Genomic DNA, 115,077 nt, shown 5'->3' on the forward strand with positions numbered 1-115,077 from the left:
AGGACAGCGGCAAGTTCGATCTGGTCATCACCAGCAACGCCAGTGCTACCGCCATTCCCGTTGGCGGCGAAATGCAACCGATTATTTACCGGTGAGGAGGTTGTGATGGAGCAGCTACTCGCACTGGAGAATGTGCATAAGAGCTATGGCTCGTTCAAGGTCACCGAAGGCGTCGACCTCTGTCTCCGGCAGGGCGAGGCACTCGGCATCATCGGGCCCAACGGAGCAGGCAAGAGCACCCTGTTCAACCTCATCGCGGGAGGCGTCATGTGCGATGTGGGCTCGATTCAATTTGATGGGCACGAGGTCACTCGGGAGCCGGTGTTTCGACGGTGCTATCGCGGGATCGGGCGATCCCATCAGATCCCGCATCCGTTCGTGAAAATGTCGGTCTTCGAGAATCTGCTGGTGGGCGCTTCATTTGGCGGCCAGCTGTCCGGGCTTGCAGCGCAGGAGTGGTGCGTTCATGTTCTCGAGCTCACTGGTTTGCTCAAGAAAGCCAACCAGCCTGCAGGCTCGCTGACGCTTCTGGATCGCAAACGGCTCGAAATGGCACGAGCGCTGTCGACACGTCCGAAGCTGCTCTTGCTGGACGAGATCGCGGGCGGCCTGACCGAACCCGAATGCCATGCATTGGTGGAGACCATCCAAGGCATCCACAAAGGTGGCACGTCGATCATCTGGATCGAACACATTGTGCACGCGCTACTCGCCGTCGTCAGTCGCCTGATGGTGTTGAACTTCGGTCGCAAGATTGCTGAGGGCGATCCGCACCAGGTCATGGCGGACAAGCATGTCCAGGAAATCTACATGGGCATGGGGAGCGCCGCGTGATGCTAACCATCAAAAATCTGTCTGCACGGTACGGCGACTTCCAGGCCCTGTTCGATATCAGCCTGGAGCTCCAACAAGGCGAGACCGTGGCCATCATCGGCTCGAATGGCGCAGGAAAATCGACCTTCTTGCGCTCGCTCGCCGGCCTCATCCGGAATGCACCGGATGCGATCGTCTTCAACGGCGCTGCAGTGGGCGATAAACCCGCCAACCAGATCCTCTCCTCAGGCATTGCCCTGGTACCAGAAGGTCGCCGACTGTTCCCGTCCCTGTCGGTCGAGGAAAACCTGAGCATCGGTGCTTATCGCAAGCGCCCGGGGAACTGGTCGCTTGAGCGGATCTACGAACTCTTCCCGGTATTGGAGAAACTTCGCAAACGCCCAGGCACTGCTTTGTCGGGCGGCCAACAGCAGATGGTCGCGATAGGACGGGCACTCATGTCCAACCCCCAACTGCTGCTCTGCGACGAGATCAGCCTGGGGCTCGCGCCCACTACCATCAAGGACATCTACGCCGCCCTGCCCTCCATCAAGGCAGACGGCACCACCGTCATGCTCGTCGAGCAGGACATCAACCAGGCACTGGCGGTCAGTGATCGATTTTACTGCTTCCAGGAGGGGCGCGTTTCACTGACCGGGAAGTCTGGCGAAGTCGGTATGGATCAGATCAAAGCAGCGTATTTCGGGGTGTAGCATGGACTGGATTAATACCGTACTGCAGGGTGTCCTGCTGGGTGGCCTCTACGCCATGTTCGCCGTTGGGCTGTCGCTCATCTTCGGCGTCATGCGCCTGGTCAACATCGCCCACGGCGACTTCATCGTGCTCGCGTCATACCTGGCCTTGGTCGTCGTGTCGCACTTCGGCCTGTCGCCCTTGGCGAGCCTTGCCGTAGTCGTTCCGATCATGTTCATCCTCGGGTATGTGTTGCAGCGCGTCCTGCTGAACCGCACCCTGGGCAACGACATCCTGCCGCCGCTGCTGGTGACCTTCGGGCTCTCCATCATTCTTCAAAACGGGCTGATGCAGGTCTTCTCCGCCGACAGCCAGAAGCTGTCACAGGGTGAACTGGAAGTGGCCAGCGTTAGCATGGGCAGCCTGAGCGTAGGCGTGATGCCGCTCATTGTGTTCTGCACCGCCGTCGTCATCATCGGCGGGCTGCAGCTGCTCTTCTACAAGTCATCGATCGGTCGGGCATTCCGGGCCACTTCAGATGACCAACACACCGCTCAGCTCATGGGCATCAATAACGCTCGAATATTCGGTATCGCGATGGCTCTGGCCATGGCCGTCGTATCCATTGCCGCCGTCTTCCTGTCAATCCGTACCAGCTTCGATCCCACGGTCGGCCCGGCACGACTGCTGTACGGATTCGAGGCTGTGATTATCGGCGGACTGGGTAGCCTCTGGGGCACCCTGGCGGGCGGCGTCATCCTGGGGGTTGCCCAGGCTGTCGGCGCCAAGATCGATCCTGGTTGGCAGATCCTAGCAGGCCACCTGGTCTTTCTTGCCATTTTGGTCGTTCGGCCTCGCGGCCTATTTCCCCGGAGTGTCGACTGATGAACAGCATGACAAACAACATAGGCCACCAGCTGGAAGTGGCCGATGCCCAAGCAGCACCTTCCTTTGTAGTGCAGCGCTCGACGCGCAGCAGCATAGTTGGCTTGCTCCTGATGACGATTGCCTTGACCATCCTGCTCAGCGCTCCCGCCTGGGCAGAGCGGGCCACGTTGCGCGTGATCGTGGAGTTCACTTGCTACCTCGCGCTGGCTCAGATGTGGAACCTGCTTGCCGGGTACGCGGGCCTTGTTTCTGTAGGCCAGCAAGCCTTCGTCGGACTAGGCGGGTATCTGTTGTTCATCCTGGCCACCAAGTTCGGTCTGCACCCAATGGCCGCCGTCGTGATGGCGGGCGTCGTGGTCGGGATCCTGGCGATTCCAACAGCCTTGATCGTGTTCCGGCTGGCCGGAGCATACTTCGCAATCGGCACCTGGGTGGTCGCTGAAGCGTTCCGACTGGGCATCGCACAGTCAGCAGCCTTGGGCGGAGGTTCCGGACAAAGCCTGCCAGTGGCCGTGGTGAAGCAGCTCGAGCCGCACCGAGAGGCGATCATTTACTACGCCGGCGTGTCGCTTCTGGTTGCCGCAGTGCTGGGGAGCTTTCTCTTCCTGCGATCCCGGCAGGGCCTGGCGCTCACCGCCGTGCGAGACTCGGTGACGGCAGCAGGCAGTTTGGGCGTGAACACCTACCGCATCAAGCTGATGATCTACGTCGCCACGGCTGCATTCACAGCACTCATCGGCGCCCTGCTGTTCTTGCAAAAGCTTCGGATCTCGCCAGATGCGGCCTTCAGCCTCCAGGACTGGACGGCAGTGGTCATCTTCATCGTCATCATCGGCGGAATCGGCACGCTGGAAGGGCCCATCATCGGCACCCTGCTCTACTTCGCGCTTCGAGGGGCGCTCGCCGAATACGGCACGCTCTACATGATCCTTCTCGGCGCAGTTGCAGTGGGGATGATGCTGTGGGCTCCCAAAGGCATTTGGGGCACGGTGCAGGAAAAGCTGGGGTGGCAATTACTGCCCATGCGCCGGCGCCTCATCATCCACTGACGAGAGTGACACAAGTATTGCGAGGCGGCTTCGAAGCACGTCTCGCAACGCTGTTGTAGCCCTGAGCACGGTCATGCCCTATCGCCAGCGCACACAGGGATGTCATCTCATGACATTCGTCGCTGCCTTGCTTGCCGGGCTGATGTCAGCCGTCTTGACCATGTTCCTGGTATCGATTGCCTCAGCCAGCACCACGAGCCCAACGAACGCCGCTGGGCCGACCGTCTTCTTCGCCATCTGGATCGCGTCATTCGTCGTAACGATGACCGCATCCACACCGCGAAAGCCTGGCGCCGACTGCTGCTTCCGTCAGCATCGCGTCGTTCATGATGCCGCTAGCGGGAACCATCTTCACCGACAGCTTCCAGCGCACCAGAACGCTATTTCCGCTGCGGAGCGAATACGTGCAGCTGTGGGCGGCACCTGGTCACAGGTGCACTGGGTTTCACAGGCTTCTTCCTGGGCGTAGTTGCACACACCCAGCGCGCCTTCTCTTCGGGATCAAATGAGACTGATCGATCTCGGGCTTCTATTCATGCGAGTCTACATTTCCCTTTTGGTCTTGTAGGTGCACGGTTTGCCCAAGGCTCACTGGAGCATGTAACTGCAGCGATAGGCGTGGGTGTCGATCCGCATGGATTCGTTGGCATAGTCGATGGCAATCGCGGACACGCTGGGCGGGGCTGTGGCCGAGGCAAGGTCTTTAGCGGCTCGTATCTTCGCCTTGGATCAGCCCCTGCAGTTCTGCTTCCTCTCCTCCACCCAAGGAGAAAGGGTATGGCTGATCCCCACCGTTTCTTTCAGGTAACTCCCGCGCTTCGCAAGCGTCAGCACATCCGGGGCTGTCGGGAAGTGCCCCAACAACTCAAGCGCGGTGTTCCTGGCATCAGGGATACGTGAATCATGTGTGAGGTTCTTCAGAAAATGGCGAGCGGCAACGGTGGAAATCGTACGGTGTACGAGCATGAGACGCTCCAGTAAACAGAGGGTGACCATGCCCGACCAGCCTCTGCCGATCGGGCACTATTCTACCCGACCGTGACGATTACGGCGTTGCCCTCAACCAAGATAAGCGCCCCACCTTCAACCCTGCAGGGCACGCTTTCGAGGTGCGCCCCGGCGCAGGGGCCGTCCACACACAGGCCATCCTCGAATCGGAACATCGCCGAGTGGTGCGCACACATGATGAGCTGGCTTTGGTAGGTACAGAAATCGCCAGGATTGTAATCCAGCGGAACAGAGAAATGAGGGCAGCAATTGCGATAGAGCCAGGCCTGCCCACCTCGCCTCACGGCCACCAGCGGCTGCTGCTTGCCCTTGATCACCACCTCCAGCGCCTTGGCCCCGCCCTCAGCGATGTCATCCAACCGGCAGAGCATCACCTGTTCGTCAGCCATCACGATAACTCCGGATTGCCCAGGCCCCAACTCCAGGGCCGCACCACGACCTGCTCAAAGATGCCGGCCCGCATGTAGGGGTCATCTGCCAGGAACGCTTGAACCTCCTCGACCGAGTTGGCCTCGACCACCAGCAGCGTGCCATTCATTTTCCCGCTGGCACATTCCAAGGTCGGCCCGCCGAGCCTGACCACAACGAAATGCGGCGATGGGTTACGCAGGTACTGTCGATGAGCCGCGCGTACACGCTCTCGCACTTGCCCTTGTTCAGGTTTGTCTGTGGCGAACACGGCGAAGTATTGGCTCACGATGGCACCCGGGGCAGCACAAAGTCATAGGCGGCGTGCTGGAACGCCCCTTTGAAACCGAACACCTTGGCCAGCGGATCGTTGGCCTCGCGGGGCTGATAGACCACCCGCAGCGAATCCTTCACACCGAACACGGCGTCTGAATCAAGATAGGGGTCGTCGTGATTGAAAAGGTGCGTCACCAAGGTTCGATACCCCGGTGCCTCGATCATGAAGTGCAGGTGGGCAGGACGCCACGGATGCCGGCCGGTTGCAGACAACAGCTGCCCTACCGGGCCATCGGTGGGAATCGGGTAGCTTACCGGTACCACGGTACGAATAGCATATCGACCTTGTTCATCGGTGTGGTAGCGCCCGCGCAGGTTTCCAGCCGGTTGCTCGGTGTCCTGGCCAGAGTACATACCATTGGTAGCGGTCTGCCAGATATCCAGGGTCGCATTGGCCAGTGGATAGCCGTCAGCGTCAGTGATCTTGCCTGTCACCAGTGCAGGAACACCCGGTGTGAAGGCCATGTTCTCGCCATACTCGCGGTCGGGCATGCCCTCGATGTAGAACGGCCCAAACACGGTGCTTTCAGTGACCGTGTGATGAGCGCGGTGATTGATAGCATCGACCAGCATCGACAGTCCGAGCACATCTGACAGCAAGATAAATTCCTGACGCACCAGGCCATCGCACATCTGGCCAGTGGAGGTCAGGAAGCGGATACCCTCTAGCCACTCCTGCTCAGTCAGCTCAACCTCCTGGGTGAAGGCGTGGACGTGACGAGCGAGGCTTTGAACAAGCTCGCGGAGCCTGGCATCCGGTGTAGCACTGAAGCTGGCAATCGCCTTTTCGGTGATCGTGGCTTCCGCAGGGGTCTGTTTCATTGTTATTGGCTCCCTGAAAAAGGACACAGGCTCCCTGCACGGAAGCCTGTGCCAAAGGTTGAACACGTCAGGCGGGTGCCATCCCCGACCTTGCTCGTTCCAGCATCTGCTCAATCGGCGCACGCTCAAATGGCCGAGGGTTGTAGTAGGGACTTTCACACGCAATCCGCGCGGTTTCCTCCGGCCCCTCAACCGGGAAGCCGATGGTCTCCAAAGCCAGTGCAATACCCAGCTTGCGGTTCAGCTCGTAGAGCAGAGGCCCAACCTCTTCCGCTTCAACACCGCCCAGTGCGCGGGCAGCGCGTTTGAGTTGGCTGGATGCTGCACTTCGGTTGTAGTGAGCCGAGTGCGGCAACATGATCGCGTGAGCCTGGGCATGGGGCAGATTGAAGGTACCGCCCAAGGTATGGCAAAGCTTGTGGTGGATCGCCATCCCGACCGAACCCAGGCAGATACCCGCCAGCCAAGCGCCATACAGTGCCTCTTCCCGCGCCGTTGCATCGCGAGGGTCAGCCACCACCGAAGGCAGCGCATTGGCCAGGGCCCGGATAGATTCTTCCGCCATTAAGCTGATCACAGGATTCGCATCCTGGGCATACAGTGCCTCTACCGCGTGAGCCATGGCGTTCATGCCTGAGCAGGCGGAGATTTCAGCCGGCAAGGTATGGGTGAGCCTCGGGTCGTAAATCACGGTCTTGGGCAGAACGCGGCTGTCTCGACCGGTTTTCTTCAGTCGGTTTTCCGTCAGGCCCCAGATAGGCGTCATTTCCGAGCCAGCGTACGTGGTGGGCACCGCGACAATCGGCAGACCGGAATCCAGGGCAATGGCCTTGCCCAGGCCGATGGTAGAACCACCACCGACCGCCACGCAGCAATCCGCCCCGCGTTTAGCAGCTTCCGTGCGAGCCGCCTGTGCAACCTCCAACGGCACATGCATGATCGCTTCGGGGTAAACGCCAGCGCTGCGTTGACCTATCATCCGAGCGATTTCCTCGCCCATGGCCCGCTGCTCTGGCGTGGTCAGAATGAGCGCGCGCTCGGCACCCAGTCGCTCGATTTCTTCGGCCAATTTTTCCAGCGCACCCGTGCCAAACACTACGCGACTGGGATTACCTTGATACGTGAAAGACTTCATAGCGACCTCAGCGTTTGAAGTGCGGTGGGATGGTGGCATCCACGTTGACCCAGACCGAGTGCGCCTCGGTATAGTCATGGATGGCCTCAAAGCCCATCTCGCGGCCATAGCCGGATTGCCCCACGCCGCCGAACGGGCTGCCTGGGCTGACACGCTTGTAGCAGTTGATCCAGCACATGCCGGCGCGGATCTTGGACGCCATCTTGTGGGCGCGCTGCAGGTTCTGCGTCCACAGGCCGCTACCCAGACCGTAGGCAGTGCCGTTGGCAATGGCCAGCGCTTCTTCGTCAGTCGAGAATCGCATCACCGTCACGAAAGGCCCGAACACTTCTTCCTGCGAAACGCGGTGGTGCGGCAAGGCCTCAACGACGGTCGGCTCGACGTAGTACCCGTCAACCAGACCCGGCGCGGTGGGCGCACGGCCTCCCGTGAGAATCTTCCCGCCCTCCTCCAGGGCAACTGCCACGTAGGAAAGTACGCGATCACGGTGCAGGGCCGACGTCAGCGGGCCCATCTCGGTGTTCGGATCCAGCGGATCACCCAGGCGGATGGACTCGGCCAGCTTGATGAATTTCGCCAGGAACTCATCGGCGATGCTGTCATGCAGCACCAGGCGGGAACCCGCGATGCAGGCCTGACCCTGATTGTGGAAAATGGCCCAGGCGGCACCGTTCACCGCCGCGTCGATATTGGCATCTTCGAAGACGATGTTCGCGCCCTTACCGCCCAGTTCAAGTTGGACGCGCTTGAGATTTCCCTGGGACGCCTCGACGATCCTTTTGCCAGTAGCCGTCGACCCAGTGAAGGAGATCTTGCCCACGTCGGGGTGATCGGCCAGCCGTTGGCCTGCCGTGTGACCGTAACCCGGTACAACGTTGACGACACCGTCAGGGAAACCGACTTCTTTCATGAGCTCGGCGATGCGCAGCGCGGACAGCGGCGTGATCTCGGAAGGCTTGATCACCACGGTATTGCCAGCTGCCAGGGCCGGGCCCATCTTCCAGCTGGTGAACATCAGCGGGAAGTTCCAGGGCACGATCTGTCCGACTACCCCGATCGGTTTGCGCTGGACATAGTTCAGGAAGCCCGCCTCGACGGGGATCACCGAACCTTCGATCTTGTCCGCCATGCCGCCGAAGTAACGGAAGCACGCAGCGGTGCGCGGCACGTCCAGATTACGCGAGTCGCGAATCGGGTGACCGGTGTCGCGCGACTCAAGCTGCGCCAGTTCTTCAGCATTCGCTTCGATGGCATCGGCCAGCTTGAGCAGCAGACGCCCCCGGTCCGCCGGCGACAGGGCTGCCCAGGCCGGGAAGGCACGCTGCGCAGCGGCAACAGCCAGGTCGACATCTTCTGCTTCGGCGGCAGCGATCCGAGTGAGCAACGAGCCGTCGGCAGGGCTCATCACATCGATTTCACCGCCTTTGATAGCAGGTACGAAGCGACCGTCGATGAAAAGTTGGTTTTGCATGGCAATGACTCTCCCTACGCCGCATCGCCTGCGACGTGGTTCAAAAGGTTCGGTGGAACGGATGATCAGAAGTCGACGGGATACGGCTTGAGTTCGCCGCTCTCGTAGCGCTGAGGCAGGTTCGGGGTGGCGTTCTCCCACACCAGCAGCATCGATCGCTTGGTGGAGTAGCCCTGATGACGTATGTCGGCAGGCATGGCGGCGATGTCGCCGGCTCGCATGGTCAACCGAGCGCGAGGAGTACCATCGTCTTTGTCACCCACATCCCAGATAATCTCGTCCGACATCTGCAAGAACCACTCAACGCGATCATTACCGTGGAAGACCGGCAGGATGTATTCCTCGGTGGTCGGACAGAACAAGCTGGCCTTGCACACCGAGCTGACCGATGGGTTCCAGGTCACGTCAGAACGCGACAGGTACTTGAACAGGTTGATGGCATGCAGCTCGCCTTCGAAGCCGGCGGCGACGTGCATTTCTGGTTCATCCTGAACGACATCTTCAAACTGGCGGTTAACCGGCAGGTCATTGCGCAATGGCGAATCGCCCGGCAGACCAGGCATACGCTTGGTGGCGATGCGGAAGCGCTCGATAGCCTCGATGTTGTCGCCACGCTTACGACCGAACGCGCTACCGGTTTCCTCGGGCGCGGCAAACGGATCGAAGCCTTCGTTTGTCCAGTCGCGCAGGATGGCCTTGAAGGTCGCCATGATCTTCGGCGTTTCGAATTGCTCGATGTAGTCGACCCCAGCATCGCGCAGTACACCGTTAAAGGTGCCAGCGTACAAGTCGACCTTGCCGTAGTGGTTGTGGGTACCGATCACAGAGTCGAAATTGACCCAGCCGTAGAAGAAGCCCCAGGCGACATCACGCATCAGCGCACGGAGGAAGGCATCTGCAGGGATCAGATGCGAGCGAGTTTGACCTTTGGCCGGCCACTCGACACGAGCGAAATACTCGTCGCGGGAAATGGTGAACGCGCCAAGGCGGAAAGTGCGATATCCGGTGATAGCGTCCGGCGCACTGGCATCCACCTCTTCGAGCAGAGGCAGTGTGGAATCGAGTTCGACAGTCTCAAGCATGGCCATGTTGCGGTCTCCTTATACGTTGCAAGTCGATTTACTTCAGGCAGATTTCTGCCCATTTCTCTATGGAGAGAGGGCCTTGAATGGTCTGCAGGAGAATCACGCCAGGGCGTGGACTTTCGAAACGGTAGGCGCAGCCGGCAGGCAGCAATGCCTGGTGACCACGGCGCAGAACGACGTAACCCATGGGGCGCCCTTTTGGCTCATCGCCAGCGAGCTGGGTGCCGTCGCCGCCCGCAAAGGGCTGATCGAGCTTGAGAAAGTCGATGCGCACGTCGCCGTCCATGCAGATGGCAAACTCATCATGCGCACAGGTGTACCAGGCCGAACGGCCCTCTGCGCGAAGCACCTCGATCACGTAGCCCAGGTTCAGGCCAACGATGACTTTCTCGTACGGGGCCGACTTATCGGCGACCTCGAAGACATTGGAGAAAGCGTAATGACGGGCGTCACCTTTGACGAGTTCGATGGTGCCCTTGCGGTAGTTCGCCAGAGAACCGAAGACAGTGCGATAGGCAGCAGTCATGTCGGATTACCTTTGTTGTTGTATTAGTGAGCTCAAGGTAAATCCCATGAGGATCGCCAACAATCCCACATCCACCGACCTCAGTGTTTGCGAAACACAAACAACTGAGGCAACGAAACAAGCCGACGGCCTGACACAGGCGAATGCCTATCGAATCCAGCCGCGCTCCAGCAAAGGCTTGTCCCAGAACGGTTCATCGGCCATCCGCTCGAGCAAAAAATCGAGCAACGTCCGCACCTTGAGTGCGTTACGCTGGGTTGCGGGGAAGACAGCAGAGAAGTTAAAAGAGGCGAGCGGATAGTCGGTAAGCAACGGCACCATCCTGCCACTTTGCAGCTCAGGACTTGCCACCAGGGTCGGCAGGCAGACCAATGCCTCCCCCGTCAGCGCGTAGTCGCGAAGCAAGTGCACGGAGTTTGAGCGTATATGGCCAGGCAAGCTCAGCTCGATAACGCCAGTGCTGTGGTGGAAGTGCCATCGGTTGCGGGTCGGATAACCCTCATAGAGCGCGATACGATGGTTCAGCAAATCTTCAGGGCGCTCCGGCACGCCATGTACGTCGAGATAGGCAGGCGTGGCGAGAAACAGCCTGCGGACACTGAATAGCTTTCGCTCGATGAGCGTTTCGGCTTGGGGCGGGAACATCTGGAAGGCGACATCAAACCCCTCCTCGATCGGGTCTACGACGCGGTCATTGACGATGACGTCAACTTCGATATCGGGATATAGCGTCGTGAATTCCGCGAGCAAAGTGCCGAAATGGTTGATGGCAAATCCAGGCAGCATCTGCACCCGAAGCTTGCCGACGGGCTTGGCGCGCTGATCGCGCATCTGCTCGGTCAGGGAATTGAACCCTGCAACCATGTCCGCGCATTCGCGGTAGTAATTTTCACCAATCTCGGACAACCGGACATGGCGAGTACTGCGGTGAAACAGCGGAGCTTTGATGAACGCTTCCAGCTGCTGAATACGGTGCGTCACCACGGAGCGGGTCACACCAAGCTGCTGCGCAGCACGGGCGAAATTGCCGGTCTCAGCGACACGAACAAATGCCTCAATGCTCAGTAGGCGATCCATTGGACACCTCCATGCTTTTATTTTTATGAATGCAGCAACGCCAGCTAGACCGTCTACGAGTCTAGCTGACGTGGGAGTAACTCGGGCCAGTCAAGGCCCAAGGATTATTTCTTCACGGCTTCCAGCGAGACGGTGATGGTCACGTCGTCGCCTACGTAAGGTACATACTTGCTCGCGCCGAAGTCGCTACGCTTGACGACCACTTCTGCGTCAGCACCGATGGCGTCTTTCTTGAGCAGCGGGTGCGGCATGGCGACGTAGTTGGTGATCTTCAGGGTGACCGGCTTCGTCACGCCCTTGATGGTCAACTCGCCGTCCAGCGCGACAGGCTTGTCGCCTTCGAAGCGTACCTTGTCACCCTTGAAAGTGGCGGTTGGATACTTGGCGGTGTCCAGGAACTCAGGGCCCTGAATGTGGCCGTTGAACGCGTCGAAACCGGTGTCGACCGAGGTGGTGTCGATGGTGATGTCAACCTTGGCAGTTTTCGCAGCCTTGTCGATGATCACGGTACCGGTGGTCTTGTTGAACTTGCTCAGCTGAGTCGACATGCCGAAGTGGCTGTACGAGAAACGCTCGAAGGTGTGCGAGTTGTCGATGACGAAGGTTTCCGGTGCGGCCATGGCTGCAGTGGCAGATACTGAAGCGGCGCCAGCGATCAGCAAGGCAGTGGTCAGTTTGGTCAGGGATTTCACGGTGTAATTCCTCGAATTCGGTTGAGGTGGATTGTTGGGTATCATTTAGCGGTCGCGGTGATGCGCACCTTGACCTTGATGTCATTGGCGACGACGTCGAACGATGACCACTCGCCTTCCCCAATCGCATAATCGCCGCGCTTGAGGACAAAGGTGCCTTCGAAGACACCGGAGCTGCCTTGTTCTGTGAAAGTGGCCGGGGCGACGATGTCTTTGCTGACACCCTTGATGCTCAGCTTGCCGGCGACGTCGTAGTTGTTTCCGCCCTTGGGCGTCAGGCCAGTCAGTTCAAAATGGCCTTTGGGGAACGACGCGGTGTTGAACCAGGTCTTGCCGACCACCTCATCGTCGTTCTCAGGCGAACCGGTATCTACGCTGGCAAGGTCGACATCCAGACTCGCCTTCGCGTTTTCCGGTTTGGCAGGGTCAAAACTGACCTGGCCATCGATCTTCTTGAAGTGACCATCCATCGAGACGCCCATCTGTTCGTAGGCGAATTCGATGCTGCTCTTGTCCGGCTGGAACGTGTTGTATTCAACAGCCCATACGGAGGTTGTGCCTGCACTCAGAAGTGCAAAGGCAAGTGCAAGCGTTTTCATAGTGTTCTCTCAAAGATGAACATTGAAACGAGGCAGCATCCGCTTAAAAATGTCGTCACGATCAATGATGTGATGTTTCAGTGCCGCTAGAACATGAACAGCCAGCAGAGCAATAAGGGTGATGTTCAACCACTGGTGAAGCGCTAACAGTTGATCACCCAGCACTTTGTCTCGGCTCACCAGATCGGGAAGTGGAAGTAAACCGAACCACACGGTTTGGAACCCCTTGGCCGAACTCATCATCCATCCCGAAACCGGTATCGCAAACATCAGCGCATACAGGGCCAGGTGTCCCAAGTGAGCGGCTGCCCGCTGGGCTGCGGCCATGGTCGAAGGCAGTGCCGGTGCTTTATGGTTCAAGCGCCATAAGACGCGAATCAGAGCCAATACAAACACGCTGACACCCGCCCATTTATGCCACGAGTACAACTTCAACTTCGAAGGCGAAATAGGCAGGTCATGCATATAAAAGCCTAGGCCGATCAAACCGAATATCATTACGGCAATAGTCCAGTGCAAGGCTTTAGCGGTTTTCGTGTAGTGAGTGTTCACGGTATAGGCTCTCTTTACAGCTGGCTTTACAGCTGTCGATTTAGGAGCCACTCTACCGCCAATCATTGATGCTAAAAAGTATACAATATGGAAATATCTGTTCACTCCGGAGTAAACAATGAACCGCATTGAAGCCATGAATGTCTTTGCCCGAGTTGCCGAGCTCGGAAGTTTTTCCGCTGCGGCTTCGCAGCTCGGCATTGCGCGTTCCATGGTCACCCGTCAAGTTGCCAACCTTGAGAAATTCCTAGGTGCCAAGCTCCTGGTGCGCACGACGCGGCACGTCTCGCTGACGTCTGCGGGTCAGGCTTACCTGGAAAAATGTCGGGAGATTCTGTCATTACTGGAAGAGGCAGAATCTGGGGTCATGGAAGAGCGCCACACACCCAGTGGATGTCTGCGCATCAGCTTGCCACTGAGCTTCGGTCTGAGCACCTTGGTGCCGCTGCTAATGGACTTTCGACGTGAATACCCGGACATCCGTCTCGCCCTGGACTTCAGCGATCGGACGGTCAACCTGGCGGAAGAAGGCATCGACCTCTCGATCCGGATCACGAGCTACCTCGATCCCATCCTGATCGTTCGCAAGCTCGGTGAGGCGCGCTTGCTCACCGTCGCCTCGCCCTCCTACCTGCTTAAGCACGGCGCCCCCGAGCACCCGGTCGACCTGAGCCGTCATGCGTGCCTGGGGTATTCCCCTCAAGTGAACAATCGTCCGTGGGCGTATTCCGTGGATGGCAAGCCAGAGCGGTTCTACCCCACCTTCGTCATGCAGGCGAACAATGGTGATGCCATGGCGCAGGCAGCGTTGAAAGGCCTGGGCATCACCCTGCTCCCAGACTTCATCGTCGCGCCACACATCCTGAAAAAGGACCTCAAGGTCGTACTTCAGGCCTTCGAGCCCTCGCCTTTAGGGATTTATGCAGTGCTGCCCAGCAACCGCTACGTCCCGCTGCGGGTGCGCGTTTTGCTGGAATACCTGTCGGAGCAGATTGGAAAGATCACCCCGGCGCTGAATGCCTCGGCTGGTTAAGATTGTTTAGCAAGAAGAGGAATGCTCTTAATCTTGGAAGCATCTACAGCGCGGCATGCCTGTCGATCCTGGTAGCCACGCAGCAACCGAGAAGTGAAGTCTGCCAGAGCTTTGAAAAAGGAAGGTAGGCAGCGGCGTACTGATCGGACGCCGCCGAAGATTAAGCCATGATCGGTGTGGCCTGGTAAGCGACCAACTTCCAATGACCTTCGAGTTTGACCCAGACTGCAAGGCTCTTGTTGCGCAACGAACGAGCCTCACCGTTGATGATCATCTCAGCGTTCATTTCGCCGATGACGAGCACGGATTCGCCATACACGCGGATTTCGTCAATCGGGTGATCGATGGATTTGTACACGTAGTAGCCGCTGTGGCACTTCTTCAAGTAGCTCTCCACCGTGTCGACCGTACCGCTCGAATGCACATAAGCAAGCTCTGGGTGCGCCAGCGCCGCGAACTGATTGAAGTCACCATCAACGACCGCCTGAAACCGCTGTTTCTCCAAGCTGCGAATGATCTGCTCGGCGCCTGGTTCTTTCCCGTCCAGCATGTTGACGCTCCTCTTCTTTCGTGGGATCAACGGGCGCCGCGCACTGGGAGCATGCCCGCAAGTACTTCGTCCTTCTCGATAAAATGGTGCTTGAGCGCGACCAGGACATGACCACCAACCAATGCACCGCAAAGCCAGGCCGCATAGGTATGGATCCCTTTGGCCAGGTCGTACAGGCTCTGGTCTGGATCGACCAGCGGAGGCAGCACAAAGAGCCCTGCGACCAGGATCGGTTTGTCAGCAACCGAGCTCCAGTACCAACCCGAGACAGGAAGTGCCAGCAGCGCCACGGAGTACAGCAAGAGGTGCCCCACAAAGGCACCACGCTTCATCAGCGGACTCATGGTGTCAGGCAAAGCCGGCGCAGGATGAGTAAGACGCCAGGCAATCCGGCCAACCACCAGGAACAGCAGCGTGCTCGCCATTGCCTTGTGCAAGAACGTCAGCTCGTGATGAGCATTGAGTTCGTCACGCCAGTGCGTGGCCAGGATCCCTATGCACCAGGCGGCAACCCAGATCAACGCCATGCCCCAATGCAACCACTTTGCTGTCGCGGTGTAGCTTCCCACTTTGGCCATTACATACCCCTGTTTCGACTTTTTTTGGATGGCCAATTATTGGCCATGCCAGCCAATCAAAAAAATGGCGATTTTTCACTCAAACCAATTGATAAAATTGAACTGTTAGCCTGCTATCAATACAGCATGCCTAGACAAGAAGCTTATTGATCGATTTACCTGATCTTTTTACGGTGTTTTTTAGTTAAATTCATGAAACTCAATCAGGGTACAGTCCGCAGTCTTCTGCTGGAGTCGCGTTGCCATGACCACCGCTCGCACCACCTCATCAAACCTCCTGTTGCTTGGCGCCGCGACTGCGCTCCCTCCCCTGTCCATCGACATGGCGTTGCCTGCCATCAGTTCGGTGGGCGCGGTCTTGGGCAGCACTTCAGCGCTGGCGGCACAAACAATCGGCCTCTTCATTTTGGGTTTCGTGCTGGGCCCGCTGCTGTTCGGTCCCCTCTCCGACCGCATCGGCAGGCGGCCCGTGATGCTCGGTGGCCTCGCAGTCTTTACCCTGGCCGGGATCGCCTGTGCTGTCGCGCAGAGCATCGAAATGCTGCTGATCGCGCGGGTTATCCAAGGCGCTGCCGCAGGCGCGGCAGCGGTAATGCCTGTTGCAATCGTGCGTGATGCTTACACTGGGCGTGAAGGCCGCGCTATGCAGAATGCCCTGGTGGCCATCAACAACGTTGCTCCTTTGGTCGCCCCTTTGATCGGGGCAGCCATTTTGCTCATCGGCAACTGGCGCGACATCTACGCTGCGTTGGCGCTTGCCGGGTTGATACTGATCTGGGCGGGACTGCGTCTGAAGGAATCACATCCGTCGTCGGCGCGCAGCAACCATCCTCTGCTCCCCGCCTACGCCAAGGTCTTGCGCAACAAGCGCTTCGCGATCGCTGCGCCCATCCTGGCCCTGAATTTTGCCGGCATGTTTGCCTACATCACCGCCTCGCCGCTGGTGTTCATGGAGGGTATGGCCATGAGCAGCCAAGGCTTTGCCGTCCTATTCGCGGTGACCGCGCTGGGTACGCTGATAGGCTCTTGGGTCAACACGCGGCTCATCAAGGCGGGTTGGAGCGAGTCCAAGGTGATTGGGGCCAGCCTGAGCATCAGCCTCCTCTGCAGCGCTGGACTGCTGCTCGCCAGTGTCGGCTCGGCCAACGTGATCGTGTTTGCCGCCTTGGTCGTGGCGAGCAACGTCTGCACCGGCCTGGTCATGCCGAACGCGACCCATGTGGCGCTGGACGAGCTGGGCCAGATCGCCGGCAGCGGCGCCGCGCTCCTGCGTGCCTTGCAAATGGCGGGTGGCGCTGCAGCCAGTTTCCTGGTAGGCCACTTCTACGATGGCCACTCGGCCAATGCAATGGCCGGTGTCATGGCGGGCAGTGCCTTGCTGGGCCTGGTCATTTTCGTACTGGGCTACCGGCGCCTCTCTCATCACCAGCCTCACGACCAACACGCCTACTGAGCAAGCCTAAAGGCGCGGCTCACAATGATCCGCGCTCCCGCTTACCGGCTCCAAGCTTTGCTATGGCGGAAAGATAGCCACGGGTAGCACGATGCTTCCGCGCTGCCATGGTCAGGATCCAGGTAGATGTAGCAGCGCGTTATCAACCAGTCCCCTGACTTCGAAGACATCACACCAGAAACCCGCGCCCCAGTCTGGGTTGCCCGCAAACCAGGCTCCATCCACATGTTCGCCATGACTGGCTCCCTCAACTACCACGGTATCGCTCCCAGAGAACACCCAATTGAAATGAGCGTAGTCGTGGGTGATGTTCACCAGGCGCGCCCCGAAGTCAGAAAACATCTTCTCGATTTGCGTATGCCCTGCGGCGATACCCCACTCAGAAAGTACACCTGGGCGTCAGGGGCAAAGAGTTCCAGGATGCTCCCTCCACCGGGACGAACACCGTCGTTATCGAAAGCCCTGAAGTACTCCAGGATGAGGGACTTGCGCTGTTCATCGGTCATCGTCATTTTGCTGAGCATGAACGTCCCGCCATCAACAGCACAAGCGGCGACGGGCGCGGCCATTTGTGCTGATTGCAGCCCTAAAAAATGCGGAGCAGGAACATCCCAGCGTGCCCCAGAAGCCTCGGTAGCCATTCACCGGCACACGTGCTAGCTCGTGGCGGTGAGCGTGAACGGCACATGTCCGGAACTGAGGTGCGCCTGAAACACGACCGCCTGCGGTCTCCAATGGCCGCCAAATTTGGCGACAGGTGACCAATCAGTGCATTCAACCGCGCAACAGGTTTCAAACCTTCCGCCTGGCGACAATTGTTCGCGCTGGGACAACCTGGAGATTTGGGGTTGCTTCCAAGCTAGCCGCTGCTATTTCGCAGCAGCGCTTTTGAGCGGCAAGCCTAGATCGTACCGCCTACCTCAACGCGTCATTCCTTTGAAAAACGGTCGGATAGAGGTTCGCCATTGGTGACACTGAACTGAGGCAGTGCCAGGAAGAGATGCGAGCGCTCGAACGGATTTCCAGCTTGACTACCGCGGGGATTTCGAGCGCTCGCGGGACTGCTTAACCGACCAGCTTCGCCACGAACTTCGCGACGTATTCGCCCTGATGCTCAGCGATGCCCAGTTCACGGTCATCCGGTTGGCGGGAGCCATCACCACCTGCGATGGTCGAGGCACCGTATGGGGTACCGCCACCAACCTGCGAGATGTCGAACAGTGCCGGCGTGCTGTAGCCGATCGGCACGATGATCATGCCGTGGTGCGCTAGCGTCGTCCAAGTGGAAGTAATGGTCATCTCCTGCCCACCGCCAGTACCGGTGGAGGTGAATACGCTCGCAACTTTTCCGACCAACGCGCCTTTAGCCCAAAGACCACCGGTTTGATCAAGGAAGTTGCGCATCTGGCCGGACATGTTGCCGAAACGGGTTGGAGTGCCGAAGATGATTGCATCGTAGTCGCCCAGCTCCGAAGGGCTGGCAACTGGGGCCTGCTGGTCGACCTTGCCATGTGCGGCTTTGAACGCCTCAGGATCCATGGTTTCCGGTACACGCTTGACCGTCACTTCGACGCCTGGAACCTTGCGAGCGCCCTCAGCGACTTTATGCGCCATGGTCTCGATATGACCGTACATCGAATGGTACAGCACCAGTACTTTTGCCATTTTTACTTCCTCTTCGCGTGGAGTGTTGTTTTCATCGCCATTGAAAAATCGGGCGATGCTGTTGAGCCAACCCATGTTGCTACCTCTTCGTTTCAAACGGACGGCAGCCTCAACGGCGAGACTGCCTGATCTTCAAGCCACGTCGACCAGTACGACTTCAGCCTGCTCAATGCCTTTGACGTTGAGCAGTTTCTCGCTCTGGATGGCCGCGCCATCGCCCGTCTTCACCGCAACACCGTTGACTTCGATCGCCCCCTTGGCAACCACCAGGTAGGCCTTACGACCAGGTGCGATTTCGTATTTGGCTTCATGCCCCTCATCCAACGTAGCCGCTACCAAACGTGCCTTCGCACGGATCGGCAGCGCTTCGTCATCACCTTTCAGCCCACTGGCCAGGGTGACGAATTCACCTGCGTTTTCACCACGAGGGAACGGACGGGTTCCCCATGACGGAGGCAGACCGGTCTGCTCAGGATGGATCCAGATCTGGAAGATCTTGGTCACCTCATCCTCATGGTTGTACTCACTGTGACGGATACCGGTGCCGGCACTCATGACCTGCACATCACCTGCGATGGTGCGACCTTTATTGCCCAGGCTGTCCTGGTGCGAAATCGCGCCCTGGCGGACATAGGTAATGATCTCCATGTCCTGGTGGGGGTGAGTGGCAAAGCCGGTGTGAGGCTGGATGGTGTCGTCGTTCCAGACTCGCATCTGCCCCCAGTTCATCCGTTTGCTGTCGTAGTAGGACGCAAACGAGAAGTGGTGTTTAGCGTTTAGCCATCCGTGGTTCGCGCCGCCGAGTTGGGCAAAAGGGCGTACTTCAATCATGGTCATCTCCACGTGTAGCTGGTTGATGAGCCATATGGTGAGCCGGGATAACCGATCAAAAAAGCGCAAAAAATCACGCATCAACAACCAATCTGTCGATAGTTGCCAGGCATCAAATAGACTATTCGACAGCCCAGCAACAATCACACAAACCGTCGCGCACTCCTTCAATGAGATAAGCGCAGCAGCCAAGGGTTGGCGGCCAACCGCTCAAGAATGAGGTGTTGTCGTACAGGACGATCCAAGCTTCGCTGTTTGCTGATCAGCAACAGTGTTTTCACATCCCCAGCCTTGTTCAGGCTGTTCAACTATTTGGACTGCCCCCCGGACTCCTAGGCATATATGGCAATTACTGACTGATTCTGCTGAAAACAGTCGGCCATCATTTCCACGGTTGAAGTACACGCTTGAACATGAAATCTTTATTTTGGATAAAGGATTCCAAGCTCGGATTTCGCGTAGCGATGCGCAAGAAAGGCAGTTTCAGCAATCCGCATACTGGCAGACCGACTTTTCCAGCAGAATCGGCCGAAAGCTGCTTGTAAAGATGATGAAAGGCATTTCTCAGGCACAAAAAAAAGCCACTCATCTGAGTGGCTTTTTTCTGAATCTTGGAGCGGGAAACGAGACTCGAACTCGCGACCCCGACCTTGGCAAGGTCGTGCTCTACCAACTGAGCTATTCCCGCGTCTTGGTGTGGCGCATTCTATAGATTCAGATTACGCCGTCAACCCTTTGATTCAAAAAAGTTTTATTTTGGCTCTACATCCGTCCGCAGATGTGGCCAGGCGGCGCGCAGGTACTGGACCATCGACCACAGTGTCAGGCCAGCGGAAACCAGTAGCAATGCATAGCCCAGCAGCACCCAGAAGCTGAAGTCCGAAGGGTTGGCCAGCAGGATCACCAGCGCCAGCATCTGCGCGGCGGTTTTCCATTTACCCAGGTTTGATACCGCCACCTGGGCACGCGCGCCCAGCTCGGCCATCCATTCCCGGAGCGCCGAGACGACGATTTCGCGACCGATGATCACCGCCGCCGGCAAGGTCAGCCAGAGGTTACCGTGTTCCTGCACCAGCAGCACCAGGGCCACCGCGACCATCAGCTTGTCGGCCACCGGGTCGAGGAACGCGCCGAATGGCGTGCTTTGCTCCAGACGGCGGGCCAGGTAGCCATCGAGCCAATCCGTCGCGGCGGCGAAGGCGAAGACCGAGGCGGAGGCCACGTAGCTCCAGTGGTACGGCAAATAGAACAGCAATATGAAGATCGGGATGAGCAGGACGCGTAGAACGGTAATCAGATTTGGGATATTCATCGGCACAACTGGCTGCGAGGTTGACGGGCATTCTACTCGCTGTGCAGGTTTGCATAAATCGACTCAGCGAGCTTTTTACTGATACCGGGTGCTTTGGCTATCTCCTCGATGCTGGCACGAGACAGTTCCTGCAATCCACCAAAATGTTTCAACAAGTCGCGGCGACGCGTCGGGCCGACGCCTGCCACACCTTCGAGTGTAGACGTACGGCGCGTCTTGCCACGGCGGGCACGGTGCCCGGTGATGGCGAAACGGTGGGCCTCGTCGCGGATCTGCTGGATCAGGTGCAACGCTGGCGAATCGCCCTTGAGGGTGAACTCGTGGGCGGCATCGTTGAGGTACAAGGTCTCGAAGCCGGCCTTGCGCGTCGCGCCCTTGGCGACGCCCAGCAGGATCAGGTCGGGCACCATCAGCTCATTGAGCACATCGCGGGCCATGGACAACTGGCCCTTGCCACCGTCCACCAGGAGGATGTCCGGCAGCTTGCCCTCCCCGTCCTTCAGCTTGCCGAAGCGGCGCATCAACGCCTGATGCATCGCCGCGTAGTCATCTCCGGGGGTGACGCCTTCGATGTTGTAACGGCGGTAATCGGACTTGATCGGGCCTTCCGGACCGAACACCACGCAGGACGCTACCGTCGCCTCACCACTGGAGTGGCTGATGTCGTAGCACTCCAGCCGTTGCGGTGGCTCGTCCAGGTTGAGGACATCGGCCAGGGCATCGAACCGCGCCGCCACATGCTGGCGGTTAGCCAGGCGCGCGCCCAGGGCCTGTTCGGCGTTGGTCACGGCCAGTTGCTGCCAACGCGCCCGCGTACCACGCACGCGGTGGCTGATGGTCAGCTCACGGCCGCGAAGCTTGTCGATGGCTTCGATCAGGGCCGGGAAGTCTTCATGGACCACGTTGACGATCAACTCGGCCGGCAGGTCGCGTTCCGGACTGCTGATGTAGTACTGGCCCAGGAAGGCCGCCATGACTTCGGCGACGTCTTCCTCGATACCGACTTGGGGGAAAAAGTTCTTGCTACCCAACACCCGACCGCCGCGCACGCTGATCAAGTGCACGCAGGCGCCGCCCGGGTTGATGAACGCGGCGATCACATCGACATCGCCGCTGCCACCTTCCATGCTTTGCTGGTCCTGCACACGGCGCAGCAGGCCGATCTGGTCCCGCAGCTCGGCGGCCCGTTCGAATTCGAGGTTGACCGCCGCGTCCTCCATCGCCGCTGACAGCTCATCGGTCAGCGCATTGCTGCGCCCCTCCAGGAACATCACCGAGTGGCGCACATCCTCGGCGTAGACCTCGGGTTCGACGAAGCCGACGCAAGGGGCCTTGCAGCGCTTGATCTGGTATTGCAGACAGGGCCGGGTGCGGTTCTTGTAGTAGCTGTCTTCACACTGGCGAACGAAGAAGGTCTTCTGCAGCAGGCTCAAGCTTTCCCGAATCGCCCCGGCGCTGGGGTAAGGACCGAAATACCGGCCCTTGGCCTTCTTCGCCCCGCGATGAATGCTCAGGCGCGGGAACGCCCCGTCGGACAGGAACACGTACGGGTAGGACTTATCGTCACGCAGCAGGATGTTGTACGGCGGCCGCCATTCCTTGATCAGCGTCTGCTCGAGCAGCAACGCCTCGGTTTCATTGGCGGTAATGGTGGTTTCGACTTGCGCGATACGCCCCACCAGGGCAGCGGTCTTCGGTGCGAGGCCAGTCTTGCGAAAGTAGCTCGCCAGGCGTTTCTTGAGATTCTTGGCCTTGCCGACATACAGCAGGCGCGCGTCGCTGTCGAACATGCGGTACACGCCTGGGCGGCCACTGCATGTAGACAGGAAAGCGCTTGGATCAAACAGTTCAGTCATTATCAGGCGCTGGCATCGACCATGCCGTGGCGCACCGCCAGCAGCGTCAACTCGACGTCGCTACTGATCGATAGTTTCTCGAAGATACGATAACGGTAGGTATTGACGGTTTTAGGCGACAAGCACAGCTTATCGGAGATTATCTGCACCTTTTGGCAACCGACAATCATCAAGGCGATCTGGATTTCCCGCTCCGATAGCGCATCGAAAGGCGAATCGTTGGTCGGTTGGAACGACTTGATCGCCAGCTGCTGGGCGATTTGCGGGCTAATGTAGCGTTGCCCGGCAAATACCAGGCGGATGGCCTGGACCATCTCGTTCAAGCCGGCACCCTTGGTCAGGTAACCCGCTGCGCCCGCCTGCAATAACCGGGTGGGGAACGGATCTTCTTCGCAGACGGTTACCGCGACCACCTTGATGTCCGGGTGGCTGCGCAGCATTTTGCGCGTGGCCTCAAGGCCGCCGATGCCGGGCATCTTGACGTCCATCAACACCACATCGGGTTTCAATTCACGAGCCTTGATCAGGGCTTCTTCCCCGGATTCGGCCTGGCCAACTACCTGCAGGCCATCGATGTCAGCCAGCATTCGTGTAATGCCCGTACGGACGAGATCATGGTCATCGACCACTAACACCCTAATCAAGCAGACACCTCACGATTTGGTCTTATTTGGGTTGCACAACACCTTAGCAAAAAGCATCCGACAGACCTAGCGCAAAGGGACAGATAAAAGTTACAACACATCTTTATCGGCGCGATATCCGAGGCTTCAAGCACCGACGTCCCGCTGCATCCTCAGGAAACATTCATCCTCACCCATGACGCGCAGGCCCATGCGTTCGTACAACACCCTGGCCGGATTATCCTTGAACACCGTCAGGCGCAGCGCCGGTCGACGTTCCAACCTTACCATGTTCCAAACCTGACCGATCGCCCAGGTACCGGCGCCCTGCCCGCGGAACGCCTCCTCTATTTGCAATTCCCGGATATACAACGCCCGGGCATCACGACTGAGGCTGACGAAGCCCAGCGCCTGGCCCGCACGACTGATTATCCAGTTCTGGCGAATGATCCAGGCCAGATCGAACGCTTCGTCCTGCCAGAGCAAATCATGCTTGAGGTAATAGGCAAGCATATTGTTGCAAGTCAATTGCCGGGCGAGGCCGATGTCCCCGGTCGTCGCGGCACGCCACTCAAAGCTCATGAATACCTCATCAACCCATTGCCACCGGCACGACTTGCCCCACCCAGCTGTTGGCTTCGCGGCGGGCAATCACCAACAGTTCACCCGTGCCTGGCGCCGCCGCGAGCAACGCACCGTCCGGACCCCAGATGGCACTGCGGCCGGCCGATTCCCAGCCTCCGGTGACGCCGCCATGATTTGCCATCAACACGGTCATGGCATGCTGCGTGGCATATCCTTGCAACAACGTCGTATCGGGCACGTAGCCACCCTCGGTAATCAACACCCCCGCGGCATACAGCGTAGCGCCCCGCCCGGCTGCCGCAGCAGCATGGCTGGCGTGGGAAAAATCGGCACATACCGCTAGCGCGACGCAATCCTGTCCCATCGCCAACATCGAGCCGCCCTGCCCCGGGGCGAAGGCGATTTCTTCACCCGGGTGCAGATGCTGCTTGCTGTACACCCCGAGGGCACCGTCAGCGCCAAGAACCAATGCACCGATCAATACCGGGCCACCCGCCGACAGACGAATCGGCATGCCGACCACGGTGGTCAGGCCAAGCTCACGCGCCAAGTCACGCAGCGGCTGCAGTACGGCATCGTCCGGCAAAATGGCCAGATCCGCCGCCAGACCGCGTTCGTAGCCGGTAAGCGACAGTTCAGGAAATACCAGCAACTGCACCCCCTGCTCAGCCGCCGCCTGCATGAAACGCTGATGGCACGCGAGGTTGGCGCGAACGTCCCCCGCTATGGAAATCGACTGGGCGGCGGCGAAGGCTGGAGCGGTCATGGGGCTTCCCGGGAGGCGTTATAAACCTGAAGTTTGTCATAAAGCCCGGCGGACTCAAGCCAGGGCGAACAATTGCATGTCGTCGATAGAATTTTCTGATTGAACCGGCGCCCCGCCCTCTAGTAAGCTCGGGGCCATTCATCGGAGACAGACCATGTTCAACGCCCGCTCACCGCTTCAAACCGCCAGCGCCCCGCGCTCGGTTGCGGCTGCCTGGGCGAACAGCGTTCAAACTCCGGTCAGCTTTTATTTTGGGTATTGGTTTAGCCACTGGCGCGCCTGATACCCAACCGGCGCCCACTTTAAAACGGGTCGCCTTCCAGAGTTTTCCAAACCCCCGGTCGGCCTCCCGACCGGGGGTTTTGTTTTTCAGGCCCCAAAACATTTGCAACACCCGACAACTTGAGGATTGAGCCATGAACTACGCCACTTATTACCGTTACGACAGTTTTTCCGCCTGGCGATTTACCAGCCACCGCTCGGGACAGCCTGCCGCCTCCGATCGGTCACCTACCGGTGGCAAGCCTCAGTTGCGGGCCAATACGGCCAATTGTCGAACACCCCAATAGGACCGGCACGCGGGAACGAACCCGCTGCCCGTCCAGGAAGTCAGATCATGAATTCGTCCGTCTCTGCTTTGCCGCTGTCCACGCTCAACCCTGCCAATGAAGCCCTGACCCTGCGTCTGCCGAGCTCGTTGCAGCTCAAGCATCAACTGCCCCTCAGTACCGCGCTGAGCCAACAGGTGAGCGCCCATCGCCAGGCCATCCGCGCGATCCTCGACGGTGAGGATTCCCGTCTGTTGGTCATCGTCGGCCCCTGCTCGATCCACGACCCGAAATCCGCCCTCGAATACGCTGCCAACCTGGCTCGCCTAGCCCACGAAGTGAGCGACAGCATGCTGCTGGTGATGCGCGCCTACGTGGAAAAGCCCCGCACCACCGTGGGCTGGAAAGGTCTGGCCTACGATCCTGGCCTGGATGGCAGCGATGACATGGCCGCCGGCCTGACGCTGTCCCGGGAACTGATGCGCGAGATGCTCCAACTGGGCCTGCCCGTCGCCACCGAACTGTTGCAGCCCATGGCCGCCAGTTACTTCGACGACCTGCTCAGTTGGGTCGCCATTGGCGCGCGCACCACCGAATCGCAGATTCACCGGGAAATGGCCAGCGGCCTGGGCATGCCGGTCGGGTTCAAGAACGGCACGGACGGCGGCGTCGGCATTGCCTGCGATGCCATGCGCTCTGCCGCCCACCCCCATCGGCATTTCGGCGTCGACAGCCAGGGGCATCCGGCGATCATCCAGACGCCGGGCAACCCCGACACCCACTTGGTGCTGCGCGGTGGCCATCGCGGACCGAACTATGACCGCCAAAGCGTCACGCAGATACACAGTGACCTGACCCGCCTTAAGATACCGGCCCGGATCATGGTGGATTGTAGCCACGCCAACAGCGGCAAAGACCCGCTGCGCCAGCCGCAGGTATTCAATGACGTGTTGGAGCAGCGCCTGCAAGGCAACCGCTCCCTGATCGGCATGATGCTCGAAAGCCACCTGTTCGAAGGCTGCCAGCCGCTGGGTCCATCGATGCGCTACGGCGTATCGGTCACCGACGGTTGCCTGGGTTGGGAAGCCACCGAACAGTTGCTGCGCGAGGCCCATCAAAAGCTGCAATTGCCAGCCTGAGTCCCGAACACACCGCCCCCTGGAACCAGGGGGCGGCGTGGGCCTTGTGGGAACCTTCGCTCAACCTGACACCATGGAACGCACCTGAACTGTCACCTCCTCTGAACGCTGGCTGACGTCATCCAGGCGCTCGACCTGATAGAACACACCCACCGATCTGTCGCCTTGAACCTGCCAATACGCTGCGGGAATCACAAAAACGAGCGGTTGGCCTGCCGTGGCCTCGGTGATTTCGCGCTCCAGGACATAAGCGGAGTTGCCGTTGCACTGCAGCCAGACCAGCTCTCCCGCCTCAAACCCGGGATCATCGATGACAATCGTCACCCCCTCTTGCAGGTCGCCGACATCCAGCCAGCCGTCGTTCACCTCCCGAATCCGAGGCGCCTTCAACGCGGGACGCAGCAGAGGACCGATGTGCAACGACAAGGGCTCGGCGCGGCGCACCGAGTGTCCACGCCTGACGACATAGACCAGCGCAAGGTTGTGTCCCACATGGGGAGCGATCAGCGCATGATCGATCCAGAGCGACACTTCACGACCGACAGCATGGGCTTCTATCTCCAGCACATCGCGCCAAAGCGCCTTGGAGTCCTTGCTGGCCGTCAGGATCAACCGATCGCCGACCGCCATCCTGGCGTAGGGCCGAATCGTCACCCAGGTTCCATCAGGCATCCGATTCGGATCAAGACAGCCACCGACCGCATCGTTGACAATCGCGGGCAGCAGTTGCGGTGATACATCGCCGACTTCAAGTTGCAGAGGATCCGAAACCAGGGGGTCGGGCAATCGTTTGCCCGTTACTTGGTAGGAGATCTCCAGCGAACCACCGTCCAACTCGGCGATATGCGCTTCGCGCACGACGAACACCACGTCCCGCCCTACTTGCCGCTCCGTGACGAACCCGGCCACTTCGTGCCGGTACGGTCCACCTTCGTTGTTCAGCCCATGCCAGCGCAGCAGCACCTCATCTCCGCACGTCATCATTGGATAAGGTTTGATGGTGACCAGGGTCTTGCGCCAGGCGGGGTCGATCACCCCTTCCCTGGCCGCTGCCAGGATCGGCGGCGGCAGTCTTGTTCCTGACGTTGAACGGGATCGTTGAAGAGATGGGTAGATGATCATGTGCAGGCTCCAGTCCCTGGATGAAGGCACCGTTCGCATAACGGCACCCGATGGAGCCATTAAAACCGGCTCGCCCCAAACCCACAGCCAGACAAGGCGACAACAGCAGTGGTCTCTGGCGTTCAAAGCTGTAGCTGCAAACGCCTGAGGTTATAGGAGACCTCCTACACCTCTAGTGACGGCCGGGTCACTTCCCATTCTTCCCACTTTTTTTATTCCGGTTTCCCTGGTTTAGCGCGGTTTCTTCCTACACCGCCGCTTACGAGCCTGGATTAGAGTGATGTCGCAAACTCAACGTGAACCTCTTCGAAAAAGGTACGAACATGCAACGGAATGCAACCACTCAATTTCCCATCCTGTTGGTCCATGGGTTGTTCGGGTTTGACAGGATCGGCGGCTTCGAACTTTTCCATGGCATCAAACAAGCTCTACGCGCAGGCGGCGCCCGGGTGTTCATCCCGTATCTGTCTGCGACCCATTGCAACGAGGCCAGAGGTGAGCAACTGCTGGGGCAGATCGATCGGATCCTGGCGGGCACCGGCGCGGCCCGGGTCAACTTGATCGGCCACAGCCAGGGTGCACTGGCCGCCCGGTATGCCGCCGCGCTGGCACCCGAAAAAGTTGCCTCGGTCACATCGGTCAGCGGCCCCAACCATGGTTCCGAACTGGCTGACTTCCTGCACAAGGCCCTTACCCCGGGACGGCTGCCAGGGCATGTGGCAAGAGGCGTCGCCACACTGTTCGCCGATTTCATCTCGCTGCTCGATGGGGAGCATCTCCCGCCAACCGCTGTGGCCGCGCTGGCGGAGTTGACCACCGAAGGCGTGGGCGCCTTCAATGACAAATACCCCCAGGGCCTGCCCAAGAACTGGGGCGGGAACGGTCCGGACAGGGTCAACGGCGTGCGCTACTACTCATGGAGCGGCACGTTGCCAGAGGCGACCGAGGGAGAACTGGAGCCTTTGCAGGTTTTCTGCCGCGCCTTTTCCGAATACTTCATCACCGAAGCCGGGCAGAACGACGGCCTGGTCGGACGTTTCAGTTCGCACCTGGGCAAGGTCATTCGCTCCGACTATCCAATGGACCACATGGAGACCATCAACCTGGGAGACGGCAGGTCACGCAAGGGCACAGAGCCCACGGAGCTTTATCTGCGCCACGCCGAGCGTCTGCGCAAAGCCGGCCTTTGATCACCGAGCCCAAGGTTTTGACGCAATTTTGACAACAACCGGTCAATGAATCCGGTAGGCTCAACACCTTTAAATACATCGAAAGGAATTTCCCCCATGGCCAAAGCCACTGCCCGCCACATCCTGGTTTCCACCGAAGACAAGTGCAACGAACTCAAGGCCCAGATCGAAGCCGGCGCCGATTTCGCCGAAGTTGCCAAGGCCAACTCCACCTGCCCATCCAGCCGTCAAGGCGGCGATCTGGGTTCGTTCGGTCCGGGCCAGATGGTCAAGGAGTTCGACACCGTGGTCTTCAGCGCCCCGATCAATGTGGTCCAGGGTCCGGTCAAGACCCAGTTCGGCTACCACCTGCTGGAAGTGACCAGCCGCCAGGACTGATCCCGGTTTATCGGCATAACGGCCCGCCCTTTGGTGGGCCGTTGTGTTTGGGTCTCGCGAGGGACTGGCGATCCACGCGCCGCTCGCGTACAAATCGTGGTCATCGATCACCCGGCTTTAAGGCTGACAATGCGACTGGCGTTCCCTTCCCTGCTATTGACTGCCGTGGTCCTGCTGACAGGTGCCGCTGGCGTCGGGGCAGCACCGCAACATGCCCTGACCGTCTATGGCGAACCGGCCAAATACGCCGAAGGCTTCGGCCACTTCGCCTATACCAACCCCCAGGCCCCCAAAGGCGGGACCATGCGCCGCTCGGCCATCGAGATCGGCCATTTCGACCATGTGCTGCCGTATATCGACAAAGGTATCGGGGTCAGTCAGATCGACGGGATGCTGTATTCGCCATTGGCCCAGCGCTCGCTGGATGAGCCCTATACCGTCTATGGCCTGGTGGCGCAGAAGATGGAGCGTGGCGACGATGGCCTGTCCCTGCGCTTCTACCTGAACCCCAAGGCGCGCTTCGCCGATGGCAAGCCCATCACCGCCCAGGACGTGCGCTACAGCTTCGAGCTGTTGATGACCCAGGGCAGCCTGCGCTATCGCACCCAATTCGCGGCGGTCAAGGATGTCGTGGTCGAGGACGAGCGTACCGTTCGTTTCGACTTCAAGAACAATGAAAGCCGCACCCTGCCCCTGGACATCGCCACCCTGCCGGTCTTTCCCGAACACTGGTGGAAAACCCGCGATTTCGCCAACGGCGGCGGCTACGAGGCCCCACTGGGCAGTGGTCCCTACCGGGTGAGCAAAGTCGATTCCGGGCGCAGCATTACCTTCGAACGCAATGCCGATTGGTGGGGCAAGGACCTGCCAGTCAGTCGTGGCCTCTACAATTTCGACCACTTCAGCATCGAGTATTTTGGCGACACCGATGTCGCCCGCCAGGTGCTGCGCGGCGGCGCCTATGACTACAACCGCGAATTCTCCGCCACCGCCTACTCCATCGGCTATGACGGCCCGGCCCTGCAGGATGGTCGCCTGCAAAAGGCCCATCTGGCCACCGAGGCGCCCCAGACGGCCCAGGGTTTTGTCTTCAACCTGCAAAGACCGCAGTTTCAGGACCGCCGCGTACGCCAGGCCCTGGCCATGCTCTGGGACTTCGAATGGAGCAATCGCCAGATGATGCGCAACCTCTATGTGCGTCAGCAGAGTTACTTCTCCAACACGGACCTGGCCGCCCGACAACTGCCCGATGCCGGCGAACGGGCGATCCTCGAGCCGCTGCGCGGGCAGATACCCGACGAAGTCTTCACCCAGGTGTTCGAGGCACCGAAAACCGACGGCAGCGGCGTGATCCGTGACAAACAACTGCAAGCCCTGGCACTGCTGGAACAGGCCGGTTGGAAACCCGACGGCGACCGCTTGGTGAATGCCGAGGGCGAGCCGCTGAGCTTCACCTTCCTCAACAGCCAGAACGGTATCGAACGCCTGCTGCTGCCCTACAAGCGAACCCTGGCGCAAATCGGCATCGACATGAGTATCCGTCGTATCGACGCGTCCCAGTACGTCAATCGCCTGATGAGCCGCGACTACGACATGATCATCACCGGCTACCCCGTCAGCACATCGCCGGGCATGGAGCTCTACAACTACTTCGGTTCGGCGGCCGCCAACGATCCAGGGGCCAACAACTACATGGCCTTGAAGAACCCGGCGGTGGACACGCTGATCGACGGGCTGGTCAAGGCCACTACCAAGGCCGACATGCTGCGCCATGCCCACGCCCTGGACCGGGTGCTGCAATGGAATTATTACTGGATCCCCAACTATTACCCGCCAGGCAGCTCGACCGTGTGGTGGAACCGCTTCGGCATTCCAAAGGTACAGGCCAGCAATGAGGAAGCCATCGAAAGCTGGTGGGAAGTGAGCAGCACACCGTTGACCAACGAGCAGATGCGCGCCGAACGCCTCAGGCGCGGCACACCCGGAGGGCCACATTGATGTGGGTTTATATCGCGCGGCGCCTGCTGCTGATCATCCCCACGCTGGTGATCATCCTGCTGGTGAACTTCGTCATCGTGCAGGCCGCGCCCGGCGGCCCAGTGGAGCAGGCCATCGCCCACCTGCAAGGCATTGGCGGCGCCAGCGTCGGCAGTTCGGGCAATGCCATGACCGGCAGCTCCCGTGCCAGTCGCGGCCTGGACCCGCAACTGATCAAGGACATCGAGAAACAATACGGCTTTGATAAACCGGCCCACGAACGCCTGTGGCTGATGCTCAGCAGCTATGCGCGCCTGGACTTCGGCAAGAGCTTCTTCCGCGGCGCCACGGTCACCGACCTGATCCTGGAAAAGATGCCGGTGACCATCTCCCTCGGGCTCTGGGCGACGCTGATCACCTACCTGGTGTCGATCCCCCTGGGCATCCGCAAGGCAGTGCGTCACGGCTCGGCATTCGATGTGTGGAGCAGCACGGCGATCATCATTGGCTATGCCATGCCGGCGTTCCTCTTCGCCATGTTCCTGATCGTGGTGTTCGCTGGCGGCACGTCGCTGAACTGGTTTCCGGTGCGCGGGCTGGTGTCGGATAACTTCGAGTCGCTGTCGACGCTGGGCAAGATCGCCGATTATTTCTGGCATTTGGTGCTGCCCGTCACGTCGCTGGTGATCGGCGGCTTCGCCACCCTGACGATCCTGACCAAGAACTCGTTCCTCAATGAAATCACCCGCCAGTACGTGGTCACCGCGCGGGCCAAGGGCATGAGCGAACGGCGGGTACTGTATGGCCACGTGTTCCGCAATGCGATGCTGCTGGTGGTCTCGGGCATTCCCCAGGCGTTCATCAGCGTGTTCTTTGCCGGTTCCCTGCTGATCGAGGTGATTTTTTCCCTCGACGGCCTGGGACGCATGAGCTACGAGGCCGCAGTGTCGCGGGATTATCCAGTGGTGTTCGGCTCGCTGTTCATCTTCACGCTGTTCGGCCTGCTCATCAAACTCATCGGCGACCTCTGCTACACCCTGGTGGACCCGCGCATCGACTTCGCCGCGAGGAACGCCTGATGTTCAAGTTTTCGCCCTTGGGCCGTCGGCGCTTCGAACGCTTCAAGAAAAACCGCCGGGGCTGGTGGTCGCTGTGGCTGTTTATTGGGCTGTTCATCCTGTCACTGGGCGGCGAGTTGATCGCCAATGACAAGCCGCTGGTGGTGAGCTACCAGGGCTCATTGTATTTCCCGGTGTTCAAGCGCCATACCGAGCAGGAATTTGGCGGACAGTTGCCGTTCCAGGCCGATTACCGCAGCAGCTACGTGCAGAACCTGATCCACAAGGACGGGGGCTGGCTGCTGTTTCCGCCCATTCCGTTCAGCGACGACACACCCAACTATGACCTCGACAAACCGGCGCCGAGCCCGCCCTCATCGGTGAACTGGCTGGGTACCGATGACCAGGCCCGTGACGTGCTGGCACGGGTGATCTTCGGCGCGCGGGTGTCGATCCTGTTCGCCCTCGCCCTGACCGCCATCAGCGCGCTGATCGGCATCGCCGCTGGCGCATTGCAGGGTTATTACGGCGGCTGGGTGGATCTGCTCGGGCAACGCTTGCTGGAGGTCTGGTCCGGGCTGCCGGTGCTTTACCTGCTGATTATCCTGTCCGGCTTCGTGGAACCGAATTTCTGGTGGTTGCTGGGAATCATGGCGCTGTTTTCCTGGCTGGCCCTGGTGGACGTGGTGCGCGCCGAGTTCCTGCGCGGGCGCAACCTCGAATACGTGAAAGCCGCCAGGGCCCTGGGTCTTAGCGACCGCAAGGTGATCGTGCGGCATATCCTGCCCAACGCGATGAACGCCACCCTGAGCTACCTGCCCTTCATCCTCACTGGCGCGATCTCTACCCTCACCGCCCTGGATTTCCTCGGCTTCGGCATGCCGGCCGGCAGCGCCTCCCTGGGCGAACTGATCGCCCAGGGCAAGCAGAACCTGCAAGCGCCATGGCTGGGATTGACGGCGTTCTTTACCCTGGCGCTGATTCTTTCCCTGCTGGTATTTATCGGCGAGGCGTTGCGAGACGCATTCGACCCACGCTCTTGAAAACAGCCATGAAGCGGAACCTTGAGATGAGCGACAACCTGATCGAAATCCGCGACCTGAGCGTGGCCTTCAACGACAACACCGTGGTGCGCAACCTGTGCCTGGATATTCGCCCTGGCGAATGCCTGGCCTTGGTAGGCGAGTCGGGTTCCGGCAAGTCGGTGACAGCCCATTCGATCCTGCAATTGCTGCCCGAGAACGGCACCCGCACCACCGGCAGCATTCGCTATCGCGGCCAGGAACTGCTGGGCGCAGAGGCCAAGACCTTGCGCGAACTGCGCGGCAACCGGATCGCAATGATCTTTCAGGAGCCGATGACCTCGCTGAATCCGCTGCACAGCGTCGAAAAGCAGATCGGTGAAACCCTGATGCTGCACCGGGGCCTGGGCGGCAAAGCCGCGCGCCAGCGCATTCTGGAACTGCTGGCCCTGGTGGGCATCCAGAAACCCGCCGAACGCCTCAAGGCCTACCCTCACCAACTGTCCGGCGGCCAACGCCAACGGGTGATGATCGCCATGGCGCTGGCCTGCGAGCCGGAACTGTTGATTGCCGACGAACCAACCACCGCGCTGGACGTGACCGTGCAGCGCAAGATCCTGCTGCTGCTCAAGTCACTGCAGCAACGGCTCGGCATGTCCCTGCTGCTGATCAGCCACGACCTCAACCTGGTGCGCAGCATCGCCCAACGGGTGTGCGTGATGAAGGCTGGGGAAATCGTCGAACAGGCGCCTTGCGAAACCCTGTTCAGCGCACCGAAACATCCCTACAGCTGCGAGCTGCTGCACGCCGAACCGGAGGGCGAAGCCTTGCCCCGGGACGAACGCGAAGACGTGTTGCAGGTGCGCGACCTGCGCGTGAGTTTCGCCCTCGGCGGCGGGTTGTTCCGGCGCAAAGAATATTTGCGCGCCGTGGATGGCATCAGCCTGTCCATCCAGCGCGGCAAGACCCTGGGCATCGTCGGCGAATCCGGCTCCGGCAAGTCCACGCTCGGCCAGGCGATCCTGCGGCTGATCGAGTCCGAAGGCAGCATCCGCTTCCAGGGCCAGGCCCTTGAGCAGTTATCCCACAAGGCACTGCGGCCGTGGCGCAAGAAAATGCAGGTGGTGTTCCAAGATCCATTCGGCAGCCTCAGCCCGCGCATGTCGGTGCAGCAGATCATCAGCGAAGGCCTCGAAGTCCACAGCCCGTCCAGCCCCGAGCAGTGTGAAGCACAGGTGATCCAGGCCCTCAAGGAAGTCGGCCTCGACCCGCAGAGCCGCCACCGCTACCCTCATGAATTTTCCGGCGGGCAGCGCCAACGCATCGCCATCGCCCGGGCCCTGGTGCTCAAGCCGGCCCTGATCCTGCTGGACGAACCGACCTCGGCCCTGGACCGCACCGTGCAGAAACAAGTGGTCGCGCTGCTGCGCCAGCTCCAGGAAAAGCACGGCCTGACCTACCTGTTCATCAGCCATGACCTGGCGGTGGTCCGCGCCCTGGCCCACGACATGATCGTGATCAAGGACGGCAAAGTGGTCGAGCAAGGCGCCAGCCATGACGTGTTCGACGCGCCCCAGCATCCCTATACCAAGGAGTTGTTGGCGGCGGCGCAGCCGCAGTAATCCCGGGTTCGCTCAGGCGCCACGTCGTTGATCCAGCGCTTGAGCGAATTCTCCCATCACCTCCACAACCTGCTGCGCGCCTCGATGAATATCCAGAATGACAGTGCCAGCCTGGTTAGCCAGTTTCACCCCCTGCTCTGCCTTGAGCGTGCTCGATTGCATGCTGCTCACCGCTTGCCTGGCCAATTCACGGTTCTTGGCGACGACCTGAGTAATGGCCACGGTTGACTGGCTTGTACGTCGCGCCAGATTGCGCACCTCATCGGCCACCACCGCGAAGCCGCGTCCCTGCTCCCCGGCACGAGCCGCTTCGATGGCTGCATTGAGGGCAAGCAGATTGGTCTGTTCGGCGATGCCCCGGATGGCATCGACGATGCTACCGATTTCCTCGGACTGCGCGCTAAGGGCACCTATCCCGGCTGACACCTGTTGAAGCTCATCGGCGATGCTTTGCACCACCGTAACGGTTTGCTGAACCACACACGTGCCGAGCCGGGTTTGCTCATCGGTCTGCCGGGACGTCTCGAAAGCAAGTCCGGCCGCTTTTGATTCACTTTGGCGCTGCTCGACTTCGCGAGTGCTGTCAGTGGCGAACTTGACCACGCCATACAAGCGCCCCCGTGCATCGTAGAGAGGGTTGTAGGTAGCCTGCAGCCAGACAGTCGCGCCTCGATTGTCGACGCGTTCGAAAAGGCCGGTCCTGTATTCACCGCGATTGAGCCCGGCCCAGAAGCCACGATAAGCCTCGCTCTGGACCTCGCTTGGCTTGCAGAAAATCCGGTGATGCTGGCCCCGAATCTCTTGCAGGCGGTATCCCATGACGTTCATGAAATTCTCGTTGGCATTCACGACCTGACCGTTCAGATCAAATTCGATAACCGCCATGGAGCGGTCGATCGCTTGCATGAAGCTGGTTTCGGCCTGGGCGCGCAACACCCGCTCGTTGATATCGCGAACGATCAGGATGATGCGCTGCACCTTTGCATGTTGATCCAGCACAGGGACGTAGCTTGCGTGCACCCACAACCAGCTTCCATCACGCCGCAAATGCATAAACTGGCTGTCGGCAGAAGAGCCCTGCCCCAGCTGCCGCCATAACGCCGAGCACTCGGCACTGCGTGAATAGGCAGGCTCACAAAACATCGAATGATGCTGACCGAGGGTTTCGCTGAGTGAATACCCCATCATTTTCAAAAAAGCCGGGCTGACGTCGAGCACCTCACCCGTCGGGGTGAACTCGATGATTGCCATGCATTGCTGCAAGGCCGTCCGTTCGGCTTCGAGAATAGCCTGCCTGGCCTGGATTTCGTGCAAGGCGTCCTGATGCTTGCGAGTACGAATGAACATGGATGGCGCTCCCGGAAGCGGTGAATGCGTGGCTGTAGCCACACGAAGGCAGAGGTGCCATCGCTAGATGGCCGCATTAAGCCATTATCGCAGGAAAACTTGTACAATTTTATTATTGTGTATAACTATAGTAAGTCATACGGATCTCTATGGCACAGCCCAAGCCATTCAGCACCAGCCCATTTTCCAATGCTTGCTATCGCGCAACTCGCGCCAGTCGAACACCGTTACACGAGCGCTGTACACAGCCTCAAGCTCAACCTGAATGGGTGTCCCCTCCTCATCACAGAGCAGCTTGATGACGAGAAAATGCTTTTCCCGGTCAGTCGGCACACAGGCCGTCCATTTAGAGAGCTGCAGCTTGCGAGGGTTGAATTTATTCATGAGCGCTCTCAAAAATGTACAAAATACTAATAACTGTACAACTTTCTCCAGCTACCCACTACTGCGCAGACTTGCCGAGACCTCGTGTTGCCAGCGAGGCGCGCCATGCCACGGCAAAGAATGCGGGCGGAGTAGTGCTCGGCCAGCCGCTCCCGGCATAATGCCGCTCTTTGGCAACCCCTTTGATCGGAGGATGCCGGCAAATCCCACCTTCTGGAAATGCCCGATGAACCCCACCGAAAGCCTCAAGGATTACAAGCGCGTGCGCACGCTGGCGATCCGTTCGTTGTTCGAGATCATCGAGCAGTCCAGCGAAGGCACGGTGATTGTCGACCGTGACGCGAATATCGTCTGGATGAACGAACGCTACGCCCGGCGCTTCGGCCTGAACTCGGCGCAAGAAGCCATCGGCCGGGCGTGCGAGAGCGTGATCCCGGGCAGCCTGCTGCGTGAAGTGGTGCGCACCGGGCGGCCGATTCTGCTGGACATGCAGGACACGCCCAAGGAACCGCTGGTGGTGATGCGCCTGCCGATCCACGACAGCGCCGGCGCGGTGATCGGCGCCATCGGTTTTGCCTTGTTCGATGAACTGCGCAGCCTGTCGCCGATGCTCAAGCGCTACCTGAGCATGCAGGAAGAACTGGCCTCCACCCGCTCGCTGCTGCGGGCGCGGCAAACCAAGTACAACTTTGCCCATTTCATCGGCACCAGCAACGCCGGCCTGGAGGTCAAGCGCCGCGCCCGACGCAGCGCCAGCGCCGATTCTCCCGTGCTGCTGCTCGGCGAGACCGGCACCGGCAAGGAGCTGCTGGCCCAGGCCATCCACAGCGCTTCGCCGCGCGCGCACAAGGCGTTCGTCAGTATCAACAGCGCAGCGATTCCTGAATCGCTGCTGGAAGCCGAATTCTTCGGCACCGCGCCTGGGGCTTTTACCGGGGCTGACCGCAAGGGCCGCGCCGGCAAACTGCAGATCGCCCAGGGCGGTACGCTGTTCCTCGACGAGATCGGCGACATGCCCTTGCCGCTGCAAAGCAAACTGCTGCGGGTGCTCCAGGAGAAGGAGTACGAACCGGTGGGCTCGAACGAGGTGCTGCAAAGCGATGTGCGGGTGATCGCCGCCACTTCCATGGATCTGGAAGCGGCGATCAAACGTGGGGAGTTCCGCGCCGACCTATATTACCGCCTCAACGTATTGCCGATCCAGGTGCCACCGCTGCGCGAACGCCTGGATGACTTGCCCGCCTTGAGCGAGGCGATCCTCGAAGAACTGCGCAGCCAGCACGAACTGAACCACGACGCCCTCGACCTGCTGAGCCAACACGCCTGGCCGGGCAACATCCGCGAGCTGCGCAATGTGCTGGAGCGAGCCGCGCTGCTGAGCGACAACCTGCTGCTCACCGCCGCCGACATCCGTGCGGCCATTGGCACTTTCACACCGGTCACCCGCACGACCAGTCCCAGCCTGGAGCCGCTGGCGCACGAAACCTTCAGCCAGGCCCGGGCACGATTCGATCGACACCTGATCGAAACCACCCTCGCGCAATGCGGGGGCAAGGTGGTCGAAGCGGCCGAGCGGTTGGGGCTAGGGAGGTCGACTTTGTACAAGAAGATGGTGGCGTTGGGAATTGCGGAGTCTCAATAAAGAGACTCATGTCTCCATATTTAGACAAGCCCTTTTGGAGCGCTTCGCGCTCATCGCGAGCAGGCTCGCTCCCACAGTGGACTGCGTTTTCCAGTCGAACACGGTCAACCTGTGGGAGCGAGCCTGCTCGCGATGAGGCCCGCACAGCTCCGAAAATCTCAAAACAGAGACTAAATCTTTAGACCATTCCTCCAAATCCAAACAATCTCCTTATATTTCAGCCAGTTACACACCTGGCACAAAACTCGCTAAAGCCCTCCCCACAGCTTCATCACAACAATAACAATCCCAGGAGACACACCATGAGTGTGATCATTGCCTTGGCAGCCCTCACGCTGCTGATGGTCGCCGCCTACCGTGGCTACAGCGTTATCCTCTTTGCCCCCATCGCCGCCCTCGGCGCCGTCCTGCTCACCGACCCGTCCGCCGTTGCCCCCGCATTCACCGGGGTGTTCATGGAAAAAATGGTCGGCTTCATCAAACTGTATTTCCCGGTGTTCCTGCTGGGCGCGGTGTTCGGCAAGCTGATCGAGCTGTCGGGGTTTTCCCGCTCCATCGTCGCCGCCGCGATTCGCTTGCTGGGGACGCGCCAGGCCATGCTGGTGATCGTGCTGGTCTGCGCCTTGCTGACCTACGGCGGTGTGTCGCTGTTCGTCGTGGTGTTCGCGGTGTACCCGTTCGCCGCCGAGATGTTCCGCCAGAGCAATATCCCCAAGCGTCTGATTCCGGCCACCATCGCCCTCGGCGCGTTCTCGTTCACCATGGACGCCCTGCCCGGCACGCCGCAGATCCAGAACATCATCCCCAGCACCTTCTTCAACACCACCGCCTGGGCCGCACCGTGGCTGGGGGTGATCGGCACGATCTTCGTGTTCAGCCTCGGCATGCTGTTCCTGCAACGCCAGCGCAACAAGGCCCAGCGTGTGGGCGAAGGCTACGGCACCGAATTGCGCAACGAGCCGGAAACCGCCGAAGACATCAAGCTGCCAAACCCGTGGATCGCCGTTTCGCCGCTGTTGGCGGTAGGCATCATGAACCTGCTGTTCACCCAGTGGATTCCCCAGTGGTACGGCAAGACTCACAGCCTGGCGCTGCCGGGCATGGCCGCGCCGGTCACCAGCGACATCGCCAAGCTCACCGCGATCTGGGCGGTACAGGCTGCGTTGCTGGTGGGCATCATCATGGTTCTGCTGTTCGGCTTCCGGGCTATTCGCAGCAAATTGGCCGAAGGTAGCAAGAGCGCAGTGGGCGGTGCGTTGCTGGCGGCGATGAACACGGCTTCGGAATACGGCTTCGGCGCGGTGATCGCCTCGCTGCCAGGCTTCCTGGTGCTGGCCGATTGGCTCAAGAGCATTCCCAACCCGCTGGTCAACGAAGCGGTGACCGTCACGCTGCTGGCGGGCATCACCGGCTCTGCCTCGGGTGGCATGAGCATCGCTTTGGCGGCGATGTCCGAAACCTTTATCAACGCCGCCCACGCCGCCAACATTCCCCTGGAAGTGCTGCACCGGGTGGCCGCCATGGCCAGCGGCGGCATGGACACCCTGCCCCACAACGGCGCGGTGATTACGCTGCTGGCGGTGACCGGGCTGACCCACCGCGAAGCCTACAAAGACATTTTCTGCATTACGCTGATCAAGACCCTCGCGGTGTTCTTCGTGATCGGTGTGTTCTACGCCACTGGCATTGTGTGAGGTTTCCATGACAACCACTCTTTCGGGCAAGACTGCCCTGGTCACCGGTTCCACCAGCGGCATTGGCCTGGGCATCGCCCTGAGCCTGGCCAGGGCCGGCGCCAACCTGATCCTCAACGGCTTTGGCGATGCCTCGGCGGTGATTGCCGAGGTGAAACAGTTCGGCGGCCAGGTCGGCCACCATCCAGCCGACGTCAGCGACCCGGCGCAGATCGCCGACATGCTCGCCTACGCCGAGCGTGAGTTCGGCGGCGTGGACATCCTGGTGAACAACGCCGGGATCCAGCACGTGGCCGCCGTGGAAGATTTTCCGGTGGAACGCTGGGATTCGATCATCGCCATCAACCTGTCCTCGGTGTTCCACGCCACTCGCCTGAGCCTGCCGGGCATGCGCGCCAAGGGTTGGGGGCGGATCATCAACGTCGCCTCGGTGCACGGTCAGGTCGGCTCGGTGGGCAAGGCGGCGTATGTCGCGGCCAAGCATGGGGTAATCGGCCTGACCAAAGTGGTCGGCCTGGAGACCGCCACCAGCAACGTGACCTGCAACGCCATCTGCCCCGGCTGGGTGCTGACGCCGCTGGTGCAGAAGCAGATCGACGACCGCATTGCTACCGGTGTCGATCCGCAACAGGCGCAGCATGACCTGCTGGCCGAGAAACAGCCGTCCCTGGAATTCGTCACTCCGCCGCAACTGGGGGAACTGGTGCTGTTCCTGTGTAGCGAAGCCGGCAGCCAGGTGCGCGGCGCGGCGTGGAATATCGATGGTGGGTGGTTGGCTCAGTAGGCTCCTGCGAAGCCCTGTGGGAGCAAGGCTTGCCCGCGATGAAGTCGATGCGATTTTTCAGAATCGAGGCGCCTGTTTCGCGAGCAAGCTTTGCTCTCACACCAGATTGAGCCGCTCTATAGTTTGTGTGTGTGCATAAAAAAATAAGAGGCACCCCATGTCCGACATCCTCTGGCAACCCTCCCCCGAACGCATCGCCCAGTCGCGCATGAACGCCTTTCGCCGGTTCATCAATGCGCGGCATCACCTACAACTGAACGACTACCCTGCCCTGCACGCCTGGAGCATCGACCAGCGCGAGGCCTTCTGGCAGGCCATCGTCGATTTCTTCGAGGTTCGCTTTCACCAAGCCCCCGACGCGGTATTGGTGGAGGGTTCGCAAATGCCCAGTGCCCGGTGGTTCCCCGGCGCCACACTGAACTTCGCCGAACACCTGCTACGCCGCCGTGACGACGCCGTCGCCGTGGTGGCACTCGACGAAAACGGCGGTGAGGAGCAACTGACCTGGAGCGAACTCGCCGCCCACGTCGCTGGCCTGCAAAGAAGCCTGCAAGCCGCCGGCGTCACCCAGGACGATCGGGTGGCCGCCTGCATGCCCAACACCTGGCAAACCCTGGTCGGCATGCTCGCCACCACCAGCCTGGGGGCGATCTGGTCCTGTTCGTCGCCGGATTTCGGCACCCAAGGGGTCATCGACCGCTTCGGCCAGATCGAACCAAAAGTGCTGATCACCTGCGCCGGTTATCGTTACGCCGGCAAGGTCATCGACCAGCGGCCCAAGGTCAACGAAATCCTCGAGCGACTGCCGTCGTTGCAGCAATTGATCGTGCTGCCCTATGCCCGACCCGATGCAAGCGTCGACGATTTCAAGACCCGGGCCAACGTCGCATTGTGGGACGCGTTTTATCAAAGCGGCGGCGAACCGCAGTTCACTGGCGTGCCCTTCGATCATCCGCTGTACATCCTCTACTCCAGCGGCACCACCGGCGTGCCGAAGTGCATCGTCCACGGCACCGGCGGCGTATTGCTGCAACACGTCAAGGAACATGGCCTGCACGTCGATCTCGGCCCCGAGGACCGGCTGTTCTACTACACCACCTGCGGCTGGATGATGTGGAACTGGCTGGTATCGGCCCACGCCGTGGGCAGTGCGGTGGTGCTCTATGACGGCTCGCCGTTTCATCCCGGCCCCGAGCGCCTGCTCGACCTGATCGACCAGCAGCGTATCAGCGTGTTCGGCACCAGCCCCAAGTTCCTGGCCTCACTGGAGAGCCAGGGCCTCAAACCTCGGCAAAGTCACGACCTGGGCAGCCTGAGGACCATTCTGTCCACTGGCTCGGCCTTGGCGCCCCATAGCTACGATTACGTGTACCGCGACTTCAAGCCCGACGTCTGCCTGGCCTCGATGTCCGGCGGTACCGACATCGTGTCCTGCTTCGTCAACGGCAACCCGCTGTCGCCGGTGCGTCGAGGCGAGATGCAGGGCAAGAGCCTGGGCATGGCGGTGCAGGTCTGGAACGAAGCCGGCCAAGCGGTCATCGGCGAAAAAGGCGAGTTGGTGTGCACCCGACATTTCCCGGCGATGCCCATTGGCCTGTGGAACGATCCACGACAGGAGAAACTTCGCGCGTCCTATTTCAGCCAGTTTCCCGGTGTGTGGGCCCAAGGCGACTACGCCGAAGAATTGGCCCACGGCGGCTTCCTGATCCATGGACGCTCCGACGCCGTGCTCAACCCCGGTGGCGTGCGCATCGGCACGGCGGAGATCTATCGGCAGGTGGAGAAGGTCGAGCAGGTGCTGGACAGCGTCGCCATCGGCCAGCAATGGCAAGGCGATGTGCGGGTGGTACTGTTTGTGCGCCTGCGGGACGGGGTGAAGCTGGATGAGGCCTTGGAGCAGAAGATCCGCCAAGTCATCCGGGCCAACACCACGCCACGGCACGTGCCGGCGAAAATTCTGGCGGTGACGGACATTCCCCGGACTATCAGTGGCAAAGTCGTCGAACTGGCGGTGCGCAATGTGGTGCATGGCGAGGTGGTGAAGAACACCGATGCCCTGGCCAATCCGGAGGCGCTGGAGCAGTTTCGGGGGCGGCCAGAACTGGCCACTTAAGCGCAGCAGCTCCTGTGGCGAGGGGATTTATCCCCGCTGGGCTGCGAAGCAGCCCTAAAACCTGACATCTCGGTGTGTCAGACGGAGTGAGTTGACTGAACGTGGGACTGCTTCGCAGTCCAGCGGGGATAAATCCCCTCGCCACAGGGGCGGTGCCCGACACGATCAATCCATCAACCCCCACTCACCCGCCGCCGGATCGGCGGGTGGCGCCGCGCCCGACTCGGCATGCAACTTCAGGCGCAAGCGCAGGTTGTTCGCCGAATCAGCGTTTTTCAGCGCTTCTTCCTCATCGATGGCTCCCTCTGCCACCAGGTTGAACAAGGCCTGGTCAAAGGTCTGCATGCCCAACTCTTCGGACTTTTCCATGATGCCCTTGAGCTCGCCCAGCTCATTGCGGCGGATCAGGTCGGCTACCGTGGGCGAACCCAGCATCACCTCCACCGCCGCCCGACGCTGGCCGGTACGGGTGCGCACCAGGCGTTGGGAAACGAAGGCCTTGAGGTTGTTGCCCAGGTCGTTGAGCAACTGCGGCCGACGCTCTTCCGGGAAGAAGTTGATCACCCGGTCCAGGGCCTGGTTGGCGTTGTGGGCATGCAACGTGGAAATCACCAAGTGCCCGGTGTCGGCAAACGCAAGGGCATGCTCCATGGTTTCCCGGTCGCGGATCTCGCCGATCAGCACCACGTCCGGCGCCTGGCGCAGGGTGTTTTTCAGGGCAGCATGAAAACTGCGGGTGTCGACACCGACCTCGCGCTGGTTGATGATGGATTTCTTGTGCCGATGGATATACTCCACCGGGTCTTCGATGGTGATGATGTGGCCGCTGCTGTTGCGATTGCGGTAATCGATCAGTGCCGCCAGGGAGGTCGACTTGCCCGACCCGGTCGCCCCGACGAACAGCATCAACCCTTGCTTCTGCATGATGGTATCGAGCAGCACCCGTGGCAGTTTCAGGTCTTCGAAGCGCGGGATGTCCAGCTTGACGTTGCGTATCACCATGGACACGTCATTGCGTTGCTTGAAGATATTGACCCGGAAACGCCCGACGCCAGCCAGGGAGATCGCCAGGTTCATTTCCAACTCCCGATCGAACTCAAGGCGCTGTTCGGCGTCCATCAAAGACTCGGCGAGCCTGGCAATGTCGCCGACCTTGCATGCCTCGTTACCCAAGGGCTTGAGCACGCCTTCGAAACGCGCGCAGGGCGGCGCCCCCGTAGACATGTAGAGGTCGGAACCATTCTGGCTCGCCAGGATTCGCAACAACGGATCGATTTCCATGGACTGAAACTTCCGCGAGACATCAATGAAACAAGCCGAGCCGAACATGAAACCCGTCAGACCAACCTGCACTTACCTTTCCCTGAGGATAGTAGACGCCGTGGCACAGACACGACAGCCAGGGATTGCGTGATGAGCGCAACACCCGCCGGCAGCGATACACAGCGCCTGCTCAGCCAAGTGGACTGGGCGATGACCCCGCTGGGCACTGCCCAGGATTGGCCCCAGAGCCTGCGCACCGCCGTGGACATCGTGCTCCATTCGCCCATGCCGATGGCCTTGCTGTGGGGAGCGCAACTGTCCCAGCTCTACAACGACGCCTTCGGCCGCCTGACCGGGGACAAGCATCCCCGGGCGTTCGGCCAGCCGACCCATACAGCATGGCCCGAACTCAAAGGCACGACCGAAGGGATTTATCACCGCGTGTTGCAAGGCCAGACGCACACCTGCCGTGATCAACAATGGCGCGTGCCCTTCGCCGGGCGCCTCTGCGATGTCTGGCTGGACCTGACCTACAGCCCGGTGCGCGACGACAGCGGCACCGTCGCAGGCATCCTGGTCACCGCCATCGAGACCAGCGAACGGCGCCGCCTGGCCATGGAGTTCGAACGACGCTCCGAGGCCAGCCTCAAGGCCCAGCACGAAAGCGAAGAACGCCTGCAACTGGCCCTGGCCGCCGCCGACGCGCTGGGTACCTGGGACTGGGACATCAGCGAAGACCGCTTTATTGCCGACGCCCATTTCGCCCTGTTGCATGGCGTCGATCCCAGCCTGTCACGCCAGTTGCCGATCAGCGCCTACCTCGAAGGCGTGCACCCCGAGGACCGGGCGATGGTTGCCCGCAGTATCAAGCACTGCATCACCCACGGTACCGAATACGCCGAGGAATACCGACTGTTGCAACCCGACGATGAATTGCGCTGGGTATACGTGCGTGGTCGCTGCTACAAGGATCGCCACGGCCGCCCCAAGCGCTTTCTTGGCGCCGCCCTGGACCTGACCGAACGCAAGCGCACCGAGCAAGCCCTGCGCCAGAGCCAGACCGAGCTGCAGCTGATCATCAATGCCATGCCGATCCTCATCAGCTACGTGGACCGCGAAGAGCGTTTCCGGCTGAACAACAGCGCCTACCTGGACTGGTACGGCCTGACCCCGCAGGAACTCTACGGCAAGAGCATCCGCGAAGTGCTTGGCGAAGAGGCCTACGCCGCCCGCGCCCAGCAGATCGCCGACGCCCTGGCCGGCAAACCGTGCAGCTTCGCCGTGCAGTCAAACCATCGCGACGGTCGCCCGCGCCATGCACTGATCAACTACCTGCCTCGCCAGGGTTCGGACGGCACAGTGAACGGTTTCTACATCTTTGTGATCGACGAAACCGAGCGCAAGAAAACCGAGGAAGCCCTGCGCAACCTCAACGAAACACTGGAAGAACGCGTCATCGCCCGAACCCAGCAGTTGGCCGAAGCCAACCAACGGCTGCAAAGCGAGATGTTCGAACGCGAGCGCGCCGAAGAAGCCCTGCGTCATGCCCAGAAGATGGAAGCCGTGGGTCAGCTCACCGGCGGCATTGCCCATGACTTCAACAACATGCTCACCGGCATTCTCGGCAGCCTCGATCTGATGCAACGCTACATCGCCGCCGGTCGCGCCGCCGAGATCGGGCGCTTCACCGAAGCGGCGGTGTCCTCGGCCAACCGCGCCGCCGCCCTGACCCATCGGCTGCTGGCTTTTTCCCGGCGCCAGTCCCTGGACCGCAAACCGCTGGACGCCAATGACCTGGTGCGCTCACTCGAAGACCTGCTGAGCCGCACAACCGGCGACCATATCGAGCTACGGCTGCAACTGACCGACGAGCTATGGCCGGTCAGCACCGATGCCAGCCAGTTGGAAAACGCCCTGCTCAACCTGGTGATCAACGCCCGCGATGCGATGCCCGACGGCGGCGAATTGATCGTCGAAACCGCCAATGTCTATCTCGACGGTACTGACATCAACAGCCTGGAGCCCGTGAAGGCTGGGGACTACGTGATGATTGCCGTCAGCGACAATGGCAGCGGCATGACGCCTTCCGTGCGGGCCAAGGCCTTCGATCCGTTCTTCACCACCAAACCCATTGGCCAGGGCACCGGCCTGGGCTTGTCGATGATCTACGGGTTTGCCCAACAGTCCGGCGGGCACCTCAACCTGGACAGTGTGCCGGGCCAGGGCACGCGAGTGCAGCTGTATCTGCCGCGCTTGCACATTTCACCCGCACAACAACCCGCCACGCCGGAAGCGATCGACGCACCGCCGGCCATCGCCGGGGAAACCGTGTTACTGGTGGAGGATGAACCCGCCGTGCGCATGCTGGTGCTCGACCTGCTGCAGGCCCTGGGCTACACCGCCCTGGAAGCCCGGGACGCCGTGACCGCGCTGCCCGTGCTGGAATCGGAGCAGCGCATCGACTTGCTGGTGACCGATGTCGGGCTGCCGGGCATGAATGGCCGGCAATTGGCGGAAATCGCCCGCCAGCACCGGCCCGGGCTGAAAGTGCTGTTCATGACCGGTTACGCGCAGAAAGCCGCCGAACGCCAGGGCTTCCTCGAACAGGGTATGGACATGGTCGCCAAACCGTTCACTCTTGATCTGCTGGCCAACAAGATTCGGACGATGATCAACCATGACAGCTGACTTGAGGCATAATCGCCGGCTCGTTACGTTCAGGTCAGCGTTGCAATGAAAGCCCAAGCCCGCCATATCCTGGTGAAAACCGCCGAAGAAGCCGAACAGCTCAAGCAACGCATCGCCAAGGGCGAAGCCTTCGATGTGCTGGCGAAAAAATACTCCACCTGCCCCTCCGGCAAGCGCGGCGGCGACCTGGGTGAAGTGCGGCCAGGGCAGATGGTCGGCGCGATCGATGCGGTGATCTTCAAGAAGCCGCTGCGGGTGGTGCATGGACCGATCAAGAGCAAGTTCGGCTATCACTTGGTGCAGGTGTTCTACCGGGATTGAATTTAACTCCAGACGCCCTGTAGGAGACACTTGTGGGAGCGAGCCTGCTCGCGATGGCGGTACATCAGCCGATGCAAATATGGCTGATCCGACGCCATCGCGAGCAGGCTCGCTCCCACAGGTTCTGTGTACCCTGCGTTACCGAGGCATCAACGCCCCAGGCACCTGGATCACCCGGCTCGCCAACAGATGGCCGGCCTCGGCCGCTTCCTCCGGGCTGCCACCCAGCAAGCGGCTCGCCAGGTACGCGGCGCTGAAGGAATCCCCCGCCGCCGTGGTGTCCACCACCCGCTCGACCCGCTGGGCAGGTACTTCATAGGAGTGGCCATCGCAACGAATCAGGCAAGCCTCGGCCCCGCGCTTGAGCACCACTTCCGGCGTGCCAAACTGCGCATAGGCGGCGAACACCGCCTCACTGTCGGCATAACCGAACAGCGCCTGCTCGTCCTCCACCGTCAACAGCGCCAGCTCCACGTAGGGCAACACGTTGCGATAGGCCGTGCGGGCTGCCTCGACCGAGGCCCAGAGCCTTGGCCGGTAGTTGTTGTCGAACACCACCTGGGCTCCGCGCCGACGCGCTTGGACCAGGGTTTCGATGAGCTTGAGCCGCCCCTGCTCGCCGAGCACCGCCAGGGTGACGCCGCTGAAATACAGGACATCGTAATCCAGCAAGGCGGCCAGGATCGGCCCGGCGGCCGGGGTGGTAAAGCAATCGCGTACCGCCGCCTCGTTGCGCCAGTACAGAAACCGTCGCTCACCCGCCGCATCGGTCTGGATGCAATACAAACCCGGCAAGCGCCCGGGCAGACGCTGGACCCGTTCCAGCCCGATATTCTCCGCGGCCCACTGCTCGCACATGGCATCGCTGAAACTGTCGTCGCCCAGGGCGGTCACGTAATCCACCGCACCCCGGTCGCCCAAGGCACGGGACAGGTACACCGCCGTGTTCAGGGTGTCACCGCCGAAGCTTTGTTGCAGGCTGCCGTCGGCGCGTTGTTGCAGTTCGATCATGCATTCGCCGATCAGGGCGATGCGGGGTTTGGGTGTACTCATGAATGATCCTGATATTTCGGTGGTGTCTGGCAGACCGCTATCGCGAGCAGGCTCGCTCCCACATTTGGGCCGTTGTGAACACACATCTGTGCTCGCCAAAGATTCACTGTGGGAGCGAGCCTGCTCGCGATAGCCGCGACTCGGTCTCAAGCCTCAGAAACACGTCTCCATGCTCTCCACCACCCGCAACTGCTCATCCACCAGACACCCCACCCGCCACTTGTCGAAGGTCAGGCACGGATGGGAAGTACCGAACGAAATGATGTCCCCGACCCGCAACTCGACCCCCGGCGCCACGTTCATGAACGCATGCTGGTCCATCACCGCCGTCACCTTGCAACCGCTGACGTCTTCCCCCGCCGCCGAATCCGATCCGGGCTTGTAGCGCTTGAGCGGCACCGGCAATCCGGCGTCGTAGGCCACGTCGCGCTTGCCCAGGGCGATTACCGCGAAACCCGGCTCCGGCAGCGATTGCACATGGGCCCAGACTTCCAGGGCCGGGTGCAGGCCTTCGTGCAGGTCGCTGCGCCGTTCCAGCACGCAGCACTGCGCCTCCTTGTAGATGCCATGGTCATGGGCCACGTAACTGCCAGGACGCAACACGCTGAGGAAACGCCCGTGGGCATTCTGGGCCTCGAAGGATTCAGCGATCAGGTCGTACCAGGCCGAACCTGAGGCGGTGATGATCGGCTTGTCGATGGCGAAGGCACCGTTGTCTTGCAACTGCACCGCCAGCCGCACCAGGGACGCGGCGAACGCACGGATGCCGCTGATGGCGTGGTCACCGTGGATGACACCTTCGTAGCCTTCGATGCCGGTCAACGCCAGCGCCGGTTGCGCCCGGATCGCCTCGGCCAGGGCCAGCACCTCGGCCTCGGTCCGGCAGCCACAGCGACCGCCGACCACGCCGTATTCGATCATCACGTTCAGCTTCACGCCACGAGCGGCGAAGAACGCGCCCAGGTCAGCCACGTTGTCGGGATGATCGACCATGCAATGGAATTCGAAAGCCGGGTCGGCCAACAACTCGGCGATCAACGCCATGTTCGGCGCGCCCACCAGTTGGTTGGCCATCAGCACCCGGCGTACGCCGTGGGCATAAGCGGCACGGGTCTGCACGGCGGTGGCGAGGGTCAAGCCCCAGGCGCCGGCGTCGAGCTGGCGGCGAAACAGCGCCGGGGTCATGCTGGTCTTGCCGTGGGGTGCCAGTTCGGCACCGCTGTCGGTGACGAACGTTTGCATCCAGCGGATGTTGTGTTCCAGCGCCGCGCGGTGCAGCACCAGCGCCGGCAGGCTGACGTCCCGCAGCAAATGCGCGCCAACGGTGGCGGCGCCCTTCTCCACGGCAGCGTTATGAATGGCAGATGACATGTTCGAACTCCTCGCACACGGCCGCTAGTGCCGTTGCTGTCTATTCATTGATGCGACGGGCCAGGTTGTTGGCGCTTTCGATCAGCACCCGGCGGTAGTCGGCGTAATTGTTCTTGGCGTCGGCCCGTGGGGCGACAATGCACAGGGTCGCGATGGCCACGCCATTGGGGTCTTTGACCGGCGCGGCGAAACAGTGGGTGAAGGTATCGGCGACACTGTCGAAGGAGAAAAATCCATCGAGGCCGGCCTGGCGGATTTCCTTGAGGAATTGCTCCAGGGGCAGGCGCTCGCCGTCCGGCAGGATGAAATCATCCGGGTCGATCAGGTCGACGATCTGCTGGTCGCTCAAATGCGCCAGCAGCAGGCGCCCGGACGCCGTCCAGGGAATCGGCGCGTTTTCACCGATGTCCGAGGAAATACGGAAATGCCGCTCGCCTTCTTTCATCAGCGCCACCGTGTATTTGCGCCCGTTGAGCAGGCACATCTGTGCGGTTTCGCGAGTCTGGCTGACGATCTCCTGCAGCGCGTGATCGGCCTCGCGGCTCAAGTCGAAATGCCGCAGGTGCGCTTGCCCGAGAAAGTACAACTGGCGGCCCAGGTAGACGTGACCGTCCTTGCCCACGGGTTCGAGGATGCGTCGCTCCAGCAGCGACGCCACCAGTTCATAGACCGTGGACTTGGGGCTGCCGATGCCGCTGGCGATGTCGTTCGGGCGCAGCGGCTGGCCGATTTCCTTGAGAAAATCGAGGATATCGAACGCCCGATCCAATCCCCGGGCCCGGCGTTTGATGGTGTCTTCGGTCATGTTTTCGGTTCCCATTCAATTGGCCGGGAGTTTAACCAGACTGCAAGCTGACCACAGCTCCTTGTGGCGAGGGGATTTATCCCCGCTGGGCTGCGAAGCGGCCCTAATGAGCTTGATCGCAGCCCAACCTGACACCCCGCAGTGGCTTGTTGGGGACTGCTTCGCAGCCCAACGGGGCGGTGCGACGTTTCGCTAAATCCCCTCGCCACAGGTGATCACTTCTTCTTGTATGCCACACAATCGATCTCGACCTTGCAATCGACCATCATGCTGGCCTGCACGCAGGCCCGGGCCGGGGCGTGTTCCGGGCTGAAGTACTCGCCGAACACCTTGTTGAAACTCCAGAAATCCCGCGGGTCTTCCAGCCACACGCCGCAGCGCACCACATCTTCCAGGCCGTATCCGGCCTCTTCGAGAATGGCGACCAGGTTCTTCATGGTCTGGTGGGTCTGCTCGACGATCCCACCGACAATGATCTCGCCATTCACCGCCGGTACCTGACCGGACACGTGCAGCCAGCCATCGGCCTCGACGGCGCGGGCGAATGGCCGTGGCTGGCCGCCGCCTGCGGTGCTGCCGGTGCCGTATCGGGTAATGCTCATGGGTTATCTCCTTGTTGAATAGAAAGTTAAAACCGTGTGTTCTTGAGAAATTCCGCCAGACGCGGCGATTGCGGCCGCTCGAACAGTTCCTTGGGTGGCCCTTGCTCTTCGATCCGGCCCTGGTTCATGAACACGATCTTGTCCGAGACCTCGAAGGCGAAGCGCATTTCGTGGGTCACCAGCAGCATGGTCATGCCGTCTTCGGCCAAGCCCTTGATCACGTTGAGCACCTCGCCGACCAGTTCCGGGTCCAGGGCCGAGGTCACTTCATCGAACAGCATCAGGCTGGGGTTCATGGCGATCGCCCGGGCAATGGCCACGCGCTGTTGCTGGCCACCAGACAACTGGCCGGGAAAATGATCACGCCGCTCCAACAGGCCAACCCGCTCCAGCCATTTTTCGGCCAGGGCCACCGCTTCGTCCTTGGGCAGCTTTTTCACCTTGAGCAGGCCCAGGGTGACGTTCTGCAACGCGGTCAAATGCGGGAACAGGTTGAATTGCTGGAAGGCCATGCCGGTCATGGCGCGGTGCCGGGCGATGACTTTCTCGGGGTGGCGTACGCGCTTGCCGTCGATGTCGTCATAGCCGATGGACTCGCCGTCGAGCATGATCTGCCCGCCCTGGAATTCTTCGAGCATGTTCACGCAGCGCAGCAGCGTGGTCTTGCCCGAGCCGCTGGAGCCGATCAGCGTGACCACGTTGCCGCGTTGCATGCTCAGGTCCACACCCTTGAGCACTTCCAGCGGGCCGTATTGTTTGCGCAAGCCGCGAATGTCCAGCAGCGGTTGGGTGTTAGAGAAATTCGAAACGTCAGTCATGGCAAGGCCACCCGCTTTTCAATGTGCCGCCCGAGCAATTCGATGGCGTAATTGATGATGAAAAAGAGAAAGCCGGCGAACAGGTAGAACTCCAGGGTCATGAAGGTCCGGGCGATGATCTGCTGGGTGCTGAGCAGCAATTCGGCGACGCCGATCACCGACAACAGGGTCGAGGCCTTGACGATCTCGGTGGAGGAATTGACCCAGGTCGGCAAGATCTGCCGCAACGCCTGGGGCAACAGCACATAGCCCAGCGACTGGTAGAACGTCAGGCCGATGGCCTGGCTCGCCTCCATCTGCCCACGGGGCAATGCCTGCAAGGCGCCGCGCACGATCTCGGCGACATGGGAGCCACAAAACAGCGTCAGGCCCAGGACACCAGCCTGGAACGCGCCGATCTGCCAGCCCAGCGCCGGGGCCATGTAGAAACAGGCCAACACCAGCACGAACACCGGCGTGCCGCGGATCAGATCGACGTAGAAGCGAAATGGCGCACGCATCCAGGTCCGCCCGTAAGTCAGCACCAGCCCGGCGACCAGGCCGATCAAGGTGCCCAACAAAATCGCCAGCACCGAACACTGCACACTGGTCAGGAAACCGGCCCACAGAGTGTCCCGGGCGACCCACAACTCATGCAACCAACTGGGGGATTCGTACATGGAACACTCCTAACGGCGGATCGCCAGGCGTTGCTCGAAATACCGCAGCACCATGGCAATGAGATAACAGGCCGCGACATACAGCGCCGTGGTCACCAGCCAGGTTTCGATCACCCGGTAGCTCTCCACGTTGATCTTGCGGGCGTAATAGGTCAGCTCCGGCACGGCAATCGCCGCCGCCAGGGAGGTGTCCTTGAACAGCGAGATGAAGTTGTTCGACAAGGCCGGCAGCACGTTGCGCAACATCACCGGCACGGTGATGTAGGCCTTCACCTGCCACTCGCCCAGGCCGATGGCCAGCCCCGCTTCCCGCTGGCCCTTGTGAATGCTCAGCAGCCCGCCACGGAACACTTCGGTCAGGTAAGCACCGGCGTACAGCGACAGGGTGATGACGAACGACGGCAGCTTGTCCAGGCGAATGCCCAGGCTCGGCAAGGCGAAGTAGATCAACAGGATCAGCACCAGGATCGGCGTATTGCGGATCACCGTGACATACACCGACGCCAGCACCCGCAACAGCCGATGCTTGCTCAGCAGCGCGAACGCCATCGCCAGGCCGATCACGCAACCGATGGCGATCGACACCAGCGCCAGGGACAGCCCCAGGCCGAGCCCCGCCAGCAAGGTGTCGAAATCGCGCCAGACGGCGGCAAAGTTCAACTGATAATTCATGGTCGACAGTACCTTCAACGGGGCGCCCAAAAATGGCGCCCCGGGCTCACAGGGTCATTTGAATTCGACAGGGAAACCGATCGCTGGCGATGGCAGCTCGACGCCGAACCACTGTTTGAACGACGCTGCGTATGTCGGGAACTCCACGCCGGTCATGGCTTCATGCAGGGTGGTGTTGACGAAGTTCAGCCAGTCCTGGTCGCCACGCTTGACCGCGCAAGCATAGGTTTGTGGGCTCCAGGCGTAGGCCGGGCTGCGGTAGCGACCAGGGTTCTGCACCATCAGGTACTTGACCGAGGATTGGTCGGTAGCAGCGGCATCGGCACGACCGGAGTTCACCGCCTGGTACATCAGATCGACACTGTCGTACTGGTCAACCTTGGCCTTGGGCAGTGCCTGGTGCACCAGCTCCTCGGCGTAGACGTTCTGCAGTACCGCCACGGTGACACCGTCGCCACCCGCCTTGAGGTCTTCGATTTCCTTGTACTTGCTGTTGGCCGGCAGCAGCAGGCCCACGCCTTCGCGGTAGTACGGCAAGGTAAACGCCACTTGCTGGGCACGGCTGGCGGTGACGGTGATGAACTGGCAACTCATGTCGACCTTGTCGGTCAGCAGATTGGGAATGCGTGCATCAGAAGACTGCACCACGAACTCGACTTTTTCCGGGTCATTGAACAGGCCCTTGGCGACCATCCGTGCGATGTCGATATCAAAACCCTGCAACTTGCCATCCGCTCCCTGGAAGTGCCACGGCGCATTGGTACTGCCCGTGCCCACGATCAATTTCCCGCGCTGCAGCACGCTGTCCAGCTTGCTGTCGGCCGCCTGGGCGACACCCATGGCAGCCGTCGTGGCCGCGAAGAGAAAAACACACGCTTTGAACAAGGAAGGTCGGCGTTGCATGGCAAGCACTCCAGAATGAGTTTATTCCGCTATACCGGAACATGGTATGTAACAACGGAATAGACAGCAGAAAGTGTGCCACAGGCTTGAGAGCCATGGGAGAGGAAAATGGAAAGTGAAGAAAATCAGGGGGATGGGAAAAACAGACCTGCGGACGGTGGCGCCCGTGTGCAAATGCGGTTGCTACCGTTGGCCACGACGCACGGGTAATAGGGCCCCAAACCGGAGCTGCGCCGGGTGGCACTGCACCGAAACGAAACGGGCGTGCGCTAAAAGCAGAAGTGGAATTGTGAATGAGTACCTGTGGGAGCGGGCTTGCTCGCGAAGGGGGCGTACATTCAACTTCTTGGTTGACTGACACGCCGCCTTCGCGAGCAAGCCCGCTCCCACATTATGTTCGGTGGTGTTGCTGAAAGGTAGGCGGCCTACTTGCGCTTGTAGCTCTTGCTGCCGCCAGGCGTGAGGCAATAGACCCCACCCCGGGGCCCGACGCAATAATTGCCACTGCCACATTGGCAACCGTCGGAAGATTTGAGCAACGACTGCGGCCGAGCTTCATTGCGCAGCCCGAGCACAGCAGAACAGGACTTCTTCGAAGCACTGATGGAGCCGTCATTGCACAGGAAGGTATCGCCATCACACCCGGCAATCCCGCCCTTGCGTCCGGAACACGGTTGATTGGCAGCGAGGGCCGAAGTACCCAGGGCCAACAACAGGATTGCGACACTGGTGCGCAGTAAACCGGACATTCCGTGACAGAGACTCATGACAGCTTCCTGGCTGATAGGTAGCCCTATGCTATCACCGGATACCGGTAGCACCTAACGCCCGCAAAACCTCACCCTGGACAACATCCGCAGATCCCCATCGCGGTAATAGTCATCGCTCCAACTGTCGTCCGCCGCCAGGGGCTTGACCTGCTTGAGCGCGAGTTTTTTTGCGAAATAGCGGAAGCGGTAGTGCTCATAAAAGCGCAACAGTTCCAGCCCGTAACGGTCGGCCAGGTCGGTGTCGCCCTGGATGATGAGGTAGTTCTCGTCATTGCCGCTGCTGGCCGCGGCGCTCAGGTTGTGGCTGCCGCTGATGATGGTCGGTGTGTCGCTGGTGAAGTCGGTGACGATGGCTTTGGTGTGCACCAGCAGGTTGCCCTTCTGGCCTTTCATGTTCTCCTTGAGCCAGCCTTCCAGGCCGGTGTTGAGCAGTGCGGTGGCGGCGAATTCGGCGGTGCGGTCGGCGTGAAAGCCAGTGATGCGGCTCTTGGTGTTTTGCAGGCCGTAGCGCAGCACATCGTCATTGGGCTGGCCGAGCACGGCGTCGAGGATGCGGTCGGGCAGCACAAAGGCGGTGACGAACAACAAGTCCTTTCGCGCGCCCTTGATGATGTCGACAAAGCGATCCAGATCGCCCTCCCCGGTGCGCGGTGAAAACCCGGCGAACAACGCCTCTTGTGGTGCCATGGCGTTGTTGCGGGTCAGCCATTGGCGAGTGGCATCGACGTCCTGAGGCTCGGCCCAAATTTGCTCGAACACCTGCAGGTAGCTGGTGCTCACCCGAGAATCATCCAGCACATGAACGACGTTGGCCTGGCGGTAGACACCATTGGCGGTGAAGTTGGTGCTGCCGCACAGCACAGCTTCCGGTTGCAATGAACCACTGCCATCCACCTTGCTCAGTACGATGAACTTATCGTGGAAAATGTTATGGGTGACTCGTCCACGCTTGTTGGCCGCCGGCATTTTTTCGAGGCTGGCTTCGTTGCGCGCCGTGGTGTCGTCGCCCGGCTCGGCGTGGTACAGCACCCTCACCTGGGCACCGCGAGTATGGGCGGCCGTCACCGCGTCGACGATCACTGGCAGTTCGTATTCATAGATGGCGACATCCAAGGCCCAGTTGGCATCCAGTGCCCGGTCGATGAAACCGGTCAAGCGACCCAGCAAGCCGTTCTCCAGCCAACGGCGCGGGGCGTCGGGCCAGTCATCGATGGACAGATTCTTGTTCGCGCCAATCAGCGCATCCACTTCAGGAAACTTGCGCTGGAACGCCTGGCTGGCGGCCACGGCCCGATTGAAGATGACCCGCTGATTGGCCGGCTGGCCGTCGTCGCTGGTGACCGTGACCTCCAGGGATTCGCCCAATTGCGGCGCATCGGGGCTGCCATAGGCCAGGTGCACGCGGTAGTGGATCGTCACGCCGGGGTTGACAGCGTAGTCGGCCCAACGAAATTTCTGCAACGGAGCCTTGTCGCTGGGGGTGGCGTGGAATTGCGGGAACGTGTGGGCCTTGTCGGGAAAGGTCAGGCTGTTGAACAGGAACAGCCAGGGTTTGTCACCCTGCTGCTTCTCGATGGCAAAACCCAGCAAGCCCTTGCGCCTGGGTTCGGCCAGGTCCATGGCGAGCAGCACACCGTTGGTGCCGGCATAGGCCTTGACCCGAAAATCGTCCTGGGCGTTGGTGACGAGTATGCGCATGGTTCACTCCTGTGAGGGACTGCCTGAGCATAGAGCAGTGATCCAGGTTAAGGAGACAGATCCGGGACCGAGGTGACGCTAATCGCGAGCAGGCTCGCTCCCACAAGGGGCCATTGGTGGTAAGTCGTCATGTGTTCAAAACACAATCCATGTGGGAGCGAGCCTGCTCGCGATGAGGCCCGATCCAACACCGTAAATCTCAGCTGGATAGCCCTTCATCGATATGCCGATACTCCGCCCCCAACTGCCCCGCCAGTTGCCGGGCCCGACCCAGGCGAATCGGGCCGCGCTCGATGTCGATCAACAGGCACGGGCAATCCAGGCATGGCAGTGCCAGCCCTTCTTTCACTCGCCCATCCGTCATCAGCAACACGCGCTGCTGCTCCGCAGGGAAACGCTTGCGTCGCGCCGTCAACCAGCGCCCGGCCTCGTTCAGCGCCGCGAGCAACGGTGTACCGCCACCGGCGCCCAGGCCATCGAGCCAAGTTCGCAGGCCGGCGGAGGCCTTGAGCCCCTGCACCTGCCAGTTCGGCACAGAGCCGCTGGCCGTCAGCAGGGCCAAGCGGGCACGCTGTCGGTAGGCATCGTCGAACAGTTGCGCCAGCAGGCCTTTGCCATCGCTGAGGGCTCGATGTCGACGGGTCGAGGCCGAGGCATCGACGATCACCAGCCACAACTCATGGGGCGAGCGATGGCGAGCGTGAAAGCGCAGGTCTTCGTACAGGCGCGGACGACCATTGAGCAACGTCCCCGGCCAGTTCACTGCACCGCTGGCCGCCGCTTTGCCATGGCCGTGGCGGCCCTGGTCGAGTCGTCCCGCACGGGGTCTGGCATTCGCCCCCGCCGGTGAACGGGGGCGAATGCCTAGGGCTTTTTTGGCCAGCTCGGCACTTCACGCCGGGCACCGGTCGGCAATGCCCGGGCCGGCAAGTCACCCCACTGGCCCTGGCCTTCGTTGGTCTGGCTCGTTGCATTGGCAGGCGTTTGCGGCGCTTGGGACGGTGTCGGTGCTGAATGTCCATGCCGCCGGTGACGCAAGGCAAACTCGGCGACCGCATCAATGTCTTCAGCGGCAATCGCGGCGGCCCCGCGCCAGGCGGCATGGGCCCGGGCCGCTCGCAGCCAGACCAGGTCGGCGCGCAAACCATCGACCCCGGCGGCAAAGCAGCGCTCGGTGATCTGCGCCAGCGCCCAGTCATCCAGGGCGATCCCGGCCAAGCGGTCGCGCGCCTGCTGGCAACGTTCGCGCAGTTGCCGCTGGGCGCTCTCCCACTCCGCGCAGAAGGTCGCAGGATCACTGTCGAAATCCAACCGCCGCCGAATGATCTGCCCACGTTCAACCGGGGCGGTGTGACCGTCGAGGGCCACATTCAAACCGAAACGGTCGAGCAATTGCGGGCGCAATTCGCCCTCTTCCGGGTTCATCGTGCCGATCAGCACAAAGCGCGCCGGATGCCGGTGGGAAATGCCATCGCGCTCGATCAGGTTGGTGCCGCTGGCGGCCACATCGAGCAGCAAGTCCACCAAGTGATCGGGCAGCAGGTTCACTTCATCGACGTACAGCACGCCACCGTCAGCCTTGGCCAGCACGCCGGGAGAGAATTGCGCGCGCCCCTCTCCTAAAGCTGCGTCCAGATCGAGGGTACCCACCAGCCGCTCTTCCGTGGCACCGAGGGGCAAGGTGACGAATTGACCACTGGCCAGCAGGTCCGCCAAGCCCCGGGCCAGCGTCGACTTGGCCATGCCCCGCGGACCTTCGATCAGCACGCCGCCGATCTTTGGATCGATGGCGGCCAGGCACAGGGCAAGTTTCAAGTCATCGGCGCCGACCACGGCGCAGAGCGGAAAATGCGGGGTATCGGTCATAGCTAATTCTCAAGGGTGGTCGGTAACGTCAACGTGAACAGAGTACTTGTGGCGAGGGGATTTATCCCCGTGGGACTGCGAAGCAGGCCCCAATGTAGACAAGAGGATCGCTTCGCAACCCAGCGGGGATAAATCCCCTCGCCACAATTCAGCCCATCGCAGGGGTTGTGTCTAGCCTGCAAATAGACAAGTCAGTTGTCTTCTTCTATGTCCAACAACAAATTCTCCAGCGCCTGGCGATACTCGCCCGGTTCCTGCCACATCCCCCGCTGCTGCGCTTCGAGCATGCGCTCGGTCATGTCCCGCAGGGCATCGGGGTTGTGCTGGCGGACGAAATCCCGGGTGCCCGGGTCAAGCAGGTAGGCATCGGCCAGCAACGCGTATTGGTGATCGTCGATCAATCGGGTGGTGGCGTCGAACGCGAACAGGTTGTCCACCGTCGCCGCCAGTTCGAACGCACCTTTATAGCCGTGACGCTTCACACCGTCGATCCACTTCGGATTCGCCGCGCGGGAGCGGATGACGCGGTTGAGTTCTTCCTTCAGGGTGCGGATCTTTGGCAAATCCGGCTGGCTGTGATCGCCATGGTAACTGGCCGCCGCCGCACCGCTGAGGGTCTCCACGGCTGCCAGCATGCCACCCTGGAACTGGTAGTAATCGTTGGAATCGAGCAGGTCGTGCTCGCGGTTGTCCTGGTTCTGCAACACCGCTTGCACCTGGCTCAAGCGCCGGGAGAATTGATCCCGAGCGACGCTGCCTTCATCACTGGCGCCGTAGGCGTAGCCGCCCCAGTTCAGGTACACCTCGGCCAAATCCTCGCGGCTCTGCCATAAGCGACCGTCAATCGCGCCCTGCACGCCCGCACCATAGGCACCAGGCTTGGCACCGAAGATCCGCCAACCGGCCTGGCGGGCCGCAACCTCAGGTTCGAGACCCGAGGCCAGCAGGGCTTCGCGCTCGCCACGGACCTTGGCCGCCAAGGGGTTCATGTCGTCCGGTTCATCGAGGGCGGCCACCGCCTGCACCGCCGCATCGAACAGACGGATCAGATTGGCGAAGGCGTCACGAAAAAAACCTGACACCCGCAGCGTCACATCGACCCGGGGCCGGTCCAACAGGCTCAACGGCAGAATCTCGAAATCATCGACCCGTTGGCTGCCGGTGGCCCACACCGGGCGCACACCCATCAACGCCATGGCCTGGGCGATGTCGTCGCCGCCGGTGCGCATGGTGGCGGTGCCCCACACCGACAGGCCAAGCTGGCGCAGGTGATCGCCGTGGTCCTGCAAGTGCCGTTCAAGAATCAGGTTCGCCGACTGGAAACCGATGCGCCACGCCGTGGTGGTGGGCAGGTTACGTACGTCCACCGAGAAGAAGTTGCGCCCGGTGGGCAACACATCCAGGCGGCCACGACTCGGCGCGCCGCTGGGCCCGGCCGGGACGAAGCGCCCGTCCAGGGCATCGAGCAAGCCGCGCATTTCCGCCGGGCCGCAGGCGTCCAGGTGTGGGGCCACGACGGATCGCAGGTTTTCAATGATGCTGCTGACCACCTCCCAACCTGCCACATTCAATTGCTCGACCGCGCCATCCAGGGCCTGCTCGATCAACTGCGCCGCAAACAGTTCCAGGCGCTCGCGGGTATCGCCAGCGGTGCGCCAAGGCTCGGCGCTGACCCGGCGCAACGCTTCGGGGCAGTCGCCAGTCCAGGGCTCGGCCAGGGCACAATCCAGCGGATCGAAACCCAACCCGAACGCCTTGGCCAGTGCTCGCAGCAGGCTCGACTGCGCGCCCTTGCCATCGCCACGGGGTATGCGCAGCAACGCCAGCAGCGTGTCGATACGCAGGCGTCCGCTGGGCGATTCACCAAAAATGTGCAGGCCATCGCGGATCTGCGATTCCTTCAAATCACACAGATAGGTGTCCAGGCGCGGCAGCCAGATCGCTGCGTCGGCATCGCTGTCGAGCGCGGCATCGAGTTGCAGCTCGCGGTCGATGTGCGTCTCGCGCACCAGCTTCAGAATGTCCCGTTGCAGTTCCCGGGCGCGGCGCGGATCGAGCAACTGCGCCTCGTAGTATTCGTCGGCCAACAGCTCGAGGTTACGCAGCGGCCCGTAGGTTTCGGCGCGGGTCAGCGGCGGCATCAAGTGGTCGATGATCACTGCCTGGGTCCGACGCTTGGCCTGGGCGCCCTCACCCGGGTCGTTGACGATAAATGGATAGATGTTCGGCAGCGGTCCCAGCAATGCATCGGGCCAGCAACTCTCCGACAGCCCGACGCCCTTGCCCGGCAGCCATTCGAGGTTGCCGTGCTTGCCGACGTGGATCACCCCGTGGACGCCGTAGGTGTGACGCAACCAGAAATAAAACGCCAGGTAACCGTGGGGTGGCACCAGGTCCGGGTCGTGGTACACCGCACTTGGATCGACCTGATAACCCCGCGCCGGTTGGATGCCGACAAAGGTCAGGCCCAGGCGCAGGCCGGCGACCATCAGGCGCCCGTCGCGGAACATCGGGTCATGCTCGGGCGAGCCCCAACGCTCCAGCACCGCCTGGCGGTTGGCCTCGGGCAATGCATCGAACAGGGCCTGGTAAGCGTCGAGGGCCAGGCTCTGGTGACACGGGCGCAAGTCGAGGCTGTCCAGGTCGTTGCTGACCCCGCCGAGCAATTGCTGGATCAGCGCGGTGCCGCTGGTCGGCAGTTCGCCCGGCAATGGATAACCCTCGGCCTGCATGGCCCGCAGGATATTCAGCGCCGCCGACGGGGTGTCCAGGCCGACACCGTTGCCGATACGCCCGTCCCGGGTCGGGTAGTTGGCGAGGATCAGCGCCACGCGCTTTTCGCCGTTGGGCAGGCGCGCCAGGGTGGTCCAGCGCCGGGCCAGTTCGGCAACAAAATCCATGCGCTCGGGCACGGCCCGGTAACAGACCACATCGCTCTGGCTGCGCTCGCTGCGCCAGGCCAGGTCCTTGAAACTGATCGGGCGGCTGATGATCCGTCCGTCCAGCTCCGGTAAGGCAATGTGCATCGCCAGGTCCCGCGAGCCCAGGCCCTGTTCGCTGGCGCGCCAGCCGGGTTCGTTGTCCTGGGCACAGATCGCCTGGATCACCGGGATGTTGCGGCGAAACGGCCGCAGGTGCGGCGCTTCAGGGCTGGATTGGGCGAAGCCGGTGGTGTTGAGAATCACCCCGGCTTCGACCTCATCCAGCCAATCTTCCACCAGCGCGAGGCAACCGGGTTCCTTGAGGCTGGCCACGGCAATCGGCAGTGGATTGAGCCCCGCCACTTGCAAGCGCTGGCAGAACACGTCAATGAACGCGGTGTTCGCCGCTTGCAGGTGGGAGCGATAGAACAGCACCGCCGCCACCGGTAGATCGGCCCGCCAGTCGGCTTGCCAATCGCCGAGGCTGGCGTTGGTGTTTGCGGGGTGATAAATCGCCGTGCGCGGCAGGACTTGCGGTTCCTCCCACGGATAATCACGGCCGAACCATTGGCTGCCCAGGTTGTGAAACAGGTCCAGGGCATTGCCCAAGCCACCCTGGCGCAAGAACTGCCAGAGCCGGTCGCGATCCTCGACGGGCACGTTGCTCAGGTCACTGAGCTCCGGGTCCGGGCGATCATCCCCCGGTACCAGGATCAGCTTCACCCCACGCCCGGCCAATTCCATCAGGCGCTCGATGCCGTAGCGCCAATAGCCGATGCCGCCGTGCAGCGACAACAGGATGACCTTGGCGTGGCGCAGTACGTCCTCGAAATACAGGTCCACCGAGGCGTGGTTCTGCACCTGCATCGGGTTGGCGAGGCGAAACTCCGGATAATCGCCTGGCAACTGCCTGGCCGCTTCGGCCAGTAGCGCCAGGCTGGAATCACCGCTGCACAGGATCACCAGTTCGGCTGGGGTTTGCCCCAGGTCAGCAATGTTGTCGTCCGATACAAAGCCGCCGGGCTGGGTCCTGAGCAGGTGCATGGCTTAGACGCTGAGAGCGGCGCGCAACTGCGCTTCAAGCAGCCCGGCATCGAGCGCCTGGCCGATCAGCACCAGCCGGGTGACCCGCGCTTCATCGGCGCCCCACTGGCGGTCGAAATGCTTGTCGAACCGCGTACCGACGCCTTGGATCAGCAAGCGCATCGGCTTGTTCGGGATCGCCGCGAAACCCTTGACCCGCAGCACGCTGTGCTGGACCACCAGTTGTGTCAACGCGTCCAGCAGCAGGCTTTCGTCGGCCTGGGGCAACTCGATGGAAATGGAGTCGAAGGCGTCATGATCATGGTCGTCTTCGTCGCCGTCATGGTGATGATCGTGGTGGCTGTGGCGGCTGTCGATGTGTTCTTCGGAGCCGGCGCCCAGGCCGATCAGCACGTCCAACGGCAGGCGACCGCTGCTGGCTTCGATGACCTTGACCGCCGGCGGCAGCTCTTCGGCCACTTCCAGGCGGACTTTTGCCAGGTCTTCAGGGCTGATCAGGTCGGCCTTGTTGAGGATCACCAGGTCGGCGCTGGCCAGTTGGTCGGCGAACAGTTCGTGCAGCGGCGATTCGTGGTCCAGGTTCGGGTCGAGCTTGCGCTGGGCATCGACCTGGTCAGGGAAGGCGGCGAAGGTGCCGGCGGCCACGGCCGGGCTGTCGACCACCGTGATTACCGCATCGACGGTGCAGGCGCTGCGGATTTCCGGCCACTGGAAGGCCTGGACCAACGGCTTGGGCAGGGCCAGGCCGGAGGTTTCGATGAGGATGTGGTCGAGGTCGCCGCGCCGGGCCACCAGCTCGCGCATCACCGGGAAGAACTCTTCCTGCACCGTGCAGCACAGGCAACCGTTGGCCAGTTCGTAGACACGGCCGTTGGCTTCTTCTTCGGTGCAACCGATGGAGCACTGCTTGAGGATCTCGCCGTCGATGCCCAGCTCGCCGAACTCGTTGACGATCACGGCGATGCGGCGGCCCTGGGCGTTGTCGAGCATGTGCCGCAGCAAGGTGGTTTTACCCGAGCCGAGGAAACCGGTGACGATGGTGACGGGAAGTTTGGCCAGTGTTTTCATCCGATGCCCCTTGGCAAAGTGGCGGGCAAACGGGACGACAACCGCAGGCAAGGCATGCGCGGAAGATTTCGCCACCGGATCACCCCGCCCGGTTGTAGTGAGAATCTGCGTCGAGGCAGGTCTCCTGGCTGACGGCGGGCCAGTCATTGACTGGCGATTGCTGCGCCTTCCCGTGCGCCTGGTGTAAAGGGCATGCACAGTGGCCTTGCAGAAACAGCACCGTTCACAGTTGCGGGGGCAGCCGCGGCTTGGACCGCGTTCCCTTCTTAGCTTCGGCACAGGCCGAAGAACCTCGAAGATGCAAGGCTACGCAGGGTGTGGGGGCGGGTCAATCTCCAGAGCGTTTTGCGGTGCATGCGCTGGCCTCATCGCGAGCAGGCTCGCTCCCACAGTTGATCTTGGTTGAACATGAATGTTGTGTCCGGCGCGATTCATTGTGGGAGCGAGCCTGCTCGCGATGGGTTCAACTCGCTGTCAATCTGCAAACCCATGCCAATTGACGTCCCGCCCCCGCCCATGCTCTCCTGTGCGCCTAGTTACGGGTGCCCTTCACAGGGTGAAACGGGAAACCGGTGAATCGTGTGCTTTACTTCAAGGCCACGTCAGTCCGGTGCTGCCCCCGCAACGGTAAGCGAGCGAAGCGTCTGAACCACTGTGTCTGTCGACATGGGAAGGTGACGCTTGCAGGCCAGGCACAAGCCCGGCCCCTCGCAAGCCCGGAGACCGGCCCATGACTCAAGCATCAACAAACCCGCGGTGGGCGGGCGCTGTTCGAACCTTGGCGGGCTTTCGCCCGGGGTTTCATTGCGCTCGAATCACCCACTGAACAAGAACAGAGGGAAGCGCCATGTCGACCATCAGCAGCACCGCCCGCACCGCCAGCAGCACCACTACCCTGAGCCAACGCCTGAGCGCCGCGATCCTGGCCTCGATCCTGGGCGCCGGCCTGGTCTATTTCGCCGGTTTCTCCCACATCGAAGCGGTGCACAACGCGGCCCACGACACCCGCCACAGCGCCGCCTTCCCGTGCCATTGAGAACCGACGACATGATCAAGCGTATCGCGCAGACCGCCGGTTTCAGCGGCTTGCTGGCCGCCCTGCTGCTGACCCTGCTGCAAAGTTTCTGGGTATCACCGCTGATTCTCCAGGCTGAAACCTATGAGAAGGCTCCAGCCGCCGAGGTCCACGAACACGCCGACGGCGTTGCCCACACCCATGATGCCGAAGCCTGGGAACCGGAAGATGGCTGGCAGCGCGTGCTGTCCACCACCGGCGGCAACCTGGTGGTCGCGGTGGGTTTCGCCCTGATGTTGGCGGGCCTGTACACCTTGCGCGCCCCGACTCGCACTTCCCAGGGGCTGCTTTGGGGCCTGGCCGGTTACGCCACCTTTGTCCTCGCGCCGACCCTCGGCCTGCCACCGGAACTACCCGGCACCGCTGCAGCCGACCTGGCCCAGCGGCAGATGTGGTGGATCGGCACTGCGGCGTCCACGGCGGTGGGCATCGCCCTGATCGCCTTCGGCAGACATTGGCTGCTCAAGCTGCTGGGCGTGGCGACGTTGCTGGTGCCCCATGTCATCGGCGCACCGCAGCCGGAAGTTCACTCGATGCTGGCGCCCGAAGCGCTGGAAAGCCAATTCAAGATCGCCTCGCAGTTGACCAACATCGCGTTCTGGCTGGCCCTGGGCCTGATCAGCGCCTGGCTGTTTCGCCGCGATAGCCAAACCCACCACGACGCATGACCACCGAGCCGATCCTGGTGATCGGCCTGGGCTGCCAGCGTGGTTGCCCGGCCAGTACGCTGCGGGCCTTGCTCGACCAGACACTGCTGGCCCACGGCATTGCGCTCGATCAGGTGCAAGCCCTGGCCAGTATCGACCTCAAGCGTGACGAACCGGGCCTGCTGGAGCTGGCCGAACAACTGGCGCTGCCGCTGACTTGCTTCAGCGCCGAGCAGTTGGCCGGCTACCAGGGGCGACTCAGTCACCGCTCCGAGATCGCCTTCGAACGCACAGGCTGCTATGGCATCGCCGAAAGCGCCGCCCTGGCCCTGGCCGACCAATTGGGCACGACGCCCGCGATGCTGCTGATTCCCCGTCAAAAAGGCCCCATGAGCACGTTGGCATTGGCGCGCGCGTCGTAAATCCCGATAATCCGCCCCCAGGATCATGAGCGATCTTCATCTGGACGACGCTCACCCATCTTTCACAGGAGCCGGTCATGACCGTTTACTTCATCGGCGCCGGCCCCGGCGACCCGGACCTCATCACAGTCAAAGGCCAACGACTGATCCGCAACTGCGCGGTGATCATCTACGCCGGATCCCTGGTGCCAACGGCGGTAATTGAAGGCCATCGCGCCGAACAGGTGATCAATAGCGCCGAGCTGCACCTGGAACAGATCATCGAATTGATCAAGAGCGCCCATCTCAAGGGGCAGGACGTGGCCCGGGTGCACTCTGGCGACCCGAGCCTGTACGGTGCCATCGGTGAGCAGATTCGTTGCCTGCGGGAACTGGACATCCCTTTCGAGATCATCCCAGGCGTCACCGCGACCTCAGCCTGCGCCGCCCTGCTGGGCGCCGAACTGACCTTGCCGGACATCTCCCAAAGCCTGATTCTCACCCGCTACGCAGACAAAAGCCCGATGCCCGCTGGGGAAGAACTCAGCAGCCTGGCGCAACACGGGGCGACCATGGCGATTCACCTGGGGGTCAATCATCTGGAAAAAATCGTCGACGAACTGCTGCCCCACTACGGCGCCGATTGTCCAATCGCGGTGATTCACCGGGCGACCTGGCCGGATCAGGAATGGGTGCTGGGGACGCTGGCCGATATCTCCGAGAAGGTGCAGGCCAAGGGTTTTCGCCGTACGGCGCTGATTCTGGTGGGGCGCGTGCTGGGTAATGAGGTGTTCAGCGAATCGTCGCTGTACCGCGCCGGGCATGCGCATCTCTACAGGCCTTGACTCAATCAGCAAGAGCCAACAGGGATTGGCGGCGGTCGGATCTGCGCCCATAAAAAAACGGTGCTCACGGGCACCGTTTTTTATATCCGCAGCGAACACCTATCAGTAGTAGGCGTTTTCTTTCTGCGTGTGGTCGGTCACGTCGCGCACGCCCTTGAGCTCTGGAATGCGCTCGAGCAAGGTGCGCTCGATGCCTTCCTTCAAGGTCACGTCAGCCTGGCCGCAGCCCTGGCAGCCGCCGCCGAACTGGAGCACGGCGATACCGTCTTCCACCACGTCGATCAGCGAAACCTGGCCGCCGTGGCTGGCCAGCCCCGGGTTGATTTCGGTTTGCAGATAGTAATTGATGCGCTCGTTGACCGGGCTGTCGGCATTGACCATCGGCACCTTGGCGTTCGGCGCCTTGATGGTCAACTGGCCGCCCATGCGGTCGGTGGCGTAGTCGACCACCGCATCGTCCAGGAACGCTTCGCTGAACGAGTCGATGTAGGCGGTGAAGCTCTTGAGCCCCAGCGCGGTGTCTTCGGCTTTCTCTTCCCCCGGCTTGCAGTAGGCAATGCACGTCTCAGCGTACTGGGTGCCGGGCTGGGTGATGAAGATGCGGATCCCGATACCTGGGGTGTTCTGCTTGGACAGCAGGTCGGCCAGGTAATCGTGGGCGGCATCGGTAATCGTAATAGCGGTCATGGGAACTCCTCGCAGGCTTGTCGGCAGTTTACGCCAATCAACGCGCCGGACAAAGTCCCAGTATTTTTGTCGGGAAAGCAGCCAGCGGCGACGGGTTCCGTCGCCGGGCCTCCCGATCAGAGGTTCTGGTAGCGATTCATGTCCAGCACACCGGCCTCCAGAGGCTCCGTTTCCTGGATATAACGGTCCAGATCATGGAAGTAGTCCCAGAACTGCGGGTGGCTGCGACGAATCCCCCAGCGCTCGACGATCCGCTCGAACGCCGGCACGTCCTGGGCGTTTTCCATGGCATCGACAAACGCCGGCACCTGCCCGGCGGGGATGTTGAAGATGAAGTTCGGGTAGCTGCTGAGCACGCCCGGATAGACCGTCAGCGTGTCCAGACCCGGCTGGTAGCGCATCTCCTCGCCCAACAGGAACGCCACGTTGCTGTGGGCACGGTTGCGCAGCAGGCTGTAGACCTCACGATGACCGCTGGCGGTTTCGATGCGCAGCAGGGTCGCTTCCGGCAGTTGGTCGATCACCTTGAGCCCCGCCGCCGGGCGCGACACCAGCCGACTGAGGGCCTGCTCGGCGTTTTGCAACGTCGGATCGATGTTCGGCCGCGAGCAGTAGGCGCCGTCGCAACGGTTGATCGGATCGGGCCGCGCATTCAGGTCGCCATAACGGGCCAGCAATTGCTGGGCAAAATCGCGCTTGGGGTCGCGTTCGTCGAGCTTGAGGGCGGTCGGCTTGTCATTGTCGATGGACTCATAATCGAGCCACATCTTGAACTTGCCGCCGGCCTGATACCAGTCGTCGAGGTAGCCTTCCCGGGAGTCGGCCGGCATCAAGCGCAGGAAATTCTGCTCCGCGCCGTTGCGGATCAGGTCGAAATACAAGCGAGTCTGGGCCTGATGGGAGACGTTGCCGAACACATCGAAATTCACCGCCAACTGGTAATAGGTACGCTCCAGCAACGGGAAATCGAACAGCCACATCGTCTGTGGCACCTCCCCGATCAATCCCTTGGTGACCGAAGCACTGTCGAAATGCCGGAAAATGCTCAACAGCGCATTGTCATTGCCGGCCCATAACGTCGACCAGCTCGGCGCCGGAAGCTCGGCATAGTTGTCGCGGCGCAAGGCTTCGTACTCGTTGCGTTTGTCGCGGTAGTCGAGCCACAGGCTGAGAACGCTGCCCACGTCATCGTTCTGCCCGGGCATCGCCAGCAACGGCGTGGCCTGGCCGCGGTAGTTCGGGTCGGTGATGTACAGGTCATGCTCGGGAGCCTGGAACAACGCCCAGAAATTGTCACGGATCACATCCGTGGCGATCTGGCCCCGGCACACCGGCCCGCGGATGAAGGTGCGCACAAAATACTCGGCGTTATCGAGCATGAACTGGTAGCGCGCTTGCGCCGGAATCGCTTCAAACGTGGAAAACGGATTGGCCCGGCGCTCCGGCCCGTAGCCCGGCAAGGCGCTGACCTGCCATTTGCCGCTGTAGAACAGGCTCTTGATCCGCGCCATCTTCGCCGCGCTCAAGCCATAGGTGATGTGGGTCTTGTGCACGATCACCCCTTGCACCGGCCAGAGCCGGTAATAAACGCGAGTGCCGGGATCGTCGTTCGGACGGCGGGTGTTGATCAGGTCGATGGGCTGGCCGGTGGGAGTGCGCGAACGCACCCATTGGAAGAAATGCCCCGGTTCGCCGTCCTTGAAATAGATATGCGCCAGGAACCAATGCTCGAACAACCAGCGGCCCACCAGGCTTTCCCGGGCACCGGGGGCGTTGAGCAGGTTTTCCCATTGCACCACTTGCAAGGCTTCGGCGGCGCTCGGGGCCAGGGCCTGCTGATCGATGGGAGCGCCGGCGGCCAGCCAGCGCTGCAGGGTCTGGTATTGCTGGTCGGTCAGGCCGGTGACGGCCAAGGGCATGCCTTCCCGGGGATGGGTGGCAGCGTACTCGTCGAATTGTCCAGGCATCGGGCAACTGTTATCCCGGTTGAGCCCGAGCACGATGTCTTCCGGTAGCTTGGCGTTGGGCTGCAACGGCGCACTGTGGCCCAGCTCCAGCATCCGCGCCATCAAGGCAGCCTGGCTGCCCTGGGCGTCGAGCACTGAGTAGAAGCCCTTGCGCTGCCAGGCGCGCTGGCCCGAGGCGTCATAGAACAAGCGGGTCGGGTCGGCCGCCTGGCGCCGCTCGCCGTCATACACCGACAGCTTGCTCGCGCCCCGGGCAACGCCTTCGCCGCTGCCCAGGTTCAACTGGCAGGCGGAATCGTAGCAGGCATGGCAGGCCACGCATTTTTCCGTGAAGATCGGCTGGATGTCGCGAGTGTAGGAGATCGCGGGAGCGGGACTCCCGGCGGCTGCGGTAATAGACAACAGCAGCAACAGACTGCCGAATAAGACGCGGTACGGCATGTCTCGGGTCCCTAAGAGATAGTCCGGCGATTCTACCGGGCCAGCATCGCCTTGCAAACATGAGCGATATTCATGCAAAACCCCATCATGATCAAATCCAGCACAGGTTTGCTATCATCCCGGCCTTCGTAATGGTCTTTTTTCCAGGTAGTCCTATGTCCGATCGCAGCGCTCGCCTTTATCTTCTCCAGCAAGCCCTCAAGGAACGCATCCTGATCCTCGACGGCGGCATGGGCACGATGATCCAGAGCTACAAGCTGGAAGAACAGGACTACCGCGGCAAGCGTTTTGCCGACTGGCCGAGCGACGTCAAAGGCAACAACGATTTGCTGGTGCTCAGCCGTCCCGACGTGATCGGCGCCATCGAAAAAGCCTACCTGGATGCCGGCGCCGACATCCTGGAAACCAACACCTTCAACGCCACCCAGGTGTCCCAGGCCGACTACGGCATGCAGGGCCTGGCCTACGAGCTGAACCTGGAAGGCGCCCGCCTGGCCCGCAAGGTGGCCGACGCCAAGACCCTGGAAACCCCGGACAAACCGCGCTTCGTCGCCGGCGTGCTCGGCCCGACCAGCCGCACCTGCTCGCTGTCGCCGGACGTGAACAACCCCGGCTACCGCAACGTGACCTTCGACGAACTGGTGGAGAACTACACCGAGGCCACCAAGGGCCTGATCGAAGGCGGCGCCGACCTGATCCTGATCGAAACCATTTTCGACACACTGAACGCCAAGGCAGCGATTTTTGCCGTGCAAGGGGTCTACGAAGAGTTGGGCGTTGAGTTGCCGATCATGATCTCCGGCACCATCACCGACGCCTCCGGCCGCACCCTCTCCGGGCAGACCACCGAAGCGTTCTGGAACTCCGTGGCCCACGCCAAGCCAATCTCCGTGGGCTTGAACTGCGCCCTGGGCGCCAGCGAATTGCGCCCGTACCTCGAAGAGCTGTCGAACAAGGCCAGCACCCATGTCTCGGCCCACCCGAACGCCGGCCTGCCCAATGAGTTCGGTGAATACGATGAGTTGCCCGCCCAGACCGCCAAAGTCATCGAGGAATTCGCCCAGAGCGGCTTCCTGAACATCGTCGGCGGCTGCTGCGGCACCACCCCGGCGCACATCGAAGCCATCGCCAAGGCCGTGGCCGGCTATGCGCCGCGGCCAATCCCGGAGATCCCACGGGCTTGCCGCCTGTCGGGCCTGGAACCGTTCACCATCGATCGCAGTTCCTTGTTCGTCAACGTTGGCGAGCGGACCAACATCACCGGTTCCGCCAAGTTCGCCCGGCTGATTCGCGAGGACAACTACACCGAAGCCCTGGAAGTGGCCCTGCAACAGGTCGAGGCCGGCGCCCAGGTGATCGACATCAACATGGACGAGGGCATGCTCGATTCGAAGAAGGCCATGGTGACCTTCCTCAATCTGATTGCCGGCGAACCGGACATTTCCCGCGTGCCGATCATGATCGACTCGTCGAAATGGGAAGTGATCGAGGCCGGCCTCAAGTGCATCCAGGGCAAGGGCATCGTCAACTCCATCAGCATGAAGGAAGGCGTCGAGCAGTTCATCCATCACGCCAAGCTGTGCAAGCGCTACGGCGCCGCCGTGGTGGTGATGGCCTTCGACGAAGCCGGCCAGGCCGATACCGAGGCACGCAAGAAGGAAATCTGCAAGCGCTCCTACGACATCCTGGTCAACGAAGTCGGCTTCCCGCCGGAAGACATCATCTTCGACCCGAACATCTTCGCCGTCGCCACCGGTATCGAAGAGCACAACAACTATGCCGTGGACTTCATCAACGCCTGCGCCTACATCCGCGATGAACTGCCCTACGCGCTGACCTCCGGTGGCGTGTCCAATGTGTCGTTCTCGTTCCGCGGCAACAATCCGGTGCGCGAGGCGATCCACTCGGTGTTCCTGCTCTATGCGATCCGCGCGGGCCTGACCATGGGCATCGTCAACGCCGGCCAACTGGAGATCTACGACCAGATCCCGGTGGAGTTGCGCGACGCCGTGGAAGACGTGATCCTCAACCGTACCCCCGAAGGCACCGACGCCCTGCTCGCCATCGCCGACAAGTACAAGGGTGACGGCAGCGTCAAGGAAGCGGAAACCGAGGAGTGGCGCGGCTGGGAGGTGAACAAGCGCCTGGAACATGCGCTGGTCAAGGGCATCACCACCCACATCGTTGAAGATACCGAGGAATCGCGACTGTCTTTCGCCCGGCCGATCGAGGTCATCGAAGGCCCGCTGATGGCCGGCATGAACATCGTCGGCGACCTGTTTGGCGCCGGCAAAATGTTCCTGCCCCAGGTGGTCAAGTCCGCACGGGTGATGAAACAGGCCGTGGCCCACCTGATTCCGTTCATCGAGGCGGAAAAAGGCGACAAGCCGGAGGCCAAGGGCAAGATCCTCATGGCCACGGTCAAGGGCGACGTTCATGACATCGGCAAGAACATCGTCGGCGTGGTGCTCGGTTGCAACGGCTATGACGTTGTCGACCTGGGCGTGATGGTGCCGGCGGAGAAGATCCTGCAGGTGGCCAGGGAGCAGAAATGCGACATCATCGGTCTCTCCGGCCTGATTACCCCGTCGCTGGATGAGATGGTGCATGTGGCGCGCGAGATGCAGCGCCAGGACTTCCACCTGCCGTTGATGATCGGCGGCGCGACGACGTCCAAGGCCCACACGGCGGTGAAGATCGAGCCCAAGTACAGCAACGACGCGGTGATCTACGTCACCGATGCCTCCCGCGCCGTTGGCGTGGCCACGCAGTTGCTGTCCAAGGAACTCAAGCCGGCGTTCGTCGAGAAGACCCGCCTGGACTACATGGACGTGCGTGAACGCACCGCCAACCGCAGTGCCCGCACCGAGCGCCTGAGCTACCCCGCCGCCGTGGCCAAGAAGCCGCAGTTCGACTGGAGCAGCTACCAGCCGGTCAAGCCGACCTTTACCGGCGCCAAGGTGCTGGACAACATTGACCTGAACGTCCTGGCCGAATACATCGACTGGACGCCGTTCTTCATTTCCTGGGACCTGGCCGGCAAATACCCGCGCATCCTCACCGACGAAGTGGTCGGCGAAGCGGCCACCGCGCTGTACGCCGACGCCCGGGCGATGCTGCGCAAGCTGATCGACGAGAAGCTCATCAGCGCCCGTGCGGTGTTCGGCTTCTGGCCGGCCAACCAGGTGCATGACGATGACCTGGAAGTCTACGGCGACGATGGCAAGCCACTTGCGCGCCTGCATCACCTGCGCCAGCAGATCATCAAGACCGACGGCAAGCCGAACTTCTCCCTGGCTGACTTCGTCGCGCCCAAAGACAGCGGCGTGACCGATTACGTCGGCGGTTTCATCACCACCGCCGGCATCGGCGCCGAAGAAGTCGCCAAGGCCTACCAGGAAGCCGGCGACGACTACAACTCGATCATGGTCAAGGCCCTGGCCGACCGCCTGGCCGAAGCCTGTGCCGAATGGCTGCACCAACAGGTGCGCAAGGAGCACTGGGGTTATGCCCAGGACGAGAGCCTGGACAACGAGGCGCTGATCAAGGAGCAGTACACCGGCATCCGCCCTGCCCCCGGCTACCCGGCCTGCCCGGATCACACCGAGAAAGCTACCCTGTTCCGCCTGCTCGACCCCGAGGCCAGCGAACTGAAGGCCGGACGCAGCGGCGTATTCCTCACCGAACACTACGCCATGTTCCCGGCGGCAGCGGTCAGCGGCTGGTATTTCGCCCATCCCCAGGCGCAGTACTTTGCCGTGGGCAAGATCGACAAGGACCAGGTCCAGAGCTACACCGCACGCAAGGGTCAGGACCTGAGCGTGACCGAACGCTGGCTGGCACCGAACCTGGGCTACGACAACTAAGTCCGCAGCAATTGACTATGCTCTCCACATACGACCTTGTGTATGGAGAGCATCATGGACGAACCGACCGAAAATAAGGCGCCCACCCTCTGGCAAATGCTGCACAGCGTGGGAGCTGCGGCCTTTGGCGTGCAAAGCGGGAAAAACCGCGCCCGCGACTTCACCCATGGCAAGCCGAGCCACTTCATCATCCTCGGCATCCTGTTTACGGTGATTTTCGGGTTGACGTTGTATGGGATCGTCAATCTGGTGTTGTACTTTGCGGGCGTATAGAACGTATCTGCACAGTATGGAACCAGATCTCTCTTTCGAACCGAAACAGTCATATTCCCCGTCTCGCCAGCCTCGATCTGAGCCGCTCTAGCGCCGCCCCAGCGCATCGAGCGAAAAGGCATAGCGCTCGCCATCCGGGTGGGACACCAGGCTGAAGCGCTTGAAGTCCAGGCGGTAGTCCTTGGCAGGATTCATGTTCAGCCACGCGCGGGCGCGGGCCGGATCGAGCGATTGCATCAGGTCGAGCTGCTGGTTGTAGCCGCCATGACGCGCGAGATCGACGCCCTGGGCATGATCATGGAGCATGACCATGGCCCAGCCGCCCAGACTGAAATGACCGGTGAACAGGACGCTCAGGCGCCCGTCGATACGGGCCTGGAGCGCCGCCCTGGAGCTGTTCATCGCGCTGAACAACACGTCCTTGCCCGGCTGGCGACCGGCCTCCTCGAACGCCTGCATGGCGCCCAGGGCCATTTCATCGTTGGCCGACCAGACCAGCGCGGTCTGCGGATAGCGCTTGACCAACTGGCTCGCCTGCTCATAAGCCCGTTCACGATTCCACTCGCCATAGACCAACTGACGCAGATGCACCTGCGGGTGCTCGGCCAGCGCCCGCTGCAAGCCTTTCTCGCGCAGTTGCGCCGAAGGGGTGATTTTCTTCCCGGAAAATGCCAGCAAGTCGAGGGTCTGCCCAGGCGCCAGCGGCCCGTGTTGACGCAAGAGCTCCTTGAGCATCAGGTAGCCGCTGCGCTCATCGTTGGGCACCAGGCTACCGAGCAACTCGGCAGGCAGGGTACCGCCCTCCGCCAACAGGCGACTCTGATCGCTGGTCAACGTGTTATTCACCAGGAACAGCTTGACCCCACTGCCCTGCGCCAATTGCAGGATTCGCGGGGCGACATACTGTTCGTTGACCAGCACCAGATAGTCCGGACGGTCTTTCGCCGTAATAACCTCGCGCGCCTGGCGAATCATGAGCTGGGGATCGCGCTCTGCATATTCCACACGCAGTCGCAGGCCCAGTCCGCTGGCCGCCGCTTGCATGAATTCGGTATAGCTGACCCAGAAGGTTTCGGTGGAGTACCCAGGGTTAAGGAATACGACTGAAGGAGCAGCCGGCCTGGCGACCACAGCTTCGGTCGAAGAAGACACCGCATTGGCGGCTTGGGCATGCGCCCAGAATGACAGGCATAACAGCCCCAGTAGCCTGCAGATAAACTTCAACATCCCGCCCGCCCCAAACAATACGCCACCCAGTATAACGACCCGGGTGGCGAACGGGCACATGAACGCGAAACCTTCACGTAGCCTGCAACGGCTGGAACTTATTGATGACTGACCCAGAACACTGCGGTGCCCACCACCAGGATAATCAGGAACAGAATGGCCCAGGCATCAACGGTACTGTCGCTTTTCCTTGCTTTGGTCGGATTGCTCATTGCATCGCCTCTTGTCGGTTTTGTAGGTGATTGCATAGGACTCGACCACAGTTAAGACGATGATTGCCCGTACGACAAATGAGGGTTAGGCAATAATCAATCTCATTAGTCGATTTGGTTCTTTACATATACTCAAACATCACTTTTGCGCATAACTCAAAACAGGTATCGTGCACCGGCTCCTCTAGGAGTGCGCGGCCGTGCGCGCAGAATTGCCGAGGCAGAACCCGATTCCAGCGAGCCAACACGCAGCTGTTTCTGATCGGCCCAAGCCTGAGACCGAGACTTATATGTACGTATATGACGAGTACGATCAGCGGATCATCGAGGACCGCGTCAAGCAGTTCCGTGATCAGACCCGACGCTATCTGGCAGGCGAGCTGAGCGAAGAAGAATTCCGCCCTCTGCGCTTGCAGAATGGCCTGTATATCCAGCGTTTCGCCCCAATGCTGCGGGTGGCCGTGCCTTATGGCCAGTTGACCTCGCGCCAGGTGCGCAAGCTGGCGCAGATTGCCCGCGACTACGACAAGGGCTATGCCCACATCAGTACCCGGCAGAACGTCCAGTACAACTGGCCTGCCCTCGAAGACGTACCGCAAATCCTGGCCGAGCTGGCGACCGTGCAGATGCACGCGATCCAGACCAGCGGCAACTGCCTGCGCAACGTCACCACTGACCAGTTCGCCGGTGTCGCCGCCGATGAACTGATCGATCCGCGCCCGTGGTGCGAGATCGTCCGCCAGTGGACCACGTTCCACCCGGAATTCGCCTACCTGCCGCGCAAGTTCAAGATCGCCATCAACGGCTCGAGCTCGGACCGTGCGGCTATCGAAGTCCACGACATCGGCCTGGAGACAGTCTACAACGCGGCCGGCGAGCTGGGTTTCCGTGTGCTGGTGGGCGGTGGCCTGGGGCGTACGCCGGTGGTCGGCGCATTCATCAACGAGTTCCTGCCATGGCAGGACCTGCTGAGTTACCTCGACGCCATCCTGCGGGTGTACAACCGCTACGGCCGTCGCGACAACAAATACAAAGCGCGGATCAAGATCCTGGTCAAGGCCCTTACGCCTGAAGTGTTCGCCGAGAAGGTCGAAGCCGAGATGGCTCACCTGCGTGGCGGCCAGACCACCCTGACCGAAGCCGAAGTGCATCGCGTCGCCAAGCATTTCGTCGACCCGCAGTACAAAGCGCTGGGTAACCAGGACGCGGAACTGGCAGCCCTCGACAAAGAACATCCCGGCTTCGCCCGCTGGCGTGCCCGCAACACCCTGGCTCACAAGAAGCCGGGCTACGTTGCCGTGACGCTGTCGCTGAAACCGACCGGCGTCGCGCCGGGCGATATCACCGACAAGCAACTGGACGCCGTGGCCGACCTGGCCGAGCGCTATAGCTTCGGGCAACTGCGCACTTCCCACGAGCAGAACATCATCCTGGCGGACGTTGAACAGAGCCAGTTGTTCACCCTGTGGGGCGAGCTGCGTGAACACGGTTTCGCTACGCCGAACATCGGCCTGCTGACCGATATCATCTGCTGCCCGGGCGGCGACTTCTGCTCCCTGGCCAACGCCAAGTCGATCCCTATCGCCGAATCGATCCAGCGTCGTTTCGACGACCTGGACTACCTGTTCGACATCGGCGAGCTGGACCTGAACATTTCCGGCTGCATGAACGCCTGTGGTCACCACCACGTTGGCCATATCGGCATCCTGGGCGTGGACAAGAAAGGCGAAGAGTTCTACCAGGTCTCCCTGGGTGGTAGCGGTAGCCGCGACGCCAGCCTGGGCAAGATCCTCGGCCCGTCGTTTGCCCAGGAAGACATGCCTGACGTGATCGAGAAGCTGATCGACGTGTACATTGAACAACGTACCGAAGACGAGCGCTTCATCGACACCTACCAACGTATTGGCATCGACCTCTTCAAGGAACGCGTCTATGCAGCGAATCATTAAGAACAACGAGGTCATCGACGAAACCTGGCACCTGCTGCCCAAGGACGCGACCCTCGATGGCATCTCCAACTGTGACGACCTGATCGTGCCCCTGGCCCTGTGGCGCGATCATGCCCATGCCCTCAAGGCCCGCGACGGTGGCCTGGGTGTATGGCTGGATGCCGACGAGGAAGCCGAGGAAATTGGCGAGGACGCCAACCAGTTGCAGGTCATCGCCCTGAACTTCCCGGCCTTCACCGACGGGCGCAGCTACTCCAACGCCCGCCTGCTGCGTGAACGTTATGGTTTCAAGGGTGAATTGCGGGCGATTGGCGACGTCCTGCGCGACCAACTGTTCTACATGCGCCGCTGCGGTTTCGACGCCTTTGCCTTGCGGGCCGACAAAGACCCCTACGAAGCCCTCGAAAGCCTCAAGGACTTTTCGGTGACCTACCAGGCTGCCACTGACGAGCCGCTACCGCTGTTCCGTCGTCGCTGAAACCTGAGACATGAAAAAGCCCTGATCCGGGTGTTCCGGTTCAGGGCTTTTTTGTTTCCGATGACTTGAACCCACCTTGCTCCCACGAAGGGATGGCGGTGACCCGGAGCTTCAGCCCGCCTCAGAACCCCTGTGGGAGCGAGCCTGCTCGCTCCCACAGGGCGGTGAACCCGCTCCCGAATTACCAGAAACGCTGCTGGGTAAGGCGACTCCACCAACTGAGCAGCACCCGATCAACAGATCCGCTGGCCGCCATGCCGATGCGTTCCTGCAGGCTTTTGCGTTCGGCGTAGTGCAGGTGGTACAGCTCGGCACTCTTGGCCCGCTCGGCCAGGTATTCATCGCTGGTTTTCAGCTCGTCCACCAAGCCCTTGCCCTGCGCCGCGACACCCAGCCAGACTTCACCGGTCGCCACTTCATCGATGGCCAGTTGCGGGCGGTAGCTGGACACGAAGTTCTTGAACAGTTCATGGGTGATGTCCAGGTCTTCCTGGAATTTCTCCCGGCCCTTCTCGGTATTTTCGCCGAACACCGTCAACGTGCGTTTGTATTCGCCGGCGGTCAACACTTCGAAATCGATGTCGTGTTTCTTCAACAGGCGGTTGACGTTGGGCAATTGCGCGACGACGCCGATGGAGCCCAGGACCGCGAAGGGAGCGCTGATGATCTTCTCGCCGATGCACGCCATCATGTAGCCGCCGCTGGCCGCCACCTTGTCGATGCACACGGTCAACGGCACACCGGCCTGGCGGATCCGCGCCAGTTGCGACGAAGCCAGGCCGTAGCTGTGGACCATGCCGCCGCCACTTTCCAGGCGCAGCACCACTTCATCCTTCGGCGTTGCCAGGGTCAGCAGCGCGGTGATTTCATGACGCAGGCTCTCGGTGGCCGAAGCCTTGATGTCACCGTCGAAATCCAACACGAACACCCGGGACTTGGCCGCCGACTTGTCCTTATGCTTCTTCCCGGCCTTTTCAGCCTTGCCTTCGGCCTTGCGCAAGGCCTTGAGCTGATCCTTGTCGAGCAACGTCTGTTCCAGGCGCTCGCGCAGCCCCTTGTAGAAATCGTTGAGCTTGCTCACCTGCAACTGGCCGGCCGACTTGCGCCGGCCCTTGCTGCGCAGCGCAGCAAAACTGGCCAGCACCACCAGGATGGCGATCACCAACGTCACGGTCTTGGCCAGGAAACCGGCGTATTCGATGAAAAACTCCACAGCAACTCCTTAAATGCAATGCGCCACTGAACGCAGGCGCGTAACGGCCCCAGCATACCCATGCGCCTGCGTCGCGACCAGCCAAGAAACCTGTGGTTACCTTGACGCGAGCCAGACCGGGCAAGGCTATAACGGGCATTTCAAACAAGCGTATGTTTTTTCATTGACAGCTCACCGCCATCCCCATAACCTCGCCAAACCTTCAACGTACCGGGATGACGCGGACGTGGGCAGTATCTATCTGATTCGACATGGCCAGGCCTCCTTTGGTGCGGACGACTACGATGTCCTTTCGCCCAATGGCGTGCGCCAGGCGCAAGTGCTTGGCGGCCACCTCGCGCAGCTCGGTGTCGTATTCGATCGCTGCCTCTCGGGTGACCTGCGTCGTCAACAGGATACCGCCATCGGTGCGCTGGGCCAGATGTCCGCCGCCGGATTGCCGGTTCCCGGGCTGGAAATCGACGCCGCGTTCAATGAGTTCGACGCCGACGCGGTCATTCGGGCCCTGCTGCCGGACATGCTCCCCCAGGAGCCCGAGGCGCTGAATATCCTGCGCAACGCCGCGCAGAATCGCGCCGAATTCCAGCGCATCTTCGCATTGATCGTCGAGCGCTGGCTCAGCGGTCGATATGACCCGCCAGGACTCGAAAGCTGGCTGGGTTTCGTCGAGCGGGTCCAAGCGGGCCTGCAGCGCATCCTGGAGCAAGCCGACAACAGCCATAAGATCGCCGTGTTCACCTCCGGCGGCACTATCACCGCCCTGCTCCACCTGATCACCCAGATACCGGCCCGACAGGCCTTCGAACTGAATTGGCAAATCGTCAACACCTCGCTCAACCACCTGAAATTCAGGGGCCGCGAGGTGGCCCTGGCTTCCTTCAACAGCCATGCCCACCTGCAACTGCTGAAGGCCCCGGACCTCATCACCTTTCGCTGAGTCCGGATTACTGTAGACCCTTGCTGTACCACCCAAATAAGGATCGAAACCATGACCTCCGTAGCCGACGCCGTACAAGCCATGAAAGCCAAGTTCAACCCAGCCGCCGCTGCCGGCCTGGACCTGGTATTCGGTTTCCGCATCGACGATACCAAGAATTTCTCGCTGATCGTCAAGGACAGCACCTGCGAACTGCAGGAAGGTGAAAACCCGGACGCCCAAGTGACCCTGGTGATGGACGGCGAAACCCTTGAAGGCATCGTCAGCGGTGAAACCGACGGCATGCAAGCGTTCATGGGCGGCAAGCTGCGCGCCGAAGGCGACATGATGCTGGCCATGAAACTGTCCGAGCTGTTCCCAAGCTGAGACTGCGCTCGCGTTCTTCGCGGGCCTTTTTGGCTGCAAACGAATCCCGCCCCGTGGCGGGATTCGTGTTTTTGCCCTCCGATGATTCCGCGCAACACACGCAACCTTGACCCTCGTCAGTAGCCGCTCGCCCCACAACCGCTAATTTAGCGCTTCCATCAAAGCCAGGGACGGCTCATCGGGAGCCTGCGTCCGTTCATCTCAAGGAAGAGAATTTCATGCCCGCACTGAAGATCATTCTGCTATCGACCGCGTTCAATGGCCTGACCCAACGCGCCTGGCTGGACCTGCGCGAGGCCGGTTATCGCCCCAGCGTGGTGCTGTTCACCGACCCGACCACGGTCTGCCGGCAAATCGAACAGAGCAGCGCCGACCTGGTGATCTGCCCGTTCCTCAAGGACCGCGTACCCGAGCAGCTGTGGCGCAATCCTCGGCGTCCAGTGGTGATCATTCATCCGGGGATCGTCGGCGATCGCGGGGCCAGTGCCCTGGACTGGGCCATCATTCGACAACCCGAGCGCTGGGGCGTCACGGCGTTGCAGGCGGTGGAGGAAATGGACGCCGGGCCCGTGTGGGCCACCTGTGAATTCAACCTGCCCGAAGGCCTGCGCAAATCGGAGCTGTACAACGGCCCGGTCAGCGACGCGGCCATCCGCTGCATTCGCGAAGTGGTGGACAAATTCCGTGCCGGCTTCGTCCCGGTGCCGCTGGATTACAGCCGTCATGAGGTGATCGGGCGCCTACAACCGAACATGACCCAGGACGACCGCACCTTCAGTTGGCACGACAGCACCGGGTTCATCAAGCGCCGCATCGACGCCGCCGACGGTCAACCCGGTGTGCTCGCGAGCCTGGCCGGCGAACAGTTTTACCTGTACGACGCCCATCCAGACATTCGCCGCGGCCTGCCCGGCGAACTGCTGGCCGTACGTGACGATGCGGTGCTGGTGGCGACAGGGGATGCAAGCCTGTGGATCGGCGCCCTGCGCCGCAAGCCGCAGCCTGGCGAACAGACCTTCAAGCGACCGGCGCGCCATGTGCTCTCGCAGCGACTTGACGGAGTCCCGGTGCTCGACAGCGCCCTGGCCCGCCAACCGTTCAGCGACGAGGCCTATCAGCCCATTCGCTACCGGGAATGCGGCCATGTGGGGGAACTGACGTTCGAGTTCTACAACGGCGCGATGAGCACCGAGCAGTGCCAGCGCCTGGTGCAGGCGCTGCGCTGGGCCAAGTCCCGGGACACCCAGGTGCTGCTGATTCGCGGTGGACGCGGCAGCTTTTCCAACGGCGTGCACCTGAACGTGATCCAGGCCGCCGCCGACCCCGGCCTGGAAGCCTGGGCCAACATCCAGGCCATCGATGACGTCTGTCTGGAGTTGTTCAACGCCCGGCAACTGGTGGTCAGTGGTCTGACGGGCAACGCCGGGGCTGGTGGTGTCATGCTGGCCCTGGCGGCCGATATCGTGCTGGCGCGCAGTGACATCGTGCTCAACCCCCATTACGCAACCATGGGCCTGTATGGCTCCGAGTACTGGACCTACAGCCTGCCCCGGGCGGTCGGCCCGGACCAGGCCTGGAAACTCACCCAAGACTGCCTGCCCATCAGCGCCCTGCAAGCGTTGCGCTACGGCATGGTCCAGGAAATCGGACCACGGTGCCCCGACGAATTCAGCCTATGGCTGTTGCAGCGGGCCAACAGCGCGCTGCTCGATCCAGCCTATGAAACCCTTCGAGTCCGCAAGGCCGAACGCAGCCTGCCGGCGATCCAGGCGTGTCGCGACGGCGAACTCGCGCAGATGCGCCGCGACATGGTGGACAATCGCCATGGCTTCGCCGAGAAGTGCCGCAGCTTCGTGCTCAAGCACAAGGCCTGCCGCACACCCGAACGGCTGATTGCCCCTTGGGCGCGAGTGGCTGAGGCGCAAGCCATTCCATGATTCCCGGTATCGGGGAGGCGTGGCAGCTCTTACAATGCCCGCTTCCCCCGCCTCGGCCTGACCATGGACATCGACCTCGCCCGCACCTTCCTGGAAATCGTCCGCCACGGCAGCCTCGCCGCCGCGGCCGACAAGCTGCACGTCACCCAGACAGCGATAACCGCGCGGGTGCAGAAGCTTGAAAGCCGGCTCGGCTGCGCGCTGTTCGTGCGTAACCGTGCCGGTGCGCGGTTGACCGCTGATGGCGAAGCCTTTGTGATCTACGCCAATCAACTGGTGCAAACCTGGGAAGCGGCGCGCCGGGACCTGCCATTGCCGGAGGGTTACCGCAATGTTTTGCACCTCGGTGGCGAGGTCAGCCTGTGCAACCCCTTGATGCTCGCCTGGGCCGGCGAGCTGCGCCAGAAGATCCCCGGCCATGCCCTGCGCATGGACATCCGCGACGGTGAAAAGCTGCTGCAGCAGCTGGAGCTGGGCTTGCTGGATGCGGCGGTGGTGTACCAGCCCGAATATTGGCCGCGCCTGCAAGTAGAACAACTGCTGGAAGAAAAGCTCATCCTGGTGCGCCTGGCCACCCGTCCCGAGCCCTATGTGTACATCGACTGGAGCGCCGACTTCCGGCGCCAGCACGATACCGCGCTACCGGACAAGGCCAAGGCTGCCGTGACCTTCAACCTCGGCCCCCTCGCCTTGCAGTACATCCTGGAGAACGGCGGCAGCGGCTACTTCCGCACTCGGGTGGTGCAGAGTTATCTGGACAGCGGCATCCTGGAACGGGTGCCCAAGGCACCGGAGTTCAACTACCCGACCTATCTGGTCTATTCCCGAGACCGGGATTCGGCGGCGCTGCAGCAGGCATTCGAAGTGCTGCGCGAGATCGTCAAGGCCGGCAGCGACTGGTCCCAGCGCTGGGATCCGCTGGGCTGATGGGTCTGCAGTGCATCTGTTGTGACGAGGGGATTTACCCCCGCTGGACTGCGTAGCAGTCCTCCTGGGATCAACAACGCAGTGTGTCAGGGGGTAAATGGGGCCGCTTCGCGGCTCAACGGGGATAAATCCCCTCGCCACAGATAAATCCCCTAACCACAGATAAATCCCCTCGCCACAAGAGCCTCCTTGCAGTCATTACGAACGGGCAGTTTTATTGCAACCGCTGAGCGATCTCATCCTTGATCAGCAACCGTTTCTTCTTGAGTGCCTCCAGGGCGACGCCGGACAGGCCGGCGGATGTGGGCTTTTCGGCTTCCACAACCTCGGCATCAAGTTCAGAGTATTTTTGAAGCAACGAATTGAGCCTTGGATCCTCGCTGCGTTTTTTCTGGATGTGGTCTTTGGTGTAGTTGAGATCCTGGAACAAATCGTGGGACACCGGCATGGAACACCTCCTTCAGTGGGTCGGTGGCAGACGCCTTTACGGCGCTCGTCGATGATCAGGATGGCCTCGTCGACGGGGTTCTGTCGACCGCCAATCCGACCAGCGGTGACCGTTCGTCGTAACGGGATATCTTCCAATCAAACCTTTGCCGGCGCGTCGCTCTCCATTGAACAGAGACGAAACGAATCGCTCTTTCAACCTGTGTGGAGACTTATCAATGGACGGATTTACCTTACGTCAACTCGGCCTGGCAGTAGCCCTGAGCACCAGCATGGGCGCGGCCTGGGCCGCGACTTCCAACGACTTCGTCGACAATGCGGCAGCCGGTGGCATCGCGGAAATCGAAACCAGCAAACTGGCCCTGGAAAAAAGCGCCTCGGCGGACGTCAAAGAGTTTGCCAATAAGATGATCACCGACCACACCAAGGCCAATGAAGAGCTGAAAACACTGGCGAAAAAACACGACATCGAAGTGCCAGAAGACACCACGCTGGTGAAGAAGGCCAAGGAAAAACTCCTCGACCTGCGGGACGAGTCCTTTGATGCAGCCTATGCCAACAACCAGGTCAAGGCTCACGAAGAAACCATCGCCCTGTTCAAGAAAGAGGCCGAGACCGTCACCGACGATAAAAAGGCTGGCAACACCGAACTGAAGGCGTTCGCCCAGAAGATGCTGCCAGACCTGGAGCATCACCTGGAAGCGGCCAAGAAACTTCAGGCGGCTCACCCAAGCAAGTAATCCTGAAGCACCGAATAAGGCCGTCTCCCTGAAGATGGCCTTGTTCAAGGTTTAACAACACCTCCAGTCACCCGCCTCCGCCGATACGCCAGCTCTCGAATCGCCTGTTTTCGGGTTCGTCACGTAGCGGCAAGCGGCACGTCGACCGCTCGTCGGCACTGTCATTTCTGACAGTAGAATCTTGTACCGCGCTCTCCTAGGGTCTTGCTCAACAGACGCTCCTGCTTAAGCGCCAACCGCTTGGGCTTTGCAGTCGCAGGCGCCGCGCAGCAGGAGCCAAGTCATGAGCGATGAACAGGTGTTAACGCAAAGCGCTGGTGGGGTTGCGGTGAAAATCGCCGCACTGCTGGGATGGTTCGCCTTGATCCTCCAGCTCTACCTGATCCTGACTTCGCGCTGGCAGGGCGACAAGAGCTTGCTGGGCGGAGTCGACATCTTCTTCAGTTACTTTACGGTGCTGACCAATATCCTGGTGGCCGTGGTGCTGACCTGCGCGGCCACCTCAGGAGATTCGGCGCTGCGGCGGTTCTTTCTCAAACCCACAGTCCAGGGTGGTGTAGCCGCTGCCATTGTGCTGGTCGGGCTGGCGTACAACCTGTTGTTGCGCAATATCTGGAACCCCCAGGGTCTGCAATGGGTGGCGGATGAATTGCTGCATGACGTGATGCCCATACTGTTTGTAATCTACTGGTGGTTCTGCGTGCCCAAGGGCACCTTGCAATGGCGGGATATCTGGCCATGGCTGATCTATCCACTGGTCTATTTCATCTATGCCCTGGTGCGTGGACACTTTGTCGGTTCCTACCCCTATCCTTTTATCGAAGTGGACACACTGGGTTATCCACGGGTGTTCATCAACGCGGTGATGGTGCTGCTGGGATTCGTGGGGATATCACTGGTGCTGATTGCGCTGGATCGCTGGAAAGGCAAGCGCTGAGGCGCAGCCGCCGTCCGCCCAGTCACTCATCGATCTGGACGGGTCACGCTCGATGTTCCACGAATCGGGTAGCGGCTAGCCACCGTCGGTGTCGATATCAGCATCAGTGCTGTCATCGGATTTTGGTCGGTCCGGGTCAGGCTTGAAGCCGGGGCTGAAGGTATTGTCATTGTCTTGATGATGTTGCTTCTGATCGACCTCGCTGTCGGCGCTCTGGGCCTGGTCCGTCCCGGCGGGGCTGACTGGCTGGGCGCCGGTCGAGGTGGTCGGCACCTGGGGATCGATGGCCGGGTCGTTGCGCGGGGTCGGGGTTTGTGTCTGGCCTTGTTGCTGGGTGGTGGCAGGATCGTCGTTCATAGGCACCTCGTTCATGGCAGGGCCGGATGGATGACCGGTCTTGTCATTCGAAAGTGCCCCAACGGCTTCGGTTCCATTTGTTTACGCTGCCGCGCTCAGCACCCCAGCACGGTTCTCACCATCCGGGTCAGCGCGTCCGGGCCGTAGGGTTTGCTCAGCAAATGAGTGTCGGGGCTCAACTGGTGGTTGCGGGAGATGATGTCCCGGGTGTGGCCCGAGGTGAACAGCACCGGTACCGGTGGTGACTGTACCTTGGCCCAAGCGGCCAGGTCGGAACTCTTGATCAGCCCGGGCATGACCACATCCGTGAAGATCAGGTCCACCGCGGCCCCCTCCAGCAGCAGTTTCATGGCATCGTCACCATTGGCGGCGGTGAGGGTCCGGTAACCGGACTGCTCCAGCAACTCCACTGACGCAGCGCGCACCTCTTCGTTGTCCTCCACCACCAGGATCGTCTCTTGCCCACCCAACTGGAGCGGATCGTGTTGCGCCTCTTCACCGGCTTCCGGCTGGAGACTGCGGGGGAAATACATCTGCGCCCGCGTGCCCTCCCCCAGGCTACTGGAAATCTCGATATGGCCGCCGCTCTGCTTGACGAACCCGAACACCATGCTCAGCCCCAGCCCAGTGCCCTGGCCGTCAGTCTTGGTGGTGAAAAACGGCTCGAATACCTGATTCAAGACATCAGGCGGCATGCCTACGCCGCGATCGATCACCGACAATCGCACATAGTCGCCCGCCGGAATGCCCTTGCCGACACAGGACGATTCATCGAGCACGATGTTCTCGCCGATCAAGCGGATGGTGCCCTCGCCGCCCATGGCATCGCGCGCATTGATCGCCAGGTTCAACAGGGCATTTTCCAGTTGATTGCGATCGACGTGGATGCACCAGGGCTCATCGGGCAAAGTCACGTCGATCTGGATGGTTTCGCCCAGGGCCCGTTGCAGCAATTCGCCCAAACCGTCGTAGATGCGCCGCGGGTTGTAGACCGCCGGTGACAACGGCTGGCGCCGGGCGAAGGCCAGCAGTTGCGATGACAACTTGGCGCCGCGCTCCACGGCTTCAAGGGAGGCACTGACCCGCCGTTGCACGTTGGTATTGTCCCGCTCGTGGCGGGCCAGCAAATGCAGGTTGCCGGCGATCACTTGCAGCAGGTTGTTGAAGTCATGGGCAACGCCGCCGGTGAGGCCACCAATGGCCTCGAGCTTCTGCGATTGACGCAATTGCTCTTCTGCCGTCAGCCGCGCCTGCACTTCGTCGGCAACGCGCTGCTCCAGGTCGCGGGTAAATTTGAGCAACGACGCTTCGGCGGTCTTGCGTTCGTTGATGTCAATCAGTACTCCCGGAAAACGCAGGGGTTTGCCCAACGCATCGAACTCACACCGTCCGCTGGCCTGTACCCACAGGTAATCACCGCCCAGGCGACGCACCCGGTATTCGGCGCTGTAGGGCGTGCCCGTGCGCAAGGTCAATTCGACCCGCTGGTTCACTTCTTCCAGGTCATCCGGATGGATGCTCTGGCGGGCGATCTCGATCGGCAGTGCGTCCAGTGGAGTGTCTGGCGGGTAATTGAAGGTACGGGCGAAGCGCTCATCGCCGGACAGTATGTCAGTCTGGATATCCCAGACAAACGATCCCAGCAACGGCCCGGCCGAGAGGGCCAGTTGGATACGTTCATTGACAGCGCGGTAACTGCGTTCGGCCGCTTGCCGCGCCCGTTCGGTCAGCACATGTTCGGTGGTCTCCACCACCACCGCCAAGACACCTGCCGGGGCCTGGTCTTCACCGGGCACCGGGCTGTAATAGAGGTCCATCCAGACATCTTCGGGCTTGCCATTGCGTAGCAGCACCAGTTCCTTGCTGCGGTAGGACAAGGTGCCACCGGCCAGGCAGACGTCCAGGACATGGCGATTGAATTCGGCCACTTCCGGCCAGCCCAGCTCCACGGCGCACCCCAGCAGGTACGGATGACGACCGCCAGCGAACTCGGCATAAGCATCGTTGTAGATCATGAAGCCCTGGCGCCCCCACAGCATGACCATCGGCAAGGGCGAAGCCAGCAGCATCTGGACAGCGTTGTGCAAACTGGCGGACCACTGCTCGATAGCGCCCAGTTCGGTCTGGCTCCAATCGAACGCCCGGATACGCCCGGCCATCTCACCGCCCCAACCGGGACAGCCATGATTCTGGGATAAGAACTGCATGGGTCGACTCTGAACCTCAAGAATGCTTGCAGGGAACTGGTATACCACGAGTGCCTTGCGCTCAGAGCTTCGAGCGTTGGGTTGGCGTTTGGTTTCATGGAGAGGTCATGGTGCCGATCCTGTTAAGCCGGGGGTGCGGACCGGACACATGATTCCTGTGGCGAGGGGATTTATCCCCGCTGGGCGTGAAGCAGCCTCATGATTCATCGTCCAGCGTGGTGTGTCAGACAAGACAGAGGGGTGCGGTATGACTGCCAGAGTCAGTGGAAATCGCGACTGCGCACATTGATGCCCGCCAGCAACTCGCTCAGGTCGCTCAAGCGCCCGGCGATCAAGTGGCGGACCTCACCGACGCTTTCCCAGCGCCCGTCGACCCTGAGCAATTGCGCGCCTACCAAGGTCTTGCGTTGGCGTTCGGCCAGGTCGCGCCAGACCACCACGTTGAGGTTGCCGAATTCATCCTCCAGGGTGACGAAGGTCACGCCGCTGGCCGTGCCCGGGCGTTGGCGGCCGGTGACCAGCCCGGCGACGCTGACGTTGCGGCCATGCTCCACCGCCTGCAACTCCCGTGAGCTGCGACAGCGCCGGGCACGCAATTCGGGACGCAGCAAGGCCAACGGATGGGGGCCCAGAGTCGTGCCGAGCGTGGCGTAATCGGCGAACAGGTTTTCTCCCACCGTGGGTGTTGGCAGGGCCACGGGCGGTTCTTCCTGGCTGGGCAGGCCGGCGAACAAACCCAGTTGTTTCTGCACCCCGGCCACTTCCCAGCGGGCCCGATGACGATCGCCAGCCAAGCCCTGCAAGGCGCCGGCGTCGGCCAGTTGCGCCAGGGCCCGGGCATCGAGTTGCGCGCGCTCGCCCAGGTCGGCCACGTCGCTGAACACTCGCTGCCGGCGGGCCGTTTCGATACGTCGGGCATCCTCTTCGCGAAAACCCTTGACCAGGCGCAGGCCCATACGGATCGCCGGTTGCCGGCCTTCCAGGGGCTCGAGGCTGCAATCCCAGTCGCTGGCGCGCACGTCCACCGGACGGATCTGCAATTGATGTCGGCGAGCGTCCTGGAGGATCTGGTCCGGGCTGTAGAAACCCATGGGCCAGCTGTTGATCAGGGCACAGGCGAACGCCGCCGGCTCGTGGCACTTGAGCCAACTGCTGGCGTAAGTCAGCAAGGCAAAACTGGCGGCGTGGGATTCGGGGAAGCCGTAATTGCCGAAGCCCTTGATCTGTTCGAAGATCTGCGCGGCGAATTCGGCGGTGTAGCCGTTTTTCTTCATCCCCTGGGCCAGGCGTTCCCGATGCGGCTCCAACCCACCGTGACGTTTCCAGGCAGCCATGGAGCGCCGCAACTGGTCGGCTTCGCCGGGGGTGTAATCGGCCGCGACGATAGCGATCTGCATGACCTGTTCCTGAAACAGCGGCACGCCCAAGGTGCGCTCGAGCACTTTTTCCAGCGCTTCAGAGGGATAAGTCACCGCCTCTTCTTTGTTTCTGCGCCGCAGGTACGGATGCACCATCCCCCCCTGGATCGGCCCGGGCCGCACGATCGCCACTTCGATGACCAAATCGTAGAACCTCTTGGGTCTGAGCCGAGGCAACATCGACATCTGCGCCCGGGATTCGATCTGGAATACACCGATGGTGTCGGCGCGACTGATCATTTCGTAGGTCGCCCGATCGTCCTTGGGCAACGACGCCAGGGCATAGCGCTCGCCCCGGTAGCGCTCGATCAAATCGAAACACCGGCGAATCGCACTGAGCATGCCCAGGGCCAGGATGTCCACCTTGAGCAGCCCGACCGCGTCCAGGTCGTCCTTGTCCCACTGGATGATGGTGCGCTCGGCCATGGCGGCGTTTTCCACCGGCACCAGGGTGTCCAGGGGTTGTTCGGAAATCACGAAGCCGCCAGGGTGCTGGGACAGGTGACGTGGGAAGCCGATCAGTTGCTGGGTCAGGCTCAATACCCGGCGCAACACCGGGCTGTCCGGGTCGAAGCCGCCTTCACGCAAGCGCTCCACCGGCGGCGCCTCGTCACTCCAGCGGCCACAGCAATCGGCCAGGGCGTTGACCTGATCCGGCGGCAGGCCCAGGGCCTTGGCGACATCGCGCACGGCCCCGGCACCGTGATAACTGCTGACCACCGCCGTCAATGCCGCACGATGGCGACCGTAGCGCTGGAACACGTACTGCAGCACTTCCTCGCGACGCTCGTGTTCGAAGTCGACGTCGATGTCTGGCGGCTCGTTGCGCTCCCGGGACAGGAATCGCTCGAACAGCAGGTTGGTCTGACTCGGGTCGATTTCGGTGATGCCCAAGGCGTAGCACACCGCCGAGTTGGCCGCCGAACCGCGTCCCTGACAAAGGATTTTTCGGCTGCGGGCGAAGTTGACGACGTCCTGCACGGTAAGGAAATAACTGTCGTAGCCCAGTTCGGCGATCAGCTCCAATTCATCGTTGATTTGCCGCCGGACCTTCTCTTCCACGCCGTCCTCCCAGCGCTCACGCATGCCGCGCTCGGTCAGTTCCCGCAGCCAGGACGCCGGATCATGGCCCTCAGGCACCAGTTCCCGTGGATACTGATAACGCAGTTGACCGAGGTCGAAGGTACAGCGCCGGGCGATGTTCAGGGTTTCGTCGAGCAAGGCCCGTGGGTAGAGATCGGCCAGATCCTTGCGGCTGCGCAAGTGGCGCTCACCGTTGGGGTGCAGGCGCTGGCCGGCCTCGGCCACTGTGACGTGGTGGCGGATGGCGGTCATGGTGTCCTGCAAGGCGCGCCGGCCACGCACGTGCATGTGCACATCGCCACTGGCGACGGCCGGAAGACCCAGCCGCTCTGCCAGCGCCAGCAGCTCCGCCAGCCGCCGCCGGTCGTCCTGCCCGCAATGCAACTGGACAGCCAGCCACAGGCGCCCGGCAAACCTTTGCTGGAGCCAGCCACCGTGCTCTTCGCAATCCTGGCCATTGGGCACCCACAGCGCCAGCAATCCCGGCAAGGGCTCGGCGAAGTCCTCGCGCACGATGCGGTAGTGGCCCTTCTCGCTGCGCCGCCGGGCGCGGGTGATCAGCCGGCACAAGGCTTGATAGCCCTCCAGATTCTCCACCAGCAATACCAGTTTCGGACCGTTTTCGACCTGGATCTCGCTGCCGACGATCAACTGCAGCTCCAACTCCTTGGCCGCCTGCCAGGCCCGGACGATTCCGGCCAGGGTGCATTCGTCAGTGATTGCCAGGGCCTGATAACCCTGTTCCTTGGCTCGTCGGCACAACTCCAGGGCGCTGGAGGCGCCACGTTGGAAGCTGAAGTTCGACAGGCAATGCAGCTCGGCATACTCAACGCTCATGCGAACCAGCCCTGCAACCACAGCGGCCCGCCCTCGCCCACCGGTCGATAGGCCCAGCCGCGTTGTCCGTTGCGGGTTTCGATCAGGTAGTAATCGCGGCGCACGTCGGCGCCGTCCCACCAACCGGTCTCGATACGCTCCGGCCCCATGAGGATACGCGTGTGGCCTTCCGGCAACGCCTGGGGTTCACCGAGCAGCCAGCCGGGACGCTGCACACCGGCGCGTACCGGACAGGTTTGGGGCCTGGGCTGAGGCGTCAACTGCCAGGCGCATTCAGGCCGATGGTCATCGCGAAATCCCAGGCCCTGCACCGCGTCATCTCCCAGGCGCGCCCGCAGGCGTTCGCGCAGTTGCTCCCAAGGCAAAGACTGCTGGGGACGCTCCTCGAACAGCTCCAGGCGCTGGGGCACGAAGCTCGGCAGGTCTTCGGCACACAAGCGAAAGCCGCGCACCGGGGCCTCGACCTGCACCTGCTCCAAGCGGCCACGGGCCAGTTCGAAGAGCATCGAAGGATCCCGTTCGGCGCTGAGCAGGCCGACCTTGATCAGCGTGTCCGGCAACCCAGCGTGTTCCAGATGCAGGTCAAAACGCTGCACACCGCTGTCGCGACCGCAGAGGAAGGCCGACAAGTCACCGGTCAAGCGGCGCAACGGGAACAACAGCGCCTGATGGGATTGCACGTCATAGTTGAGTTCGATGCGCACATCGAAACGGTCTGGCGGCAGGTAGAACGACAGCGCCAGGGTGCGGCGGCCGGTCAGCGCGTCGAGGTGCTTGAGCACCTGGGCCTCGAAGCGCCGTGCCAGGGTCTGCCGAGGCAAGGCCTGGACCTGGCTCAGGCGGCGCAGGCCCATGCGCGACAACGCCGTGGCGACGTCGGGTTCCAGGCCGATCCGCTCCACGGGCATGTGCCCCAGGTACTGTTGCAAGGTCTCGGCATCGGGCACCACCAAGGCGTCATAGGCATTGGCCAACACCCGCGCCGCCACCGGATTGGGCGCGGCGACGATGCGATGCCGAAACCCCAGTTCGGTCAGTTCGGCCCGCAAGCGCGCCTCGAACACCGGCCAGGGCCCGAACAGGCCCAGGCTCGACTCGATCTCGAACAGCAGCGTACGCGGGTAATGCACGCTGACCTGGGAGCTGAAACGGTAGGCCCAGGCTGCCAGGAACTGTTGCCAGTGTTCGATCTGCGCCGCATCGTATTCGGCGGTGGCAAAGCCTTTGCTCAAGGCCTGGGCGGCGGTCATGGTCTGGCCTGGACGCAAGCCCAGGGCCCGTGCCGGCGCGTTCACCGCTTGCAGCACCCGACGCTGGGCCGGGCCGGTCAGCAATGCCAGGGGTTGGTCGGGATCGGGGCGCTGACGTAGCGCGGCGTCCAGCGCCAATTGCGGGAAAAGAATACACACCCAGCGCATCGCAACCTCAATGCCCTGTCTGTGGGGAAAAAGCGATCGGCGCCGAACGGGCCAGCCCGCCCCGGCACTTGAGCACACGCAATTGCGCCGGCCGGGTATCGATGGCGATGCGCAGGGCCGCCGGCGACGGATTGATCGCTTCCTGGATCGAGCGCCAGGCGAACGCCAGGGTCTGCCCGGTTTCCGCCGCCACTTGCAGGCGGCGCAAGGCCCGGTCGTCCGCTTGGCGAGGCCAGCACAGCACCGCGCCGCAACTGCCCGAACGCAGGCATTGTTCGGTGGCCCACAAGGCCTCGCGCTCATCGGCCTGGATCACCGATATTTGGCCCAGATCGATACCGGCGCTCTGCCAGGCCTGGGGATAGGGCACGAACGGTGGCGCCACCAGCACGATCCGCTCCCCCGCCGCCGACAGCCGCGCCAGGGTCGGCCACACCAGTTGCAACTCACCCACGCCTGGGGCGGCGATGAGCAGTTCCGTCAACGCCGCTTCCGGCCAGCCGCCACTGGGTAATGCCGCGTCCAGAGCAGCATGGCCGGTAGGTTGCGGGCTGGCGGCCGGCGGTGCAGGCCGGCCCTTCCAGACCTGGCCGCCGTTGAACAGCGTGTCCAATGCAACGACGGCGCCCATCAGCCTTGCCTCAACAGGCCGCAGAACACCCCTTCTATCGCCAGGTCCTGATCGGCTTCGACGATGATTGGTTGATAGGCCGGATTGCGTGGCAGCAAACGTACACGCTCGCCCATTCGCTCGAAGCGCTTGATGGTGACTTCTCCGTCCAGGCGCGCCACGACGATCTGGCCGTTGGAAGCCTGGGGCGTGCGCTGCACGCCCACCAGGTCACCGTCGAGAATGCCGTCCTCGATCATCGAGTCACCCTGGACCCGCAGCAGGTAATCCGGCGCCTTGGTGAAAATCGCCGGGTCCAGCATCAGGCGGCTGTGGACCTCGGCATCGGCACTGATCGGCAGGCCAGCCGCCACTCGCCCCAGCACCGGCACGTCCAGTAGTTCGGGCCGTGGCGGCTGGTTCAACAAGCGGATACCCCGCGCCTGGTGCGGATTGACTTCGATAAACCCGGCTTCGCTCAGCGCCAGCACATGCTTGCGCGCCACGCTGCGCGAGGCAAAACCGAACGCCTCGCTGATTTCAGCGAGGCTGGGAGGCTGGCCCTGATCGGCGATGCGTTCGCGGATGAAGGTCAGGATGGCGGCACGGCGGGGGGTGAGAGTCGTCATGGAGTACATTTGTACTCTTCAAGGATTTTTCTGACAAGCGCCGCCAGTCAGTTCACCGCTCGAGGCCGCTGCGCAGCCCAGCGGGAGCAATCTCTGGCCACAGGTATCAACACTTTTCCTTAAGTGAACAGCACGCCCCTGTGGGAGCGAGCCTGTTCGCGAAAGCATCAGACCATTCGACATCCATGCAAGCTGACCCACCGCCATCGCGAGCAGGCTCGCTCCCACAGTTGGATCGGGGTATGACCGGAGAGAAAGGTCGGCTGTAAGGCCGCCTTCGCGAGCAAGCCCGCTCCCACAAGAGATCTGTGGAGAGGGCTACAACCCCGCCAGATAAGCCCAGGGAAAAATCCCCCGCCCATGCCCATCACTGAACACCAACTGCACCCCATACCCCTGGGCATTGACCCCAACCACCCGAACCCGCGAATCAACCTGAACCGTCAGCCCTTGCAGACGAAACGCCCGACACTGAGAACAAGGACATTGCCGGCGTAACTGAGCATGATCCAAACGCTGTTCACGCCCATCGGGCCAGTTAAGCCGCAATTGTCCTTTGTCCTGGGAATTGCTAATCGCCAGCGGATTCATTGCAACTGACCCAAGGCAATGCGCACCGCTTTGCGCACTTCCGGGTCGCCATCATCCCGGGCCGCCTGCAAGGCCGGAATGGCGCCGTGATCGTTCAATTCGCCCAAGGCCAGGGCCGCCTCCTTACGCAGATTGCTGATCCGATGGCCCAGGGTCTCGATCAAGGCCGCCAACGCCGGAACATAGCGCAAACGCCCCAGGCTGCGGGTCGCCCGCAAACGCACTTGCCAATAATCATCGGCCAGCGCCTCGACCAGGGCCGGGCCGGCATCGGCGTGACCGACCTTGCCCAGGGTGGTGGCGGCTTCTTCGCGCACCGCCCAGGCCGGATCCCGCAGCGCCTGGCGCAGCGCCGGCAAGACCTGTGCGTCCGAAGCCAGGCCAAGGGCGCCGGTGGCCGCGCGGCGCACTTCAGTATCCGGATCATCGCTGGCCAGCCGGGCCAGGACCGGCAAGGCGTCGAGGTGCTTGAGCCAGCCCAGCACGCCAACCGCTTCGCGCCGCACGCTGGCATCGCCGTCAGCCAAGGCAACGATTGCAGCCGGTGCCGCGTCGAGCAGGCGCAACTCGCGCAAGGCCCGGAACGCCGCGACACGCACACCGGCATCCGCATGGGCCGTCCAGGGCAGGATCACCCTTCCTGCCGCCTCGCTCTTGAGCAGGCTCAGGCTCTGGGCGGCAGCGGCCTGTACACTCGGCGACGGATCGGTCAGGGCCTCGCACAGGGCCGCCACCACCGGTGCGTCCTCCCAGGCTTCGAGCAATCGCGCGGCCTCGGCGCGCACCTCGGCACTGGGGTCCTCGACCAGGCGATCCACCAGCCACAGCAGGCCTTCAGGTTCCTCAAGGTCGGCCAGCTCGATCAGGGCGATGCGGCGCACGCCAGGGTCCTCGTCGGTCAGGCGCGGTTGCAGGGCGAGGATGTCGTCGTTATCAGTGTCTTCGAATAGAGAGGTCATAGGGCAAATCGCGGCAAGGAGGTTTCAGGGGGAAGCCCGAGTGGGTTGAGGCGCGGCAACTGCCGGCCGTCTTCATGGCGCAGCAGATCGAGGCAGTGGCGCTTCAAGCGGGAGAATTCAGGGCGGGTCACCAGTGCGGTCGTGCGTGGCCGTGGAAAGTCCAGGCGCAGATCCTCGATGATCCGACCGGGACGCGGGCTCATCACCAGCAAGCGGTCGGCCAGGAACAGTGCCTCGTCGATGTCATGAGTCACGAACACCACCGTGGTACGGATGCGCGTCCAGATGTCCAGTAGCAGCTCCTGCATGTTCAACCGGGTCAAGGCATCCAGCGCGCCGAAGGGCTCATCCATCAGCAACAAGCGTGGACGGTTGACCAGCACCCGGGCGATCTCCACTCGTTGCTGCATGCCTCCGGAGAGCTGGTCCGGCCAGTGCCCGGCGAAACCTTCCAGGCCCACCAGCGCGAGGATTTCATCGGCGGCCCGGTGCCGTTCGACCTTGCCCAGGCCGCGCATCTTCAGGCCGAAGGCGACGTTGTCACGCACGGTGCGCCAGGGAAACAGCGTGTGTTGCTGGAACACCATGCCGCGTTGGGGCGACGGGCCGCAAACGCTCAAGCCGTCGACATTCAAGCTGCCGGTGCGCGGTTGCAGATGCCCGGCCAAGGCCCCAAGCAAGGTGGATTTGCCGCAACCGGACGGCCCGAGGACACAGACGAACTGGCCCGCCTCGATCTGGCAATCGAGCCCTTGGACCGCTTCGAAGGCCTGGGCGCCCTGGCCCAGGACAATGGACAACTGACGGATATCGATCCGTCCTTCGGGGGGTTGCATCACGCTCATCAGGCTTTCCCTCGTGGTCGATGCCAAGGCGTGAACAGCCCACCCAGGCGCTTGATCAACAGGCTGCTGCCCATGCCCAGCACACCGATCAGCAACATGCCGACGACGATGTCGGCGTAGTTCTGCACGGTGTAGGAAGCCCAGGTGTAGTAGCCGATGCCATACTGGCCGGCGATCATTTCCGCCGTCACCAGGCAGAACCAGGACGTGCCCATGCCAATGGCCAGGCCGGTGATGATGCTCGGCGCGGCGCCCGGCAGGATCACCTCCAACAGGATCGCCCGGCGCCCGGCTCCCAGGCTTTTCGCCGACGCGATCAGCCGCCGGTCCACCCCTTCGACGCCGTGCACGGTATTGAGCAGGATCGGGAACAGCGCGCCGGTGAAGGTGATGAACACCATCGACAGTTCCGACGAAGGGAACATCAGGATCGCCAGGGGTATCCAGGCCACCGCCGGGATCGGCCGCAACACTTCCAGCGGCGGCAGCAACAGGTCTTCGGCCCATTTCGAACGACCGATGGCCAGGCCCAGGGCCACGCCGACCAACAACGCCGCGCCGTAACCGGCAAAGACCCGTCCCAGGCTGCTGCCCAGGTGCCGGGGGAGATTACCGGAGTCCCCCAGGCCCAACGCCGCCTGTACCACCGCCAACGGGGTCGGGACGTTGGCGAAGGTCACCAGGCCGAGGTCCCAGTGGCCGTTGGCGGCGAGTTGCCAGAACAGCAGGCAGAGCAACAGGGAAGCGGCTCGCGGGAGCCAGCGTTTGGGTGATGGATACACTGATATCTTCCTCAGTTATGGAGATCCCTTGTGGGAGCGAGCCTGCTCGCGATAGCGGTGTGTCAATCACATCAACTTCAACTGATCTGACGCCATCGCGAGCAGGCTCGCTCCCACAGGTTTTGCTTTCACTCGAGTCAGGTCAACGAGCGGCGACCGCCTGGGTAGTGGCCTCGCTGAAGTCCAAGACCTTGCCACCCTGGGCCGTGGCGAATTGCTCGGCCTGGCCCTTGAGCAGGAACGCGCTGAGCTGGCCCTTGGCGTCACTGGCGAACCACGCCTGTTCGGCCAACAGCTTGATCCCGCTGTCGCTGGCCTGGGCATAGACGGCGCGGATGCCCTTGCCTTCCTGCTTGAGGCTCGCCAGCGCGGCGAAGGCCGATTGGGCCGAGGCGTAATGGCGCACTTTCGGCTCGCCGCGTACCCAGATCTCGGCCACGCGACTGAAATCGCCGATGGCTTTGCCGGTCAAGGCATCGGTCGTACCCAGCGGTGTCTGGGCGTAGTTAGCCAGTTGCGCGGTGTAATCCAGGTTCGACGCCTTGAACGCAGCGCGGATGTACTGGTCATCGATGAAGGTATTGAGGTCCAGGCCACGATCGGCTTTCTTCAGCAGCTTGAGGGTATCGATAGCGGTGCCGACGGCTTGGCGGTATTCCGGCTTCCAGGTCAAGTCGCGGGTCTGCACCCCCAGCGGCCCGTGGAACAGGTAATTGACCTCGGCATCCACGCCGGTGACCTTGGCGATCAACTCGCTGTACTTCTCAGGTTCGGCGGCCAGCAACTGATTGGCCTCGATGCTCGCGCGCAGGTAGGCGACGACGATTTCCGGGTATTTCTTTGCGTAGGCCTGATCCACCAGCGCGCCGTGGAACGTTGGGGCGCCGGCCTGGGCACCGTCGTAGATCTTGCGGGCGAAACCGCGGCTGGGGAACAGTTCGGCGAACGGCACGAAGTCGGCGTGGGCGTCGATCTTGCCGGCCTGCAACGCGGAGCCGGCCACCTCCGGCGGCTGGGCAATGATGTTGACGTCCTTGAGCGGGTCCCACCCCTGGGCCGCGACGGCACGCAGCAACATGCCGTGGGCGGTGGAGGCGAACGGCACGGAAATGGTCTTGCCCTTGAGCTCAGCCAACGACTGCACGCCCGATGCACTCGGCACCACGATGCCGTTGCCACTGCCCCGGGTGCTGCCCGATAGCACGCTGATGAACAGGCTGTGCTTGCCGGCGGTTTCGAACGTCACGCCGTTGAACGCCCCGGGGAAATCCGCCATGGCGCCAAAGTCGAGCTTACCGGCGACCATCTCGTTGGTCAGCGGCGCGCCGCTGGTGAAGTTTTTCCACTGGATGTCGTACTGGGCGTCCTTGTAGGCGCCGTCGTGGGGCAAGTATTTATCCAACAGGCCCAGCTCCCGAATCAGCAACCCGCCGGCGACGCAATTGATGGTGGTGTCCTGGGTGCCGATGGCGATACGAATGGTTTCTGCCTGGGCAGGCAAGGTCAATGAAGCCAGTACCAGACTGGCGAGTGCCGCACGCAATAACATGGGTGTGTCCCCTCGAATCATTTATTGGATGTTCGTCTCCGCCGCGATCAGGGCGCGGTGGGAAACGAGGGGTGTTCTGAATCTGCGTCCGGGGGTGGCCGGATGGCTTTTTTGGTGTTTGCGCGGGCCCTATCGAGAGCGGACTCGCTCCCACATTTTTTCGGCGTTCACCACAAATCCATTGTGGGAGCGAGCCTGCTCGCGATGGCGCCCTGTCAATCAACGCAGCAAGTACGGAATCTCGACTTTCACCGCCCCGGTCGGGCAGTCCTTTTCACAGGGCATGCAGTACCAGCATTCGTCGAACGCCATGTAGGCCTTCTGGGTCGCCGGGTTGATCGCCAGCAAGTCCATGGGGCAGACATCGACGCAAACGGTGCAGCCCTTGTGGGCGATGCATTTGTCCTCGTCCACGATGACGGGGGCATTGGAGCGGAAAAAGATTTCCTGGGGTTGATAAGCCATGGGCGGTCTCTCTGGGTGTAAGGTTCACGCCGCGTCAGCGCCGACCCGCAGCCGGTCGTAGGCCTGCAGTTCGTCGGCATCGAGGGCGATGATGTAAGGCTCGACGGCTTTCTTGAAGGAGGTCATCGCACCGTCCTCGCCCTTTTTCAAATGGCAATGACAGAACCAGTCGCCGTCGTTGCGTTGCGGATGATCGACCCGATAGTGGTACAGGCCCCAACGGCTCTCGGCGCGAAACAGCGAGGCACGGGCGGCCATTTCGGCGCAGTCGCGAATGACGCTGACCTCCATGGCGCGCATCAATTCATGAGGGTTGTGGGCCTTGATCTGGTCCAGGTCGCGCTGGATATCGCCGAAACGTTGCAGGCCGATCTGCATTTTCTTGGTAACCTTCGGCGGTTGCAGGTAATCGTTGACGAAGCGTCGCAGCTTGTACTCCACCTGGGCCGGCGGCAGGCCGTGCTCACGGTCCAGGGGCGCGTAGACACGTACCCTCTCCCGTTCGATCTGCCCGGCATCCAGCGCCGAGAAATCCTTGCCGGCCACGAAGTCCGCAGCGTTGTGGCCGGCAAACCAGCCGTAGGTGAACGCACCGAGCATGTAGTTGTGGGGCACGGCGGCCATGTCACCGGCCGAGTACAGGCCTTTGACCGAAGTCTCGGCCCGCTCGTTGACCCACACGCCCGAGGCCGAGTGACCACTGCAAAAACCGATTTCGGAGATGTGCATCTCCACCATCTGCGTGCGGTAGTCAGTGCCGCGGTTGGCATGGAACTGACCACGGCTGGGCCGCTCGTTGCTGTGCAGGATGTCCTCGATGTTCTGGATGGTTTCCCCGGCCAGGTGATCGAGCTTGAGGAACACCGGACCATTGCCACTCTCGAGTTCCTGGTGGAACTCCCACATCATCTGCCCGCTCCAGTAGTCGCATTCGATGAAGCGTTCACCCTTGTTGTTGGCCGTGTAGCCGCCCAGGGGGCCGGTGACATAGGCGCACGCCGGGCCGTTGTAATCCTTGATCAGCGGGTTGATCTGGAAGCATTCCAGGTTCGCCAGTTCGGCGCCGGCGTGGTAGGCCATGGCATAACCGTCGCCGGCATTGGTGGGGTTTTCATAGGTGCCCATCAGATAGCCGGAGGCCGGCAACCCCAGGCGTCCCGCCGCACCGCAGCAGAGAATGACCGCCTTGGCCTTGATCACATGAAAATCGGCGGTACGGCAATCGAAGCCCATCACACCGTTCACCGCGCCCGCTTCGTCGGTCAGCAAGCGGGTGCAGACCAACCGATTGGTGATACTCACCCGCGCCCGTTTCAACTGCCGGTACAGGACTTTCTTGATGTCGTGCCCTTCCGGCATTGGCAGCACGTAGGCGCCCATGTGATGGACCTTCTTCACCGCATAGTCGCCGGTCTCGTCCTTCTCGAACTTCACGCCCCAGCGGTCCAGTTGCTCGATGGTTTCAAAGCTGTGGGTCGCGTAGGCATACACCGCCGCCTGGTTGACGATGCCGTCGTTGGCGATGGTGATTTCCTTGGTGTACTGCTCGGGCGTGGAATGACCGGGGATGATCGCGTTGTTCAAGCCGTCCATGCCCATGCTGATGGCACCGCTGCGCTTGACGTTGGCCTTGTCCACCAGCAGCACGCGCAAATCACGATTGCGCTCCTTGGCCTTGATCGCCGCCATGGGCCCGGCGGTGCCACCGCCGATGACGACGATGTCGTATTCCTGTTCGAGGGTGCTCCGAGTCATGCCTGCGTTCCTTTTTGCCGGTCGATCCGCAAGCGGTACTGGAAAGCATCGCCACGGTAGTAGAGGTGTTCGAAGTCCAGTGGCTGGCCGCTGGCGTCATGGGTCAGGCGCTCGATGCGCATGATCGGCGAACCCGGCTCGACCTCCAGGGCCTGGGTCAGGTCGCTGTCGGCCAGCACCGCATCGATGGCCAGGTCGGCATGGCCCAAGGTCAGGGCACAGTCGTTTTCCAGGATCAGGAAAATGTCGCGGGTGACCAGGTCGGCCTTTTCCAAACGCTCGCCGAGGGCTTTGGGCAGGTAGGTGATCTCCAGGGAAATCGGCTCGCGGTTGATCAAGCGCACCCGTTTGATCTGCACCACCTCTTCCCCTTCAGTCAATTTCAGGCGCTCGGCCACCAGTTTGTCGGCCGCGATGAACTTGAAACTGAGCAGGCGGTTGATCACCTCGAAACCGCGCCCGGTCATGGACTCGGCCAGGCCCTGGAGGGTGCTGACATTCTGGAAGGTCTTGGGCTTGGCCACGAACGTCCCTTTGCCGTGGATCTTGAAAATCAGCCCTTCCTTTTGCAGGTCACCCAGCGCTTGGCGCACGGTGATACGACTGACACTGAACAGCGCACCGAGCTCGCTTTCCGAGGGCATCTGGCTGCCTTGAGGGTATTGGCCATCGAGGATGCGCGCACGCAGCACGTCTCGCAGTTGCGTGTGCAGCGGCACGCTGCAGAGGGAAAGAACGTTGTCGGGCATGGCCTATATCACTTGTCATAACGAGTTATGACGTGATCTTAGGGAAAGCCGCCGCGGCTTGAGAAATACTGTTTGGACATATCCTTAGAGCCGGGCGTCGGCACTCTCATTGCGAAATGCGCTCGGACTCATGCCTGTCCAACGCCGGAACGCCCGGCGAAAACTGCGCACATCGCTGTAGCCGACTTCTTCGGTAATGCGCTCGATGGACAGCCCGGGGTTGGCCAGCAGGCTCAGGGTCCGACCGCGGCGCACCTGTTCGAGCAAGGCTTCGAAGGTCAGGCCGTGTTCGGTCAGGCGCCGACGCAGGGTGCGGCTGCTCATGTTGAGGTCGCCGGCGATTTTCTCGATGTGGCTGCCACGGGTCAGGTCCCGGGCAATCGCCCGCTCCACGGCCTGGATCAGGTCGATCTTCTGGTGGACCTCGGTGGCCTCCTGCTCCAGCAAGGCCAAGGCCTGGCGCAGGGCCAACGGGTGGTGATTGGGCAGGCGCATATCCAGCCAGCGCACATCGATCAGCATGCGATTGTGCCGGCAACCGAAGCGCACATCCGGCCCCAGTATCCGCTGGTATTGCTCGGCGTAGGACGGCGCGGCGTGCATGAACTCGACGGCCTGAGGCTTGAAATCGGCCCCCGCCAGCACCCGGCCATAGACCATCAGGCTGGCGAAGAACTCCTCCACGGCAAATACCTGGATCTCGGCAAAAGGCAGGCGGCAGGTCGCTTCGACCATGATCCGGTCAGTGGCTTCTTCGACGCTGGCTACCGCGATGCCACCGGTGGTGTGCTGGTAGCGAATCCCCAGGGCAAAGGCATCGCGCAGGGTTTCGCACAACGACAAGACATGGCCCAACAGGCCGAGGGTGCCGAGCACGTTGCGGTCGCCCACCCACAACCCCAAGCCCTGGTCGGGCAAGAGCCTGAGCGCCCGTTGGATCATGACCACGGCCTGGCGATAGGAAATGCGCTGGGCGGGATCCTGCAGGTCATCGAGCCCGAACCCCAGGCCGCGACACAGGCTGGCGGCATCGAAGCCCTTGTCAGCCACCACCTCGGCCAGGGTTTGCAGCAGGAATGGCGATACCAGCGCCAACTCATAGGTGGGGTCGATGACTTTCATCTGCATGAGGCGGGTTCCGGAGCACGTTAGGTGGCGTTTTTGTAACCGGTTATTTCATAAACTTAGCATGCCCCGGCGGACCGAGGGGCACAAAAATCTGGCCGCCCAAGTCCCCTGTATGGCCGCCAATACCCTGCCCTGGCAGCAGCGAACGGCTTATTTCTATGGCTCGGACCTTCGGTGTATCTCCAACAATAATAACGAGCCCCCACATGAACCCGATCCGCACGACATTCGCCTTGCAATTGACCCTCGGCCTGGCCGGCGTTTGTGCCCTACCCGCGTGGGCCACCGAAACCGGCGTCGATAACATCGGCCCCGGCACCGACGGTTTTTTTGTGTTGCCCTTGGAAGTCGACAGCCTTCCGGACAACATGGTCGCGTTCAACCTCTACTACAACCACTACAAAGCCCGGAAATTCAACATCAGCTCGTTGGGCGGAGAAGTGCCAGGTGTCGAAATAGAATCCACGGCAGTGGTCCCGCGTATCGATTACCTCAGCCCATTGCGAGTGGCCGGTGGACGCGTGGGGATCTACATCGCTCAACCCTGGATCAAGCAGGAAGTCGCGGTGTTCGGCCTGAGCGATACCCGCGAGGGCATGGGCGATACCACCATTTCGCCAATCGTGCTGTGGGACATGGGCAAGAACCTGACCCTGGCCGCGGCGGTGGAAATCACCGTGCCGACCGGCGAATACAGCAAGGATCGCCTGGCCAACACCAGCACCAATTTCTACACCTACAAGCCGCTGTTCTCCTTCACCTGGCTGCCCACGGAAAACACCGAGCTGTCGATGAAAACCACCTACAGCTTCAACCGTGAGAACAAGGACACCGACTACCGTTCAGGGCAGATCTTTCACTTCGATTATTCCGCCAGCTACCGCCTGACCGACAACCTGCGGCTGGGGCTCAACGGCTACTACCTCAAACAGACCACCGACGACAAACAATACGGCCGCACCGTGCAATTCGCCGGGCAGGACGTGGACGATGGTGTGCGCGGCCAGGTGTTCGCCATCGGCCCGGCGCTGCATTTCACCTTCCTCAAATACGCCAGCGCCGAAATTCGCTGGGCCAAGGAATTCGATGTGGAAAACCGCCCCGAAGGGGAAATGCTCTGGGCCAAGATCAGTATTCCGTTTGCGTTCTAATAGCGTTTCACAGCACTTCTGGAGAGGGGACTTATCTGTGGGAGCAAGGCTTGCCCGCGAAGCAAGCGACTCGGTTCCAGATAGACCGTGTGTTCTTCATCGCGGGCAAGCCTTGCTCCCACAGATAAGTCCCCTCGCCACAGGTTTTTGTGCCTGACACGAATGCATCAGCTGCAGGCCAGTCAGCGCTCGACCCGCGACGATTGAAGCCAATCAGTTCACCCCCAGAATCGACGAAAGATGCCCATTGAGGAACTTGCCACCAGGGTCCAGCGCCTGGCGCACCTCAGCGAATTCGTTCCAGCGCGGGTACAGCGCCTGGAGTGCCTTGGCGTTCAGGGAGTGCAATTTCCCCCAATGCGGACGGCCCTGGTATTTCCAGAAGATCGGCTCGACGGCGGCAAAGAAGTTGTGATGGTCCATCTGGTAATGCTGGTGCACCGAGATCGAACAACTGTCCCGGCCTTCGAACATGCTCAGGGCAATGTCGTCGGCCTTCACGTAGCGGTACTCGATGGGAAACCAGGTGCGCAGGTCCTTGTCGCGAATCAGCGCCAGGATCTCCCGCAGGCATGCCGGGCCGTGTTCGGCCGGTACCGAGTACTCCATCTCATTGAAGCGCACGGTGCGGGCATTGGCGTAGATGTCGTGGGAGTCACCGATCCGGTCATCGAAATCGGCCACCAACCGCAGGCTGTTGAGCAGCGCTCGCCGAATCGCGGGAAAGTCGCTGCCATATTTGTCGAGGTTTTCGATCAGCGTGACGAATTCGTTGCCGCCCTCCTCCTCGGGGCTGATCGGCGGCGTGGCCGGGTCCGTGGTTTCGTTCAAGGTAATCGACAGCGCATAGTCGGAATGGGTGACGACCTGCATTTCCCAATGCTGGTTGTCCCGGGTGTTGGCTTCCACATCCTCGAGCAGTTCCTCGGTTTTCGCCACCCACTGGTGCTCGCGCAAGCGATAGGCGGCGCGGTTCTGCAGGCGCACGCGGGTCACCAGCCCCAATGCGCCAAGGGACACCCGGCCAGCCTTGAATACTTCAGGATGGCGCTGGGCATCGCAATCGAGGACCTCGCCGCTGGCCGTTACCAGTTGCAGGCCGACCACCTGGGACGCGTACGAGCCGAAAGCCTTGCCGGTGCCGTGGGTCGAGGTGGCGATGGCTCCGGCCAGGGTCTGGTAATCCACGTCGGCCATGTTCGGCAGCGCCTGGCCGATGGCCTTGAGCGCCGGGCCCATGCGGGACATGGGCGTGCCGCCGCCGAACTCGGCTTGCAGGCTGGCCCCGTCGTGATCCAGCAGGCCACTGAAAAAGCTCAGCGACAGCAAGGTGCCGTCGGTGGGCACCAGGGCGCTGAAGGAATGGCCGGAACCCACCGGACGAACCCTCCCTTCGGCGCGGCGCACTACCTGCACCAGTTCATCGAGGTCCTTGGGGGCCAGCCGCGCCGCCGGCAGGCAGCTTTGCGCACCCGACCAGTTGCGCCACGGAATCAACCGTGGCGCGCGCATCAGCTCGGCCAGGGCGCCCTGGCTGCCCAGTGCCGTAAAGGCTGCGACAACGCCAGCCTGTTGCAGCAGGCGACGCCGTGAGTAGTCCATCGTCATGCCGTAGTACTCGTATTTATTATTGGAAGTGTTGACCGGACATGAAGGCGATCAGGGCCAGGAACTGCTCTTGGGAACAGTGCATGCACAAGCCCATCGGTGGCATGCCGTTGTAGCCGTTGATAGCGTGGTCCAGCAGGGTATCGGCGCCCTGGGCGACCCGCGGGGCCCAGGCGTTCGTATCGCCGGTCAACGGCGCTCCGGCACCGGGGTTGGCGTGGCAGAGCTTGCAACTGCTGTCATAAACCTGGGCCAGCGCCGCATCGCTGGGCATGGCGGTGAATACCGCGGGCGCGGGCGGCTTGGCCTCTTCGCCGCAGCCTGCGAGCAGGGTGCCGAGCAGGAGGATGAAGGCTGGCTTGAGCCAGATTGAAGTTGAAGGTGTCGTTGCCGGCATAGGGACCTCTTGGCGGCGCTTTTCTCGTTGTGGGTCAACACTAAGGCACGCCAGCGCGCCGGCTTGAGGTCATTGGGGGCCATAAAAGGGGGCTTGGGCGGCCAGTTGCTGGCGTCAATAAGCTTTGTGGCGAGGGGATTTATCCCCAATGGGTCGCGAAGCGTCCCTAAGTTGGCCACCTCGTTATTCCAGCAGGAATTTTGGGCCTGCTGCGCAGTCCAGCGGGGATAAATCCCCTCGCCACAGATGTACCCGTTTTCTCTGCTAAAGCATGCTCAGGGCAGCAGCAACCCCTGCTCGCGCTCGCACAACTGCACCACGTAATCCCACAACACCCGCAGGCGTACGGATTTGTGCAGTTCGCGACGGGTGCTGATCCAGTAGCTGCGGCGGATGGTTTCGTCCGGCAGCAAGGGCACCAGCGTCGGGTCGCCGCTGGCCATGTAGCAAGGCAGCACGGCGATCCCCAGCCCCGAGCGCGCGGCCTGTTGCTGGGCGATGACGCTGGTGCTGTGGAACACCACCCGGGGGTTGCGGCAAAAGCTGTTGAGGAACATCAGTTCCTGGCTGAACAGCAAATCATCGACGTAGCCGATCCAGGCGTGGCGAGCCAGGTCCTCGCGGCTACGCAGCGCCGGCGAACGGTCCAGGTAGGCTTGGCTGGCATACAGCGCCAGGCTGTAGTCGGTGAGCTTGCGCGTCACCAGCAGGTCGGCCGCCGGACGTTCGAGGTGGATGCTGATTTCCGCCTCGCGGTTGAGGATGCTGACAAACCGCGGCACCGCCACCAGTTCCACCTCCAGTCCCGGATAACGCTGGAACAGCCCCTCCATGCGGCTGGCCAGGAACATGATGCCCAACCCTTCGGTCACCCCCAGGCGGATCTTGCCCAGGGGCGCACTGGACTGGGTGATGTCCTCCTGGGCCAGTAACGCCACGTTCTCCATGGCCTCGGCGTGCTTGAGCAGCGTCTCGCCGGCCGGGGTCAGTTCATAACCCTGCGCATGCTGGACGAACAGCGCGGTGCCCAGGCTTTTCTCGATGGCCTCGATGTGCCGGGCCACCGTGGCGTGGGTGGTGTTCAGCCGCCGTGCAGCCGTCAATAAACGTCCGCTGCGTTGCAGCTCCAGGAAATAGCGCAGGTCATTCCAGTCGAACATGAGGCGATCCTTGAACGCACCTGAAGGTACGACTGTTTATAAACGCACAGCCGCTGCGCAAAAACTAACATTCTTTTGACGAAAACTAACAACTAGGATGGATCCCACAAAAACAAAAATGAGGTCGCGAATGCAACCTGTCGTCGATGAATACGATTACGTGATCGTGGGCGCCGGCCCTGCCGGATGCTTGCTGGCCAATCGGCTTTCGGCCAACCCGCAACACCGGGTGCTGCTGCTCGAAGCCGGCGGGCGCGATAACTATCCGTGGATCCACATCCCGGTCGGCTACCTGTTCTGCATCGGCAACCCACGCACCGACTGGTGCTTCAAGACCGAAGCACAACCGGGCCTGCAAGGCCGTGCCCTGAGCTACCCCCGCGGCAAGGTCCTGGGCGGTTGCTCCTCCATCAACGGCATGATCTATATGCGCGGCCAGGCCGCGGACTATGACGGCTGGGCCGCCGAGGGCAATCCTGGCTGGACCTGGGAAGACGTCCTGCCGCTGTTTCGCCAGAGCGAAAATCACTTTGCCGGAGCCTCCGAATTCCATGGTGCCGGCGGGGAATGGCGGGTCGAACGCCAGCGCCTGTCATGGCCTATTCTCGATGCCTTCCGCAGCGCCGCCGAGCAGAGCGGCATCCCCAACGTCGATGATTTCAACAGCGGCGACAATGAAGGCTGCGGCTACTTCCAGGTCAACCAGAAAGCCGGGGTACGCTGGAACGCGGCCAAAGCGTTTCTCAAGCCGATCCGCCAGCGTCCCAACCTCACGGTGTTGACCGACGTCGAAGTGGACCGTGTGTTGTTGCGTGATGACCGGGCCCACGCTGTCAGCGCCCGCTGGCAAGGCAAGGGCATGACCTTCAAGGCCCGTAAGGAAATCGTATTGTGTGCCGGGGCGGTTGGCTCGCCGGGGATCCTGCAACGCTCCGGGATCGGCCCGCGCAGCCTGCTGCAACGCCTGGGCATCGGCGTGACCCATGAGCTGCCTGGTGTGGGCGGCAACTTGCAGGACCACCTGCAATTGCGACTGATCTACCAATTGGAAAATGCCCGCACCCTGAACCAGATCGCCGGCACCCTGTGGGGCAAGATGGGCATGGGCCTGCGCTACCTGTACGACCGCAGCGGCCCCCTGTCCATGGCCCCCAGCCAACTCGGCGCATTCGCCCGCTCGGGTCCGGAGCAGACCTCGGCCAACCTCGAATACCACGTCCAACCGTTGTCCCTGGAACGCTTCGGCGAACCGCTGCACAGCTTCCCGGCGTTCACCGCGTCGGTCTGCGACCTGCGCCCGCAAAGCCGCGGCCGGGTGGACATTCGTTCGGCCGACCCGCACGAAGCGCCGCTGATCCAACCCAATTACCTGAGCCATCCCGAAGATTTACGCGTTGCCGCCGACGCCATCCGCCTGACCCGACGCATCGTCGCGGCCCCGGCCTTGAGCGCGTTCAAACCGGTGGAATACCTGCCGGGGCCCAGCCTGCAAACCGAAGAGGAACTGCACCAGGCCGCCGCCCGAATTGGCACGACGATTTTCCACCCGGTCGGCACCTGCCGCATGGGCCAGGACCACGACGCGGTGGTGGATGCGCAACTGCGCGTCCACGGCATCAAGGGCCTGCGCATCGCCGATGCCTCGATCATGCCGCGCATCACCTCGGGCAACACCTGCTCGCCGACCTTGATGATTGCCGAGAAGGCGGCGCGGATGATGCTCGAGGCAGATACCAGAATCATCATGCCGCAAAAGGAGCCGGCCACGGTCTGAAGAACAACAGAATCCCCTGTGGGAGCGAGCCTGCTCGCGATAGCGATCTATCTGTCACATATGTGTTGAATGTACAGCCGTCATCGCGAGCAGGCTCGCTCCCACAAGGGAAATGCGTCGATTCAAGGAACGTGTCAAATCAGGAGACGCCCCCCGGCGTCGACAGTGGAACAACAAAAACAATCACTGTGAGGGATACCGCTATGTCCGAGCATGTTCAGCCCCTGGAAGCCACGCGCAGCGCCGGCACCAGCCAGGAAACCCAGAAAGTCATCTTCGCCTCGTCCCTGGGGACGGTGTTCGAGTGGTACGACTTTTTCCTCTATGGCGCCCTGGCGGCGGTGATCAGCAAGCAATTCTTTGCCGGGGTCAACGACACCACGGCGTTCATCTTCGCCCTGATGGCGTTCGCCGCCGGTTTCATCGTGCGGCCATTCGGTGCACTGGTGTTCGGCCGGCTGGGGGACATGATCGGGCGCAAGTACACGTTCCTGGCGACCATCGTGCTCATGGGCCTGGCGACGTTCTGCGTCGGCCTGCTGCCCAACTACGCCAGCATCGGCATCGCCGCGCCGATCATCCTGGTGGTGTTGCGCATGCTCCAGGGCCTGGCCCTGGGCGGTGAATACGGTGGCGCGGCGACCTACGTCGCCGAGCACGCGCCGATGGGCAAGCGCGGCTTCCATACCAGTTGGATTCAGTCCACCGCCACACTCGGGCTCTTGCTCTCGCTGTTGGTGGTACTGGGCTGCCGTTACTTCACCGGCGATCAGTTCGAAGTCTGGGGCTGGCGCATTCCGTTCCTGCTGTCGATCCTGCTGCTGGGCATCTCCACCTGGATTCGCCTGAGCCTGCACGAATCGCCGGCCTTCGTGAAAATGAAAGAGGAAGGCAAGTGCTGCAAGGCGCCAATCCGCGAGTCGTTCGGCAAATGGGAAAACCTGAAAGTGGTGTTGATCGCCCTGTTCAGCATCAACGCCGGGCAAGCGGTGACCTTCTACGCCGCGCAGTTCTACGTGCTGTTTTTCCTCACCCAGTTCCTGAAGATGGACCCGGCCCTGGCCAACAGCCTGCTGATCGTCAGCGTGGTGATCGGCGCACCGTTCTTCATCTTTTTCGGCTGGCTGTCGGACAAGGTCGGGCGCAAACCGGTGCTGATGATCGGTCTGCTGCTGGCGACTGCCTTGTACTTCCCGATCTTCAAGACCTTGGCTCACTACGCCAACCCGGCCATCGACCTGGCCAGCCGCCAGGCACCGATCACCGTGGTCGCCGACCCGGCCACCTGCACCTTCCAGTTCGACCCGGTGGGCAAGGCGCGTTTCGACAGCCCTTGCGACAAGGTCAAGACCTTCCTGGTCAAGCAGGGCTTGCCTTACAGCAGTGTCGCGGCTCCGGCTGGCAGCTCCGTGCAGGTCAACATCGGCGACGTGAAGATCGATGGCTACGATGAAGCGGCCCTGCGCGGCGCGGTGACCCTGGCGGGCTACCCGCAGCAGGCTGATACGCAGCAGATCAACCGGCCGATGATCGTGGCCTTGATCGTGGCGCTGATCATCATTTCCGCGATGTGCTACGGGCCACTGGCGGCACTGATGGTCGAACTGTTCCCCACGCGGATCCGCTACACCTCCATGTCCCTGCCCTACCACATCGGCAACGGCTGGTTCGGCGGTTTCCTGCCCACCGTATCGTTTGCCCTGGTGGTCTACACCGGAGATATCTTCTACGGGCTGTGGTACCCCGTGGTGATTACCGGAGTGAGCCTGGTGGTGGGCATGCTCTGCCTGCGGGAAACCCGTAACGTGGACTTGGATACCAACTGAGGGCAAACCGTGGCGAGGGCATTGACGCCCTCGCCACCGGCTCAGAAGCGCGCCTTCACGGTCATGGTGAAGTTACGTGGCTCACCGTAATAGTTCCCGAAGCTCTCGGTCCCGATGGTGGTGTAGTAACGCTTGTCGAACAGGTTGTTGCCATTGAGGGCCACCGACCAGGTGTCATCGATGCGGTAGCCCACGCGACCGTTCCACACCGCATAACCGGCCTGGGTGATCTTCTCGCCGCTCACCGGCGATACGCGGAAATTGTCGCTTTGTGCATTGACCCCGGCGCCGACACTGAACCGCTCCAACGCCCCGCCGAGGACATAATCGCCCCACAGGCGCAGCACATGGCGCGGCACGTAGCTGTTGAACGAACCGCCGTTGAGGCTGGTGTCGATGTCGTCGAGGGTCTTGGTCTGGGTGTAGGTGTAGCCGGCCAGCAGTTGCAGGCGCTCGATGACTTCACCGCTGATCTCGGCTTCGAAACCCTGGGCGCGCACCTTGCCGGCGTTCTCATAGCAGTAGCCGTCCGAAGACGCACAGCTTGAGGTGTAGTCGGTCTGGGCCTGGTCTTTCTGCAGCGTGCGGAACAGGTTGAAAGCGCTGTTCAGACGTCCTTCGAACCACTCGCCCTTGATCCCCAGCTCATAACTCTCGCCCACCAGGGGTTTGAGTGCCGAGCCGCTTTCGGAGCGATAGTTGCCCTGGGGCGTGAAGATATCCGAATAACTGGCATAGGCCGTCAGGTGCTCATTGAGGTCCAGCAACACGGCGGCAAACGGCGTGACTTGTCCCGTCTCCGTGCTCTTGGCGTGTTCCGTACCGCCGGTGAGGAACACCGAGTCGGTCTTGGAGCTGTACCAGCTCACTCGGCTGCCCACGACAAACGTCAACGGGTCCGCCAGTTTCAACCGCAGGGTCGAATACATCCCTTGCTGCTCGGTAATAGTCTTGACCGGACCACCGCGCGTCGAGTTCTCGATGAAGTAACTGTCGTCCGGTTCGGGAATATGTCGATCCGGCTCGAACACATTCTGCTTCTGTGGCAGCAGCGCCACCGAGAAGAAGTCATCCTTGTCCGAGCGACTGGCGTTGAAACCGACGATCAACTCATGTTGCTGTCCCAGGGCGTCGAACTTGCCATCCAGGTAGGCGTCGAGGCCGTAATCGACCTGGTCATAGTCGTACATGCTACCCAGCATATTGGTGGTCGAGGTGCCGGGCGTTACCGAGCCCGATGCAAACGCGTATTTGGTGTCCTGGGTATTTTTCGTATAGACACTGGCGACCTTCACGGCCCAGTCATCATTGAGCTGATGCTTGAGATCGCCAAACACCGTGGTCCGCTGGCTGCGCCAGGTATTCCACGAGGGGTCCAGGCAAGTGGAACGACTGAGTTTCAGATCGCTGCCGTCCCGGTAGCGCGGAAGCCCGCCCCAGCAGGGGCTTGCATCGACGTCTTCATAGGCAACACCCAGACCGAGCGTCGTATCGGGCGACAGATCGAAGTCCAGGGCACCGTAATAAATCTGGTCCTTGCGCCGGGCATCGTCGTAGAAAAAATGTCGGCTCTGTTCGGCGATCACCGCCCTGCCCCGCACGGTGCCGGAGTCATTCAAGGGGCCACCGGTGTCGATCTGTCCGCGGTAATTGTCCCAGGTACCGCCCGAAAGGCTGAGCTCGGTCTGGGCCGTGGCCTGGCCGCGTTTGCGGACGAAATTGACGCCGCCGGACGTGCCGCCCGCACCCTTCATCATCCCGGCGGCGCCGCGCAGCACTTCGACACGGTCGTAATAAGCCATATCACTGCTGAAACTGTCGGCCTGGACATAGCTGTTGCCCATGTCCAGCGGAACGCCGTCGTATTGATACTGGCCCGACATCCGGAACCCGCGGGAGTAGAAATACTTGCCGCCCATGGTCGAGTCGTAGACGGTGATGCCGGGGGTCTTTTCCATGACTTGATCGATGGTGTTCAGGTTCTGGTCATCGAGCATCTTGCGGGTGATCACTGTCACCGATTGCGGCGTTTCGCGCAGGGAGTGCTCGCCCTTGCCGATGGTGACCGCGCCCGTCGTGTAGGAATCGCTGTGCTCGGTGGTCGCCCCAAGCCGCTGTGCCTCGATAGTGGTTGCGTCCAGTTCCAGTGCCGAGCCGCTGACCGGCACGGGGCGCAGCACGTACGTGCCGTTGGCCTGGAGGGCGGCTTGCAGGCCGCTACCAGCCAGAATGCGGGCAAAGCCGTCGCCTACGCCGAAAGAACCGCTCAGGCCGGGCGATCGCAAACCTTCGAGTTGCCGGGCATCAAACGAAATAGCGACACCGGCGGCGCTGGAGAAACGGGTCAGCACATCCAACAGGCTGGCGGCGCCGATATCGTAGGCCTGCATCGCGCGCTGCTGCGCCGCAGCCGCTGGAACCGGGCTGGCATTCACCGCCGTGGCGCCGGCGGTCGTGACCGCCAGCAAACCGATTTTCACTGCAAACACCAGACGGCCCGGCGCGCTCACCCACGTCATACTTCCCCTCCCCCAAACGGTCGATAAAAACTCACTGAGGAAGAGCCGAACGATGAGGATGAAAAGTGCAGGGGCTGATTTTTTTATTACGCGGCATTAGCGCCGATCGCCACCGGACACCTGGACCCAGAACCGGCTGTAGCGGGTCACCCGCAGCGAAAAACCGCTTTCCAGCGCCGCCAGAGCGAGATCGGTGTTATCGACGGGAAATACACCGGAAACCTTCAAGTCGCCAATCGCCGGATCCCAACGCAGCACACCGGGACGGTAGCGCGACAGTTCATCCAGCAGCGCCGCCAGGGGACGGTCAATGGCGATGATGCTGCCCTTCTGCCAGGCACCGACCGACACATCGTTGCCACGCAGCGCCCCCAACGACCGCTCATTGAAATCCAGGCGCTGGCCGGCTTCGACCCGCATCCTTGAGCCAGTCGCCAGCAGGCTTACCTCGACCGCTTTCTCAAGCACCGCCACTTCGCCGCCCCGCGCCTGGCTACGGACGATAAACCGCGTGCCCAGCGCAAGCACTTCGGTCGGCCCGGTGACCACCTTGAATGGACGTCGCAAGGGATCGAACGCCGTCGTCACGAGGATCTCACCCCGCAACAGCTCCAGGCGCCGCTGCTGTCCATCGAAACGCACATTGATCGAGGTGTCGGTGTTGAGCAGGACCGTGCTGCCATCGGCCAGCTGGAACTCGCGACGCTCGCCCACCGCAGTGCGGTGATCGCAAAACAGGTTCTGGGTCGCCTGGCTGTGCCAGCCCAGCCAGCCCAGGCCGCCGGCAGACGTCAGCAGCAAGGCACTGCGCAACACCTGGCGTCGGGAGCGCTGGTGGGTGTCGCTCAAAGTCGGTGCCGCGAGGGCGCCCGGCACACTCGCCATCTGCTCGGCCACCGCGGCCATGCGCTGCCAGGCCTGGCCGTGCAACGGATCGGCAGCCAGCCAGGCGCGCCAATCGGCCCGGTCCGCGTCGGTCGTAATGCCGGAATGCAGCCGGGCGTACCAGCGCGCCGCCACACGGATGGCTTGCAACTCCTCGGGGGGCAGGTTCATGAAAGCTGCAATTGAATCTGCATCAGGCAGCAATGCTCCATGGCCTTGGCCATGTGGTTATTGACCGTGCGTACGCTGACGCCCAGGCGCTCGGCAATCTGCGGGTACGTCAGGCCGTCGAACTGCGACAGGATGAACGCCTGCCGGACACGCGGCCCCAGCCCCAGGAGCAGGCGGTCGATCTCCATCAGGGCCTGGAGCAGGATCGCCTGTTCTTCCAGTGACGGGTGCTGCTCTTGCGGCATGGCAGCCAATGCTTCGAGGTAGGATTGCTCCAGCGAGCGGCGGCGGAACAGGTCGATCAGCAGCCCTTTGGCGATCATCGACAGGTACGGTCGCGGCTCGCGGATATCCAGCGCGGTGCGCGCCTTGATGACCCGCACGAACGTATCCTGGGTCAGGTCGGCGGCATCGAACGTATTGCCCAGACGCTTGCGCAACCAGCCCTGGAGCCAACTGTGATGATCACTGTACAGAACGTCGACAGCACTGCGTAGGGACAGATCGTTGGCGGGCATGGCAATGGAATAATTCGCGACTGATAATGACTCGCATTGTCATGGAGGCCATCGCCGCTTGCAACCCAAACGTACCCCGGCCGCCTTAATCCTCTGGAATCAATCAGTTGATGGAATGATTTTTCACCGTGCTTTCCACCAGATCCAGCATCTGCCCCAAGGCCCAGGGCTTGGCAATGAACGATGCGTGGTGCTTGATTCCAGCGCTTTCCGGCGTCTCGTAGCCGGACATGATCAGCAGCGGTATCTGCGGCCAGCGGTCTCCGGTCAGGTTGGCCAGGTCCGCGCCGTCGATCTTGCCGGGCATGGTGATGTCGGTGAGCAGCAGGTCCACAAAGTGGGCGCTCTCTTCGAGGAATGTCAGCGCCGCATCGGCGCTCTCCCGAGGCTCCACGACGAATCCTTCTTCCTCAAGGATCTCGCAGAGAAACTCCAGGATGGTGGGATCATCTTCCACAACGAGAATCAAACGTGTAGTCGCCTGGCCATTGCCATTTGGCATCGAATTCATGAAAGTGACTCTCCTTGACCTCATAAACCTTCTTTGCGGTTTCAACCGCCTTGAAGTTATGAGCCACACCCCTGCGAGAAATTCATTCTGCGTACCAACAGGCCGCCGAATGCTACGCCAGACACCCCTTGGCAACGCAGCGCAACGTTTTTATCTGTATATCCATACAGATAAAACTTGCCCTGGGGCGCATCCATGACCATGCTACAGCTCCATGAAATCTGCTCAGGAAAAGGGCGCTATGCAGCTGTACCTGTGTGAAAAACCGTCCCAGGCCAAGGACATCGCCGCCGTGCTCGGTGCCACGCGCCGTGGCGACGGTTGCTGGCTGGGCCCTGGTATCACGGTCACCTGGTGCATCGGCCATCTGCTGGAAACCGCTCCACCCGACGCCTACGACGCGCGCTACAAGCGCTGGGTGCTGGCCGACCTGCCCATCGTGCCCGCCCAATGGAAAATGACCGTCAAGCCGAAAACCGCCAGCCAGTACAAGGCGGTCAAGCGCCTGTTGGGGGAAGCGAAGGAACTGGTGATCGCCACCGACGCCGACCGTGAAGGCGAAATGATCGCCCGGGAGCTGGTGGAACATTGCCGCTATCGCGGGCCGATCCGCCGGCTATGGCTGTCAGCCCTGGACGAAGCGTCGATCCGCAAG

106 protein-coding genes, 1 tRNA gene and 2 riboswitches (2 of these 109 only partly in view) are annotated in these 115,077 nt (G+C 61.7%); of the genes, 38 read left to right on the plus strand and 69 right to left on the minus strand.

All coding sequences use genetic code 11. From position 1 onward, the window contains the following. The 5 genes in view from AC30D9_RS23925 to AC30D9_RS23945 are tightly spaced (at most 10 nt apart) and all read left to right on the plus strand, a layout consistent with a single transcriptional unit that may run on beyond the window. A protein-coding gene (locus AC30D9_RS23925) for an ABC transporter substrate-binding protein (protein ID WP_490144994.1) crosses the window boundary here: on the plus strand, positions 1-95 show its final stretch. 1,222 nt of this gene lie to the left of the window's left edge; only the last 95 of its 1,317 coding nucleotides appear in the window; its start codon lies beyond the left edge, outside the window; it ends in the stop codon at positions 93-95. A 10-nt stretch (positions 96-105) separates the two neighbouring features. Beyond that, entirely contained in the window at positions 106-834 is a 729-nt protein-coding gene (locus tag AC30D9_RS23930) for an ABC transporter ATP-binding protein (protein WP_490144995.1), read from the plus strand. Further along, on the plus strand, positions 834-1,526 hold the full coding sequence (locus AC30D9_RS23935; protein ID WP_490144996.1) for an ABC transporter ATP-binding protein: 693 nt from the start codon (positions 834-836) through the stop codon (positions 1,524-1,526). Before AC30D9_RS23930 ends, AC30D9_RS23935 begins: the two co-directional genes overlap by 1 nt. 1 nt (position 1,527) lies before the next feature. Then, complete coding sequence (locus AC30D9_RS23940; RefSeq protein ID WP_335944010.1) at positions 1,528-2,391, plus strand: branched-chain amino acid ABC transporter permease; 864 nt, start codon at positions 1,528-1,530, stop codon at positions 2,389-2,391. Positions 2,392-2,399: 8 nt separating this feature from the next. Beyond that, positions 2,400-3,443, plus strand: coding sequence for a branched-chain amino acid ABC transporter permease (locus AC30D9_RS23945; protein ID WP_490145044.1), 1,044 nt, complete (start codon positions 2,400-2,402; stop codon positions 3,441-3,443). A 102-nt stretch (positions 3,444-3,545) separates the two neighbouring features. On the opposite strand, the gene AC30D9_RS23950 is transcribed toward AC30D9_RS23945, so the two are convergent. The 13 genes from AC30D9_RS23950 to AC30D9_RS24010 all read right to left on the minus strand — a co-directional run bounded on the left by AC30D9_RS23950 (position 3,546) and on the right by AC30D9_RS24010 (position 13,154). Further along, positions 3,546-3,719, minus strand: a complete 174-nt coding sequence (locus tag AC30D9_RS23950) for a hypothetical protein (protein WP_490144997.1) — start codon at positions 3,717-3,719, stop codon at positions 3,546-3,548. 453 nt (positions 3,720-4,172) lie between these two features. Next, positions 4,173-4,409: a hypothetical protein gene (locus AC30D9_RS23955; protein ID WP_490144998.1), complete on the minus strand. Its 237-nt coding sequence runs from the start codon at positions 4,407-4,409 to the stop codon at positions 4,173-4,175. Between the two features lie 62 nt (positions 4,410-4,471). Beyond that, a complete protein-coding gene (locus AC30D9_RS23960) occupies positions 4,472-4,840 on the minus strand; it encodes a Rieske (2Fe-2S) protein (RefSeq protein WP_307571163.1) in 369 nt (122 codons plus the stop codon). Next, the gene (locus AC30D9_RS23965) at positions 4,840-5,148 is read right to left on the minus strand and encodes a YciI family protein (RefSeq protein ID WP_307571164.1); all 309 of its coding nucleotides are present in this window, start codon (positions 5,146-5,148) and stop codon (positions 4,840-4,842) included. The genes AC30D9_RS23960 and AC30D9_RS23965 overlap by 1 nt, the downstream gene beginning before the upstream one ends. Then, complete coding sequence (locus AC30D9_RS23970; protein WP_373459152.1) at positions 5,145-6,023, minus strand: intradiol ring-cleavage dioxygenase; 879 nt, start codon at positions 6,021-6,023, stop codon at positions 5,145-5,147. The genes AC30D9_RS23965 and AC30D9_RS23970 overlap by 4 nt, the downstream gene beginning before the upstream one ends. 61 nt (positions 6,024-6,084) lie before the next feature. After that, the gene (locus AC30D9_RS23975) at positions 6,085-7,152 is read right to left on the minus strand and encodes a maleylacetate reductase (protein ID WP_490144999.1); all 1,068 of its coding nucleotides are present in this window, start codon (positions 7,150-7,152) and stop codon (positions 6,085-6,087) included. A 7-nt stretch (positions 7,153-7,159) separates the two neighbouring features. Further along, on the minus strand, positions 7,160-8,623 hold the full coding sequence (locus AC30D9_RS23980) for an aldehyde dehydrogenase family protein (protein ID WP_335944005.1): 1,464 nt from the start codon (positions 8,621-8,623) through the stop codon (positions 7,160-7,162). A gap of 65 nt (positions 8,624-8,688) precedes the next feature. Then, positions 8,689-9,711, minus strand: a complete 1,023-nt coding sequence (locus AC30D9_RS23985; RefSeq protein WP_307571168.1) for a hydroxyquinol 1,2-dioxygenase — start codon at positions 9,709-9,711, stop codon at positions 8,689-8,691. 31 nt (positions 9,712-9,742) lie between these two features. Then, positions 9,743-10,234 (minus strand): cupin domain-containing protein, encoded by a 492-nt coding sequence (locus AC30D9_RS23990; protein ID WP_490145000.1) that lies wholly within the window; start codon positions 10,232-10,234, stop codon positions 9,743-9,745. 147 nt (positions 10,235-10,381) lie between these two features. Further along, positions 10,382-11,311 carry a LysR family transcriptional regulator gene (locus AC30D9_RS23995; RefSeq protein ID WP_335944002.1) on the minus strand — a complete coding sequence of 310 codons (930 nt, stop codon included), beginning with the start codon at positions 11,309-11,311 and terminating at the stop codon, positions 10,382-10,384. Positions 11,312-11,415: 104 nt separating this feature from the next. Then, positions 11,416-12,003: a YceI family protein gene (locus AC30D9_RS24000; RefSeq protein WP_134923772.1), complete on the minus strand. Its 588-nt coding sequence runs from the start codon at positions 12,001-12,003 to the stop codon at positions 11,416-11,418. A gap of 41 nt (positions 12,004-12,044) precedes the next feature. Beyond that, on the minus strand, positions 12,045-12,602 hold the full coding sequence (locus tag AC30D9_RS24005; RefSeq protein ID WP_490145001.1) for a YceI family protein: 558 nt from the start codon (positions 12,600-12,602) through the stop codon (positions 12,045-12,047). Positions 12,603-12,611: 9 nt separating this feature from the next. Continuing rightward, positions 12,612-13,154, minus strand: coding sequence for a cytochrome b (locus tag AC30D9_RS24010; protein WP_490145002.1), 543 nt, complete (start codon positions 13,152-13,154; stop codon positions 12,612-12,614). A gap of 118 nt (positions 13,155-13,272) precedes the next feature. Here AC30D9_RS24010 and AC30D9_RS24015 point away from each other — a divergent pair, with 118 nt between their 5' ends. Next, positions 13,273-14,187: a LysR family transcriptional regulator gene (locus AC30D9_RS24015; RefSeq protein WP_490145003.1), complete on the plus strand. Its 915-nt coding sequence runs from the start codon at positions 13,273-13,275 to the stop codon at positions 14,185-14,187. 160 nt (positions 14,188-14,347) lie between these two features. Here the strand turns inward: AC30D9_RS24015 and AC30D9_RS24020 are convergent, their stop codons facing one another. Continuing rightward, positions 14,348-14,737: a nuclear transport factor 2 family protein gene (locus AC30D9_RS24020; protein WP_134923769.1), complete on the minus strand. Its 390-nt coding sequence runs from the start codon at positions 14,735-14,737 to the stop codon at positions 14,348-14,350. Positions 14,738-14,763: 26 nt separating this feature from the next. After that, complete coding sequence (locus tag AC30D9_RS24025) at positions 14,764-15,315, minus strand: cytochrome b (RefSeq protein WP_134923768.1); 552 nt, start codon at positions 15,313-15,315, stop codon at positions 14,764-14,766. A 244-nt stretch (positions 15,316-15,559) separates the two neighbouring features. Between AC30D9_RS24025 and AC30D9_RS24030 the strand changes: the two genes are divergently transcribed. Continuing rightward, positions 15,560-16,768 carry a multidrug effflux MFS transporter gene (locus AC30D9_RS24030; protein ID WP_490145004.1) on the plus strand — a complete coding sequence of 403 codons (1,209 nt, stop codon included), beginning with the start codon at positions 15,560-15,562 and terminating at the stop codon, positions 16,766-16,768. A 311-nt stretch (positions 16,769-17,079) separates the two neighbouring features. Here AC30D9_RS24030 and AC30D9_RS24035 read toward each other — a convergent pair whose 3' ends face one another. The 9 genes from AC30D9_RS24035 to AC30D9_RS24075 all read right to left on the minus strand — a co-directional run bounded on the left by AC30D9_RS24035 (position 17,080) and on the right by AC30D9_RS24075 (position 24,406). After that, positions 17,080-17,409, minus strand: coding sequence for a hypothetical protein (locus AC30D9_RS24035; protein ID WP_490145005.1), 330 nt, complete (start codon positions 17,407-17,409; stop codon positions 17,080-17,082). A gap of 424 nt (positions 17,410-17,833) precedes the next feature. Continuing rightward, a complete protein-coding gene (wrbA, locus tag AC30D9_RS24040; protein ID WP_134926609.1) occupies positions 17,834-18,433 on the minus strand; it encodes an NAD(P)H:quinone oxidoreductase in 600 nt (199 codons plus the stop codon). A 132-nt stretch (positions 18,434-18,565) separates the two neighbouring features. Beyond that, positions 18,566-19,264 (minus strand): pirin family protein, encoded by a 699-nt coding sequence (locus AC30D9_RS24045; RefSeq protein ID WP_134923766.1) that lies wholly within the window; start codon positions 19,262-19,264, stop codon positions 18,566-18,568. Between the two features lie 612 nt (positions 19,265-19,876). Continuing rightward, positions 19,877-19,952 (minus strand) — tRNA-Gly (locus AC30D9_RS24050). A 63-nt stretch (positions 19,953-20,015) separates the two neighbouring features. Continuing rightward, positions 20,016-20,576, minus strand: coding sequence for a CDP-diacylglycerol--glycerol-3-phosphate 3-phosphatidyltransferase (gene pgsA / locus AC30D9_RS24055; protein WP_018608070.1), 561 nt, complete (start codon positions 20,574-20,576; stop codon positions 20,016-20,018). Between the two features lie 32 nt (positions 20,577-20,608). Then, a complete protein-coding gene (gene uvrC, locus AC30D9_RS24060) occupies positions 20,609-22,432 on the minus strand; it encodes an excinuclease ABC subunit UvrC (RefSeq protein WP_109751823.1) in 1,824 nt (607 codons plus the stop codon). A 2-nt stretch (positions 22,433-22,434) separates the two neighbouring features. Further along, the gene (gene gacA, locus AC30D9_RS24065; RefSeq protein ID WP_134923765.1) at positions 22,435-23,076 is read right to left on the minus strand and encodes a response regulator transcription factor GacA; all 642 of its coding nucleotides are present in this window, start codon (positions 23,074-23,076) and stop codon (positions 22,435-22,437) included. A gap of 126 nt (positions 23,077-23,202) precedes the next feature. Then, positions 23,203-23,637 carry a GNAT family N-acetyltransferase gene (locus AC30D9_RS24070; protein WP_490145006.1) on the minus strand — a complete coding sequence of 145 codons (435 nt, stop codon included), beginning with the start codon at positions 23,635-23,637 and terminating at the stop codon, positions 23,203-23,205. Between the two features lie 10 nt (positions 23,638-23,647). Beyond that, complete coding sequence (locus tag AC30D9_RS24075; protein ID WP_490145007.1) at positions 23,648-24,406, minus strand: carbon-nitrogen hydrolase family protein; 759 nt, start codon at positions 24,404-24,406, stop codon at positions 23,648-23,650. A gap of 616 nt (positions 24,407-25,022) precedes the next feature. On the opposite strand from AC30D9_RS24075, the gene AC30D9_RS24080 reads away from it, so the two are divergent. Further along, positions 25,023-26,093 (plus strand): 3-deoxy-7-phosphoheptulonate synthase, encoded by a 1,071-nt coding sequence (locus tag AC30D9_RS24080; protein ID WP_490145008.1) that lies wholly within the window; start codon positions 25,023-25,025, stop codon positions 26,091-26,093. Between the two features lie 60 nt (positions 26,094-26,153). Here AC30D9_RS24080 and AC30D9_RS24085 read toward each other — a convergent pair whose 3' ends face one another. After that, positions 26,154-27,215: a hypothetical protein gene (locus tag AC30D9_RS24085; RefSeq protein WP_490145009.1), complete on the minus strand. Its 1,062-nt coding sequence runs from the start codon at positions 27,213-27,215 to the stop codon at positions 26,154-26,156. Positions 27,216-27,538: 323 nt separating this feature from the next. Here AC30D9_RS24085 and AC30D9_RS24090 point away from each other — a divergent pair, with 323 nt between their 5' ends. The 6 genes from AC30D9_RS24090 to AC30D9_RS24115 all read left to right on the plus strand — a co-directional run bounded on the left by AC30D9_RS24090 (position 27,539) and on the right by AC30D9_RS24115 (position 34,462). Beyond that, a complete protein-coding gene (locus tag AC30D9_RS24090) occupies positions 27,539-28,405 on the plus strand; it encodes an esterase/lipase family protein (RefSeq protein ID WP_307571180.1) in 867 nt (288 codons plus the stop codon). Positions 28,406-28,501: 96 nt separating this feature from the next. Further along, on the plus strand, positions 28,502-28,783 hold the full coding sequence (locus AC30D9_RS24095; protein WP_109751817.1) for a peptidylprolyl isomerase: 282 nt from the start codon (positions 28,502-28,504) through the stop codon (positions 28,781-28,783). A gap of 129 nt (positions 28,784-28,912) precedes the next feature. Beyond that, positions 28,913-30,781 (plus strand): extracellular solute-binding protein, encoded by a 1,869-nt coding sequence (locus AC30D9_RS24100; RefSeq protein WP_134923760.1) that lies wholly within the window; start codon positions 28,913-28,915, stop codon positions 30,779-30,781. Continuing rightward, entirely contained in the window at positions 30,781-31,839 is a 1,059-nt protein-coding gene (locus tag AC30D9_RS24105) for a microcin C ABC transporter permease YejB (protein WP_134923759.1), read from the plus strand. Before AC30D9_RS24100 ends, AC30D9_RS24105 begins: the two co-directional genes overlap by 1 nt. After that, a complete protein-coding gene (locus tag AC30D9_RS24110; protein ID WP_134923758.1) occupies positions 31,839-32,861 on the plus strand; it encodes an ABC transporter permease in 1,023 nt (340 codons plus the stop codon). The genes AC30D9_RS24105 and AC30D9_RS24110 overlap by 1 nt, the downstream gene beginning before the upstream one ends. Positions 32,862-32,887: 26 nt before the next feature. Beyond that, the gene (locus AC30D9_RS24115) at positions 32,888-34,462 is read left to right on the plus strand and encodes an ABC transporter ATP-binding protein (protein ID WP_490145045.1); all 1,575 of its coding nucleotides are present in this window, start codon (positions 32,888-32,890) and stop codon (positions 34,460-34,462) included. A gap of 12 nt (positions 34,463-34,474) precedes the next feature. Here the strand turns inward: AC30D9_RS24115 and AC30D9_RS24120 are convergent, their stop codons facing one another. Both AC30D9_RS24120 and AC30D9_RS24125 read right to left on the minus strand, forming a co-directional pair. Next, a complete protein-coding gene (locus tag AC30D9_RS24120) occupies positions 34,475-35,809 on the minus strand; it encodes a methyl-accepting chemotaxis protein (RefSeq protein WP_134923757.1) in 1,335 nt (444 codons plus the stop codon). A 168-nt stretch (positions 35,810-35,977) separates the two neighbouring features. Beyond that, positions 35,978-36,193 (minus strand): TIGR02450 family Trp-rich protein, encoded by a 216-nt coding sequence (locus tag AC30D9_RS24125; RefSeq protein ID WP_490145010.1) that lies wholly within the window; start codon positions 36,191-36,193, stop codon positions 35,978-35,980. Positions 36,194-36,419: 226 nt separating this feature from the next. On the opposite strand from AC30D9_RS24125, the gene AC30D9_RS24130 reads away from it, so the two are divergent. From AC30D9_RS24130 to AC30D9_RS24145, 4 genes are all read left to right on the plus strand, one after another. Continuing rightward, a complete protein-coding gene (locus AC30D9_RS24130) occupies positions 36,420-37,835 on the plus strand; it encodes a sigma-54 interaction domain-containing protein (protein WP_134923755.1) in 1,416 nt (471 codons plus the stop codon). 302 nt (positions 37,836-38,137) lie between these two features. Next, positions 38,138-39,529, plus strand: coding sequence for a GntP family permease (locus AC30D9_RS24135; protein WP_134923754.1), 1,392 nt, complete (start codon positions 38,138-38,140; stop codon positions 39,527-39,529). 7 nt (positions 39,530-39,536) lie between these two features. Then, positions 39,537-40,313 carry a 3-hydroxybutyrate dehydrogenase gene (gene hbdH / locus AC30D9_RS24140; protein ID WP_116832006.1) on the plus strand — a complete coding sequence of 259 codons (777 nt, stop codon included), beginning with the start codon at positions 39,537-39,539 and terminating at the stop codon, positions 40,311-40,313. Positions 40,314-40,470: 157 nt separating this feature from the next. Further along, positions 40,471-42,426, plus strand: a complete 1,956-nt coding sequence (locus tag AC30D9_RS24145) for an acetoacetate--CoA ligase (RefSeq protein ID WP_490145011.1) — start codon at positions 40,471-40,473, stop codon at positions 42,424-42,426. A gap of 165 nt (positions 42,427-42,591) precedes the next feature. Here AC30D9_RS24145 and AC30D9_RS24150 read toward each other — a convergent pair whose 3' ends face one another. Next, a complete protein-coding gene (locus AC30D9_RS24150; RefSeq protein WP_109751850.1) occupies positions 42,592-43,707 on the minus strand; it encodes a PilT/PilU family type 4a pilus ATPase in 1,116 nt (371 codons plus the stop codon). 132 nt (positions 43,708-43,839) lie between these two features. Between AC30D9_RS24150 and AC30D9_RS24155 the strand changes: the two genes are divergently transcribed. Further along, the gene (locus AC30D9_RS24155) at positions 43,840-46,377 is read left to right on the plus strand and encodes a hybrid sensor histidine kinase/response regulator (RefSeq protein WP_490145012.1); all 2,538 of its coding nucleotides are present in this window, start codon (positions 43,840-43,842) and stop codon (positions 46,375-46,377) included. A 45-nt stretch (positions 46,378-46,422) separates the two neighbouring features. Next, positions 46,423-46,698: a peptidylprolyl isomerase gene (locus AC30D9_RS24160; RefSeq protein WP_019690952.1), complete on the plus strand. Its 276-nt coding sequence runs from the start codon at positions 46,423-46,425 to the stop codon at positions 46,696-46,698. A gap of 138 nt (positions 46,699-46,836) precedes the next feature. Here AC30D9_RS24160 and AC30D9_RS24165 read toward each other — a convergent pair whose 3' ends face one another. The 14 genes from AC30D9_RS24165 to cobW all read right to left on the minus strand — a co-directional run bounded on the left by AC30D9_RS24165 (position 46,837) and on the right by cobW (position 62,948). Next, positions 46,837-47,751 (minus strand): sugar kinase, encoded by a 915-nt coding sequence (locus AC30D9_RS24165; RefSeq protein WP_490145013.1) that lies wholly within the window; start codon positions 47,749-47,751, stop codon positions 46,837-46,839. A gap of 153 nt (positions 47,752-47,904) precedes the next feature. Next, entirely contained in the window at positions 47,905-49,122 is a 1,218-nt protein-coding gene (locus AC30D9_RS24170) for an amino acid deaminase (RefSeq protein ID WP_490145014.1), read from the minus strand. A gap of 40 nt (positions 49,123-49,162) precedes the next feature. Beyond that, positions 49,163-49,927 (minus strand): IclR family transcriptional regulator, encoded by a 765-nt coding sequence (locus AC30D9_RS24175; protein WP_003182813.1) that lies wholly within the window; start codon positions 49,925-49,927, stop codon positions 49,163-49,165. A 215-nt stretch (positions 49,928-50,142) separates the two neighbouring features. Next, positions 50,143-50,529, minus strand: a complete 387-nt coding sequence (locus tag AC30D9_RS24180) for a RidA family protein (RefSeq protein ID WP_134923748.1) — start codon at positions 50,527-50,529, stop codon at positions 50,143-50,145. Between the two features lie 26 nt (positions 50,530-50,555). After that, positions 50,556-51,347: an amino acid ABC transporter ATP-binding protein gene (locus AC30D9_RS24185; RefSeq protein WP_134923747.1), complete on the minus strand. Its 792-nt coding sequence runs from the start codon at positions 51,345-51,347 to the stop codon at positions 50,556-50,558. After that, positions 51,344-52,006, minus strand: a complete 663-nt coding sequence (locus AC30D9_RS24190; RefSeq protein WP_109751805.1) for an amino acid ABC transporter permease — start codon at positions 52,004-52,006, stop codon at positions 51,344-51,346. Before AC30D9_RS24190 ends, AC30D9_RS24185 begins: the two co-directional genes overlap by 4 nt. A 9-nt stretch (positions 52,007-52,015) precedes the next feature. Next, positions 52,016-52,678, minus strand: coding sequence for an amino acid ABC transporter permease (locus AC30D9_RS24195; protein WP_436132212.1), 663 nt, complete (start codon positions 52,676-52,678; stop codon positions 52,016-52,018). Positions 52,679-52,732: 54 nt separating this feature from the next. Further along, the gene (locus AC30D9_RS24200) at positions 52,733-53,581 is read right to left on the minus strand and encodes a transporter substrate-binding protein (RefSeq protein ID WP_210643898.1); all 849 of its coding nucleotides are present in this window, start codon (positions 53,579-53,581) and stop codon (positions 52,733-52,735) included. Positions 53,582-54,006: 425 nt separating this feature from the next. Then, positions 54,007-54,330: a YdcA family protein gene (locus tag AC30D9_RS24205; protein WP_373459153.1), complete on the minus strand. Its 324-nt coding sequence runs from the start codon at positions 54,328-54,330 to the stop codon at positions 54,007-54,009. A gap of 72 nt (positions 54,331-54,402) precedes the next feature. After that, complete coding sequence (locus AC30D9_RS24210) at positions 54,403-56,049, minus strand: phospholipase D-like domain-containing protein (protein ID WP_490145015.1); 1,647 nt, start codon at positions 56,047-56,049, stop codon at positions 54,403-54,405. Between the two features lie 199 nt (positions 56,050-56,248). Further along, positions 56,249-56,812 carry a vWA domain-containing protein gene (locus AC30D9_RS24215; protein WP_307571194.1) on the minus strand — a complete coding sequence of 188 codons (564 nt, stop codon included), beginning with the start codon at positions 56,810-56,812 and terminating at the stop codon, positions 56,249-56,251. Positions 56,813-56,913: 101 nt separating this feature from the next. After that, positions 56,914-57,915: a magnesium chelatase ATPase subunit I gene (locus AC30D9_RS24220; RefSeq protein ID WP_490145016.1), complete on the minus strand. Its 1,002-nt coding sequence runs from the start codon at positions 57,913-57,915 to the stop codon at positions 56,914-56,916. 191 nt (positions 57,916-58,106) lie between these two features. After that, positions 58,107-61,880 carry a cobaltochelatase subunit CobN gene (cobN, locus tag AC30D9_RS24225; protein ID WP_490145017.1) on the minus strand — a complete coding sequence of 1,258 codons (3,774 nt, stop codon included), beginning with the start codon at positions 61,878-61,880 and terminating at the stop codon, positions 58,107-58,109. Between the two features lie 3 nt (positions 61,881-61,883). Then, positions 61,884-62,948, minus strand: coding sequence for a cobalamin biosynthesis protein CobW (gene cobW, locus AC30D9_RS24230; protein ID WP_210643887.1), 1,065 nt, complete (start codon positions 62,946-62,948; stop codon positions 61,884-61,886). A gap of 97 nt (positions 62,949-63,045) precedes the next feature. Beyond that, a riboswitch (cobalamin riboswitch) is annotated at positions 63,046-63,258 on the minus strand. A 213-nt stretch (positions 63,259-63,471) separates the two neighbouring features. Further along, positions 63,472-63,694: riboswitch (cobalamin riboswitch) on the plus strand. Positions 63,695-63,795: 101 nt separating this feature from the next. On the opposite strand from cobW, the gene AC30D9_RS24235 reads away from it, so the two are divergent. The 4 genes from AC30D9_RS24235 (at position 63,796) to cobM (ending at position 65,916) form a co-directional block, all read left to right on the plus strand. After that, entirely contained in the window at positions 63,796-63,984 is a 189-nt protein-coding gene (locus AC30D9_RS24235; protein WP_014338677.1) for a CbtB domain-containing protein, read from the plus strand. An 11-nt stretch (positions 63,985-63,995) separates the two neighbouring features. After that, complete coding sequence (locus tag AC30D9_RS24240; RefSeq protein ID WP_490145018.1) at positions 63,996-64,691, plus strand: CbtA family protein; 696 nt, start codon at positions 63,996-63,998, stop codon at positions 64,689-64,691. Next, positions 64,688-65,092, plus strand: coding sequence for a cobalamin biosynthesis protein (locus tag AC30D9_RS24245; RefSeq protein ID WP_490145019.1), 405 nt, complete (start codon positions 64,688-64,690; stop codon positions 65,090-65,092). Before AC30D9_RS24240 ends, AC30D9_RS24245 begins: the two co-directional genes overlap by 4 nt. A gap of 77 nt (positions 65,093-65,169) precedes the next feature. Beyond that, positions 65,170-65,916 (plus strand): precorrin-4 C(11)-methyltransferase, encoded by a 747-nt coding sequence (cobM, locus tag AC30D9_RS24250; RefSeq protein WP_490145020.1) that lies wholly within the window; start codon positions 65,170-65,172, stop codon positions 65,914-65,916. A 102-nt stretch (positions 65,917-66,018) separates the two neighbouring features. Here cobM and nfuA read toward each other — a convergent pair whose 3' ends face one another. Together nfuA and AC30D9_RS24260 are read right to left on the minus strand one after the other, a co-directional pair. Beyond that, positions 66,019-66,603: a Fe-S biogenesis protein NfuA gene (gene nfuA / locus AC30D9_RS24255; RefSeq protein ID WP_109751793.1), complete on the minus strand. Its 585-nt coding sequence runs from the start codon at positions 66,601-66,603 to the stop codon at positions 66,019-66,021. A 116-nt stretch (positions 66,604-66,719) separates the two neighbouring features. Beyond that, the gene (locus tag AC30D9_RS24260) at positions 66,720-69,011 is read right to left on the minus strand and encodes a fatty acid cis/trans isomerase (protein WP_490145021.1); all 2,292 of its coding nucleotides are present in this window, start codon (positions 69,009-69,011) and stop codon (positions 66,720-66,722) included. Positions 69,012-69,166: 155 nt separating this feature from the next. Here AC30D9_RS24260 and metH point away from each other — a divergent pair, with 155 nt between their 5' ends. Both metH and AC30D9_RS24270 read left to right on the plus strand, forming a co-directional pair. After that, the gene (gene metH, locus AC30D9_RS24265; protein WP_490145022.1) at positions 69,167-72,877 is read left to right on the plus strand and encodes a methionine synthase; all 3,711 of its coding nucleotides are present in this window, start codon (positions 69,167-69,169) and stop codon (positions 72,875-72,877) included. Positions 72,878-72,931: 54 nt separating this feature from the next. Beyond that, positions 72,932-73,150 (plus strand): DUF2970 domain-containing protein, encoded by a 219-nt coding sequence (locus AC30D9_RS24270; RefSeq protein ID WP_063322005.1) that lies wholly within the window; start codon positions 72,932-72,934, stop codon positions 73,148-73,150. Between the two features lie 87 nt (positions 73,151-73,237). Here the strand turns inward: AC30D9_RS24270 and AC30D9_RS24275 are convergent, their stop codons facing one another. Next, positions 73,238-74,377: an ABC transporter substrate-binding protein gene (locus AC30D9_RS24275; RefSeq protein ID WP_490145023.1), complete on the minus strand. Its 1,140-nt coding sequence runs from the start codon at positions 74,375-74,377 to the stop codon at positions 73,238-73,240. A 502-nt stretch (positions 74,378-74,879) separates the two neighbouring features. On the opposite strand from AC30D9_RS24275, the gene AC30D9_RS24280 reads away from it, so the two are divergent. Together AC30D9_RS24280 and AC30D9_RS24285 are read left to right on the plus strand one after the other, a co-directional pair. Then, on the plus strand, positions 74,880-76,538 hold the full coding sequence (locus AC30D9_RS24280; protein ID WP_307571206.1) for a nitrite/sulfite reductase: 1,659 nt from the start codon (positions 74,880-74,882) through the stop codon (positions 76,536-76,538). Beyond that, complete coding sequence (locus AC30D9_RS24285) at positions 76,522-77,016, plus strand: DUF934 domain-containing protein (RefSeq protein ID WP_092327489.1); 495 nt, start codon at positions 76,522-76,524, stop codon at positions 77,014-77,016. The genes AC30D9_RS24280 and AC30D9_RS24285 overlap by 17 nt, the downstream gene beginning before the upstream one ends. A 181-nt stretch (positions 77,017-77,197) precedes the next feature. Here the strand turns inward: AC30D9_RS24285 and sohB are convergent, their stop codons facing one another. Next, entirely contained in the window at positions 77,198-78,229 is a 1,032-nt protein-coding gene (sohB, locus tag AC30D9_RS24290) for a protease SohB (RefSeq protein WP_109751788.1), read from the minus strand. Positions 78,230-78,455: 226 nt separating this feature from the next. Here sohB and AC30D9_RS24295 point away from each other — a divergent pair, with 226 nt between their 5' ends. The 4 genes from AC30D9_RS24295 to AC30D9_RS24310 all read left to right on the plus strand — a co-directional run bounded on the left by AC30D9_RS24295 (position 78,456) and on the right by AC30D9_RS24310 (position 82,396). Next, positions 78,456-79,166, plus strand: coding sequence for a histidine phosphatase family protein (locus AC30D9_RS24295; RefSeq protein ID WP_134923729.1), 711 nt, complete (start codon positions 78,456-78,458; stop codon positions 79,164-79,166). A 51-nt stretch (positions 79,167-79,217) separates the two neighbouring features. Continuing rightward, a complete protein-coding gene (locus AC30D9_RS24300) occupies positions 79,218-79,532 on the plus strand; it encodes an SCP2 sterol-binding domain-containing protein (protein WP_003182883.1) in 315 nt (104 codons plus the stop codon). Between the two features lie 218 nt (positions 79,533-79,750). Beyond that, positions 79,751-81,469, plus strand: a complete 1,719-nt coding sequence (locus tag AC30D9_RS24305; RefSeq protein WP_490145024.1) for a hydrogenase maturation protein — start codon at positions 79,751-79,753, stop codon at positions 81,467-81,469. 63 nt (positions 81,470-81,532) lie between these two features. Next, positions 81,533-82,396, plus strand: a complete 864-nt coding sequence (locus tag AC30D9_RS24310; RefSeq protein ID WP_490145025.1) for a LysR family transcriptional regulator — start codon at positions 81,533-81,535, stop codon at positions 82,394-82,396. Between the two features lie 214 nt (positions 82,397-82,610). Here AC30D9_RS24310 and AC30D9_RS24315 read toward each other — a convergent pair whose 3' ends face one another. After that, positions 82,611-82,844 carry an HP1242/YdcH family protein gene (locus AC30D9_RS24315; RefSeq protein WP_134923725.1) on the minus strand — a complete coding sequence of 78 codons (234 nt, stop codon included), beginning with the start codon at positions 82,842-82,844 and terminating at the stop codon, positions 82,611-82,613. 217 nt (positions 82,845-83,061) lie between these two features. Here AC30D9_RS24315 and AC30D9_RS24320 point away from each other — a divergent pair, with 217 nt between their 5' ends. Both AC30D9_RS24320 and AC30D9_RS24325 read left to right on the plus strand, forming a co-directional pair. After that, a complete protein-coding gene (locus AC30D9_RS24320) occupies positions 83,062-83,583 on the plus strand; it encodes a DUF4142 domain-containing protein (protein WP_490145026.1) in 522 nt (173 codons plus the stop codon). 283 nt (positions 83,584-83,866) lie between these two features. After that, positions 83,867-84,520 carry a Pr6Pr family membrane protein gene (locus AC30D9_RS24325; protein ID WP_490145027.1) on the plus strand — a complete coding sequence of 218 codons (654 nt, stop codon included), beginning with the start codon at positions 83,867-83,869 and terminating at the stop codon, positions 84,518-84,520. A 75-nt stretch (positions 84,521-84,595) separates the two neighbouring features. Here AC30D9_RS24325 and AC30D9_RS24330 read toward each other — a convergent pair whose 3' ends face one another. The 15 genes from AC30D9_RS24330 to AC30D9_RS24400 form a co-directional block, all read right to left on the minus strand. Next, on the minus strand, positions 84,596-84,877 hold the full coding sequence (locus AC30D9_RS24330; protein WP_134923722.1) for a hypothetical protein: 282 nt from the start codon (positions 84,875-84,877) through the stop codon (positions 84,596-84,598). 95 nt (positions 84,878-84,972) lie between these two features. Next, positions 84,973-87,084, minus strand: a complete 2,112-nt coding sequence (locus AC30D9_RS24335; protein WP_490145028.1) for a hybrid sensor histidine kinase/response regulator — start codon at positions 87,082-87,084, stop codon at positions 84,973-84,975. 260 nt (positions 87,085-87,344) lie between these two features. Next, positions 87,345-90,443 (minus strand): error-prone DNA polymerase, encoded by a 3,099-nt coding sequence (locus AC30D9_RS24340; protein WP_490145029.1) that lies wholly within the window; start codon positions 90,441-90,443, stop codon positions 87,345-87,347. Then, the gene (locus AC30D9_RS24345) at positions 90,419-91,840 is read right to left on the minus strand and encodes a Y-family DNA polymerase (RefSeq protein WP_490145030.1); all 1,422 of its coding nucleotides are present in this window, start codon (positions 91,838-91,840) and stop codon (positions 90,419-90,421) included. The genes AC30D9_RS24340 and AC30D9_RS24345 overlap by 25 nt, the downstream gene beginning before the upstream one ends. Before the next feature lie 7 nt (positions 91,841-91,847). After that, positions 91,848-92,471: a translesion DNA synthesis-associated protein ImuA gene (imuA, locus tag AC30D9_RS24350; protein ID WP_307571214.1), complete on the minus strand. Its 624-nt coding sequence runs from the start codon at positions 92,469-92,471 to the stop codon at positions 91,848-91,850. Beyond that, positions 92,471-93,088 (minus strand): transcriptional repressor LexA, encoded by a 618-nt coding sequence (gene lexA, locus AC30D9_RS24355; RefSeq protein ID WP_307571215.1) that lies wholly within the window; start codon positions 93,086-93,088, stop codon positions 92,471-92,473. Before lexA ends, imuA begins: the two co-directional genes overlap by 1 nt. 309 nt (positions 93,089-93,397) lie before the next feature. Then, positions 93,398-93,670 (minus strand): DUF971 domain-containing protein, encoded by a 273-nt coding sequence (locus AC30D9_RS24360; RefSeq protein WP_490145031.1) that lies wholly within the window; start codon positions 93,668-93,670, stop codon positions 93,398-93,400. Next, the gene (locus tag AC30D9_RS24365) at positions 93,667-94,629 is read right to left on the minus strand and encodes a HEAT repeat domain-containing protein (protein WP_490145032.1); all 963 of its coding nucleotides are present in this window, start codon (positions 94,627-94,629) and stop codon (positions 93,667-93,669) included. The genes AC30D9_RS24360 and AC30D9_RS24365 overlap by 4 nt, the downstream gene beginning before the upstream one ends. Next, positions 94,626-95,474, minus strand: a complete 849-nt coding sequence (locus AC30D9_RS24370; protein ID WP_490145033.1) for an ABC transporter ATP-binding protein — start codon at positions 95,472-95,474, stop codon at positions 94,626-94,628. The genes AC30D9_RS24365 and AC30D9_RS24370 overlap by 4 nt, the downstream gene beginning before the upstream one ends. Further along, positions 95,474-96,256 (minus strand): ABC transporter permease, encoded by a 783-nt coding sequence (locus AC30D9_RS24375; protein ID WP_134923714.1) that lies wholly within the window; start codon positions 96,254-96,256, stop codon positions 95,474-95,476. The genes AC30D9_RS24370 and AC30D9_RS24375 overlap by 1 nt, the downstream gene beginning before the upstream one ends. Before the next feature lie 142 nt (positions 96,257-96,398). Continuing rightward, positions 96,399-97,805 (minus strand): ABC transporter substrate-binding protein, encoded by a 1,407-nt coding sequence (locus AC30D9_RS24380; protein ID WP_490145034.1) that lies wholly within the window; start codon positions 97,803-97,805, stop codon positions 96,399-96,401. 219 nt (positions 97,806-98,024) lie between these two features. After that, a complete protein-coding gene (locus AC30D9_RS24385; RefSeq protein ID WP_307571221.1) occupies positions 98,025-98,270 on the minus strand; it encodes a 4Fe-4S dicluster domain-containing protein in 246 nt (81 codons plus the stop codon). Positions 98,271-98,294: 24 nt separating this feature from the next. Next, positions 98,295-100,025, minus strand: coding sequence for a fumarate reductase/succinate dehydrogenase flavoprotein subunit (locus AC30D9_RS24390; RefSeq protein ID WP_490145035.1), 1,731 nt, complete (start codon positions 100,023-100,025; stop codon positions 98,295-98,297). Beyond that, on the minus strand, positions 100,022-100,774 hold the full coding sequence (locus AC30D9_RS24395) for a GntR family transcriptional regulator (protein ID WP_134923711.1): 753 nt from the start codon (positions 100,772-100,774) through the stop codon (positions 100,022-100,024). The genes AC30D9_RS24390 and AC30D9_RS24395 overlap by 4 nt, the downstream gene beginning before the upstream one ends. Before the next feature lie 84 nt (positions 100,775-100,858). Continuing rightward, positions 100,859-101,902, minus strand: a complete 1,044-nt coding sequence (locus AC30D9_RS24400; protein ID WP_490145036.1) for an AraC family transcriptional regulator — start codon at positions 101,900-101,902, stop codon at positions 100,859-100,861. A gap of 206 nt (positions 101,903-102,108) precedes the next feature. Here AC30D9_RS24400 and AC30D9_RS24405 point away from each other — a divergent pair, with 206 nt between their 5' ends. Beyond that, positions 102,109-103,053 (plus strand): SphA family protein, encoded by a 945-nt coding sequence (locus AC30D9_RS24405; RefSeq protein ID WP_490145037.1) that lies wholly within the window; start codon positions 102,109-102,111, stop codon positions 103,051-103,053. A 213-nt stretch (positions 103,054-103,266) separates the two neighbouring features. On the opposite strand, the gene AC30D9_RS24410 is transcribed toward AC30D9_RS24405, so the two are convergent. From AC30D9_RS24410 to AC30D9_RS24420, 3 genes are all read right to left on the minus strand, one after another. Further along, positions 103,267-104,565 (minus strand): D-arabinono-1,4-lactone oxidase, encoded by a 1,299-nt coding sequence (locus AC30D9_RS24410; protein WP_490145046.1) that lies wholly within the window; start codon positions 104,563-104,565, stop codon positions 103,267-103,269. 115 nt (positions 104,566-104,680) lie between these two features. After that, the gene (locus AC30D9_RS24415; protein WP_490145038.1) at positions 104,681-105,058 is read right to left on the minus strand and encodes a c-type cytochrome; all 378 of its coding nucleotides are present in this window, start codon (positions 105,056-105,058) and stop codon (positions 104,681-104,683) included. Positions 105,059-105,333: 275 nt separating this feature from the next. Next, positions 105,334-106,218 (minus strand): LysR family transcriptional regulator, encoded by an 885-nt coding sequence (locus tag AC30D9_RS24420; protein ID WP_134923706.1) that lies wholly within the window; start codon positions 106,216-106,218, stop codon positions 105,334-105,336. Between the two features lie 130 nt (positions 106,219-106,348). Here AC30D9_RS24420 and AC30D9_RS24425 point away from each other — a divergent pair, with 130 nt between their 5' ends. Beyond that, a complete protein-coding gene (locus AC30D9_RS24425) occupies positions 106,349-107,992 on the plus strand; it encodes a GMC family oxidoreductase (protein ID WP_490145039.1) in 1,644 nt (547 codons plus the stop codon). Positions 107,993-108,195: 203 nt separating this feature from the next. Beyond that, entirely contained in the window at positions 108,196-109,818 is a 1,623-nt protein-coding gene (locus AC30D9_RS24430; protein WP_307571227.1) for an MFS transporter, read from the plus strand. Positions 109,819-109,859: 41 nt separating this feature from the next. On the opposite strand, the gene AC30D9_RS24435 is transcribed toward AC30D9_RS24430, so the two are convergent. The 4 genes from AC30D9_RS24435 to AC30D9_RS24450 form a co-directional block, all read right to left on the minus strand. Next, a complete protein-coding gene (locus tag AC30D9_RS24435; protein ID WP_490145040.1) occupies positions 109,860-112,337 on the minus strand; it encodes a TonB-dependent siderophore receptor in 2,478 nt (825 codons plus the stop codon). A 96-nt stretch (positions 112,338-112,433) separates the two neighbouring features. Then, positions 112,434-113,393 carry a FecR domain-containing protein gene (locus AC30D9_RS24440; protein ID WP_134923702.1) on the minus strand — a complete coding sequence of 320 codons (960 nt, stop codon included), beginning with the start codon at positions 113,391-113,393 and terminating at the stop codon, positions 112,434-112,436. Next, positions 113,390-113,911: a sigma-70 family RNA polymerase sigma factor gene (locus AC30D9_RS24445; protein ID WP_053123338.1), complete on the minus strand. Its 522-nt coding sequence runs from the start codon at positions 113,909-113,911 to the stop codon at positions 113,390-113,392. Before AC30D9_RS24445 ends, AC30D9_RS24440 begins: the two co-directional genes overlap by 4 nt. 103 nt (positions 113,912-114,014) lie before the next feature. Next, on the minus strand, positions 114,015-114,422 hold the full coding sequence (locus AC30D9_RS24450; protein ID WP_307571231.1) for a response regulator: 408 nt from the start codon (positions 114,420-114,422) through the stop codon (positions 114,015-114,017). 241 nt (positions 114,423-114,663) lie between these two features. Between AC30D9_RS24450 and AC30D9_RS24455 the strand changes: the two genes are divergently transcribed. Then, on the plus strand, positions 114,664-115,077 hold the beginning of the coding sequence (locus AC30D9_RS24455; RefSeq protein WP_490145041.1) for a DNA topoisomerase III. It continues 1,530 nt past the right edge of the window; 414 of the gene's 1,944 nt are visible here — the first part of the coding sequence; the start codon lies at positions 114,664-114,666; the stop codon falls past the right edge of the window.

It is taken from the genome of Pseudomonas sp. DF11 (genome assembly GCF_058148565.1).

Coding starts and splice junctions, on each gene's coding strand:
- AC30D9_RS24410 (WP_490145046.1), bottom strand. CDS start 104,565: ATGCGCGCGCCACGGTTGATTCCGTGGCGCAACTGGTCGGGTGCGCAA.
- AC30D9_RS24145 (WP_490145011.1), top strand. CDS start 40,471: ATGTCCGACATCCTCTGGCAACCCTCCCCCGAACGCATCGCCCAGTCG.
- AC30D9_RS24365 (WP_490145032.1), bottom strand. CDS start 94,629: ATGACCTCTCTATTCGAAGACACTGATAACGACGACATCCTCGCCCTG.
- AC30D9_RS24105 (WP_134923759.1), top strand. CDS start 30,781: ATGTGGGTTTATATCGCGCGGCGCCTGCTGCTGATCATCCCCACGCTG.
- cobM (WP_490145020.1), top strand. CDS start 65,170: ATGACCGTTTACTTCATCGGCGCCGGCCCCGGCGACCCGGACCTCATC.
- AC30D9_RS23980 (WP_335944005.1), bottom strand. CDS start 8,623: ATGCAAAACCAACTTTTCATCGACGGTCGCTTCGTACCTGCTATCAAA.
- AC30D9_RS24070 (WP_490145006.1), bottom strand. CDS start 23,637: ATGAGCTTTGAGTGGCGTGCCGCGACGACCGGGGACATCGGCCTCGCC.
- AC30D9_RS24235 (WP_014338677.1), top strand. CDS start 63,796: ATGTCGACCATCAGCAGCACCGCCCGCACCGCCAGCAGCACCACTACC.
- AC30D9_RS24195 (WP_436132212.1), bottom strand. CDS start 52,678: ATGAATTATCAGTTGAACTTTGCCGCCGTCTGGCGCGATTTCGACACC.
- AC30D9_RS24325 (WP_490145027.1), top strand. CDS start 83,867: ATGAGCGATGAACAGGTGTTAACGCAAAGCGCTGGTGGGGTTGCGGTG.
- AC30D9_RS24245 (WP_490145019.1), top strand. CDS start 64,688: ATGACCACCGAGCCGATCCTGGTGATCGGCCTGGGCTGCCAGCGTGGT.
- AC30D9_RS23955 (WP_490144998.1), bottom strand. CDS start 4,409: ATGCTCGTACACCGTACGATTTCCACCGTTGCCGCTCGCCATTTTCTG.
- AC30D9_RS23975 (WP_490144999.1), bottom strand. CDS start 7,152: ATGAAGTCTTTCACGTATCAAGGTAATCCCAGTCGCGTAGTGTTTGGC.
- AC30D9_RS24280 (WP_307571206.1), top strand. CDS start 74,880: ATGTACGTATATGACGAGTACGATCAGCGGATCATCGAGGACCGCGTC.
- AC30D9_RS24005 (WP_490145001.1), bottom strand. CDS start 12,602: ATGAAAACGCTTGCACTTGCCTTTGCACTTCTGAGTGCAGGCACAACC.
- AC30D9_RS24190 (WP_109751805.1), bottom strand. CDS start 52,006: ATGTACGAATCCCCCAGTTGGTTGCATGAGTTGTGGGTCGCCCGGGAC.
- AC30D9_RS23930 (WP_490144995.1), top strand. CDS start 106: ATGGAGCAGCTACTCGCACTGGAGAATGTGCATAAGAGCTATGGCTCG.
- AC30D9_RS24220 (WP_490145016.1), bottom strand. CDS start 57,915: ATGACCGATACCCCGCATTTTCCGCTCTGCGCCGTGGTCGGCGCCGAT.
- AC30D9_RS24425 (WP_490145039.1), top strand. CDS start 106,349: ATGCAACCTGTCGTCGATGAATACGATTACGTGATCGTGGGCGCCGGC.
- AC30D9_RS24450 (WP_307571231.1), bottom strand. CDS start 114,422: ATGAATTCGATGCCAAATGGCAATGGCCAGGCGACTACACGTTTGATT.
- AC30D9_RS24445 (WP_053123338.1), bottom strand. CDS start 113,911: ATGCCCGCCAACGATCTGTCCCTACGCAGTGCTGTCGACGTTCTGTAC.
- AC30D9_RS24260 (WP_490145021.1), bottom strand. CDS start 69,011: ATGCCGTACCGCGTCTTATTCGGCAGTCTGTTGCTGCTGTTGTCTATT.
- AC30D9_RS24420 (WP_134923706.1), bottom strand. CDS start 106,218: ATGTTCGACTGGAATGACCTGCGCTATTTCCTGGAGCTGCAACGCAGC.
- imuA (WP_307571214.1), bottom strand. CDS start 92,471: ATGGGCGCCGTCGTTGCATTGGACACGCTGTTCAACGGCGGCCAGGTC.
- cobW (WP_210643887.1), bottom strand. CDS start 62,948: ATGAAAACACTGGCCAAACTTCCCGTCACCATCGTCACCGGTTTCCTC.
- AC30D9_RS24270 (WP_063322005.1), top strand. CDS start 72,932: ATGGACGAACCGACCGAAAATAAGGCGCCCACCCTCTGGCAAATGCTG.
- AC30D9_RS24370 (WP_490145033.1), bottom strand. CDS start 95,474: ATGAGCGTGATGCAACCCCCCGAAGGACGGATCGATATCCGTCAGTTG.
- AC30D9_RS24020 (WP_134923769.1), bottom strand. CDS start 14,737: ATGCTGGACGGGAAAGAACCAGGCGCCGAGCAGATCATTCGCAGCTTG.
- hbdH (WP_116832006.1), top strand. CDS start 39,537: ATGACAACCACTCTTTCGGGCAAGACTGCCCTGGTCACCGGTTCCACC.
- AC30D9_RS24080 (WP_490145008.1), top strand. CDS start 25,023: ATGAATTCGTCCGTCTCTGCTTTGCCGCTGTCCACGCTCAACCCTGCC.
- AC30D9_RS24305 (WP_490145024.1), top strand. CDS start 79,751: ATGCCCGCACTGAAGATCATTCTGCTATCGACCGCGTTCAATGGCCTG.
- AC30D9_RS24275 (WP_490145023.1), bottom strand. CDS start 74,377: ATGTTGAAGTTTATCTGCAGGCTACTGGGGCTGTTATGCCTGTCATTC.
- AC30D9_RS24165 (WP_490145013.1), bottom strand. CDS start 47,751: ATGAGTACACCCAAACCCCGCATCGCCCTGATCGGCGAATGCATGATC.
- AC30D9_RS24125 (WP_490145010.1), bottom strand. CDS start 36,193: ATGAATAAATTCAACCCTCGCAAGCTGCAGCTCTCTAAATGGACGGCC.
- AC30D9_RS24345 (WP_490145030.1), bottom strand. CDS start 91,840: ATGCGCTGGGTGTGTATTCTTTTCCCGCAATTGGCGCTGGACGCCGCG.
- AC30D9_RS23945 (WP_490145044.1), top strand. CDS start 2,400: ATGACAAACAACATAGGCCACCAGCTGGAAGTGGCCGATGCCCAAGCA.
- AC30D9_RS24385 (WP_307571221.1), bottom strand. CDS start 98,270: ATGGCTTATCAACCCCAGGAAATCTTTTTCCGCTCCAATGCCCCCGTC.
- AC30D9_RS24045 (WP_134923766.1), bottom strand. CDS start 19,264: ATGATTGAAGTACGCCCTTTTGCCCAACTCGGCGGCGCGAACCACGGA.
- AC30D9_RS24360 (WP_490145031.1), bottom strand. CDS start 93,670: ATGAATCCGCTGGCGATTAGCAATTCCCAGGACAAAGGACAATTGCGG.
- AC30D9_RS24110 (WP_134923758.1), top strand. CDS start 31,839: ATGTTCAAGTTTTCGCCCTTGGGCCGTCGGCGCTTCGAACGCTTCAAG.
- AC30D9_RS23985 (WP_307571168.1), bottom strand. CDS start 9,711: ATGGCCATGCTTGAGACTGTCGAACTCGATTCCACACTGCCTCTGCTC.
- AC30D9_RS24015 (WP_490145003.1), top strand. CDS start 13,273: ATGAACCGCATTGAAGCCATGAATGTCTTTGCCCGAGTTGCCGAGCTC.
- AC30D9_RS24095 (WP_109751817.1), top strand. CDS start 28,502: ATGGCCAAAGCCACTGCCCGCCACATCCTGGTTTCCACCGAAGACAAG.
- AC30D9_RS23940 (WP_335944010.1), top strand. CDS start 1,528: ATGGACTGGATTAATACCGTACTGCAGGGTGTCCTGCTGGGTGGCCTC.
- metH (WP_490145022.1), top strand. CDS start 69,167: ATGTCCGATCGCAGCGCTCGCCTTTATCTTCTCCAGCAAGCCCTCAAG.
- AC30D9_RS24320 (WP_490145026.1), top strand. CDS start 83,062: ATGGACGGATTTACCTTACGTCAACTCGGCCTGGCAGTAGCCCTGAGC.
- AC30D9_RS24180 (WP_134923748.1), bottom strand. CDS start 50,529: ATGAGCATTACCCGATACGGCACCGGCAGCACCGCAGGCGGCGGCCAG.
- lexA (WP_307571215.1), bottom strand. CDS start 93,088: ATGTACTCCATGACGACTCTCACCCCCCGCCGTGCCGCCATCCTGACC.
- AC30D9_RS24100 (WP_134923760.1), top strand. CDS start 28,913: ATGCGACTGGCGTTCCCTTCCCTGCTATTGACTGCCGTGGTCCTGCTG.
- AC30D9_RS24395 (WP_134923711.1), bottom strand. CDS start 100,774: ATGCCCGACAACGTTCTTTCCCTCTGCAGCGTGCCGCTGCACACGCAA.
- AC30D9_RS24090 (WP_307571180.1), top strand. CDS start 27,539: ATGCAACGGAATGCAACCACTCAATTTCCCATCCTGTTGGTCCATGGG.
- AC30D9_RS24440 (WP_134923702.1), bottom strand. CDS start 113,393: ATGAACCTGCCCCCCGAGGAGTTGCAAGCCATCCGTGTGGCGGCGCGC.
- AC30D9_RS24210 (WP_490145015.1), bottom strand. CDS start 56,049: ATGCGCATACTCGTCACCAACGCCCAGGACGATTTTCGGGTCAAGGCC.
- AC30D9_RS24170 (WP_490145014.1), bottom strand. CDS start 49,122: ATGTCATCTGCCATTCATAACGCTGCCGTGGAGAAGGGCGCCGCCACC.
- pgsA (WP_018608070.1), bottom strand. CDS start 20,576: ATGAATATCCCAAATCTGATTACCGTTCTACGCGTCCTGCTCATCCCG.
- AC30D9_RS24085 (WP_490145009.1), bottom strand. CDS start 27,215: ATGATCATCTACCCATCTCTTCAACGATCCCGTTCAACGTCAGGAACA.
- AC30D9_RS24150 (WP_109751850.1), bottom strand. CDS start 43,707: ATGGAAATCGATCCGTTGTTGCGAATCCTGGCGAGCCAGAATGGTTCC.
- AC30D9_RS24075 (WP_490145007.1), bottom strand. CDS start 24,406: ATGACCGCTCCAGCCTTCGCCGCCGCCCAGTCGATTTCCATAGCGGGG.
- AC30D9_RS24120 (WP_134923757.1), bottom strand. CDS start 35,809: ATGTTCATTCGTACTCGCAAGCATCAGGACGCCTTGCACGAAATCCAG.
- AC30D9_RS24415 (WP_490145038.1), bottom strand. CDS start 105,058: ATGCCGGCAACGACACCTTCAACTTCAATCTGGCTCAAGCCAGCCTTC.
- AC30D9_RS24160 (WP_019690952.1), top strand. CDS start 46,423: ATGAAAGCCCAAGCCCGCCATATCCTGGTGAAAACCGCCGAAGAAGCC.
- AC30D9_RS24285 (WP_092327489.1), top strand. CDS start 76,522: ATGCAGCGAATCATTAAGAACAACGAGGTCATCGACGAAACCTGGCAC.
- AC30D9_RS24200 (WP_210643898.1), bottom strand. CDS start 53,581: ATGCAACGCCGACCTTCCTTGTTCAAAGCGTGTGTTTTTCTCTTCGCG.
- AC30D9_RS23995 (WP_335944002.1), bottom strand. CDS start 11,311: ATGGATCGCCTACTGAGCATTGAGGCATTTGTTCGTGTCGCTGAGACC.
- AC30D9_RS24390 (WP_490145035.1), bottom strand. CDS start 100,025: ATGACTCGGAGCACCCTCGAACAGGAATACGACATCGTCGTCATCGGC.
- AC30D9_RS24405 (WP_490145037.1), top strand. CDS start 102,109: ATGAACCCGATCCGCACGACATTCGCCTTGCAATTGACCCTCGGCCTG.
- AC30D9_RS24330 (WP_134923722.1), bottom strand. CDS start 84,877: ATGAACGACGATCCTGCCACCACCCAGCAACAAGGCCAGACACAAACC.
- AC30D9_RS24400 (WP_490145036.1), bottom strand. CDS start 101,902: ATGCAGATGAAAGTCATCGACCCCACCTATGAGTTGGCGCTGGTATCG.
- AC30D9_RS24300 (WP_003182883.1), top strand. CDS start 79,218: ATGACCTCCGTAGCCGACGCCGTACAAGCCATGAAAGCCAAGTTCAAC.
- cobN (WP_490145017.1), bottom strand. CDS start 61,880: ATGCACCTGCTCAGGACCCAGCCCGGCGGCTTTGTATCGGACGACAAC.
- AC30D9_RS24185 (WP_134923747.1), bottom strand. CDS start 51,347: ATGACTGACGTTTCGAATTTCTCTAACACCCAACCGCTGCTGGACATT.
- AC30D9_RS24135 (WP_134923754.1), top strand. CDS start 38,138: ATGAGTGTGATCATTGCCTTGGCAGCCCTCACGCTGCTGATGGTCGCC.
- AC30D9_RS24025 (WP_134923768.1), bottom strand. CDS start 15,315: ATGGCCAAAGTGGGAAGCTACACCGCGACAGCAAAGTGGTTGCATTGG.
- AC30D9_RS23935 (WP_490144996.1), top strand. CDS start 834: ATGCTAACCATCAAAAATCTGTCTGCACGGTACGGCGACTTCCAGGCC.
- AC30D9_RS24035 (WP_490145005.1), bottom strand. CDS start 17,409: ATGGCTACCGAGGCTTCTGGGGCACGCTGGGATGTTCCTGCTCCGCAT.
- AC30D9_RS23990 (WP_490145000.1), bottom strand. CDS start 10,234: ATGACTGCTGCCTATCGCACTGTCTTCGGTTCTCTGGCGAACTACCGC.
- AC30D9_RS24175 (WP_003182813.1), bottom strand. CDS start 49,927: ATGACCGAAGACACCATCAAACGCCGGGCCCGGGGATTGGATCGGGCG.
- AC30D9_RS24115 (WP_490145045.1), top strand. CDS start 32,888: ATGAGCGACAACCTGATCGAAATCCGCGACCTGAGCGTGGCCTTCAAC.
- uvrC (WP_109751823.1), bottom strand. CDS start 22,432: ATGACTGAACTGTTTGATCCAAGCGCTTTCCTGTCTACATGCAGTGGC.
- AC30D9_RS24335 (WP_490145028.1), bottom strand. CDS start 87,084: ATGCAGTTCTTATCCCAGAATCATGGCTGTCCCGGTTGGGGCGGTGAG.
- AC30D9_RS24430 (WP_307571227.1), top strand. CDS start 108,196: ATGTCCGAGCATGTTCAGCCCCTGGAAGCCACGCGCAGCGCCGGCACC.
- AC30D9_RS24030 (WP_490145004.1), top strand. CDS start 15,560: ATGACCACCGCTCGCACCACCTCATCAAACCTCCTGTTGCTTGGCGCC.
- nfuA (WP_109751793.1), bottom strand. CDS start 66,603: ATGACCGCTATTACGATTACCGATGCCGCCCACGATTACCTGGCCGAC.
- AC30D9_RS24130 (WP_134923755.1), top strand. CDS start 36,420: ATGAACCCCACCGAAAGCCTCAAGGATTACAAGCGCGTGCGCACGCTG.
- AC30D9_RS24155 (WP_490145012.1), top strand. CDS start 43,840: ATGAGCGCAACACCCGCCGGCAGCGATACACAGCGCCTGCTCAGCCAA.
- AC30D9_RS24310 (WP_490145025.1), top strand. CDS start 81,533: ATGGACATCGACCTCGCCCGCACCTTCCTGGAAATCGTCCGCCACGGC.
- AC30D9_RS23960 (WP_307571163.1), bottom strand. CDS start 4,840: ATGGCTGACGAACAGGTGATGCTCTGCCGGTTGGATGACATCGCTGAG.
- AC30D9_RS24240 (WP_490145018.1), top strand. CDS start 63,996: ATGATCAAGCGTATCGCGCAGACCGCCGGTTTCAGCGGCTTGCTGGCC.
- AC30D9_RS24315 (WP_134923725.1), bottom strand. CDS start 82,844: ATGCCGGTGTCCCACGATTTGTTCCAGGATCTCAACTACACCAAAGAC.
- wrbA (WP_134926609.1), bottom strand. CDS start 18,433: ATGGCAAAAGTACTGGTGCTGTACCATTCGATGTACGGTCATATCGAG.
- AC30D9_RS24380 (WP_490145034.1), bottom strand. CDS start 97,805: ATGTTATTGCGTGCGGCACTCGCCAGTCTGGTACTGGCTTCATTGACC.
- AC30D9_RS24205 (WP_373459153.1), bottom strand. CDS start 54,330: ATGTCCGGTTTACTGCGCACCAGTGTCGCAATCCTGTTGTTGGCCCTG.
- AC30D9_RS24435 (WP_490145040.1), bottom strand. CDS start 112,337: ATGACGTGGGTGAGCGCGCCGGGCCGTCTGGTGTTTGCAGTGAAAATC.